The following is a 115,343-nucleotide window of genomic DNA, read 5'->3' on the forward strand; positions in this document are numbered from 1 at the left end:
GATTTGAACATTCTGGCAGAATCGGTCGACTTTATCGGTATCACGGACGGTATCGTGTTTAACCGTCAAGCGCAGATCCGTTATACCTCCGGTGGCTTTAGTGCGTCTCTTGAAAACCCGGAAACCACAGTAACCAGTCAAACCGGCAGTCGTATTGTATCAAGTGATGGTCTGATGCCAGACGTCACCTTTAAATACACCGGTAAAGCAGACAACCTGGTATGGCAAGCATCCGCGTTATTGCGCCAGTTGACCTATGATGTGGCACAAAGCGGCGACGATGAAACGGCTTTTGGTTACGGTGTTAGTTTAGGCGCGAAATACAGTTTTGGTATGGACGACATCCGTGCGTCAATCACCACCGGCTCTGGCCTTGGCCGCTATCTGGGGCTGAACACCTGGAACGGCGCTTACATTGACGCTGACGGTGGTCTGGAAACCATCGATTCTACCGGTATCTCGTTTGCTTACCGCCATTTCTGGACCGAGAAACTGCGTTCAAACGTGGTCTACTCACGCGGCTGGGCCGATAACGACGACGCACTGTTGGGTATGGCTGGTGACATGACCGAATACACCCAACGCCTGGCGTTCAACCTGATGTATTCACCAGCGTCTAACCTGACCTTCGGTGCGGAAATTTCACAAGCAAACCGCGAAACCGAAGCCGGCGTCGACGGTGATTTAAACCGCCTGCAACTGATGGCGATGTATAGCTTCTAAACCCCCGGGCCTTTGGCGGTTTGGGCCTTTGGCGGTTTGGGCCTTCGGCGGTTTAGGCCTTCGGCGGTTTGGGCCTTCGGCGGTTTAGGCCTTCGGCGGTTTAGGCCTTCGGCGGTTTGGGCTTCGCGGGGTATGGGCTTCGCCCATTAAACCCTTGCGCCGAAGGCAGCAAGCTAAACCACGAGCGCAGCGAGTCTAAACCGCCCGAAGGGCCCAAACCACGAGCACAGCGAGTCTAAACCGCCCGAAGGGCCTAAACCACGAGCGCAGCGAGTCTAAACCGCCCGAAGGGCCCAAACCGCGAGCGCAGCGAGTCTAAACCGCCCGAAGGGCCTAGATCGCGAGAAGCGCCTAGGCCGAAGGCCCTAGGTCAACCGATAACCCAACTTGCCCAGGGTTTTGGCTTCGTCGGCCAGTTGCGCTTGCAGCACTGAATCCAGACGGGCGGCTTTGGTTAGTTTTAGCGTCAGTCCGTTTGCCGTTACTTTGACGTCCTGCAACAGCTCCCGATCCTGCCGATCACTGTTAATGATCACCGCTAAACGCAGAATGATCATCAGCTTCAACAACTGACTGTGCTCAAACAACGCCAGCTCTGGCAGCTCCTCCGGCTTTATTTTTTTGCGGAAAAACCGTACCACCGTGGCTAAAAAGCGTTGCTCTTCCGCGTTAAAGCCCGGCATGTAGGCATTGGCAAGAATGTAGCCGGAGTGCTTCTGCACACCACTGGCGCTGATGCTGAGGCCCACCTCGTGCAGCTTCGCGGCGCCCTCAAGCAACAGTTCTAAATCGTGTGAATCAATTTGCCACAACGCCGCAGCACGCTGATACACTTGATAAGCCGTGCGCCAGACCCGGTCCGCTTGCGCGCCGTCGACGGAATAACGCTGCGCCAAACTGGAGATGGTACGCTCGCGCACGTCCTGATGGCTTAACACCTCCTGCGCCAACTCGTACAACACGCCTTCGCGCAATGCAGAATCATGGGGCAGCATACGCTCAATGCCGAGTTCTTCGAACACACCGATGAGCACCGAGACACCGCCGGCAATCGACTGCTTGCGATCCTCCGAAATAATGTCGGTCGGCAAGTCGCTCAGGTGCTTGGCGGCGATCAATTCATCGCGGCAGTGATACAGGTGCGCCAGCGTTAATCCCTGTGGCTGTTCGCCGGCACGTTTAACCACCCATTGATGAATGGCCTTGATGGTACCCGAGGTGCCAAACACCGACTGAATGGTGTAGCCGGCAAGTCCGTTAGCGACCGGCTCAACCTGCTGGCGAACATACACAACGGCTTTTTCAAACCGCTTGGCGGTAAGCTTGCCGTCCCCGAAAAACTGCTCCGAACACACCAGACTGCCGACACTGCGAGAACTGAGGAACTGCGCTTTTTTGTCTTTACCAAAGGCAAATTCCGAGCTACCGCCGCCGATATCGATCACCAGCTCAGAGCCTTTTTCGGCGATGGTTTCGCAGACCCCCCGATAGATCAGGCGGGCCTCTTCACGGCCGGAAATCACCTCAATGGGATACGGCATCACCCGCGCTGCGGCCGCCAGAAACTGTTTACGGTTTTTCGCCCGTCGCAAGGTGTGGGTGCCCACCACTTTGACATTTTCCGGATCAAAACCTTCCAACCTCGCCGCACACTGCTTAAGCGCTTCGACACCGCGCTCAATGGCGGCGTCGGACAAATAGCGACCGTTTAGCCCCTGTGCCAGTTGCACCGGCTGTTTAAATTTAAAAATCGGTTGCAACTGGCCTTCCACCAGTCGCGCGATGATCAAATGAAAGCTATTCGAGCCAAGGTCTAACGCCGCAAACTGCGGCACTGCATTAGCCGTTGGGCTAGTCGATGTTGTCATAATCCTTGCCCCGCCGTTTAAAATATCGGTAAATCGCCGTTTGTGAGCGCAGTAACCGTCGCCGGCGACTCGACTGCTGGCGATGATTCAAATCGCACACATAGGGATTGGTTTGCTCGGCATCAATCAGACGAGCTTTCGCCCGGTCACGCCACTGCAACTCGAGCACCTGCATCACGTCCGTACGGGCATCCTTATCACGCACCGGTGCCGCGACCTCAACCCGGAAGTCGAGGTTGCGGGTCATCAAATCAGCGGAGGCAATGAACACCTCAGCCTGTCCACCGTGCGCAAAGTAATACACCCGAGGGTGCTCAAGGTAGCGATCCACAATACTGCGCACCTCGATGTTTTCACTGAGGTCTTTTACACCAGCCCGCAACGCACACATACCACGGACAATAGCACGCACCTTAACCCCCGCCCGTGACGCACGATATAACTGCACGATCAAGCTGTCGTCGACCAGATTATTCACCTTGAGAAAAATCTCAGCGGGATTACCCAGCTGCGCTTGCTCGATTTCATAGTCAATGTAGTCGGTCAAACGCTGGCGTAAATTAACCGGCGCCACCAATAGCTCCCTGAAGCGATGCTGTCGGTAGGGCTGGTCGAGATAGTGAAACACCCGCTCAACATCAGCGGTCAGTTCGTTAGCACAGGTAAACAGACTGAAATCGGTGTACACCTGCGCGGTACCTTCATGAAAGTTGCCGGTACCGATCACCGCATAGCGCCGCTCGCTGATGCCCTCCTGACGGTGCACCAGCACCAGCTTGGAGTGCACTTTTAGGCCGTGAATGCCAAAACTGACGTGCACGCCGGCCTCAGTCAGCTCTTTCGCCCATTCGATATTGGCCTCTTCATCAAAGCGTGCCTGCAACTCGACCATCACGGTGACGTGTTTGCCGTTTTGCACGGCATCGGTGAGCGAGTGCAAAATCCGTGAATTCGGTGCGACCCGATAGATGCAAATGGCGATGCGGGTTACTTTAGGGTCATAAGCAGCCTGGCGCACAAACTCGGTAAAGTGGGCGAAGCGATGATAGGGGTAATACAGTAAAATGTCGCTCTTACGCACCGCATCAAACACATTGTCGTGGTGGAAAAACTTTGGATGCAGCAGCGCTGGCTGACGCGGGTGCTCGAGCGAGGTTTTGCCATAGTTGGGGAACTTCGCAAAGTCACGGGTGTTACGATAACGACCACCGGCGACCAGCGAGTCAAAACGGTTCAGGTTCAACTTTTCGCTTAAAAACACCAGCATCTCGTCGGGCATTTTTTTATCGTACACCAGCCGCACGGGGTCGGCCTTAATCCGTTGCTTAAGACCCTCTTCCATGCGCTCCAGAATGCTCTGCTCGATATCGTCCGACGGCCGGTATTCGGCATCACGGGTCATTTTAAACGAGAACGCCCGCAACCGTTTAAACGGCACAATGCCGCGGAACAGCTCATCCAGATTGAGCTGCAGAATATCGTCCAGAAACAGTACCTTATGATCCCGTGAACGGCCATGGGTCGGCAGTTTTATAAAGCGATCCATATCATCGGCGGGTACTTCGATCAGCGCGTAGCATTTGCACTTATCGTTGAGGATCTCAACGCACAGGTAGTTTTCGTCTTCCCGAATGGCGTTGGCGAGGTTGATTTTATCGTTGACCAGGATCGGTACCACATGGCGACGAACCTTTTCGATAAAGAAAAATTTCAACCGTTGTTTTTCATCGGCGGTGAGCTGCTGGGGTTCGAGCAGATGGATATGGTGCTCCCGCAACGCAACGATGACGCGGGCCAGAATGTCATCGAACTTTTGTTGCAGTTCGTTCACTTTAATCTGCAACTGCGCCATCAGTTGTTCTTGCTCGCGGCGTTCCTGCGGTGACTGGCTAAAAAAAATACGGCGGCGTACGTCTGCCACCCGCACCTGGAAAAACTCGTCCATGTTACTGGAAAAAATGCCCAAAAAGCGCATCCGCTCAATAACCGGCACCGCCTCATCAGCCGCTTCCTGCAACACACGTTCATTAAACGATAACCAACTGAGTTCTTTATTATAAAATTTCATCAGCCTACAACATCCCGGCAAACCCATACCTATAGATTAACTTACCAGAAGGCTCAGCATATGACAGAAATGTTACTACGTACTCGCTTCGCTCGCGCTGGGCGCTGCGCTTGCTTGTCGCTGCGCGGCTTGGCGCGTTGCTTGCCTGGCGCGCTGGCGCGCTTGCGGTTTGGGCTCGGCCTTCGGCCATCGCCGTTTGTTGCTTGCGCCTTCGGCGCTCGCAACACCTAAACCGCGAGCACAGCGAGCCTACACCACCCGCAGGGCCTAAACCACGAGCATAGCGAGCCTACACCGCCCGCAGGGCCTAAACCGCGAGCATAGCGAGCCTACACCTCCCGCAGGGCCTAAACCGCGAGCATAGCGAGCCTACACCGCCCGCAGGGCCTAAACCCCGAGCACAGCGAGCCTACACCGCCTGCAAGGCCTAAACCCCGAGCACAGCGAGCCTACACCGCCCGCAGGGCCTAAACCGCGAGCGCAGCGAGCCTACACCGCCCGCAGGGCCTAAACCGCGAGCATAGCGAACCTACACCGCCCGCAGGGCCTCCAACGGCATCGGTTTATGAAAGTAAAAGCCCTGCAGGGCGTTAACATTAAATGTGCGCAGGTATTCGGCTTGTTGTAAGTTTTCGATGCCTTCGACGATCAAGTATTTATCCAGTGAACGAAGCATGTCCAAAATCGAGCCGGTCAATTGGTTATCGGCGGCTTTATCGCCGATATCATCAATAAACGAACGATCTAATTTGACGATGTCCACCGGCAACTGCTTTAGATACTGAAGGTTTGAATAGCCGGTGCCAAAGTCATCCAACGCGATGCCAACGCCCAATGCGCGCAGCGCCTGCAACTGATTCAATACATGCGCGGAATCGGTCACCAATTCGGTTTCAGTCAGTTCCAGATACAAGCGTTGGCTCGGTAAACCCGTGGTCTCGAGCAGCTCTTTTACGTCAGCGACTAAATCGGTGGCGTGCAGCTGACTGGCGGGAATGTTCACCGATAACCGAATGTTGCCGGGTAGCGCGGCAAATTGCTTGACCGCCTGACGCAGTATGTATTGATTGAGTTCGACGATTTGTCGTGACCGCTCGGCAACCGCAACAAACTCGGACGGCGCTACGAAGCCGCTATCTTTTGGCCATCGAACCAGCGCTTCGACCGCGACAATATCGTGGCTGATGCAGTCGACTATGGGTTGGTAGAAAATCACCAATTGCTCGTTATTGAGTGCTAATTGTAACTCCGTTTTTATCGTCAGTTCCCGCTGGTACTGTCGCCACAATGCGTCGCTAAATTCGGTAACCTTGGCGCCGCCCTGACGCTTAGACTCGCCCATGGCAATGTCAGCGGCCTGAATAGCCTGGGTCGGACTCTCAGTATCAGAGCTCAGCCGGTAGTAACCGATACTGGCGGTCAGCGACATGGGCCGGCTCATTAGCGTAAAGTCATTCGACAGAGTTGCCTGTAGCCGCTCGAGATAGCCCGCCAGCAGTTGAGCGGGGACAACCTGCGAAGGAATGAAGGCGATAAATTCGTCGCTGCAATAACGACAAACATACACATGCTCACCAAAGAAGGTTTTTAATCGAGATGACACCGTTGCCAACACCTTATCACCACCGTTTTTACCGAACTGGTCGTTAATTGGCTTAAAGTCGTCCATGTCAATAAATACTACGGCTCCACTAGGGTCTTGCCCAAGTTGCACAGCGATGGCGGTTTCGATAAGCGAGCGTGTCGCCAATTGTGGGGTTGGGTTGGTTGCACTCAACGCCAGACGGCGACGGCGTTGCCCTACGCCCCACAAGGCAAGCACCAGGGTCGTTATTGCAAATATGCCCGCCAGCCAGGCTAGCAACGTATATGACATAATAGCGTTAATCCTCGATAAGTTGATAAAACTGGCGACCGGTGATGATCTCTTGATCCATTAATGCATTGGCGACCTTTTCGACCTTACTCCAATGCTCAACAAGGGTTTGTTGACAGAGCGCTTCGGCTTCCTGCAACCAGTGATGCAGTCGCGTAACCACTTTGTCAGTAAATGCCTCACGGTAATAACCGGGCAGATCGCGCAACGACAAGGAACCAAGTTCAGCGTCCAGCCCCAGTTCGGTTATCGCGTATTCGGCGATTTGGGTCGCTTTCGCTAAATCGTCACTGGCACCCGCACACGGCTCCAGGCGGGGCGCGTACTGCCGCTCGGATAACCGCCCGGCAAGGTAAACGGCAATATCTTCCAGACACTCGGTGTAGGTTACCCGACGTTGCGGATTGCTGTCGTAATCACCGTTAAAGGCCACAAAACCTTCCATGTTTTTGCGCGTCAGTGTGTTGATGGTCGTGATGGTTTTGGAAGGATTAAGCACTGACGACACCACCGCATGACCGGCTTCATGATAAGCAATTAATGCTCGGATCTGCTGAGAACGCTGCACTGTCCTCACTTCTCCAAAGCGGTGTTGATGCAAGGTTTCTATGATGTGCTTTTCAGACAACTGCCGCCCTTCATGGCAGGCAAGATGAGCGGCCAGTTTCGAGGCCGTGCGCATTAAGTCGGCACCGGTCATGCCCGAACTTAAATCCAACAGCGCATTACGATCGACAGGTTCTGCTACCGGTAACGACAAGATTTTATCGATAAAAAAGGCACGTGCGTCACGATCCAGGTTGGGTACTTCGATGTGCAAATCGATACGCCCGGACCGCAATAAAGCCGGATCAATGCTGTTTGGCAGATTGGTGGCGGCGATAATAAAAACCGGCTCGTGCAGGCTGGTATCAAAGCCATCAATCTCAGACAGCAAGGTATTAATCAGTGCCGGATGGCCATTCTTGTCGCGGCTACCAACGGCATCAAGTTCATCGATAAACAGAATACTCGGGGCATAGCGGCGGGCTCGGGCAAAAACCTCACGGGTAGTTTCAACATCGCTAAACTCGGTGGCGACCAGACTGATGACCGGCAACTCCGCTTCCTTCGCCAGCGCTTTGGCCAGCATCGTCTTACCCGTACCCGGCACGCCCCACAGCAACATACCTTTTGCCACCGAGCCGCCGTACTGTGAAATTTTTTCCGGGTGACGTAACAAGTCGACCACGTCCTGAAGCTGCTCTTTCACCGCATGATGCCCCGCGATGTCTGCGAAGCTGACGTCTGGGATTTCCAGCCTGATTGCGCCGCTGCCACGAATATCCTGTACCTGCAGGTGCTTATTGAGTAGCGCATCGGTTAAGGTCAGGTGCAACTGCTCACCATCGACGCTGACAGCCCAGTGGTACGACAGGTATTGGTTACGGCGCAGCAACTGTTCCAGCCAGTCTGCCCCATCCGCCCATTGTTCAATGAGCTGCGCCGTTTCTCGGCTGCGCTCAGACAGTGCGATGTGCACACGCTTGATACCCTGCAAGGCAATCTCGTCATTGCCAAGCAGCAATTGCAACATTTCCGTTTCTAATACCATACTGACCGCCTGCGGCGATACGTGCGGCAAATCACAGCTTATCAACAGCCGACTCAGACCTTGCGTATCATTAGCTTCAAGCTCAATGTCGATACCGTAGCGGGCGGTAAAGTCGTCAACTAACTGCGCAGCCGCACGGGTAAAAATCAGTTCATAATCGGCTCCGCTGAGACGTTTAAACGGAATCACGTCACTATCCGCAAACATCGATAACATGGTTGCGGCGGCCTTGCGCGTACTGCTCTGCTCAGCCCGAATTTCCGAGGTTAACAAAGAAATGGCCTGCGCTCGGTTGTCGCTGTAGGTTTGCCAGAACATACGATCGTCATACAAACGCTGCCCGCAACTGGTGGTCGCAATCACCAGTGTGCGCGAAAAATCCACTTCAGGAGGCGCAATCTGCTCCGCTTCCAGGTCGTTGTTTTTGAAAAAACCAAACTGATCCACCAATACGCCATCGGTAAAAATGGACGCCAGCCGGCTAATCACATTGGGCTCGGCCATATCCATGTTCTTCAAGACCACCACCGCGCGCGGGTTCTCCCGCACAAAACTGGTCAACTTGCCGGGTCTGGCATTGCTGTAGGTTGGTTCATTGCCATCGATTTGCGCACTTTGGTTGGCACTTTGCAGGGAGCTTAAATCGAGTTCGAAAACCGGACGAGGATTGTCCTCGTCGGCCAACGCTGACGCCAACACCCGGGCTAAAAACCCTTTACCGCTCTGTGCCGGCCCAACCAACAACGCTGCGGCTCGGGGCCGCTGACCGAGGCGGCTGACCTGCTGGCTTGAGTAGGTTTTAACCAGCTGTTCAACCGCATCATCTTGACCCACTATGCGTGTTTTGATGCGTTTAATCACGTCGCGGGTTTGCTGTTGCAGGGTCAGTAAGTCGGGGCTGCTAAACTCTTTTGCCCATTCGATGGCTTTCATCAACTGCTCGTCGAGGGTTTTCGCATACTCTGGCGCAATCGTTTCAGTTTGGCCGTCTTCTGCGAGGATATTGAAAAACGCCGTTACCGCTTCGTTTAATGGCAAGGTCATTTCGCGGTCTAGCTTTTGATACGCCTGAAACAACGATTCACGCTGATCCGAGCTACCGTAATCAATTCCGTGTTCTAACCATAAAAACATATCCGGTTCATAGACATCAAAGACCGCCAGTACATCGAGCACGTCATCGATGGTCGCCTCAGGTTTCTCGCGCAATAACGCTTTAAAGCGAGTAAATTCTTTGATTAACTTGATAGAGCTTAAGCTCTTGGGATTATTCATTTGTTAAGTTAGAGTTAGTCACGTTTTTACAGATACTAACTCAACTTAACGGTAGGAAACAGGTTTTAATCACCAAACTTTGGGGCCCTTCGGGCGGTTTAGGCTTCGCGGGGTATGGGCTTCGCCCATTAAACCCTTGCGCCGAAGGCAGCAAGCTACACCGCGAGCGCAGCGAGCCTAAACCGCCCGCGGGGCCTAAACCGCGAGCAAAGCGAGCCTAAACCGCCCGCAGGGCCTAAACCGCGAGCGCAGCGAGCCTATTTAACAATCTCGATCAAACGCTTACCAATGTCGGTGTTGTCCATGTAACCGCGGAACTGCTCGGCGTGCGGGCCGCGGGCGAAGATGGGTACGTCAACGGCGGTGTGGCCGCTGCTGGTCCAGCCGGTGCCGGTAATGTCGCCGGTAATGTACACCAGGGCTTTGTGCAGCGCGTCTTCACGATCTTCGCCCTGCTGTTCGGCCGCCAACGCCAGCTCATCGACGTACTCCTGCGTTAGCTCAACGTTCACTTTATCAGCAACGTAGTCAGCCCACTTGTCGGCGTCCATCTCCAACAGCTCAGAGCGCATTGTCGCAATCGAACTCTCAATCGCCATCACCCGGTCTGAGTACCACGCATATTCACCGTCACGCCCCAGCGTCAGGCCACCGGTCGAGTGATCGGCGGTCATCACAAACAAGGTATTGGGGTTATTTTTAATAAACTCATCCACCACTTCCAGCGCCTTGTTCAGGGAGTCCATTTCGTGTACCGCACAAGCGATGTCGTTGGCGTGACCACACCAATCGATTTGACTGCCTTCAATCATCAGCGCGAATGGCTTATCGTCTGCTGACAACAGACGCAGCGCGGTTGAAGTCATGCGCGCCAGTGAGTCTTTACCTTCATCGATGGCGTGCGGCAAACCTTTAGGTGCAAACAAGCCCATCACCGGCGGCTGCTCAACCTGATCCAGCATCTGCATGTCCTGAATCACCTGCAAGCCATGTTGCTCCAGCAACGACACCCAATCTTTGTCTTCACGCACAAAGTATTGCTGACCACCACCAAGTAGCACGTCATAGGATGCTTCATTCTTGATGTACTGTTGTGCCATCAAATCAGCGATTTCGTTGTACTCGTAACGCGACGGGTGGTGCGAGAAAAACGAGGCCGGCGTAGCGTGGTTAACTTGTGACGTCGATACCGAACCGGTCATATACCCGTTGTTTTTGGCGTATTCCATCACGGTTTTCAGTGAGGTTTTGTCGTTATCCATACCAATGGCGCCGTTGTACGATTTCTCACCCGTCGCCAGCGCCGTGGCGCTTGCTGCCGAATCCGTCACCCAGGTATCGTCTTCCGGGTAAGTGGTCGCCGCGCCGGTCAGCACATCATCAAACTGCGTCGGTGCTATGTTTTTAGTTTCCAAATCCGACATCGCGTATCGGTAGGCGCTGATGAATTCAAACCCCATACCGTCGCCAATGACATAAATAATGTTCGGTTTTTGGTGGTCATCAGCCACTGCTGCGGTCGACAGCAAGGCAACTGACGCCGCAAGAAGAGTGCGTTTCATGTCAGAATTCTCCACAACAAATGTGGAGCGATCGTACCTCGGGAATGTTACAGCCGCAAGACAAACGAGTTTTGGGCTCGCTTTGCTCGCGGTGCAGGGCGTCGCCGGTTTAGGGCCTGCGGCCGGGGTAGGCTTCGCGATTTGACGGGCGAAGCCCCTACACCCTCGCGCCGAAGGCAGCGAGCTACACCGCGCGAAGCGCCCATACCAGCCGAAGGCTCTAAACCCGCCAAAGGTCTGGAGCGTCAAAGACCCAAGAACGATTAGACGTTCAACTTTAGTATGACTAACAAGATATGATCTTGATTAGGTGTTAATTAAGTGTAATAAAGAATGTGTCATTAAAATGACAAGCCGTTTGTTGTTTATAAGAATCACAGGGAACAAAAACAATGAAAAGCACATTCAAATATTCGTTGTGCGCGTTGGCTATCGGGGCGGTCTTTGCGTCTCCGGTCAGCTACGCACAACAGGATCAGGCACAAGCCGAGGACGAACGCTTAGAGCGTATTCAGGTTACCGGTTCGCGGATTAACCGTACCGATATGGAAGGCGCTTCGCCGGTTGAAGTGATTGACCGCGAAGCCATTGAAGCCTCCGGCTTTAACAACCTGCAACAATTGCTCGAGCGCCTGCCATCGGCCGGTGTGGGCACCTTCTCAACCCAGGGTAACAGTCAGGACACCACCGCCAACGGCTCTGCCGCCATCAGTTTGCGTGGCTTTGGCGCCGATTCAACGCTGGTGTTACTGAACGGCCGCCGCGTTGCCGTTTCATCATTTGCCGAAGGCGTTGCGAACTCTTTCGTCGACATCAACACCATCCCAGTCGCCGCCATTGAGCGTATCGATATCTTAAAGGATGGCGCATCGGCCATTTACGGTTCTGACGCCGTTGCCGGTGTTGTCAACATCATCCTGCGTGATGACTTCGTTGGTACCGAGCTGTCGGTCAGTCACGGCGGTACCACCGGTGACGTCAACTATGAAGAATCGACCATGAGTCTGGTGTGGGGTACCGGGGACGACAAAGGCAACACCACCATCATCATGGACTACTGGAAAAACACCTCCATCTTCGGTGCTGAATTTGGCCGCAACGGTACTGCTAACCAAGCGCCATACGGTGGTAACGACTTCCGCTCATCACGCGGTTTCCCGGGTAGCTTTATTGTCGACGGTGCCGAGCAGCCAGATCCGGACTGCCCACCTGATTCGCTGGTTGGTACCCGCTGCGTATTTGACTATGGCCCCTACGCACAAATCTTCCCGGAAGCAGAACGTGTTGGTGCCATCATTCAGTCACGCCGCGAGCTAAGCCGCAACGTTGAAGGTTACATCGAAATCGCAGCACAGCATAACCGTTCGATGGCCGGCGGTGCGCCAACGCCACTGGATGCAGACGCTGGGCTATACGTACCGGCCGATCACCCGAACAACCCATGGGGCGAGCGCGTCGACATTAACTTCTTCCGTACCGTTGATGCCGGTGCGCGTATTTGGGACGTCGAGTCTGACACCTTGCGCTTTATCGCCGGTTTACGCGGTGATCTGAATGGCTGGAACTGGGACGTTTCTTACCAAAAAGGCCGCAGTGAAGGCATGCAAACCGGTTCGCGTGAGCAAGGCTGGGTTCGTACAGACTTCCTGCAGGAGCAAATTAATCTTGGTAACTACAACCCGTTCGGCGGCACCGTTAACGATCCGGAAGTCATCAACAACATCACCACTTCGCTGGTGCGTCGCGGTGAATCACACCTGACCGCTGTAGATGCCAGCATTGCCGGCGAAGCGTTCCAGTGGGGCGATCGGTGGATCTCAATGGCTGCAGGTCTTGAGTACCGTGAAGAAGACGTTTTCGACCAGCCGGACGACCAGTTCCAGCGCGGGCTGATCTTTGGTACCGAATCCGTTCAGGCACAAGCAGCGCGTGATCAATGGGCCGCTTATGTCGAGTTCCTGGTACCGCTGACTGACCAACTAGAGCTAACCGTTGCCGGTCGTCACGATGACTACAGTGACTTTGGTTCTACCTTTAATCCACAGGCAAAACTGCAATGGCGTCCGTCGGACAATGTCACTCTGCGTGCGTCGTACGGTGAAGGCTTCCGCGCACCGTCATTGGCACAAATTGGTTTAGGTCCGTCGCAGGTATCAACGTTCTTCACCGATACCTATCGTTGTGAAGCGGACGGCGAAAGCTGTGTACCATTGGATTACACCATTGTCTTCTCAGGTTCTGACGGCCTTGAGCCAGAAGAATCTTCAAACTACAACATCGGTGGTATCTGGCAAGTAACCGACGCCTTTGATGTATCAGCTGACTACTGGTCAATCGAGCAGGACAACAAAATTGTTCAGAACGATTTTGAAAACGTCTATGCGGAGCACTGTGGCGATCAGAACAGCACCATCTGCGAACGCCGCCCACCGTTACCGGGTGACGAACTTGGTGAGTTAGCGGTGCTGTACAACACTTACGTTAACTTATCCAGCCAGGAAGCGGCCGGTATCGACCTATCCGCGAACTACAATTGGGAACTGCAGGACATCGGCAACATTCGCTTGGGTCTTGACTGGTCTTACATGAGTAAGTTCGAGAAAGACGGTATCGATTACGCCGGCGAATACGAGTACCCGGAGCACCGCTGGACCGGCCGTGCCGAATGGGCTCGTGATACCTTCGGTGTCAACCTGAACCTGAACTACATCGGCGAGTTTGAGGACTATCAGGCACCTGCTGACGTTGAAGCGTCGAAAACCCGTATCGTCGACAGCCAATTATTGGTCGATTTACAGGCTTACTACGACGTAACACCGGAACTGCGTGTAACCTTAGGTTCAACCAACCTGTTCGACGAAGAGCCACCCGAAGCGTTTAACAACGACCTGTACGGCTATGCACCAAGTGTGCATAACCCACGCGGCCGCTTTGTTTACACGAAGGTGAGTTATTCATTCTGATGGCATAGATAGTCGCGCCAAAGGCGCGGCGTACCATTAGGCATAAAAAAACGCCCTCCAAGACCGGAGGGCGTTTTTATTTGTCGCGCAGAATGCGCGACCTACTTAATCACGTGCGGTTCACGAATGTCTTCAACGATTTCGATATCGACGTTGTTAACACCGGTAAACGCCATCATGTCGCGGCGTAGCTGCAACATTTCAGTGCCTTCTGGGGCACGCAGCAGCGCCAGGTTCAGACGACCGTACAGGCGTTCAACGGTCAAACCGAACTGCTGAGCCAGCGCATCGATATCCGTGCCATCCATCAGCACGGAGACAATGCCTGAAACGTATGCTTCTTTACCCGACAGCGTATTGACCATTTCGGTACCAGCCAATAATTGCTCACCTGAACGCTCAGAAAAGTCAACGCCTGCGCGTGGCTCAGGTAACTTAGTGAACTGGTAACCCTTGTAGTCACGATCACCGCCAATAAATTGTGGATTATCGATAGTTTCTCCAACTTTCGGAGTTGGTAATTGTTGTGCAGAGGCACTTGCCGCAATCAGACCAGAGGCTGCCAGTGCAAATAACGTTACTAATTTCATGTCTTTCTCCTGACGCTCTTATTGGTGACCGAAGGCACGAACTTGAATCGCTTCAAGGCGTGACGGTGTGCTGTTGTTTGCAAAGGTTGCTTGTGCTGAACCGCCCAGTGCGCGTCCATCGGCAACCAGGTCGCTGCCGTTGGTGTCAACCAAGCGAACAGTCCATTCACCACCTGACGCTTCACCATAGAATGCGTTAGCGAGGAACACGCTGTCTTCCAGAATGTACTCACTACACCAACCATCAGCACCAACATTGATTGCCTGGCGGCCAGTCAGCAGTTGCGTGGTCGTGCCTGCAGGTGACGTCACTTCAACCGCCAGGTCATTACCTGCGGTAGAAAGACTACAGCCAGCAAAGTCATCGTTCGCTACGGTCAGACGGAACTGTAAACCTTCCAGTACCAGACCAGCCGGCGCTTCAAAGCTGTACGACGCGCCTTCAGCGTTGTTATCCGGGATCTCAATCGGCGCTTCCGGTGATACGTCCAACCAACCCGTTGAAGCTAATGGCCCCATGCTGCCGGCCGACATTTCTTTCGCCATCCGCACGGCTTCACCGGCATTAACGCGGCCAAAACCGTACTTAATGTTAAAGTTATAGCCTGCTGCGTTCGTTACCCAGCCCGCATCAGCGACAAACTCACCGTCGCCCACCGGTAGAACAACACCGGCATCATCCGCATCAACCTGAGTGGATGTATTCGCCAGAATGTGACGGATTTCACGTGCACTCAAGTCCGGGTTGGCCGAGCCAATCAGCGCAACAACACCCGACGCGTTAGGCGCCGCAGAAGACGTACCGTTGAACGTCGAGGTGTTATTACAGTTCGGGTTCTCAGGGTGACCCGGCGCGTTAAACGGATACAAGCCGGCGAAATAGCCAGGGATACCGGTCGAAGCGTCCGTTGAGTCCTGACGCGGGAAGCTTGAATAGCCGCGTAAACAGGTCGACTGGTCTGTGGTTACCATAGCAGGAGCGGCATAACCATATTCTCCGGCAGGTGCTGAAACAAACACGTTAGAACCGGCGGTAGAATAACTGGTGTGGTTACCGTCCGAGTTAACTGCGGCAACGGTGGTCGTAAAGAAGCTGGCATTAGACGGATCAAAGTTACCGTTGAGGCAGCTCAAGCCAAGGCTGATGGCGCCCGTCGCGTCACAGATATTAGAAAAGTAACCGGCACTACCGGTGTCGTTAAACGAGTTACCCGCTGACTTAACGTTAAGCGCACCCTTGCCGTCACGTAAGCCCAGCATAACGTATTGTTCGAAAGCTTCATCGGTCGCCGATGAGTACAGGGCAAACGGCACGGAAATTCCGTAGCTTCGGTTATACGCGATAACCGGGTCACTCTCTGTAATGCCACTGCCTGGCAGGCCGTGTGACAAACCGGCGTTCAGCATGGTTTGTGTACCCTGGCCTCCTAAATAGTTGATACCAAAGACTTTCGCCATTGGTGCCACACCACGGCCACCCTCGTCGTTACCCGCTACAGCCGCGATAAGACCAGCAACCGAGGTACCATGATCACCCATTTGAGAGGCGCTGGTTGGGTCCATTTTATTCATGGCGTCCGGAATGACGTTGAGTGATTTATTCGCCGCAATATTAGCTTGTAAATCCGGGTGATTGATTTCCAGACCCGAATCGATAACACCAACCATCATACCTTGTCCAAACGCGCCTTGAGCATGCGCTTCGACGATATTCATGTCTTCACCAGCCTGGAACACAGACTCGTCAAAGAAAAGTTCAAGTGCCAATTCTTCCGAATACCCTAAAACTTCAACCAGGAAGGTCAGGAATTCTTCACTTTGCGCATAGGCTTTTTGCCCAGTATTGCGCAGGTGCCATTGTTGATAGGTGAGCGGGTCACCGGCAATGCCAGTTACCTGCACCTGTGCCGTTGTCGTTTCCGTGCCATCACTGACAGAAATATTAATGGTTGCAGGTTCGGTTGTCAGAGGAACGTAAGAGAAGTGACCACTACCATCGATAGAAACCGTTCCGGGGGTTTCTCCTCCTTCAGAAGCCACGACACTTGCTGAAAAAGATAACGAATCATTATTCGCATCGGTAGCGGTCACTTGACCGGTTACGGGGACCCATTGCAGCCCACCGTTTATGTTCTGTGCGCTCACGTCCGGAGCAAAGTTGGTGTCTCCGTCACCACCACAGGCAGTCAAGCCCAGGAGTACAGCCGCCGACAAGGCCGTCAGCTTAAAGGTATTTCGAGCCATAATGCCCTCTTCTTGTTGTTTTTATACTTGCACCAACGGTGCAAGCGATAACGATGTCGCGCCTTTAACGCGGCATCAACATTTCTGAAGACACATTCTATTAACTTTTATTAAAAATTTGTAACACGGATTGTTACAAAGTGTTTCAAGCTCGATGTAAGCGATTACATATAGGCTAACAGGTTAGACCTGTAAATTAAAACGCCATTAGTCGCTGCGAATCGACCACTGATCTCGTAGCTTGCGCCTTTGGCGCAAGTCAATCTGCTCAGCGCAACGACTCTTTTCACCGCTGAGGCCGCTGAGTACACGGAGAAAACATCTCTAATGGAAAACCCAATCGGTCAGGTTTTGTGTTTTCCAATAAAAACCTCCGCGCCCTCCGCGGTGAGCATGTCTCAGCGGTAAGCAGGCTGGGTTTATGCCATCCGCTCAATCGTCCGCGCATAGTCCGTAACCACTTGCAGCTGCTGCGCAGCCAAATACTTAAAATGGCTGCTGATAACACCACTCTCTAACACGCTATGCCAGAACTTGACGGCCGCGACTTGCGCGGTTTGCCAGCATATCTTTGGAACATTCGGGTGAAAACGAATGTTAAACGGTTCCGAGGGTAAATCTCCTGCCGAGGTTGGCGAGTAATGCATCGGTAGCATGTCATAGATCGGCGCCAGCTCATAAGGTCGCCCACCAGAATTGAGCGCTGAAACGTTACCTAAATGCATGTCAGAATTAGCAATAAGTTGACCAAAAGCCCAAGCAACCTTGCACCGGGTCACCGCATTTTCGGTAATAACCCCTTGCTGATACAAAACGTCGGCAACATCAGGCCAATGCCCATTAGCCCGCCCGACAAACTCTAAGTCCAAACTCGCAAACGATATAACCCCGACGCGCCCACCCTGCCCAGTACGATCAAACCGCGGAGAGGCAAGCAACGTTCGTCCATCAACATTGAACGCGCGATTGTGAGCAGCAACATCGGCGATGACGGTATTCAGTGCAGCCGCCGCGAGTGCTTCTGCATTAAGTAAATCCGCCCACCGATTAGCGACGGAATCAAGCTCCGTTTGCATCACCCGACCAGAGAATTTAACGATACATTCACCCTCATCGAGGGTTGCAACAAACTTAGGCTGCTCACCTTTAGCCGATGAATCAAAATGCTCACCACGCGCTATAGCATCCGCCTTGATGGCCGCTTGCTCATCGCTAACGGCCATATCTTGTGGCCTCTCTAGCCACCGGGAATAGGCCACATCACCGACCAAGAGATTACCAACATGGTCCTGCGGAAACTTCGCCAGCACCGCCAGCGTCGTATCTTCCGACCATTTACTGGGGTCAGCATCCAATAACTCGCCTTGACTCCGCAACTGATTGGCAAAAGAGCGTCCTAGAAACCCCTGTGGTCTCATGTCGGACAACCACCACGGCAAAGACTGATAGAACTTCCACTCCGACAGTACCTTACCGCTAGCATCATTCGATCGAAAATATTCCACCAAGTAACTGTCATCAGGATGAACGATATTGAGCAAAGCCATTTTCTCCGCTTTGCCGCTAGCATCAACCCGGTAAACTGGCAATACAGAATGCCCCGGGAGCATCGGTAAGCTGCGCCGCAGACCCCAACGCGTCGCACGCCCCTCGCCGGCTTTAAGTACTTGTGAACCCAAACGACCCAGCCGCCGCGACACCGTTGTTGCATCAACACCCAAAATACGAGCAATCTGAGCCGCCGACATTGGCCCAGACGTTAATGTTAATACTATGTTTTTATCAAGTTCAGACATTGGTTGAATAGCTCAGGGTAGCGCTCGTAAAACACGAAATTTGCATCGAAAATGCATGGATGATTTTTATATATAACTCATTGTTATATATATTTTTTGCTATTAAAACTCATGTTTTATGCAGGCTTTTATGCATTGATAATTAATAAGCGTTTAGATGTTATAGCAGATGCCGGTTAATTTGTCATCAAACAGTCAACCGCTTACTCCACGCCACAAAAACTTTTTCACCGCTGAGGCCACAGAGTACGCGGAGAAAACATTTCTAATGGAAAACCCAATGAGTCAGAGTTTGTGTTTTCCAATAAAAACCTCTGCGCCCTCAAATTGTTGCAAATGGGAATAGTTCGCATTATGATCCAGCCAAAATTGAATGACCGGAGCTTTACATGCGAACTTTCAAATATTCTTTCATAACTACAGCCCTTCTCACACTCAGCGCCTGCGGGGGCGGCAGTGACGGCGACAACATCCGCACGGAACAAATCAGCGCCAGCCTGGCCGAAGACACGCAGTGGCAAAGCGACACTCTGTTTACCAGCACCGCCATCGTCATCAGTGACGCCAGCAACGGCAGTATCAGTGTCTCCGACCAACGTGTCACCTACACCCCAGACGAGAATTATAACGGCAGCGATAGCGCCACCGTCGAAGCCGGTGACACCCGTTACCAGCTCAGCTTTACCGTCACCCCCGTTAATGACGCTCCAGAAGTCACCAGCACCCGCATCAGCCTTATCGATGAGCAGACCTACCGCGGTGAACTGCAAGTCACTGATGTCGACGGCGACGACGTTTCGCTCAGCGTTGCAACTCAACCTGAAAAAGGCACCATCGCGCTTGGCAGTGACGGCGTGTTTGACTATACCCTCGACGAACTCAGCCTACCCGCCGAAAACTTTGTAGTCAGCGCCAGCGACGGCACCGTCAGCGTCGACGTTACCGTCGATTTGATCCCGGCCTACAGCAGCAACAGCGAGAAAGCCGCGTACTATTATCGCTCTGCGCAATCGCACCTCAACGCCGCGGAACAGCGTTTGACGCAACTCAGCGACGACGTTATCGCCCAGCCGGCGCTCATCGCTTTGGCCAGCGGCTACCAGCAGGGAGCACTGGCAACTCAGGCGAATGACATTATCAACAACCGTATCAACTCACAGCAGGGTAAAGCCGAAGCGTTCCGCACCCTGGCTCTGACCCACGATCGCTTTAACCAAACCGATCAGGCACGGCAACGACGCCTCAGCAGTTTTGAGCAATACCAAAGTTACATCGCTGACAACGGCATCAATAACCTGCGCCCGGCCGACAGCCAATTTCTGCTCGGCCTGATCAACGACTTCAACGACGCCAATGACAGCGGCGGCGCGGCTCCCATCATTGCGTTTCTTGACACCCTGGCAACTGAGCTTGGTGGCATCGATAACGAGTACAGCACCGAGTTCGGCTTTATCGTCACCAGCTACCGCAACAACGCCGCGGCACTGATCCAACGCTATGTCGACGATCGCAGCCAGGCTAACTTTGATGCCGCCCTCGCGGCCGCTGAGAACGTCTCGCGATTGGTACGCCAAACTGGTTATCAGATCCAACGAAACGGCGATAACGCCGGTGAAATCAAATACCAACTCGCGCCGCTGTATGGTAGCTTCGCGCTGGATTACTTTCTTACTCTTGGCGAGTTCGAAGCCGCCAAGGAGATGCTGGCATGGACGCTCTCCTATTACACCGACGCCGATTACGACCCGGATTACAGCTACCCGGCCAAACCTAACGCAGACGTAACACTGCAGGAGTACGACTTCCCGCTGGTGCAGGCCGCGCGCTACTTCGCGTTACTGTATCCCGAACTGGAAAACCTGCCGCTGGCACTGATCCCCGCTGACAGCCGCAGTAAGGCTCGCGCTGAGGATAACGTGAACGAAGCCCGGGCGTTGGCCACCATTCTTAACGGTGACGGCAGCAACGCCGACATCGAGCAGGCCATCGCGCTGATTGAACAAGCCTACCCCGACGATCTGCGCGGGCGTCAGGAAGCGTTTTCCGGCCGTACCGCGAATTCACCTTATACCGGTGGTTTGTTGGCACAAATGAACTATCAGCAGGCGGCCGCGGCCATGCTCGAAGCCGGCATTACGCTGATGCAAAGCGACGCGTATCTGACGGAACAAACCTCGCGCCTGTACACCACCAGTACCCGCGGCTGTCTTAAATACCTGCAGTACGCAGCCAACCTGAGCCTCGATGACAGCACAGCAGCGGATCTGAACGCCACCATCATCAACGCCTGCAACACCATCGCCGACAAGCTGTTTGGTCAACCCGACGGGGTCATCATCACCGCTGCTGATCAAATTGAAGCGTACATCGATATCGCCGACCTGTATCAATTTGTCGGCGATAGCGAAGGGCAATTAGCGCAGTTAGATCGTGCACAACAGGCACTGCAGCAATTACCGACGGAAACCGATGACCAATGGCAAACGCTGGAGCCGCTGACGCTGCGCCTAGCTCGTGCTTATGGTTCTGCGGCCGCGTTCGAGCCAATGCTGGCGTTACTGGAACCATTGCAACAGCGCTGGAGCGACAGCGAGCACCCCGCTTATCCACAACTCAGCGAGAGCGCCGTCAATACCTTAGCCGCTCACCTTAGCGTGATCGCCGCGGTAGACGGTAACGACGAAACCGTATTCGAGCGGCCGTCACTGATTGAACAGGTGCGCGCGGCCGTCGGCGTCGAGCTGGAAGCTTCAGTCTATCAGCAGCTACTAACTCGTTTTGACGCGCTGACCACCGCCCTCAGTGATGAACTGATTGACCGCTTCGAACAGTTACCGGCGGCTGCACAGGTCAGCACGGCCGAGGACGTCATCACGGCACTCAGTGCACAGCGTCGTTACGCGGACGCTGAGCGTCTCGCGCAACTGAGCAGCTTCGGTGCCGCCGAAGTCGAGCAACTGTTGGCAACCGTCAGCCTGCAACAAGCACAACAGGATGACTTCCCAGCAACCGCAGTTGCCAGCGTCGACACCGACCAGGATGGTTTGGCCAACTTCTTCGCCGAACAAGCTACGGACGAAGCCATCGAAGCCAGTGGCATCAGCGCCGATAACGATGCTGATAACGACGGCATTGTCGACGAGGATGACCCGGCACCGCTAAGCGCCGACGACGGAGTCTGATATGCGTAGCTTATCGCTGTTCGCCACCTTAACGTTAACATTAGCGGCCGCACTGAGTTTCGGTGCGGCCGCCGAGACCGACACCGATGCGAACGAACAACCTGACGCTAACGTCGACGTCGATGAGCGCATCGAAGTACTGGGCTATCGCTGGTTTCCGGAAACCCTCTCGCTCAGCGGCCGCTATGATTTAAGCCGCGAGTTTCTGACGTTTCGCAACCAGGGCAACGGTAACATCACCGATATGCTGACGTTCCTACCCGGCGTGCAAGTGTCAGAAGAGGCCTACAACATCGATCTGCAGCAGGAAATCCGCAGTCAGTTGATTTCGATTTCCGGCGCCCAACCCTGGCAGACCGGCTTTTATTTTGACGGTCTGGCCAACAATTCACGCATCGACCCGGCAGCCGCATCGCGTTCCACAGCATCCGTGAATGACGTACAGGGACACCCGCAGAACCAGTTTATTAACCAAGAACTTGTGCAACAAGTGACGGTGTTTGACAGCAATATCCCGGCCTCCTACGGCGGTTTCAGCGGCGGCGTGGTCGATGTTCAGGCGCGTCAGCTGAGCGATTTTAAGGAACCCAGCGTCAGTCTGCGCTACCGCCGCTCGCTCAGCGATTGGAATGAATACCGGTACTACGACTTGCGTGGCACGCTGTCCGACGACCAACTGCAACAACAGGCCGAACGGGAGGATGACATTGAGATCCCCGACTTCGCCAAACAGACACTAGGTCTCAGCGTCGCATTACCGCTAAACGACGAACACGCACTGTTTGCCTCGGTGAATCAGACCACCTCCACCATTGGTGAAATTTCGTTGTTCGAACCAGTGCAAACCGAGCGCCGTTCACTCTCCAGCCTTCTTAAGTACAGCTATACCCCTGGCGCTGAGGCACTGTTCGATCGGATCAGCGTCAGCGCGTCCTATTCCCCTTATCAGGGCGACTATGTATTAACGGACGTCAAAGATTCCCGCTATACCCAGGACGGTGGTGGCCACCAACTCAGCATCAGCGCCGAAAAACAATGGCAACGCTGGCAAGGCACCGCCCGACTGGGCTATTCGTTCAGTGAAAACAGCCGGCAGGCGCCCAATTATTACCGCCCCTGGTTCCGCGCAGCGGGCAAAGACTGGGGCACTTTTGTCGGTGATAAAGCCTTAAGCATCGAAGGCGGCTACGGCGATTTGGATAAAACCCAGCAGGATCTCAGCGCCCGCATCAACCTTAACCGTGATGCCTTTGACATCGGCGCGGCCAGCCACGAACTCAGCCTTGGCGCCAGCGCTAACCTGCTGACCATCGAGCGTAATCGTAGCAGTACCGCCGTGATCTATAACGCACCGTTCCGTGACGCCAACATCGACTGTAACGGCCAAACGCTGGACTGTGTTGAGCAGCAACTGGCGATGCCACTCGAGCAACTGGCGGCTCAGCTGGGCGGCAACATCGACTTATCCAACCCTGAGCATCTGCAGGCATACCAGGACAATCTGCTGCAACGCGGTCAGTTCTTCCGCTATCGTCGCGTCTACCCAATCGAGAACATCGAAGTGACCATGAACGAGTTCAGCGTCTACGCCGATGACCAAATCCGCTGGCACGATTGGGATCTGCGCCTCGGACTGCGAGCCGATTACAACGATTTTCTCGCCAATATCGATGTCGCACCGCGGCTGCAACTGGGTTATCAACCGGTTGCAGGAACCCGTTTAATTGCCGGCGCTAACCGCTATTACTCGGCCAACCTGGTCACTTACAAACTGCGTGAAGCGCGGCGCCCTTATCTGACTCAGTTTCGTCCCATCAGCCAGGGACAAGTTGGCAACTGGGCAACCTCAGCACAGGCAGAACGGTTTCGCTATCAGTTTGAGGACGTCAGTACCCCCTACAACGACGAACTCAGCCTGGCCTTGAAGCAACGATTGTTCGGTGGAGTGCTGTCGGTTAAAGGGGTAAAACGCTGGCAACGCGAGCAACTGGCTCGCGGCAGCACGCAACAGCAGGACGGCATCACCTACATAACCGCAACTAATGCCGGCAGCGGCGAGTACCAACGGTTGACGCTGTCGTATCAGTATCGATGGAATGAACATGAGTTCTGGCTGCACACCAGTCACAGCGAAAACCTCAGTTCCAGTTCGTCCTATGACCGCTCGGTGGACTCGGTGCCTGAAGATGAAATTGTGGCGTATCTCAGTGCCACGGGTAATGGCCGTTATCAGCTCATCAGTTTGGATGATCTGAACCGTTTAAACGAGGATTTCAGTCGACCGCTGGTGGCGAGTCTGTCGGTGCACAGTCAGTGGAGCGATGCGCTGAGAAGCTCGCTAACAGTGAGTTATCAGGGCGACTACACACGTGCGGTGGACACCGGCAGTTGGTATTTTGCTGAGCGTGATCAGCTCTGTACGCAGTGCGAGGACGTTGAACTGGCATACCCGGTGTATCAGGACGCGGAACGCCCGGCTCGTACCATGGTCAGTGCCAATGTGCAGTATCAGCTGGAGCTAATGGCGCGGCCGCTGACCCTGAGTGTGGAAATTGACAATGTGCTCAATCAGCGCACCTATTCCGTCGCCGAAGGTCAGCAAGGGCTGGAAAGCGGCCGTAGTTTCTGGTTGGGGGCGGAATACCGATGGTAATGTCGATTGCGCGGAGGGCAATGCTTTCGTTGGCGTTCGCACTGTTATCACCGTTTGCTCATGCCGGAAGCGACGAAGACCCATCGACGGAAGCATTGTGGCAGCAATATCTGCGGCCGCAAGCACAGTGGCCGGCCTTACCCAAGGAGGCGCAGCCGTTGGCACCGCTGCCGGATCCGCACCCGCTGCGGGCCGCTCTTGATGATCCCTTGGTGGAGTTAGGCGAGAAGCTGTTTCACGATAAGCGCTTATCACAAACGGCCGAAGTCAGTTGTGCGTCCTGCCATCTCGCCAGCCACGCCTTTGCGGATCCGCGCGCCCGCTCGCTGGGGGTGCGTGATCAGGAAGGCCGCCGGAATGCACCGGCGCTGCTCAATACGCATTTGTGGGATCATTTTTTCTGGGACGGCCGGGCATCGTCATTGGAAACGCAAGCGGTGATGCCGGTGGAGGATCCGCTGGAAATGGCACACAGTCCTAAAGCGATTGTTGAGTGGGTGCGCAAGGCGGAAGATTACCGGCCGCTGTTACAGGGGCTGAATACCTCTTTGTCTGATTTGGATTGGTCGTTACTGGCGAAGGCGTTGGCGGAGTTTCAGCGCTCACTGATGGATGATCCGAAGGAGCAGGTGCTGGATCGTTTTTTATTGGCGGTGGCGGCAGAGGATTGGTCAACGGCACGGCAGTCTCTGTCGGACGAGCAGTTACTGGGGTTGCATTTGTTTCGGACCAAAGCGGGCTGTGTGAAATGCCACAACGGCCCACTGTTGTCCGATCAGCGCTTTCACAACATGGGCCTGCACTATTTAGGGCGTAAGTTCGAAGATCTCGGACGTTATGAGGTGACAGGTCTGAACAAGGATATGGGGGCATTCCGTACGCCGTCGCTACGACACTTGGTGTTGACCAAGCCGTGGATGCACAATGGGTTGTTTACTCAGTTAGAGGGGATTGTAAGGATGTACGAGCATGGCGGGGCGCGACCACGTCGGCCAAAGAACTTGCCGCCAGAGGCGTACTACCCAAAAACCACCGAGTTATTGGTGGCTTTTGAGCTCAGCGACCAAGAACGCCAGGCCCTGCTCAGCTTCCTCAAAACCCTGTAGCTTGCGCCTTTGGCGCAAGTCAGTCTGCCTTTCTCACCGCTGAGGCCGCTCAATACACGCAAACCACAAAGTTGCCGAACCACAAAAGGGTCTGTATAGTTTTTAAAAACAAAAACTTAAGGATTTCTTAGCGCATGATCGCTATGCACACCACGCTAACCGGTCGCTTACCACCAGCGGGCGGGATGATGGCTTTGTTGGGTCTTGCTGTCACCATTGGTGCCTTCTCGTCCATCTACTTTGCTGACTGGTTCATCTACCCGATGCAATGGGTGAGTGATTTCCTGCACAACGCTGAGCTAATGCTCATCAGCCTGCTGCACTTAGCCGGTTTATCGGACAACCTGTCGGCAACCTATTACTCTTTTGCGCGGAAAGATAACGTGGGGGTATTCGCAGGAGGGTTATATATTGCGACCGAAGTATTCTATTTGGTTGCAGTGGTGGTGTTAGCGACAAGGGCGGCTACGCAAAGTCATGAGACAGCGACTCAACCGTCAGCACCGAAGAAAACCATTAGCGCGTATTTACTGCTCAACCTGGCGTACACCGTCGCGTTTTTCTACTGGATTATGTTTGATATACAGTTCGCTCACAGTTACCAAGACGCGTTGTTAGGTCCGTTGAGTGAGCGTACCGACAGCCTCGCCAGTGCGTTCATCGGTACATGGGGCTGGAAACTGATGTTATTCGTGCCACTGCAGTTGGCACTGATTGTTGCTGTCTGGCGCGGCAGTAGCTGGTTTAAGCGTGTGTTCGCGGGGTACTTACTGTTTGATGTTGTCTACTACGCCGTGCTGTCCTATTTAGCCACCGGTTCGCATTCAGGGCTATTTGTCAGCACGCTGGCACTACTGATGTTTATTCCTTATCTGCGCAAATAGGATTCCAGTACCGTGCGCTTTGGGCGCACGGTACAACTTCCGCGTCGTGCCAGAGGCACGACCTACCGGGCAATGAAGTACGGGTTCAGGAAGGAGTCTTTCTGGTTGTAACGCAGCGGCTCTCCGTCGACGGTGGTAATGGAACCCCCGGCGGCGTTTAGCACGGCGTGCGCGGCCGCGGTATCCCACTCCGAGGTTGGCCCTAAGCGCGGATAGATATCGGCTTTCCCCTCCGCTACCAGACAAATTTTTAACGAACTGCCCATCGGTACCATTTCGTAGGGCTTGCCCAGTTGCTCCAGCCAATCGGTGGTTTCCTGCGAAGCGTGTGAACGCGAGCCAACAATACGCAACGTTTCAGGCGTATTTTGCTCGATCTGAATCGGGGTATCATTTAACGTTGCGCCGTTAGCACGGTCGCCCACATACATGGCATCCAGCACCGGCGCATACACCACGCCCATAACCGGCTCGCCGTTCTCAATCAGTGCGATATTGACGGTGAACTCGCCGTTGCGCTTGATAAACTCTTTGGTGCCGTCCAGTGGATCAACCAACCAGTAACGCTGCCACTGCTGACGCTTATCCCAGCTGATATCAGCAGACTCTTCAGACAAAATGGGGTACTGCTCATTCAGTTGACTTAACCCGTCAACAATCACCCGGTGTGCGGCCAGGTCGGCCTTAGTCAGTGGGCTGTCATCGCCCTTCAACTGCACATCAAAATCGTCGCTGTTATAAATCTCCATAATCGCCGCGCCAGCATCACGCGCGATCTGTTCCAATTCCTTCAACATCAACAAGCTCCTTAATAATTATGTTTTTCACCGCAGAGAAAAAACTTTGAATGGGAAACCCAATTGTTAGGGTTTTTTGGTGGGATTAGGCGTGGTGCTTGTCGTCCGCACCGCTGCCATTGTCACCAAAGAATCACGGCGTTATGTTTTCCAATAAAAAAACTCCGCGCTCTCTGCCTACTCAGCACCCTCAAAGATAAAGCCCTTACGGCGCAGGTAGTCGGTGACTTGCTCAGCCGCAGCCTCAACACTCATTTCCGCGGTACGCAGATGGATCTCCGGTGACTCCGGCGCTTCGTAGGGCGACGAAATGCCCGTGAAGTTGGCAATCTCGCCCGCCCGGGCTTTTTCGTACAGTCCCTTTGGATCCCGCTGTTCACAAATCGCCAACGGCGTATCGACAAACACTTCAATAAAGCGCTCACCGGCTATCTTACGCGCCTGCGCCCTGTCCGCTCTGAACGGTGAGATAAACGCTGTCCCCACGATAAGCCCGGCATCCACAAATAACTTGGCCACTTCGGTGATGCGGCGGATGTTTTCCACCCGATCGTCATCACCAAAACCCAGATCGTTATTTAACCCATGACGAACATTATCACCGTCCAGCAAATAGGTGTGACAGCCCAATTCAAATAGCTTGCGGTCCACCGCATTGGCAATGGTCGACTTACCCGAGCCGCTTAAGCCCGTGTACCAAAGCAGTGCCGGTTGGTGGCCCTTGTGAGCGATGCGATCCTCATGGCTGACCGAGGTGTTATGCCAAACAATATTCGTACTCATGAACGGGCCTTCTCAATAATCGCGTTGGTGGATTCATCAAATGCCGGTGGTTCGTCATTGTTAACCGCGGCCAGGATATCAATCGCACATTTCTTACCCAACTCAACACCCGGTTGGTCGAAGGAGTTAATCTGCCAATACACACCCTGAGTAAACACTTTATGCTCATACGCGGCGATCAACGCACCAAAAGTTTCCGGTGTTAACTCATCCATCAAAATAAGATTCGACGGATGCCCGCCGGGGTAATGGTCGCGTGGCGACTCGGTATTTTTCGAGCCAAATTTCATCAATTGCCGATGAGCCAGGCAGTTGGCAACCGACAACCGCTGTTGTTCCGCCAGTTTCGCGGCAACCTCAGGGGCAAAACCCGGTGCCTGGCGCTTAAGCACCAACACGAAATCTGCCGCGAACTGATCATAGCCTTGATGCAGATGCTGGAAAAACGCGTGCTGACCATTCGGACCGAACCCGCCCCAGATGATAGGGCCGGTTGGGTAATCAATGGCTTGATTGTCGGCCGAGGCTTGCTTGCCGTTGCTCTCCATATCCAACTGCTGCAGGTAATTGGGTAACATCCGCAAGCGGCCGTCATAAGGCAGTACTGCTAAGTTGTTGATGCCCAGTTGCTGACGGTTATAAATGCCATAAAGCGCCATCAACACCGGTATATTTTCAGCGTCAGGCGCACTGGCAAAATGTTCGTCCATGGCTTTGCCACCGGCCAACACCCGCTCGAACGTCTGCAAGCCGCAACTGAGTGCGATCGGTAAGCCAATCGCAGACCACAGCGAATAACGCCCCCCGACACCCTCGCCAAACGTCAACTGGTGAGCTGCAGGAATGCCATAGTCGGTCATCTTCTTGGCGTTGGACGAAACGCCAATAACGTGCGCTTCCAGCCACTGTTGTTCCGTCAATTGCGGCTTAATCCACTGCCGCACAGTGTCAATATTGGCCAGCGTGTCAATGGTGCCGAACGACTTCGAAGCAATGATAAACAACGTGGTTTCGGGATCAATGATAGGCAATACCGCATAAAGCTGACCGCCGTCCATTGATGACACAAAGTGCACGTCCAGTTCGTTCAGGGCAGAGTCGTTGGCAAATTCCTTTAACGCAAACGAGCCCATATTAGGCCCCAAGTCCGAGCCACCCACACCAACATTAACCACCGCGGTGATGGGCTTACCGGTCGCACCCAGCCAGCGCCCGGAGCGTAGCTTCTTAACCATCTGGGCAAAGCGCGACTCCTGATTACTCAAGCCGCTGACGGCGTGCACCGAACGGCATAACGTATGGGTGACGTTGCGGTTTTCGCTGACATTTTTATAGTCACCACGCATCAACTGTTGCCGTTTTTGGGCAAAGTCTTCCGGTAGTCTGACCTGACTGAGTAAGTCGTCAATACTCAGTTCCTGATAACTCGCATCCAAAGCGATGCCGGCGCCATTAATCAGCGTCATAATATAGTCCCTCTTAATTACAATCAGTCCGAGCCGAATAAGTCACGAGTATAAACTTTATCCGCAACATCACTGAGCACCGCTTCCATACGGTTTGACACGATAACATCGGCCTGTTGCTTAAATGTTTCAAGATCATCAATCACGCGTGAATTGTAAAAGTGCGACGCCTTCAGCACCGGTTCGTAGACAATAACCTCGATTCCCTTCGCCTTGAGGCGTTTCATCACGCCCTGCACGGCAGAGGCCCGGAAATTATCAGAACCGGTTTTCATCACCAGTCGGTAGATGCCGACCACCTCAGGCTTGCGGGCCAAAATCGAATTCGCGATGAAGTCCTTACGCGTGCGGTTTGCTTCGACAATCGCTTTGATCAACGTCTGTGGCACATCTTCATAGTTGGCCAACAGCTGCTTCGTATCTTTCGGCAAACAGTAGCCGCCATAACCAAAAGATGGATTGTTATAATGTGAGCCGATGCGCGGATCCAAGCACACCCCCTCAATAATTTGTTGAGTGCTCAAGCCATGTGTTTCGGCGTAGCTGTCCAGCTCGTTGAAATACGCAACACGCATCGCCAGAAAGGTATTGGCAAACAGTTTGATCGCCTCGGCTTCCGTGGAGTCTGTGAATAACACCGGAATATCACTTTTTTGAGCGCCAGCTAACAGCAAGTCGGCAAAAACCTTTGCCCGCTCAGAGCGTTCTCCGACGATAATGCGGGACGGGTACAGATTGTCGTGTAATGCTTTGCCTTCGCGCAGAAACTCCGGTGAAAATAGGATGTTATCGGTACCAAATTGCTCACGTAACGACGCGGTATAACCCACAGGAATGGTCGACTTAATGACAATCACCGCACTCTTATTCACCGCCAATACTTGTTTTATCACCGCTTCAACGGAACGAGTATTAAAGTAGTTGGTTTCTGGGTCATAATCAGTCGGGGTTGCAACCACGACATAATCAGCATCCTTATAGGCGCTGTCACCATCGGTCGTGGCGGTCAAATTCAGCGCTTTATTCGCCAGAAAATCAGAAATTTCAGCGTCCACAATCGGCGATTTACGTTGATTAATTAAATCGACTTTCTCGGCCATCAAGTCAACAGCTTTAACGTCGTTATGCTGAGCCAACAACACCGCATTTGATAAACCTACATAGCCGGTTCCTGCTACTGCTATTTTCATTTGTGTTCCTTTACTTTTGATATCCTGTAGGGTTATTTTGCTGCCAGCGCCACGTATCTCGCATCATATCATCCAATGTTTTTTCCGCTTGCCAGCCAAGCTCTTGTCGTGCTTTATCGGCATTAGCCCAGAAAGCGGGTAAATCACCGGCTCTGCGCGGCGCGATCGAATAAGGAATGCGAACACCATTTACGCGCTCAAAAGCCTCTACCATTTGTTTCACTGAAAGTGCGGTTCCTGTTCCCAGGTTATATATCCTAACACCCTCTTTTTGCGCTGCCTGCAACGCTTTTACGTGCCCTTTTGCCAAGTCCACCACATGCAAGTAGTCGCGTTCACAGGTGCCATCTGCGGTATCATAATCACCGCCAAAAATCGACAATTGCTCTCGTCTACCGACCGCAACTTGCGCAATAAACGGCATCAGGTTATTCGGTATACCTTGCGGATCTTCGCCAATCTCACCCGACTCATGTGCGCCAATTGGATTAAAGTAACGCAATAACACCACCGACCAACTGGGGTCTGATACCGTTAAGTCGGTCAACACCTGCTCAACCATCGCTTTTGAGGTGCCATAAGGATTACTGGTTTTACCACGAGGCATACTCTCGAGATAAGGCACAGGCGCATCTTCACCGTAAACCGTTGCTGACGATGAAAAAATAAGCTGCTTAACGTCCGCGGCAGCCATTGCCTGGGCCAGTACGATAGTCCCGTAAACATTAGCAGAGTAATAAGATAATGGCTGATTAACGCTTTCGCCAACCGCTTTAAGCCCCGCAAAATGAATAACGGCCGTTATCGAATGTTGGCTAAAAATCGAATCCATCATCGACCGATCGCGAATATCTGCCTGAACAAATTCAACGCGCTTCCCGGTTAACCGTTCGACTCTTTTAAGACTTTCCTCACTCGCATTCGTTAGGTTATCGACAACAACAACCTCAAAACCTTCGTTAAGTAATTCTAAAACAGTATGCGAGCCAATATACCCGGCACCGCCGGTAACTAAAATGGTCATATCATCCCTGTCCTTCGATGGTTTTTTTCATCCGTCTAGCCATAATGTTTTTCAGCCGTTTGGTTAACGCCATATACCCTAACGTTAACAGCGCAAAGACCATCAACCGAAACGACTCCGATAGTTGCAGACATTGTAAGGTGACACCAACCCCGGCAAACGCCCACATTATAAGCGTCAACCGCACTAACGCCTGCTGAGTCGAATAACCCGCCTTGCCAAATAAATGATGAATATGCTGCCGATCTGCCATAAACGGATTGCGTCGTTGTTTTATCCTGCGTAATAACACCGTCACCAAATCGACCAATGGCAGAGCAAGCAGAAACAACCCGGTGACAGGGTCCATTACCGGCGCGGAAGTGAGGTGGTCCTGACTACCCACAATCATTAACCAAGCAAAAATAAAACCCATCAGTAACGAACCCGCATCCCCCATGAAGACTTTATAATGGTTATTCTCAGGCAGTAAGTTCAAGATCAAATACGGGATTAAGATACACAGCAACGTGGCCGCAATAAACATCAGTAACGGGTTACCGGCCACCGCAGAAACGATCAAAAATGCGCCCGCAGCGGTCAGTGATGACATACCCAATAGCCCGTCAATACCATCAAGCATATTAAACGCATTGGTTACACCAACCAGGGCTAACAAGGTTACTGGCCAGGCCAGAATGCCTAATGTGACTTCGCCAATACCGAACAAATTGCCCAGGCTCAGCAAATAAATATCACCGGATATGACGACCACACTGGCCGCAATCGTTTGACCTAATAACCTGACCCTGACACTCACATCGTAAATGTCGTCAATCAACCCGACAAACACCAGCACCCCGCAGGCCACTAAAAAAGAGTTAATCAACGGGATCAGTGGTAGCCACCACATCAAACTGGCAACGAGTCCAGCAAATATGGCAACGCCACCTATCAACGGTGTCTCTTTACGGTGTTGTTTTCTTTCTGTTGGGTAGTCGATAAGTCCCCAGTGAGGGGCTAAACGACGCAAGCCCAGCAGGCAAGCAACCGTTACTGCAAAGCCGAGCACTAACGCAACTTCAAATGACGGTGTCATTCAGATTTCCATTTTTAGAATCGTTTTAATCGTAATAGCACACGTTTTATTTTCACCATCCACGTCGCTTGCGCGTCATGTGACTGGCGCTCTCTCAAATCAGCAATTTCATTCAGAGCCTGTTCAATGGTCGTTAATGTGTTGCTGTTTTCGCTCAAATAGCGAGGGTAACGGATCAGTGTTGCCGCAACTAACTCATCCAACTGACGCGCCACCTGACGTCGTTCATTAGGATAAATATCCGTGGTCAAACCCCACCCAGAATAAAACGGCTGTCCATAACATGTCACGGGTACACCGCGCAGCAATGCTTCAAAGCCAGTTAGAGAGGTCAGCGTGTGCACTTCATCTACTTTTGTTAATAATGATGCCATATTTTCATGCAGAACAACATCGTCGCAAAATGTCAGTTGTTCGGCATGCTGGCTGTCTTTCGTTCTCAGTCCCGCCACCACATCGGGGTGTGGCTTATAAACGATGTAATCATCAGGGCAGCGCTCCCTGACAGCCTTTAATAACGCGTAATTCGTTCGCAAGTAAGGTGAACCGTAGGTAATCGAGGCATCACTCTCAACCTGGCCGGGCACCAATATCACTTTTTGACGTCCTGTTGGTCGCCGCCACTGGCTAATCCCGACATTGTATTTGCTCACCTGTTCTTTAACCAGGCGAGCACGAATTTTTGCCGCTCTTTGCAATTCTTTTTCGCTAAATTCAGCCTCACGCAATAAGCGCTCAAGCTTCGATGGACGAGTGGCATCATAATACATACCAATCTCGTCAATCACCCAGGATTTCGGCGCGACAAGATCGGCTCCCAGCCCGACTGAACGCACAAAGCCGTCCTCTACTGCAATGTGGTTGGCGCTCCCGGGCCTCCCCCAGACCACCACCGGCTGGTCCTCGGGAAGCTCGGCGTGACGTTTTAAGAACCTTAATTCAGAACCTGCAAAATAACGTCTGAGATACGCTCTCTTCCAGCGCGGGAATCGTTCGGCAAGAAGTGTCACCGGAAACTGCTGACGCCATTCGCGTTGTTGAGAGAGCCAGTCCATTAATTCCTCAACCGAACAGCGTCGCTGCTGTTCCGGATGCCAATAACGTGCATAGTCAATGAATGCAGCATGAGCCAATTGTTCCAGCGTCGCCGGCCCGCGCCGGTTTGTCAGTGTCGGCGACAGCTCCTGCATATCATGAGTTAACCCCCAGCCGGCATAAAATGGCGCGCCAAAAACGTAAACCGGCTTTTGCCACAACAGCGCTTCAAAGCCCATTTGTGAGGTAACACAGAACACCGCATCGGCCGCTGCTATTACATCGGGGGGATGAAACGCACGGCCTTCAAGATGGACGCTGGGATCAGCACTCAGCTGTTGCGCATCAAAATGACCCTGTTTATGTCCAGCGATCACATCAGGGTGTGTTTTAATCACAATGAGATGGCGAGGGTACCGCTCGCGAGCTGCCGTCAGCATCCTGTCAAACGCATCACTGTCTGCTTGTCCATAACGAATAGACGCGTCACCAAAGGTTTGATCAACCAACAGAATAAAGGGTCGGCCATAGTCAACGTTGTGATCACGACAATGATTATATTTCGACAGCCTCAGTTCGCGCCATTTCACGATCAATTGCTCTGCCCGCGCCCTCTGAGCCCCGGACAATGGCTTTCGAATCAGTTCTTCCAGCCGCGACGGTCGAGTGGCGTCGTAATAAATGCCTTTATCATCGACCACAACACCCAGTGGCATATCATTCATACCCAACGCTAACGACCGTAAAAATGCATCTTCAATACGCAGCAAGGGCACTGACAGCCGCTCAGCCACATGCTCAGCTGCTAGTGCTGATGGCTTTTTGCCCCATGCCACGACAGCATCAACGTCAGATAACTGACGTTGCTTTACCCAAAGCAATCGGCGATGTCGATAACTCAGCTGCGCCTGCAAAAGTTCAGGTAGATGAGGAATCGCAAACAGTCCTTTAGAGGTTGTTACGAGGCGTTGAGGGTTTTCCACTCGGGCATTTCCTTTTACTGACAGACTTTATTACAATAACACGACAAAATAGTCGGCACGAAACTCTCAACATATAAGGATCGGTTTGTGACTCAGCCTCAACGGAGTATCGCGTTTATTGCTGGAAACAAAAACCCACAAAAATTCGCGTCCGATCCTGCTTTCATTTATCGTTGTGAAAACCCTGCTGCTGCCGCTAAAGAACAGGGGCATAACGCGCACTGCCTGCATATTAACGACTGTTACACCAAGCTGCCAGAGGTAGATATCGCGGTGTTTCACCGCCCCTGCACCCGCACCTGGCTGCAACGATGGCAGTTTCGGCAGTTGATCCGGCGTTTGCGGGCTCAGGGAACGTTGCTGATTGCTGATTTTGACGATCGTGTTTTTGCCAGTGATTTTGCAAAAGACAGCCCGGGCGTCCGTAATAACTACGTCAGCCTAAAGCAAACCCAAAAAAACTTTGCCCAGCATCAACGTGTTCTTAATCTGTTCGATACTTACACGGTTTCCACCACACCACTGCAACAAACGCTGCAGCCACTGGTTGATGGTCCCGTGCATTGGCTACCAAATGCCCCGCATAAAAGCTGGTATCGTCATCAGCCCACAGCGACAGCCGACAACACCTTTATTATTAAATATCTGCCCGGCACCCGTAGCCACGACAAAGACTTTGCCTTGGTCGCTGACGCCGTAGGGCAATTTTTAAGCAAACATAAAGACGCTCAACTGCACATCACCGGTGTATTAGACCCAAGCCAGCTACCACATTCCCTTGCCGCGCAAAAAGATCAGATTATCTGGCAGCAAAAACAGCCTTATGACCTTTACTGGCAATGCGTTAACGCGGGGCACGTCCATCTAGCGCCCCTTGAAGATACGCCATTTAACCGCTGTAAATCGGCACTCAAAGCCATCGAAGCAGGATTTTTTAATCGCCCGACCATAGCCAGTCCCATTCCTGATATGCAAAGACTTGCGAGCGCCGGCGTCAGTTATGCACAGACACCGACAGAATGGTTTGAGCAACTAGAGCGGCATAAACAACAACCGACCTGCCAGTATCAAGCACTTCGCGAGGCTGTGTTGGCCTGTTACAGTGCAGAACAACATGCACAGGCTATTGTGCAACTTTACGAGCAACAACCATGAAACTCGACAGCGCCCGCCAAGCCCTGCAACAAGGTCATTACAGCGTCGACGTACTGCACGCATTTGCACACCAATGGCAACAGCGTCAATCGTTTCGCAGTTGGCTCGATTACATGATCGCAAAACGCCAGTTTGGGTATCCCCTGAGCGCTTGTCACCTGCAACGGGCACTAACGTGGCATCGACAGTCGAGGTTACAGCGCTGGTCTAAGGGTATATACCGACATAAAGCGCGCCAACTGCTCAATCTCATCGCCGAAGCGCAGCATAACGTAGAGATGACGCCAGCGGTGATGCCTCCCTACCAGTCGTTAGTACAAGCTTGGCGAAAACAGCAAAACCAGCATTACCAAGCACTTGTAGAGGAGTTAAGCAACTCCCGTGTGATCGTTGTCGGTAACAGCCCAACGCTTGCCGGACAAAAACTAGGCGCCCAAATTGATCAGCACGATGTGGTAATACGCTTTAACCAGTTCTCGAGTGAACACACCGCCACCGTCGACATCGGCCAAAAACTGGCGATCTGGGTCATGGCACCAGGTTATGACGGACCTGTCCCTGACGCCGTCGACTGGATCATTATTGCGGGCCCTCAAATGCTCTGGTGGCAACAGCAATGGCCACAGTTAATTAACCACCGGGGGGCGGTGCTGGGAGTGCCCCTGCAAAGCTGGCGTGCGAGTGTACAACAGCTGCACGCGCCACCCAGTGCCGGCTTTTTGATCATCCAGTGGCTGCGTTCATTCATGCCCTTCAAGCAGTTGAGCATAACCGGCTTTGGTATTAAGCCCAAGTTGCCGTATCATCATGCCATTAAAGGCCATCAAGCGGTTACCCGGCACAATTGGCCAGCCGAGCATCAGCAATTAAATAAGTGGATACAACAACACCCATTATGAGCAACATCGAGCTAACGGTTAAGACACCGGACTGGGACCTTGAAGCACATCATCTGCAACACGTACTGCACAATCAAAGTTTGTCCAAACTGGGTTGGCAACGCTTTGTGTTAATTGCCAAAAACGATGCTGCCGAACGATTCCTGAAAGACCAGGGCATGATTATGTTGCGTCAGAACGATCATCTCCAGGGTGTGCCGCTTTGTCATGACGATCCGAAAAAGGCGTCGTTAGTTTTTTACCGACATAACCCACTGAATAAAATTACCCTCGACTACGTATTTGCCGCGAATGCCAATACCCAGGGTGAGGAAACATTACATTTCAGTGTCCGGGTAAAACCAATTTCAGCCGCAAAAGCCTGGTTTTTCATGCTGCAAGCGGTTTCTAAAAAAGATAAACAAAATGGCCTTGGCGCCGCGCATATTTATCGAATAACCAGAGCACGGCAGAAGCGCAAAGGCGGCGAACATGCACTGCGAAAGTTGGTGCAAGCCTATCAACCATTATTGCAGTACCAACTCATTAGTTGCGAGCCATACAATTACTGGCGCCTGCACAATGAACCGCTAATGCGCGAAGCCCTACTGAAAAGCTACAAGCCAGGTATGAGCCTTACGGTTCACTCCCTCAACGAAGACACTCAACCCAGCGACATCATCCGTGACCACTGGTATTACTGGCGTACCGATGATTTCGTCTACACGCGACAGTTTGAACAACTGCTACAGGCGTCCGTGAGTAAAGCAGAAAAGCATCGGGCTCGATTGGTGTACTGGGATCACGACCAGTTATCCGCAGCCGGTGACCGGGTACGCCCACAATTCAAACCAGGCTGGAACCCTGAGCTACTAATGTCTAAGGACTATATTGACGCCTGTTATGCTGTCAAAGGGGAGCTACTATTAAACGCGGATCCACAGCTTTTAATGGTTGCCGATAGCTATACCCGCCTGCTCAAATTGCTCAGTTTGGGGGATGAGCCCTATCATGTTCCGGTCATCCTTCAGCATCACAAAGGACCGTCCGAAAGCACGACCAGTGGCAACGCCAATGAGCTAGAGCAACAGCGTCAACAGGCGTTAAAAGAATGGCTGCTCAGTCAAGGTGAACAACCTCGGACCATTGAATCGGTGGTGGAGCCCGGAATTAGAAAAGTCAGTTTTCATGTACCGCAGGCAATCCCTGAGAAGCCACTGATAAGTATTATTGTACCAACACGCGATGGCTTAGATATCACGCAAAACTGTATTGACAGTGTGCTGTCGAAAACACAGTTCCGGGGCTTTGAGATTATTATCGTGAATAACCAAAGCGAGCAGGCCGAGACGCTGAATTGGTTTCAACAAATCACACAACACCCGCAAGTCAGGGTGGTCGACTATGACGCGCCATTCAATTATTCGGCAATTAATAACTATGCAGCCCAGCAAGCCCGGGGCAACTACCTCTGTTTTCTCAACAATGACACCGAAGTGATTACGGACAACTGGCTGGACGAGTTGTTGCAACATGCACAGCGCCCGGCAATCGGGTGTGTTGGCGCAAAGCTCTATTATTCTGACAATACCATTCAGCATGCCGGCGTGATTCTTGGCGTATGGGGCCTCGCCGGGCACGCCCATAAAAACTTCACTCGTCATTCACCCGGCTACTCGCAACGTTTGTTATGCGTGCAAAACTTCAGCGCTGTTACTGCCGCGTGTTTAATGATAAAACGCGACCGTTTCGAGGCCGTAAACGGGTTTAATGAAAATGAGCTTACCGTCGCGTTCAACGATGTCGACCTCTGCTTAAAAGTGCAAGCGGCCGGATACCGAAATGTCTGGACCCCATTTGCAGAACTCTACCATTACGAATCCAAATCGCGCGGTAAAGAGGACAGTCCAGAGAAAAAGGCCCGGGAACAACGAGAGATCCAGTACATGAAATCGACGTGGTCAAAACAACTGGCACATGATCCGGCCTATAACCCCAACTTAACTCGTGTGCAGGAAGACTTTGGTATTAATCTGGATCGCTGGAGTCGCCAATAATCGCTTCGTCGTCCGCCTTGCGCTGTGCAGCGAGGGTGGCTAAACGTTCCTGATAACTGGCCAGTTGCCGCTGCAGTGCTTTCATCCGCTCACCACGTATGCCCTCTTGTTCTGCCAGGGCGTACCCATGAGCGAGCACTTTAACCGCGGACTCTGTTTGGTCATGACGCTCCAGCCATCGTGCTATTTCACGCAGATAATCAACGCGACTCGCTTTTTCTGAAAGAAACGTATCCATTGCCGTTGCTGGTAGCGGTTGCTCAATTTTCGGTTCTGGAACCGGCAACCCCATAACTTCAGCCAACTTGAGCAACGCATAAGGCAACGATTCTGCATCGTCCTGGCTACGTTGACTGGTCAGTTTTTGCAGTAAACGCGCTTGCAACTCCTCCATCAGCTCTGGTAATTGCCGACAAAGCGTTTTATAGGCATCCACAACGCCGATAAGATCGAACCGCGTTTGCGAGTAGGTGATCGGTTGCACTGTGCGAGGCGACAAAAAGCCCGCCGGACAATTCTCAAGTAACTCCCGTTGCGCCTTTTCCATGGCCGGCTGATAACGCGCAGTGATGGCTTCATAAACGCCATCACTGACCACTTGAGGTTGCCAGTTACGCGAATTGTTGTGTTGGTCAGAATAAGCTTGTAACGCGCGATCAATTAGCCGACTTTCCTTGGGTTGTTGCTGGTCCAACAAGCCATTAAGCAGCCGTTTAATTTCTAGCGCACCCTGCGTATAGCTGGTATTAATCCGCGCTTTGCTGCGCTTAAAACGGCGTGCTGACCAGCCCTCAATACCTAAGCGCTGTAAAAAATCAAGTTCAATGGCCGCCTTAAAAAAGCCCGGTTGATAATAAGGCCGCACCGAAACCTGCTCAGCAGAGAAGTGCTTGCGCCATTCGTAAAATACCTGCCCGCTCACACCTCGATTGCTGATACCGACTTGCTTAAACAGAAAATCATCCAGCGTCAGGCTGGAGTAATGCCGCTTTATGGATTGGTTGTGATTAGAAACGAGCGACTCTAGCGGATGCCTAAAGTAACCAAGTATACGAGCATCAAAACCCTCTAATAGTTTTTTGACTCGTTTCGGGCAGCGATAAAGCGCCTCTGAGGAAAGCAGCAACGTACAGTCTTTTTGCTCAGCCTGCTGCCGCCATTCCTGCAACAATTGCTGCGCCTTATCCATTTCATTATTGGCAACGGCAGCGCCAAAGTTAGCATGCCCCCCCGAGACAAAATTTTCATCAAAGTTGTGCGCGGGGTAATAAAAGCCGTGTTTTTGCAAACGCTCGCGATTTGCGTGCAAAAAGTACTGAATGGCCGAAGAACCCGTTTTCGGTGCTCCAATGTGCAAAACTACGTTCATAATGTCCTTAATACCGGCTCGGTTGCTCGTATCACGAGTGCAGCACCTCAAGTAATCTTGGTTTTACGGCATCCACCGAGAACTGTCGCGCACGATGAAGTGCTTGTTCACGCAACTGCACCAACCGTTGAGGGTGTGTGATTAATGACGTTAATTGTAAGGCCAATGCATTGATATCACCAAAAGGCACCAACACGCCTGCGTCGTCGCGAAGCAACTCACTCAGTGCTCCCCAGTCGTACGCAATCACGACTTTACCGGCCGCAAGCCCCTCCAATACAGAGCGACCGAAGGATTCCTGAAAATGTGACAAGTTGACAACCACGTCCAATTGTTTCAGCGCTTGCACCGGATCATCGACATAGCCGTTAACGACCACGTTGGCCTCAGGGTATTGCTGCTGCACCTGGCTTAAGTCTTCGGTTAATGGACCAAATAGATGCCACTCGAAATTTGCGTCATTATAAAGTGTGCTGGCAAGTTGGTAAAAATCTTTTATGCCTTTTTTCGCCAGGTTACTGCTTAACATACCGACGCGTAACGGGCGCTCAGAGGCGTATTGCGGAAAATCAGTTTGTGCACTGACAAACTGCTCAGGCTCAATCACATTCGGCACAATAGTCGTGCGTTCCGGAGCCTTAAGTTCAGCCGCCACACAGGCTGAGTTCGCAATTAGAACGTCTGCGTTGTCAAGTAAGTGCTCACGTATCGCATCAGCCGACGCACCCAGTGTTTGACAAAGCGTAGCATCGTGCTCCGGCAGTTCGCGCACATGCACAATGCAACGCCGTTGCTCCAACTCCGCCGCCAGTAATGGCTCATGCAGCGTTAGCGTGTTGACATAAACCTGCTGTACCGACCTCATCCATAGCCTAAGCTGTTGAAGCACCTCATCGTCCGTAGCCCGGCTCGCGTGCCACCAGCGCAGCGGCAAAAAGCTAATGCACTGACTTAATCGCTGAACTTTTGACACATAATCGGCATTCAGCGCTCCAGGCAGCACAACCCATAACTGGTAATGCGGTTGCAACATCGCCAGGACATCCAATAGGCTTTTTTCTGCCCCAAAGGCCTCTCCGGCAGTGCTATGAGCAATCACCATTAAGGTTGGTCGCTGCGAGGCGGTTGCTAATGCGCCAAGCGTTAATGACGCGGTCACATCATCCGCATCAGTTGTCGGAACCGAATGCAGTTCCTGTTTCGTTAAACAGTGAACTAAGGGGTTTTCATTAAGGGAGAGTCGATGCACATAACGATAACCCGAACTACTAAAACGCGCACAAGGATCACGCCCCTCAGCCGCGCCAAACTTCAAATAATGCAACGCCGGTTCGATACCGGCCTGCGCAACGTCGGGATAGCGCTCTAAGTAGTAAGTTGCATCAAAAAGTGTCGAACGATAAAGGTGCTCGACGGCATTCGCCTGCCACGCTTCATCCGTCCCCCGAGACAAAGACAATGGCGCAACAAATGGCCGACGTTTTGGATAACGTGCCAGTTGGCGGGATGACGCTTGCCGGTGCCATTCTGCTGCGGCCTGCTGATAGCGTCTGCGTACCCCACCAAGCATACTACTAACATGTGTTGCGTCAGATTGTGTCAGTGAACGTTGGTCCACTCGACCAAACGCTAGAGGCACCGCGGGCATGACTTCGCGCACTGAGTCAGTACCGAATTCCGCAAGCACTCGATAATAGAATTCGGTATCGCCATCAGCTCTGACAGCATCCCAATAACCTAACCGTTTAAAAACACGGCGTCGATACATTAATGACGACACATTGGGATATATCCAGCTCGCTTCAGGACGCCAGCGACTGAAGCTTAGCCGGTCATCGGCTCGCACCCAGGCACTTCGGTTAGCGACAGCCTTAGGGTGTTTTAATAAGTCATAGACCTGACACGCAATCTTATCCGGGTGGGACCAATCATCGGCATCATGAGTCGTTATGAACTGCCCTTTGGCCACATCCAGGCCAGCATTACGAGCGCCATAAGCGCCTTCATTTGAATGCAGATGGACAACTGAAATTCGCTTATCGAGTTTGGCCAACTCCGTCATGACCTCTGCGGTATTGTCCTTACTGGCATCATTAACCAGAATAATCTGTAATCGCTGCCAGCTTTGCTGTTGCAAACTTTTAACTGCTGTCGTCAGCGTCGTTGCACAATTATAGCAGGGTACAATGACGCTAACTTTTGGCTGGCGCTGCCAGAACCCGGGCCTCTTCAAACGCCCTGTGGCGGTCAACGCATCAAATAACGACTCGCCTTCGCAAGGGCCACTTAATGGGGCAAGATTTACAGCCTCATAGATTTGGTTAATTGCCGCAAATCGTTGCTCTTTTGCGACCACCATCGACTCAGCCAAGTAATGGTCGTGACGACCCAAATCATCGACGATGGGCCAATGCTCAATCTGCACCAGGCGTTCGGCTTCGGATTGCCGCCCTGTGCGCAACAAAGCCTGCAACAAGCATAGAAAAGGCCCTTGGTGTGGCACCAATGCCCGTAAAAGTTCTAAGCCATCGGCATATTGAAGCGGGGACAACAGATCAACCACCGATCGCCACTGGTTCTTAGCACCATAATACTGAGCCAAAAACCAGCGCCCCAACTGCGCATCGGCTTGTTCGTGCAAGCCCTTGCTTTTATCATTACGCGCGACGTCGCGCGCTAATTGTTCATGCGCTGAATCATTTTGCCACAACTCAGCAGCCAAGCTCACCGAGGTAAACCGCGCGGGCCACCGGCCTTCAAGTCGCCCAAACGCCAAATAGTGTTGAAAAGGCTCAACACTCGCCCGAGCGACATCAGGGTTGCTCCGACAATAGTAGTCATCATCAAAAACCGCTTTCAGGCTTTTCAATGCCACTGATGATTTACTTGCCATTTCAACGTGGTCCTCACTCTATTTATCCAGAATGTTAACGCCACCTCTGGCATTGAAAATGTTGAGTGGTCGGCAGCTCACTTCAGTAGGGACAGACTTATTAGAACCCTGAATGAGTAATCGCTGTAACTCATCGAGCGCAACCTGTGTACCACGAGCAGAAATTTCCACTTCTGAACCGACATTGCGAATGCCTGCTTCTAGCCCCAGCGCAGCACACATTTTTGCAGCCCAACGCCGGTAGCCCACACCAGTAACCTTACCACGCACTCGGTAATATCGTGCCTGCCGTTCTGTATTGCCAGCTGGCAGTAGGTCAGCCATGATCTCTCCCGCGACATTGCGCGGTTTTCCTACCGAGGGAAAATGATGCAACGCAACATCGCAATTAGCATTGACCTCAATAACTGCGGTCTTTTTGGGGTCGATGGGCGAACTGATATCGGTTGCTAAAATATCAACGCCGCAATACGCCAAATCCGTAAACGCTAACTGTGCCCGTTCCGCTAACGCGCGATAATCATCATGCACCTTATCGGTAACATCAACGCTATCGCCGCCAGCACTGACATTAGCAATGTCATTTAAAAAGCAGTGCTCATTATCCGCCAGCACTGTCGCCAAGGTATAACCAGACTTCTGTAAACGATAGGCCATCGCTTCATCATAACGTATCACGCATTTTTTCAGGTATGGATTGGCTTTACGCGCTTTATTCTTAATGGCAATGAGCTGCTCTATCGTATGCTTTCCATCACCAGTAACACTCGCAGGCAGTCGATGAATCGCCGCTAAAAAACGCCCTCCAGAGCATATCAAACGAAAGTCATCGCCTTCGATATGTTCCTCGATAACGACCTGACTTGCCCGCGCATAATCGAGCGCCATAAGCAGCTCATCATAGCTTTGAATATTTGATGTAACGCCTTTACCACCGGCACCATCAATCGGCTTTACCACCACCTTGGTACCAGTTGGCAGCGCCCGGTACCACGTCGTAATCGCATCGATATCGTTACTCGCAAACGCCTCACCGCGGGGCGTATAAATGCCCGCCTGCTCCAACTTGCGCTTAGTTGCGAACTTATCGTTGGTTATTTCACGAGTCTTCAACGACGTCACGGCCGGCATGTTTTGCCTAAACCGCAAGGTACGGTTAGCACTCGTCACCGACCAGCGCTTGTACCCCGACTTATTGGTAAAACAATTAACCAGACACCCCTGCCGCCAAGCGGCGCGTTGCAAGATGAGCTGATGAATATTGCCCTGATTGTGCAACAGCTCGGTATCAGGCTCAGCAATGACCGGCGCATAGTCAGCAAGTGCGCGACCACTGAAACTAGCTCTCACTGCACCGCTTTTTAAATCATCTTTTATCGCGCGTACACTGATAGGCGCTGTGTTGTGCAGGCGTTTCGGCTGTGAGAAAAAGTAACACACGAAGGCATCGGCAAAATCAAAGGGGTCACCCAGATCTGGTTTTAACAACGAACTGCTCTGTGGACGACTGTTGATTTCGATAACAACCAGTTCTTTTCCGGTATCAATGACATCCGCAGCGAAAACCTCAAGATCCGGGAAAGCACTATAAACGGCCTCACAGAATTGCCCGCAACCAGGCAGTGAGTTTAGTGGTACGCGTTCGATCATCCCACCGCTAGAACGTCCCAACTTATCCGAAAGGATGATTTGCTCGCCCGCTTCGGGGACCGACTGATAGGTCAACCGGCTTTTTTTCAACCGCAGGAGGGTCGCATCCTCAAACTTTATTTTGGGCAGTTTTCGTTTGCCACGAGCCGTATTTTCTTGCTCAATCAACTGCTCAACAGTCCTCTGACCGTCACCCGTAATCATCGGAGGATGACGCCGAACAGCAGCAACCGGTTGCCCGCCTAGCGCATAAATACGGTACTCTTTTCCGCTGATATGACGTTCACAGACCACCTTACCCGATAATTTTTGCAACACCGACGTAAGCTCAGCGGGCGTTTCAATATTCGCAAACACGCCTTTCCCCATACTGCCCTTCACTGGCTTCAGAACCAACGGGTATGAGGCTTTGCTGTGAAGCGCCTGATAACTTTTAGGATCATCTAAGTCGTATAACTGTGGTTTCGTCGTGGCAATGTTATAGCTAGCCAGCGCCGCTGCCGCAGAGAACTTATCAGCCAACGTTTTGCGGGTTTGCTCAGAAACACTGAGCGCGAGCGTACGATTAAAAATCAACCGCCGCCGTCCATCCGATAACCGGTAAAGATTACCAAGTTGGTTAGCTTGATTAAGAGGTACCTGTAAATGCTTAAAAAAAGGAATGCCTAGCCACTCAACCCGCAGCCCCCGTCGCTCAGCAGCTAAAGAAATGGCATAGCTACAGGTATTGTTACTGCTGAAGCCAGTGACAAAATAATCACTCAGCGTCGCAGTGCCGCTCATTTCTTTGCTACCGTTTTATTAAACACATCAAAGGATTTGCCGGCGATCAAGTCTTGCTGTAAGCGCGCCTCGGCTCTTAAATAGTGTTCACCAAGATAGCGATCAAATTGTGCGTTAAACGCGTTGTACTGACCCGGTCGAGGTGTAAATTCACCAAACACAAACTGATTTTCGCTGCGTAAAAAATCAATGCGCATAAACGGCGCCGGGATTGCAGAGCTTACGGCTAACGCCTGTTGCGCTTGCTGTTGCGTGAAGCCCTTTCCTTCAAAGGTTTTATTCTGATAGCGCCCGGTTTTTGCTAGGGTCATATCCGGCATCCACTCACAATAATGCCCACCATGCTCACGGTCGACTTCCAGCACAAAACCCAATTCACCGTAAAAACAGTAAAACTTCAGGTCCCGAGCAGGAACAGGCCGGCCATCCACGTCATCGCCAATATACTCTTCGAGAACCCAGCGGTTGTTGCGGATCACATTCGTATCGAGCAACTCATCAATTCTCTCGCGCAACGCCTGTTCACTCGGTAGGTTTTCCCCAGTCTTTACCTCAGTAATCCGGTCACCCGACAAAATGTAAATGCCGTTGCTGGATGAACCATTGGTCGGTTTTAAGACCGCCGGTTGGTTTAATTCAAGTCGTTCTATCGGCTTGGGTTTGGTTAACGGTTTCGGATGCTTCATTCCCAATGCGTTAACGAAGCGGTAGCCTCTCGCCTTACCATTTAACTCCAACTCGTTACGAAAACCTGACAGTTGACGTCTTCGGGTAGCCCTCGTTAAACATTCGCTAAACGACGCCGCCGCATGCAATGCAGCTCCAACGGTTGCCGCTTGCCTAACGTAAGCCTCAGACAGTTCATTAGCAGGAAAATGCTCACTCACGTATTCTAAAATATCAATGCGCTGTTGCTTATTGAGTTTATTCAACTGCGAAAGCACCAGCGAAAGCAGTTGGCTTCTTTGCTTTTGTTGTTCACATCGCTGCTCGTAAGCCTCGGCAATTTTTTGCATTAATTCTGTTACTACTGAATCACTCAGCTGTTCGGTATTACTCATGCAATACTCTCAATAAAAATCTTATCGGTGTTAAATACATCACGGACCTGCGCCTCAGCTTGCTCTATCACCGTATCTTTGTACGCGCCATCAGACAGTCGTCCACGATCGACCAGCACAGCCGATTCAATGCCCTCAAATTCCGGCGTTGCAACAACGGGATAAACCAGCAACTCAAGGTCACCCACAAGCAATGATTTAGCATTGACCTTGTCGCCAAAAACAATGGGTTCGGCTAAGCCTTCATGCAATAACTCACAATACTCATTCACAAATCGGTATTGCTTATTGTTGAAGCTTGGCCAATGCAACAACGCAATTTTTTCACCCTGTTCGGCCAGTTCACGGGCTTTCGTTAGCACTTCACGACTGTTTCGTTTACTTAAAAAGTCAGCGACGATAACCGTATCAAAGCTCTGGTGGTCGCCTCGTTTATGTAACATGGCCTGAGGAATCGAGGTTTTTGCCGTCGGATCAAGCCCGCGCTTATGGTACCAACGGCATATTTCCCGATACACCTGGCGCAGACCAAAGTAAACCGTACTAACATGGGTTGCTTTAGTACGCGTTAACGAACTTTCATCATCCAACGCAAACGCCATGGGCACCTCGGCCAGGCCATGCAAAATTGCCTGTTTGCCAAAATGATGTTGAGCGCGCCAAATGTATTCTGTATCCGCACTGATACGAACTTCATCCCAGTGACCGATCTTGCTTACCGCCTCACGGGTGAGCATAAACGATGAATGACTGTAGTGGATGATGCTGTCGGATGGCCGCCAATTGATCGTAAAATGTAAATCATCCGTCGCCCGAACCCAGCTTAATATCACACCTTGCGCATCAGGCTGCGCGCGCAATAACGTCATCTGTTGTTCTAGCTTTTGAGGATGGGACCAGTCATCCGCGTCGTGGGTTGTAATGTAATCGCCACTGGCTTCCTTTAAGCCGCGATTACGTGCCGGGTAAGCGCCCTGGTTGTGGGGTTGCTGCACCACTTTCACACGACGATCTCGCGCAGCGATAGCATTCAATACCGCCACCGTATTATCGGGTGAGCAATCATCCACGGCAATAATCTCAATATTGCGCCACGTCTGATTCAGCAGCGAATTTATCGCAATCTCGATACGGTCTTCCGCTTTGTATATCGGCATAATAATCGAGATTTTTTCATGTTGCTCAGCAGGCGGTATCGCGCAATCACGCTCGCTATGATTTGAGGTCAAATTGGCAAACGCAAGTGGCTGTTGCTCATCGGCTCTTGCAACCGGCAAATAGCCATGCCGCTGATACATATCATTAATGCAGGCCAAGCGCTGTTCATCGTCCGCAAAGGTGTTCGCCAACATTAAACGTGCATCAGGATCATCAGGATTTTCCGACAAATAGTCCGTTAGTATCTCTGCGGCAGCATCGGCTTGCTGCAGTTTTAACCGACTATTTGCTTCGAGCAACACTCGTGCCTTATCCAGGCGCTGGAGCGGCAACAACTCAGCCATTTTAAGGCTGAGCTCTAATGCCTCGCGATGTTCGCCATTGAAAGCCCGCCAACGAGCCAACGACCACGCGGCCAAATGGCGCTCCTGGATGGGGGCGCGTTCATCCTCAAGGATCTTAGCCAGAGCCCGGCAAGCGCTAATAGCATGGCCGGACCAGACTTTATCTTCCAGCACGTCCAGCTTGTTTTGCCGCGAGTGACGCCCTTCTTTTGCACCATGTAAAATGTAGTGCAACAGCGGGTTCATACCACTCTCAGCAACATCAGGATAGCGCTCAAGATAAAATTCCGTGTCGAACTTAACACCGGGATTTCGTCCTAATTTAGCACCAATTTTGTAATAGTGTTCCGCTGGGTGCATACCCAACAAACCAACGTCAGGGTACTTTTTTATGTACCAATCACGCTGTACAAAACCCGACTCTTTTAATATTTCTATCGCATTCATAAGTCGGCTTTATCACTCGGCTGAATTTCCCGACCTTCCTTCATACCCTGGCGTAGATAATGAACCAATGGATTCAAACCCTGCTCCGCAACATCTGTATGAAAACCTAAATACCAACGGGAATTAAACTGAGGGGACGGATCACGACCTTCTTTACCACCGTGAATCGCGTAATGCAAAACAGGATTCATGCCCGACTGCTTTACATCAGGATAAGTGTGCAAATACCACTCAGCATCAAACCAGTCAGACTGACGCAGCAGTTCGACATCTGACGATGGCAGTTCAGTCTTCGCATCCGCCTTTTTCAAAACTTTTTTGACTTTGCCAAATAGCCCGCCTGCAGCTGGCTTCACATTGCGCTTGGGCTGGCTACCGTCCGGGCGGATAGCCGGAGGCTTTTCCGGCAACTCAAGTAACCACTCGGTCAATCTGGCATTATCTTGCGCTTGCTGTTTAAGTTGTTCCTTAAGTGCTGCGACTTCTTCACGCAGTGCCGCATTTTCCTGCTGTAGTTCTTCATTTGTCGGCATAACTTAAGCGCCTGCATTCAGTCGTTTGATGGCATCCCATGCAGTCCGCATTTGCTCATTGACAAGCTCAGCTAACTTATTCGGCGCAGCTTCTTTCAGTTGCTTATATTTATCGGATAAACGCCATGCACCTCGCGACTCGCCCTTCTCGGCAACCGCAGCCAGTCGTTGATACTTCCAGTCCGGAATTTCCTCCACCGTGGCCAACGCGGCATCATCAACCGCCGACAGTGCCACCGAAAAACGCACCGCGCTATCAGCTTGCTGACCCTCAATCAGGTTTGCGCTGCCGTTATCGAGGCGGCTTTTGGCGCCGCTAAATTTATCATCAAGTTGTTTAACGACATCAGAAGACAGCTTAACCGCTTGTTTCGTTAGAATGCGAGGCGCAAAATCCAGTCCCGCGAACACAGGCCCCGTTGCGGTGGCAAAAAGCTGCACCGCAACAAACGGCGCTTTTGTTGCTAGTGATAGCGTTTGCGCGAGTTTCACATAGCGCGCGGCATGTTGAGGAATCAAATGATGCCCCTCTACCAATTCGCTACTGCTCAACGTCACATCTTGACCAAAGGCAAGCGGCAAAAATGCACCATCAAAATAGCTGACACGTCGCGTCGCAAAGTTATAGTCAGTTTGGCTGATAAAACCAACAATACCGTTGAACACATAAAAACTGTAACTTACCGGTGATACGGTACTGCTCAGTGCGCCAGGCTCACGAGCCTCTACAACCCACTGCTGCGGAACACCGGTAAATGTTGATTGATACAGTTGCGTCAGCTTTTCTTTTAACTTTTTAAGTCCATAAGAACGCAACGTGACATGATCAAAAAACCGGTTGTTCGGTTCACGGTCGATAATCATCAACGCCTTAGCTGACCAACCATCCGCTAATTTGATGACACAATGTTCGGCGAGCATATCCTCAGAAAGTTCGTCAATCGAATCTAACCGATGCGCCTGTTGAGTCGTCTTGACGCCTTGTTTTTGGGCCCAACTGACCGAGTTCAGATAGGACGCGAGCTCGTGCGACGGCTCAAGGTCTGCAAGTTGGTTAACATGAGCTAAAAACGGTGAATTAGTATCGACAATTGTCATAGTCACAGCCACAGATTTATCCAGAATAAAAGTTGTTAATAGGCTACTGATTATGGGGGAATATATCAATAAAAAAGGGCCATAAGGCCCCTTTAGACGTCAAGTTTTGTAAAGCCTGGAAGCTATTGAACCTGATTCGACGGAATCCGTTCACCGACCATACGAAGCTCTTTCGAACCTTCACCGAGATAGTTCTCGACATCGGTAATCTTTTCGCCAACCGTCTGCAATTCTTTAGCGCCCGAATCCGGATAAACCTTTTCAGGATCCATCGGCTCACCAATGGCAATCAACTCAGGAGCCCCCTCACCCACATAGGTTTCAGGATCCAGCCGTTCACCTATATGACGAACGACTTTAGAGCCTTCGGTCGCTTGCTCGGCATTTGCATCAGTACCGTCCATGTCCCGATAACTCACATTGCCGTTATCATCGATGTAGGCAACCCCGCGTTCACCCATGGCTGGTTCCGAACGTTCACTTTGCTGCCATTTTGGTTTTAATTCACGTGGCGCGGAACTCGCTGCGACACCAGCGTTTTGCTTCTCCAGAACCCGATCCCCCGACGTTTCGGCCGGATCACCTGCACTAACATAAGCATAAACACCTGCTGCAACCGCAACCGCAACAGCGCCCAAAATAATTTTGTTCGCCATAAACACCTCGTATAAAAACAGTAAGGCGGCCACCACCGTATTTGGTCGTAGCCACTACCCTTACTTTAAAAGCAACCGCCGATTATTTTAAGTCAGCACGGGTTGCGACACAGAATCCATTGTGTTGCAGGTTCGTATCAACTGAAAAGCGCATACCTTTACCCGTTACATAGGCCACTTGCGCCATCTCGAGAAAGCGACTACCAATGGTTGGATCTTGGAAGTCTCCGTCACAGTCGAACGTGATATAGCTTCCGCCACACGCGGGCGCAGTTTCACTCACATCAATATCGACCTGAGCCATACAACCGCCAAAGTTTTCTTTATCAATCAAGACCGCCGTGATATTGCTCGGAGGTAAGCGAACAATTTCAGCACTCGCGACAAGCGACGTGCCCATTGTGATACCAACTAAAGCAGCGAGAGTAATCAACTTTTTCATATCAAAACCTCAGTTTATTGTTTAAATGACATCCCTGATAGAGCTATTAAACATCCTCAAGCCAAACAAGGTTGATCTATTTACAATATTACAACATAAAAACGGTATGTCCAGAATATCATCGGGATTTTTATTACAAGTCATTTGCGTTAAGAAAAGACCTCAGCATTACCTTCCCAAATTCCTTGTTCATATGTGAAACATCACTTTCTGGGTGCTTAATTTCCCCGTCACCGGACACGTCAAGTTTCGCGCTGCCCACACCATAGTGTGAAACGGTACTAAATTCACGTGTTAAAGACGCTTCGGGCTGAACTAAAAGCGTAGTTTTAAAAGTCTCCAAACATAGGCTATAGCCCTGCAAATAACTTTGATACGCATTATCTGGAGTTACGATTGTAGGCTGTTGCTCGATAATTCTCATAGGAGGGGGGCTAACAACAATTGGACCACTAAAGCCTTCGTTACGGATCACTTCAGCTACATAACATGCACTCTTCTTAGTTGCTATTTGTTCAAAACACTTTTGCTTAAAGGCTGCAGACACTCCTTCTACAAAATCAAGGGTGACTCGAGGAGTAAAACCGTATAACCAGATTGCATCATAATCAGCAAGCACGACATCGCCAGTAGGCTGTCCTGAAGTGTATGCAAATGCAGCATCTAGCTGCTCAGTTTTTGGGCTCAATATACCGTTTGAGTGTGTTAGAAAGCGCACACCGGCAGCTCGATACATCGATGAGCGAGCAGCGAAAAAAGTAAACTTATACCGGTTTAATTCATTTCCAAGCTCCTTCCAAGCCTGTTTAAGAGCGCCAACATGACTCGTTCCTATTACAGCAATATGTTTCATTTGTCCCCCTACTGCAGCCGGTTTTTCTTTATCTCGCTCAGATATTTCGTTAATCTTGTTAGCCTAACATCAAAGGGAGTTTAGACATACAAAAATGGAACCCAATACCCCATACTCATCACTACCTGACAAGGCTTTCTGGCGCACAGCAGTCGCTCAGAAATCGCTGTTTGATATCACAGGACTGTGGGACCCTAAGTTCAAGATTCTACCCAAGCACAACGTTGCCACTTACGGCTCGTGTTTTGCGCAACACATCGGCAATGCTCTTTCAGAACGCGGCTTCAGTTGGCTCCGTACAGAGGTACCACCAACAACTGTACCTATAGAGACGGCCAAGCAATACGGTTATCATATCTTTAGTAGCAGAACCGCGAACATATATACAACATCTTTACTGCACCAATGGGTTAGATGGGCTGACGGTGAGAAGTCTCCAAACTTAGTCTGGAAACAGAGCAACAAATATTTCGATCCGTTTCGTCCTAAAATTGAGCCTCATGGCTTTTCAAGTGAGGAAGAAGTGCTTAGGTTGCGGCAGTACACAATAGAAAAATTTAAGCAATCTATAACCGAAGCAAACTTTTTTGTCTTTACGCTGGGCTTAACAGAAAGTTGGTTCGACAGGGATGGATTTGAATACCCGATGTGCCCTGGTACTGTAGCGGGTGAGTTTGACGCTGAGAGGCATCAATTTGAAAATCAATCATTTAAATTTATTAAAGACAATTTGTTATCAGCCATTGCAGTGATGCGAAAAATGAATCCTAAATTGAGGTTTATTCTTACGGTGTCTCCCGTCCCATTAACTGCTACAGCCTCGGGGAAACACGTATTAACGGCAACGATGCACTCAAAGTCTTTACTAAGAGCCGTGGCAGCAACAGTTTCCGAAACAAAGCACTATATTGACTATTTTCCTTCATACGAGATTATTAATAGCCCTGCTTTTAAAGGTGTCTTTTTTGAGCCTAATATGCGCTCCGTTAACCCAGCTGGGGTTAATTTTGTAATGAACTCATTTTTTCAGGGGCTGCACGACAAATTTGGCATCAACGAAACAAAAGAGAGGACTGTCAGTAAATCAAATATGAGTCCAAGCAGTGTCGATGAAGAAATTGACCAACATTGCGAAGAAGCACTACTAGAGGCATTCGGTAATGCGTAATCTCATCGTCCTCGGAGATAGCCACTTAACTACAGCCAAAGATCTCATTCAGCAGGCATTCGGTCATAAATTTGACAACCTTTATTTTATAGCAAATCGATTTTTAAAACATAAATGGTGGGACCTGAAACAGAATGACTACCTACATTGTTTCGAAATCACAGACACTAGGGTTCCAAATAAAACAATCGAAATATCCCGTACCGATGAAAATCATTTGCTATTAGTTGGTCTAAGAGTATCTGGCGATGGGCTGCTTAGAGCCTTTGGTAGTTTGACCCATGAAAAAACTCCCAAGCTACCTTTTTTTGACTATGAATTGTCAACAGCATTCATTCATAAAATTTATACTGACTACCTGTACATTCAACTAACTCCTATCGCTCAGGTAGTTAAAAATGATGACTTCGAAAGCATTCATTGGATACTTAGTCCAGACATGAGCGAGCGAGCGGCATACGCCAGGTTTGGTCAAGAAAGAGTAGAAGCAGGTTCTTATAAAAAGATAAAGAGTATTTTTGATACTGCCTTAAAAGAAATAAAAAACAAGCTGTTATTAACGGACATTAACTTTATAAGAGTTGATAAATTCGAGGAGGCATCAGGATTTAATAAAAGCGAAGTCGCGATCAAACTCCGCCCCCCTTTAGACATCCACCTCAGTAATAATTATTATGAAAAAGCCCTAGAAACCCTGGCTATAGAATAATATCAGCATGAATCGCTTTTTTAGCCTCTAAAACCGTCGTCAAGGTAATGCTACCTCTTATTTTGGTTTAAAAAATAATTTGCGACTTCCAATAATAATTGATTTTGAATCTCAGAGTCCTGATCACTTAATTTTAGGACATCTTCAACTCTGTTCTCAAATTTTATATTCTCAACCGGCTTATTCAAGTCACTGCCGAAAGAAAAATCAATTCCAAATTTTTCGTTAAGCCATTCAATATCGCTTTTATTATTAAATCTTATGAGCGATTTTACGGAATCTTTTAACTTGGGTTTACAAACCAGTCCTTTATCCGAACTTATTTGACTAAGTAGCGACGTTAATTTGTTGCTATCAGGAAAAAGAATATTATCATCTTCAGGGTAAAATCGTTCTCTGTACTTTTTTATCACTAGCATCGCAGCGGTAGATAATGATTCATTTGACTTATTAAGCTCGATAGGCCTAACAATATCTGTACCAAAAAATTTATTAGTTACATCTAAGAAGTCAGAAACGATGTCACCGTCGACTAGGGCATCAGGAGAGAACTCTCTTACTTCGACGTCAGAAAATTCCGAGTACCACCTTTCATAGATGCTCCTATAATTAAATTTATAACTGTTCGGACTAGCAAAAGTGGATGAGCCTTTTATTCTTTGTTGAATTTGTGACAAATACAGCGAGCATACTTCCCTAAAGTAAACAACAACTTTTACTTTATTAAAGCCCATCTGATTTATGATTTTCTTAAATTCTTTGACTTCCTCATAGCTGAATCCACAAAAGTATTCACCACTCAACAAGACGTTTTTATGGCCATTAACTTCTGAAATGAAATTAGATTTAAGATGATTTACAAAAGCTCTATATACTTCATCGTCTGCTCTGAATTTTGTACGAATATCGCGTCGAATTCTTTCATGAGGCATAACCAAAGTACAAAGTTGATTATGATGCTTTTTATTATTCAGAACAGGGTAATGGATGCTATCCATGTCACCCTTTTTAAACAGCGTATAAAGAACTGTCTGTAAGGTGGTACTCCCTGTTTTCCCTGTACCTATATGAAGCAATAAATTACTCAACTTTAAAACCATCCCTTTTTTAATATAAAAATCAGCAAAAACTGGATAATATACACCCTATAAAGAAAACGGTTGTGTTTTCTTTCTTATAGCTGACTGGTTTAAATACTCATCATAAAGTAGCTTATACTTGTTGTATTCAACTTTTCCACCAAAGCCATTCTCAAACCGCTCTCTAAATAACTTTTTATCTGCTAAAGAGAAGTTAGCGGCGTCCGATTCTTTCTTCTTAAAATCTTTACGCTTATCATCTTCAAATAAAACTGAGTCAGGAGCGTAAATAAACTGCTCGGTAGCTCTCGCAATAACCGTTATTTCGTTATCTGCCCGGTGCGATTTGTAACCTTCAAACAAAATACTGTCGCCATAATATTGATAAATCCAGTCCTTACGCACCATACCAAAAGCAGCCACTCGCCCGTGCCACTTACCACAATTGAATGCCAGTACCGATTTGTTTTCCTTCTCCAGCTTTTCGTATGCAATTTTCAGCCAGTCATCTCCAGGTATTGCATCTTCTGCTAAATAAACAATATATTTCGCGGCAGAAACCCTTGCCGTTTGATTCAATGTGGTAATAAACCCTTGGTAACGAGTATCGCGAGCCACGACAAAGTCTGCAGCAATACCTGCTTTTTGCTGGAGCAAGTTAGCTGTTCTTAATCCTAACTCCTGATTAATGCATGGCATTACCACACAGATATCACGTTTAAAAAGATGCTGTTCTGTATCTAGGTCCTTTACGTCGACTAATGAAATTTGAGTAGAGGGCTGCAACTTGTTTTTGTCGCAAGCTTGGCTTAGATCGGCAACTAAGAAACGCTCATTTCGCATTTCCTTGACAACTCGTCCAGACAAGATTGAGCTCAACACGTTCTTTTGGGAGAAGACATAGCAGTACTTGTCCTCAAAAGTACCGCCCGTTGCAGCTCTAACTACTGCCTCGCTGTCCTTAAGCAAAGTCTCATGACCAATTTGCAACCAGTCTCGACAAGGAAAAGCATTTTGATCTGCCACCATAATATAACGATGAGGGGCTGTAGCAACAAAGCGTTCCAGTGCTTGATGACGCTTCTCTTCGTTGCTAACCAGAATATAAACATCGATTCCATGGTTTGCCCGACGAACAAACAAGCGCGCAGTATCAATACCCTTTGCTGCTGAATCAGCAAAGACTACAGTAGCTACCTTTTTTTCCGTAGCTCCCAGTCCACCCCGTAAAGAGGGGTCCTTGATAATAAAAATCGACTCGTCGTCTTCCAATGCACCAAACCCAACAACACTTTGCCCAGACTGGTTATTCAACAACTGCAAATTGCGTTGTTGCTGTGGCTGAATAAACGTGTCGCTGTTGCCACTGGCGGCGTGGTAAAACAAGTTAAACCACTTAACAAAGTCTTTTGAGCAGGCAAACGGCTTGTCGCTGACAGCTTTGGCGCGCTGTGCAGCCAATTCAAAGCTTCCTAATGCGGCATTAAATGAGAACTGACGCAAATAAAGGCGGCGTGCAGCTTCAGTCATACGCTGAGTCGCCTTAGCATCAGCAAACAATTGCTGGATCTGCGCCACCATACCGTTCCACTCACCAAAAGGTACTAGCTTTAAATAACCCTGGCGACCTAAGTCACCTAAATCTGAAATGTCATTAGCGATTACCGGTGTCTGCATGGCAAACGCGTCTGTCGCTTTATAAGGGAACTGATAGTGGCTGGCCGGAACATCCGGGTTAAGCCACAGAATCACCAGGTCGGCTGCATAATTAATTCGTGCCATACCCACGCGATCTTGCGGCGGCAACACGGTAATAGTGTCTTTATATTTTTCGACCAATTTGGCCTGATCGGGGGTCGGACGCGAACCGACAAACAACAACTTATAGCGCTTGTCGCCAAGGCGCTCAACCAGCTCCACCAGTTCGTAAATGCCCTTGTGTTTGCGCAGTAAACCACCGAATAAAATAATGCGATCGTCTTTTTTGTAACCCAGCTCATCACGAATACGGTCGCGGTCGTAATTACCCGGACTGTAAACTCGCTCATCTTTGAGATTACGCATATACAGCGTGTTACTGTTGTAATGCGAGTCCAGCCCCTTATTGTGGGTGATCACCACCGGCGAGCGCTTCGCATAGGGGTCCAACAAATGTGACCACAAGTCAGAATAGGGGTTACTCAGCGCTTTATCTTTTAACTTCACGTCTTCAAAGCGGACTTCTTTGTGGACATCGCCAGCTTTAGGCGAACTAACCACAGTTTCTAAATCATTAATCTCCAACACATACGGAATAGCGCGCTGATAATTTACCGCCATCGCCAGACCTAAACTTGGTACCCGCGGCTTAACCACGTACATGATGTCACCGGTGACAGCATCCATCGCGGCTTTAAACGCCTCAAAAAAGTTAGGAAAATCTGAGCCTTTAAAATATTTGGTCTCAAAATCGGGGTTATCGTCTTTAAGCGGTCCAAAAATTCCCTCGTCAAAAAAGTCGAACGAGATTAACTCCACTTTATAACGTCGCGACAACGCCTCCGCCACGGAATACGGCTTGGAAAAATGATTGCGACAATGATCCCATACGATCACTGAGACTTTCTCAACCGGTTTCTGCACCGGCGCCGGTAACCCCTGACTAAAGTACTGCTCAATTTTACGGTTGATGATCGGAATACAGCTGTCATCCCCTTTGCGAAGCTGCGTTATTTGCTCAAGATTTTCATTACGCTGGTATAACGCAACAAACAATGGCACATGCAGAGGATCACGCAACCACGTGTACTTAAGCATCACATCATAATCTTGACGTCGGGTTAAGCTCGGATCAAAACCGCCAAAGGCATCATATAGCTCCCGTTTATGGGCAAAGGTGTTCAAATCAATAAAGGGTTTGGTGATGAGCTTCTCGTGATTAAACGCAGGTCGATGGGTTGAGCGAATATCGATAGCGCCGTTTGCCTTTACCTGGTAATCAATAAAGTCAAAGTAAAGCGCCGAACGACCACCATTCTGCTGAAACGTGGTCACCACCAGCTTTAAATAATCGGGATGCCAGTAGTTATCGGTATCCAGATAACAAATAACCTCACCACGGGCTTTTGATAAGCCCAAATTACGCGCCGCTGCGGCACCCGCATTGGCCTGCTTAACATAACGTACGCGCTCATCACCAATACCCCGAATTTTTTGTTCGGTGTCATCGGTGCTACCGTCATCACACACCAACAGCTCAAAATGCTGATAGCTTTGCTGCAGTGCCGAAGCCACCGCGTCTAATAGGATCGCGCTACGGTTATAGGTCGGCATAATCACTGACACCAACGGTTGGTAGTTGCCGGTAAAAGCCGCTAGCCGCTGTTGGATTTGGCGTTCGTTGTCAGGTAATTTCGTCGCTACCAGCGCATCAAATTTGGAGCTACTTTTTAGCGATGACAACACCCGCTCGTATATGCCGTCGGTCAAGGTAACGGGGGGCACTTCAGGTTGCATCGTGCCGCTTATCAGGCTGCCGCGAAGGAGGGTCAGCGCCTCATCGCGGGCAATCGGCGCCGCTTTCCAGATTAAGGCATAAAGCGCCGCCGCAACATCGCTTCGGTTAACGCTTAAACGTTGGCAGGGATTATCGATGACTTTATTCAACAGGGTGTCGTTAAAAGTCTCGCAGTCGCAGTCCCGAAGATGTGAAAGGTCACTTTGCGGGGCAACGCCCAATTTGTCCTTAAGCCGCTCGGCGGCCAGTTCCAAATTAAACTCAGCCATCGCAATCAGCCGATCATCATGAACCATCGCATGTACAAATAAGCGAATAGCGCGCGAATAATTTTCTTCGAGAAGGGCTGCATTGCCCTTGCTGATAAACCCGTTGGCCATAAATTCCGCAATTCCCTTTAAAGACGACGAGCACATATTATAAGGCGGAGAGCAGTGATTACTACCCTCCGCCTTAATTTCTATCAGTGTCAGATTATTGCTCGGTATCGTCTCCACTCACCAGAATAACAATCGGTATACCTGTGTCACGGGCAGGGTTGCTTCCTGGCTCAACGTAAACACGAACGGTGGTCGTGTAGGTGTTGCCGTTGGCATCGGTAATCACTATCTCAAATTCTATCCAACCTTCTTGTCCAGGGTGTGGGATAAAATTAAAACCGTTTTCAGTCTGCACCAAACGGCCGAAGCGTTTAGAGCCATCGGCTAGGGCCAAGTCGCTATACCCGTTTTGATAGCGAATCGTACCATCGCCAAGCAAGCACACATCATAGTAAACCGTCGTCGAGGATGACTCCAGCTGTTCAAATTCTGAACAACTTACGTGTGCATTGCCATAACTGGCCAGCGTCAGCCACGGCAAGTCCTTGCCCGGCTGGTAATCCCGAAGTGGCGTTCTACTCAATGATAACATCAACGGAGCATCGGCTTGTCGGTCCAGATCGGCGATCCCCTCGATAGAATCGATATCGTTATCATCTAACGCAACATACTCCAACGCTGGAAACATCGCCAACCAATCGATATGGGTAAGGTCTGTATTGATCGCGTTAATTCGACCCAGTGCCTCCTGCCCATAAAGGCTATCCAACCTCGAAATGGGGTTATTAGCTACACCAATCGAGTACAGGTTTTCAGGTAGTTGGATATTAACCAACGAGGTTAACCCATTGTCAGGCAAGTCAACATTGGTGAGCGACGACGGTAGCCTCAAACTATCCCTTGCGGCTAAATTCATACTGCCAAGCGCCAATGAACGCACATTACTATTCGCCTCAAGACGGTCTAATTCAGCCTGTAAATCGTTAATGGGGTTACCGGACAAGTACAAAAAGCCGCTAAAGTCTTCTGCAACGAAAGCATCAGGAATGCGAGTATATTGATTAAAATCGATATACGCATTATTCGGTTTATTCGTCACAAACCAGTTATCAAATAACGAAGGGTCCGAAAGCTCGTTCCCGTTGAGGTTGAGATTTTGCCAATAAAACGCAAACCCGCGATAATCACGTAACGGGTTGGCTGCAGCATCCGTGATTCCCTTTTCCATCAAGGTAAGCCACTCAAGCTTTTTAAGCGGCAGTATTGGGCTCAGATCATTTATCACCTCACCATTACCAAACATCTGGATATAGCGCAGTTCGGTAAAATGCTCCAGCCCCGTCAAGTCTGTCACCACATAGTTTGGCTCATCGCATAACATATAAATGAACTCATGTGCGTAAACAGCAGGTTCATCGCCATTCATGCGCACATTAAACGAACTTTCCGCCATGTCCTCGACGCATCGAGCAAGTTCAGGATCTGCAAAATCAATATCTTGATAGGCAACTGGCGTGGTTTTTTCTTGATCGTAACGAAAGACATACGACAGATCCGAGCCATCATCAAACTCAAGGTTAACCGAAGCCGAACGAATTCGGTCGCCTTCATATATCGGAGCCGTCAGCAACTCAACTTCCAACGGTTGCTCGGTCAACTCGGGTCTTACCAGTGACGGATAGTACGGTGCGCTGGCATTAACAATTTCAACGTTTTCTCGTCCGGGTGGCGGAACAATACGAAAACGGCGCTCATCAGTACGACAGCTGTGATAAAACAGTTGAACGTCTGCTTGCTGCTGAGCTTCTAGTGCTTCAATCGCATCGCAATACAACGCCGAAACATTGCCGAGCGAGAGCAAATATAAGCCGGGATTGGTTTCTATCATTCGCACCAGCGCATCGCCATCGGTCGCTTGAGTCGAGTTGGCATAGACGTAATCTAATTTCGTAAAGCCCTCAAGCACCGAAAAACGGTCCAGATTGCTACCACTGACTGTGATGGCGTAAATGTTTGGCGCTATTTCGGATAACTCGCTTAACGGCGCCCAGTCACTTGAATCGACTTGTAAGACGAGGTATTCAACAGGAGCACCAGAGCGTGCCACCATATCATTAAACGTACTCATCGAGCCGCTAGAGGCCCGCCTAACTACCAGATCCTCAATCGTTGCGGGCAAGTTCCACTGGTCAAAATGAAATTCCGTTTGCTGTGGCGAAACACCACCCAACTCAAGCGATCGCAATTGCGTATCGCCCAACCCCGCGGCAAACGCATTCAAATCAACATTCTCCAATTCAACCAAGCCGACGGAATAGGTATTGGGGAAACGAGTAAGATCCGGCGCACGGTTAACAGAAACATTCTGTAACCCAAAACGATAAAGAGCCTCCCAGCGTTGCAAAAACGCATAAACGTCATTTCCAACATTGGGCATATTCCATAGTTCAAGGCTGGCAAGAGGGACTTTTTCCGGATCCAACAGCTCCAGCGACGCTACGTCGTTCAAGTAATTACGAAGATGAACCTGTCGCAACGACGGCATTTCATGAAATTCTTCTAATCCCTGTAAAATATGCTCATCACCCCCGGATAGATAAACAACCGACGTGTCGGTAAGCTGGCTGATTCCCTCAAGGTTACCTATCGAATAGTTGACACAAAAAAGTGCGTCAATATTTTCCGCAAACTCAACGTTTTGCTGTTCGACACAAGCCTGTAATTCCGGATCACTAAAGCTCAAATCGGATACCGGCGTTTGCTGTGCATAAGCGGAGGAGATCGACACTAGCCCTAGTGCAGCTAGTGTCGATAATTTGTGAGTCAGTATTTTTTTTAGATGGTTAGTCGATGTTTTCATTAACAATGCTCCCTTCCCTGTTTTCATTTAAACTAGAGCAATGTTAATAAAAAGTAAAATTTTCCTTGCGCTTTAATTTAAATTAATCGCTATTCTGACCATCTACTAAAATCACAATCGGAACACCAGGACTCATTGCGGGGTTGGAGCCCGGTTCGATGTATAACTGCAGGGTAATGGTTTGGCTCAAACCATTCGCGTACGTGATCAACACGTCAACTTCTATCCAACCCTCTACACCCGGGTACGGCGAAAAGTTAAGCACCCCATTGACCATTTCGATACGCCCATAGCGCTGTGAGCCTTGTGCCAGAGCCGCATCGGGTTCATCGCCATAAATATACTCAGGGTTGATTCGAATTTGGCCGTCTTCCTGCTGGCAAACATTCCAGCTTACGTTAGTCGCAGAACCTTCTAATGCTTCAAACTGACTACAAGCGACATGCGCATTACCCATCGACTGTACCGTCAACCAAGATTTGTCCCGCGCCGGGGTATAATCCGTTAACGGGTTAAGCGATAAGTTCAGCCATAAATCATTATCACGACTGGTGTTGCTTAAAGCGGATAAATCGCTGATGTCATTTTCGCTCAAATCCAATTGTTGTAGATAAGGAAACCGATGAATCATAGCGACTGAAGATAACTCCGTATTGGCCAAAGCCAAAAACTCTAAACTCGTGAGATTTACTAATGCATCCACCGCTATTCCTGGATTATTATTAAGCAGTAATCCGGTTAAGTTCTCAGGTGCATTAAAACCTTCCATAGTCACCAGATCATTATTCGACAGACTCAGTGTGGTTAACGAATCAGGGAAAGTAAGGTCCGCCACCGAACCTATGTTCATCGCGTCTAAATACAAACGTGTCACCGAGCTGTTTTGCAACTGCGTTAACTCCGCTTGCAAATTGGTCAAAGGCAGACCGTTCGCTATCAGTAATCCCCCAAAGTCGCGATCTGACAACCACGCCGGCAGCCGTTCAAACTGGTTATTTTCCAGGACAACCTGGCTCGGCTTATTGCCATTAATCCAATGATCAAAGAGTGTTTCATCGGTGAGTGCGTTTCCGCCAAAATGCAACGACTGCCAATCACGAGCCAAACTGCGATATTCTCGCATCGACTCCATCACGTGGTCAGTCAACCCTTTGTTTGATAACGTTAACCAACTTAAGCGCTTCAGCGACAATAATGGTGACACGTCCTGTATGTGCTCGTTTTCTCCCAGCATTTGAAGCACTTCAAGGTTTGAAAAATGCTCAAGGCCACTTAGGTCAGAGGCATAATGCCCTGATCGAGCATCACACAGTACCGCATACATCTCGTGCGCGTACTCAGGAACCTCGCCACCATTTACCTGAATATTAAGCGCCATCTCTCGACTATCGGCTACGCAGTTAGCCACTTCACCATCGGCAAATTCAATGTCAGCAATACGCACCGGCTCGGTTTTAGGCTGCGGGTAGCGTAAGGACAATTCACGACGAGAGCCGTTTTCGAACGTGACACTTACGCCTTGTTCATCCCAGCTCTCGTCATACTTAGGTAGCACATCGATTTGTATTTCACCGCCTTGCGCTGCCGGATAAGCCCCTATTGCACGTCGGCCATAAACACTGTCAGCTGAAACAATAGCACCATAACTTTCAGGCACATCCAATAAGCGGAACTGATATTCGTCGGTACGGCAAGCCTCTCCAAAGTAGCTAAGATACAGGCTTGAATAACCACTGTTGTCCAACAGTGCTCGATCTTCACAGCTCAAATAGCTAACGTTGCCCATGAACACAGACCAAATATTAGGACTATTTTCTAACATCGTTAGGATCGGCTCGACACCTCCGTCAGCATCCTTTGTGTTATCCAAGTAAACACGGTACATATCCGAAAAACTGGCAAGCTGTTCAAAATCGTCAAAGTTCGAAAAACCAACATCCAAGGTATCAATTGATGGGAAACGCTCAGCGTAGCTCCCGAGTTGGCTCCAGTCGTTTGCCTGAACCCAAAGACCAATATGCTGAAGTTGAACATCACTGGTTTCCAGCGCCTGCGCTAACGATTCCAATGAGTCCAACTGACCGTCTCGCAACCGTAGATAATTCAACGTCGATGGCAAATGCCAGTTTGCAGTATTAAAAATCGACGGCGTCATGTCACCACCACCAACGGTTAACGCCGTTAAATTTGAATCACTCCATGAGAGCACCACATCATCAGATTGTAGTGGTGTATTGCTAATACTAAGACTCGTTAAGTTAGGCAATTGCTCGGGCAACGGAATAACCGATAGATATACATCAGCAAGAGTTAAGCTTTGTAATTGCGGAAAGCTGTACAGCCATGAGTAGATTGCGTCGTTAACATTTGACGTACTCATCAAGGCGATTGATTCAAGTGGGGCTTTTTCGGCATCGATCAAAGCAAATGACGTGACGTCATTTGCGTAATTTAAAAAGCGTACCGAGCGAATGTTAGCTAACTTATTGATAGCGGATATGTTTGCCAGAACCTCGCTATCATATGAGCGAAGGCTCAAGGTTTCGAGATGAGTGAGCTGCTCGATACCCTCAATATCCGTCACATTATAGCCGGTACAAAACAAGCTTCGCAGATCCTCCACATACTCTGTCCGACGGGATTCGTTTTGCACGCAGGCTTGTAGTTCTGAATCACTAAACTGGAGCGAGCCTAAAGGCGTTTGCTGTGCCTGAGCAGCTCCACTAAAAGCCACTAAGCCGAGTAATAATGACGAACTCAGCGTCGTTTTTGAACAGGTTAAAGACCGAAAAGCACCCATTGATAACATCCTTGTCGTTAAGTTGCATTTATGCACTTAAAAATAACAGGTTGTTACCTCCATGTAAATTTAAGGCCAGTAACAAATCGGCACCAGGCTATAACCCCCGGTGCCGATACATCGTATGTGAATTATTTATTACGTTCTGAATCGTTCAGCTTCTGTGCTTCCACCGCCATAATCAATAGCAATGCACCGCTACCCTGCGACGGTCTGACAAAGCGGAACTCTATCGAGCAGTCAGCGGTAACCGAATCAATCACGTAGTCACCACCATCCCAAGCTCCTGAGCCACAGGTGCTGTCCACATATGACGCGGTTTTCCACCCCTCCGCTGGTACTGCGCTGATCGATAGCGAATCACCGGCACCAACCTCCTGTGTACCCTCCGGTGTCAACGTCCCTTCTCCTCGGTAGGATAGGCTAACGTAATAAACGATAGGTATCTGACGATACTGAGCTGTCACATTCAGATCTTCAGTCACCTTATCAAAGGTTACACTCCAACCCGTAAACTCCCAGCCTCGAGCAACCGAAAACTCTGGTGCTGCAGCTGCACCGCCATGCACCACGGTCTGCTCAAGCGAACCTGAAACCAATGTGCCAGGTTCTCCCAACTCAAAAACGACCTGATAGCGCTTCTGTTGTGCTTCAGCGACAACCTGACAGTCCTCCTCAACAGCAGCCGTGGTATAAACCAAGCCGTCAAGAACGCCACCGCAACCGCTAACTGAAGTTAACTCATAGCCCTCATTTACCGTCAACCTAAAGGCCTGGGTTTGCCCCATCACCACCTGAGCGCTTCCGGGACTGATGCTTACGCCTTCACTGGCCTGAATCGTCACCTGATAAAGCACAGGCTCAAAAGTAACGGTAATAACGCAGTCCTGCGTCACATTTGCTACATTAAACGAGTTACCATTACGCTCAATAGCTCCACAAGCCTGAATATTACCTATCCGGTAGCCATAATCCGGTGTTGCCGAAAACGAAACGTCATCGCCATAACGCACAGAGTTTTGGGCAACTTCAACACGGCCATTGTCAGTGTCCTGTGCACCAACCGAAAGCACTTTCCAGTCATAGTGGGCGGTTACCGACTTAGCCTCAGTCATCGCAACTTGGCAGGTCAGCGCACTACCACTACAGGCACCAGACCAATGACTGAATGTGGTATTGTCCGCGGCATTAACCGTTAAAGTCACCGTGGTATTTTTGGCCAGTGAGTACTCACATAGAACACCACAGTTCGCATTAACCGGCTCCACCCAGACGCCAACGCCACCGTCACCTTGTGTCTGTACGGTCAACGGAAGCGTTTCTCCCCTAACCAACCACACAGTTGCTCGCGAGCTGCTTTGCTGATACTCAACCCCATGGATGAAATCAATCGTTGCAGCTACGTTACCCGTGTCGTTCAGTGTCGATGACCATGGCCGAGCTTTAAACGAATCATCCATACCAAAGAGTACGCCGTCTTTAATCGTCGGACTGTCAGTGTCAGCGCGACATTGTTGTTGTGCCTGAGTCCAATAGCTCGGTTGCCCAGAAGCACAATAAACCAACGTTGCTAATTGCGCTTGCGATGGCAATTGCCAGCCATCTTGCTGCAATGCCTGCGCTTCGCTTACTGTTACCGTTTCTGCCGCTCCTTCGCAACGACCATCGGCCCATGTCTGTCCATAGGCGCAGCGCTGCCAGGTTAAACCACTCCAACGATCGGTTGCGGTACCATCATTATGTAAGACATAGCGCGCATTACTAACCTGCGGTACAAAGCTGGCAACCACTCTGCGTGCCTCACTCATTCGCACCAAACAGGTCGCTCCGTTACCCGAACAGGCGCCACTCCAACCATCAAACTGATAACCGGCAGCGGCGGTTGCATTCAGTACAATATAGGTGTTGGCCTCAAAACTTAATTCGCAGCTTTCAACGCATTCCAACTGCTGCGGCAGTACGCTCACTGTACCGCTATCGCTCGCACCATCGATGGTTACCGCCAACCGTTGTTCATTACGCTCGGCCGCCTGCGCCTCACGAACCAACCGCACAAAACCAGGCAAATCTGCAGCGGTCAAGTCCCCCTTAAACATGTTAAAACGGCGATAACCGCTGCCGTCATCCAGTGTCACAAGGTAGCGATGACCCGACCCCGGCAGCCAACCAAAAGTACTTAAATCCAGTTGTTGCAACGCTTCAAAGGTCGTCTCACACTCGCCTTTTTGATTAGGCCAGCGTGGCGAACGCGCATCGCGGCACATCAGCAAGGTGCGCATTTCACTCACTGTTGGTAAGCGCCAATTATCAGCACCGTCAAACTCAACGGCATCAGCATATTCTGCCGCGCTCTGGGCGTACAAAGACTCCGCGGTGTCTCGGCATGCCCCCTCGCGCCAAGTCGAGCCGACAGCACAGCGCTGCCAAATCAGACCCGTAGCCTTATCTTCAATACTTTGTTCATTAACCCAGCGATAACGTTCTGTACCCAGCAGGACCTTAAATTGAGGTTGTACATTAAACGTATCGCCCGACTGAAGCTGTTCAGGCGATACTTCACAGAGTGCCGCATCGCCGCCGCAGTCGCCTTGCCATCCGACAAACTCGTAGCCGGGTAAGCCGGTAGCCATAAGTGTCAGTTTAGCTTGATCGGTAACACCGTGGGTGCAGTCGGTATCACAACTCGCGGTCACCTGGCCTTGCTGTAAAGTAACCATACCGGCATAAGATGGTGAGAACTGTACGCCAATCGTTACCGGCGCTGACGGTGCATCACGCACCAACAACACGGAGTGACTCCACGAATTGGTCACAACTTGCTCACCACTTGCAAAATCAATCCCCCAGTAAACCGGGTTCGATTCGGTCGCTTGCTCATGCAAGTCACGGCTGGCAACATGACCCAGGCCACCCGAAGCGGAAGCATACTGTAAAAGTTCAGGGTGAATTTTGAGGTCTGTTCCTCCGTACTCACAACGTTCCTGCCCTTCCTGCTTCCAAACGCCCGGGCTACACATAACGATGCTATTTAGCTCATCGATACTAGCAACACGCCAATCGCTGTGCCCCGCGTACGAGTAGTCATCGATTGTTGCTAATACGTTGGTAATATCACTGGCACCGGCTTGATGAACACAGCGATGTCCCTGACCTGATGAGCGCACTACAGCGCCCGCCGGGCAAATTTTCCAGGTCAGCTGGTGTTCTCGATCCGTTACTGTGCCATCTAAATTATTAACGTAACGTGACGTCGACTGTTTCATAAAAATCGCCTGAACCTGCTGGCCATCTTTAGCCGTGAGTCGACATTCACCGATGCCACTACAAGCGCCGCTCCAGCCAACAAACTCCGAGTCGGCATCCGCTTGGGCAGTTAACACCAGCGTTGAGCCTTTTGCTGCAAACCGGTGACAGTCATCTTCGCAAACGGCTTGCGAGTCAAATTCAATGGCACCACTACCGCTCCCGTTAAAACGAAATCGAAGGTAGGCATGATTTTGTGGTACATCTTTAACCAACACGGCAAACGCTTCCGCCGTTGAGTCGACGGTTTGCCAGTCACCAGAACCATCAAAGACCAAGCGCGAATGATCTAATTCGCCTGCCGTGGTCGTCCATACATCAAAATTCCAGTATTGTGGGGTAACAACGCTATCGCGGTATAATGAAAGAGTTCTTCCTTCGCACGCTTGAGTATGAGCAACCCCCAGCTTTTCATTCATTTGGCAATAAATGCGGCTGCCCAATTCGGTCTGGCTGGGCAAACGCCAATCGCTTTGTTGCGCCAAAACCAACGTATTAAGTTCGGCTTGAATCTCTGTGTAAGTGCCAGCCTGTCCATAATCAACACATTCACCATGAACCCATTCTTGGCCATAAACACAGCGGTACCAAACCAAGCCCGCTTGCGGATCATAGGCGGTACCATCCGAGTGCAGTTTAAAGCGCGATTCGGCCATATTCAGGCTAAACTGAGCCGTTACGTTAACACGCTCATCAGCGCGAACTTCACAGGTAGGCGCGCTGCCCGAGCAGCTCCCGCCCCAGCCGTCAAATACAGTACCCGGCGCTGGTTTCGCCGTCAGCGTCACGTGTTCACCATCGCTAAGATTGGCATGGCATTCACCGGTACAGCTCAAGTCACCGACCTCAATAGCACCAGCTCCGGTACCATCGACCGAAATCCGCAATAAGTTCGCAGTAACCGGGCCTTGGCGAACCAAGCGGGTCGCATAATTTGCCGTTGCTCGGCGCATCACCGTCTCACCTGACGAGAAGCTGACCGTCGCCGCAGTGCCCGCGACTTCATCGTATTGATTCGCCCAATAGGTCGTATTCACATCAAACTGAAAATACGTCCGCTCGATGGTCGGTTCGGTAAACACACCCTCACATTGTTCGGCATCTGTATCAGCCAAATAGAACGCCGGGCTGCCCGAACTGCAATAAACTAACCCACGCAATTCTGCACGTGTAGGCAGTCGCCAGTCGTCGTAGCCAGCCACCGAACTCGCGTCAGCCAACTGCAGGGTTTCGTTAAAGTCCGTCCGTTCACCGCTAAGCTCACAGCTATCACCGTTCCAACGATAGTTACTCGCACAGCGTTGCCAGGTCAGTTTGGTGGTAAGGTCGGTTACCGTGCCATCACCATTGTCGCGAAAACGAGCGTCAGTAGATTCCGGTGTAGCAGCGTGAGAAGTCAGAGAAAAAGAACATAAAAGGAGTCCGGCGCCAGCCAAAAACATACGGCGCAAAGAGGCATAAATACGATCCATGGGCTTTCCGAAAAAATGTTAGAAAATTTTTAACGGCGATATTTTACTGAACATAACCCCTTGTTCAATAACAAATTTATAAAAAATTGACGCCTGACATTTTTTAGGTCAGCGGAAAAACCAACGGAATCGCAAACAAGGACAACGAGATATACACAAGCGCAACCGGTACGCCCGCAAGCAGGAAATGTTTTAGCCGGTAATTACTGGCATTGAACACCATCAGATTCGTCTGATAGCCATAAGGGGTGATAAAACTGGCCGATGCCGCAAACGCTACCCCAAGAATAATCGGGAATGGGTCAATTCCCATCCCCTGTGACAGGCTGTATGCCACCGGGAACATCAGCGCCGCTGCCGCATTATTGGTAATGACTTCGGTCAACAGGTAGGTAATCAGAAACACGCCAACCAACAACATAAACGGCGTATGTCCTGCCAGTCCGGCGCGGGCAAAATCCGCTATCGCGGCCGACGCCCCCGTATTCGTCAGGGCTTCGGCCAAACACAGAGCACTGGCAACAATTACCCAAATTTCGACCGGAAAACGCCGCTTGATTTCGTTGACATTCAGACAGCCACTGAACAGCAGCGCGCCGAGTAAAAACAGCACACCGTAAAACAGCGACGCACCGGTCAACACCGTGCCGCCAATCATCGCTAAAAAACCGTACAGAGTAAGTGATTCGCGCCAACCACTGAGCATGCTGTCCGGTTCCACACCGCTCAATAGATAAAAGTTTTTGCTCAAGTTGGTGCGCGAGGCGAAATCGGGACCGGTCGCCAATAACAGGAAGTCTCCGGCTTGCAAGGTCACTTCACCTAACTTACCGCTGATGTTGCCACCATCGCGCCGAATCGCCACCACCGCGGCGTCAAAACGCGCCCGGAAACCGGTCGACTTCAGCGTACGCCCGGTTAGTACCGACTCTTCTTTAACGATCACTTCGGTAAGCTGATGAGTCTCGAGGCCATTGTCATCGGCGAACAGCTTCAGGCCGTCAAACTGGTTCAGCGTTTTCACTTTGCTGACGTCGCCACTGAATAACAACTTATCCCCCGCCTGCAACACATCGTAACGCGCCACCGGCCGCAGTATTTCATGACCCCCTTTACGGACTATCTCGGCAAGGAACAAGTCTTCCAAGTGACGCAGCCCGGCCTCATCAACGTGTTTACCGATAAGCGGTGAGTCATCACTTAACTCCGCTTCGACATAATACTCGGTGATTTCTTGCCTGTCGTCATCATGGTGGGGCAAGAACCGGCTGACGATATACAGTGTCACTAACCCGCCGCTCAGCACAATCAGACCAACCAGCGTAAAGTCAAAGAACATAAACCCGGCGTGGCCGGTGTCGGTAAACATGGAGTTGACAATTAGGTTGGTGGAGGTGCCGATGAGCGTGAGCGTTCCACCGAGGATCGAAGCATAAGACAGTGGGATAAGCAGCCGCGACGCGGCTACTTTTTTGTTGTTGCGTACGGCGTTTAACAGCGCAGCGACAACGGCCGTGTTATTGAGCACCGAGGAAGCCAGCGCACTCAGCCCCATGGTACGCCAAACACTGGCGGCCTCTGAGTCAGTGAACAGAAAGCGACTGACTTTACGTAACAAGCCGGTTTTTTCCAGCGCAAAGGAAATCAGGATCAGCATAATCAAGGTCGCCAACCCCTGATTAGCGGCATTCGCCATCAGCTCGTCCGCCGAAATCCAGCCCGCAGCCAAAGTGACCAGCATCGCTCCGCCAAAAATCTTGGCGCTGTGTTGCTGGTAACGAATCAACAGCGCTACCATCAACAGCAACAAACCCGTTAATGCTATGGTATCTAGCATTTTAATCCTTCGTGTAAAGACTAAACATTGAAACGCAGAGAGCGCAGAGGACACAGAGGAAAACATTTAAAAGTAAAACCCCGTTGTTCAGGGTTTTGTCTTTCCCTTAAAAAATCTTTTCTCAGCGCCCTCTGTGCTCTCTGCGTTTCAGTGTTTAAGTGTTTAAGCGTTTTACAAGAAAGTCGTGCCAAAGGCACGACCTACTTCAACAGGTCTTTGGCGCCCCAGTGGGGGAAGTGTTTGCGAATGAGCGCGTTCAATTCAAGTTCGAAGTCGCTGTACTCGCCTTTTGCTTCTTCACCGTCATCCGACGACAGCGCTTCGTCCACCATGCCGGCACCAACCGTAACATTGGTCATGCGGTCGATGATGATAAACGCACCGGTTTCTTTATGGCTCTGGTATGGGTCAAACACAACCGGGTCGTGTACGTGCACATCAACCAGACCAATCTCGTTCAGTTCCAGCTTACCGGCTTCTTTTTCTTTCAGCGTATTCACATCAATCTGATGATGAATATCCGTGATTTCCCCGCGGGTGAACTTGGAATTGAACTTAATATAATATTCACGGTGCGGCTCCATCGCCTTTTCATGCATCCACACCACTTTCGCGCGCATCCGGTTTGACACATGCGGCAGGTTATCCTTACGCACGATCATATCGCCACGACTGATATCAATCTCGTCATTCAGCGTCAGTGTTACCGCCATTGGCGCATAGGCCTCATCGAGCTCACCGTCAAAAGTCACGATCGACTTGATGGTCGAGATCTTACCAGAGGGCAGCGCGCGGATGGTGTCGCCCACTTTGATGTTGCCCGAGGTAATGGTGCCCTGAAAGCCACGAAACTCCGAGTTCGGACGGCACACCAGTTGCACCGGCATGCGGAACTCTTCGGTGTCCTGCGCCTGGTCAATTTCGGCATTTTCCAGGTATTCCATCAGCGTTGAACCGCGGAACCAATCCAGCTTGTCACTGCGATTAACCACGTTATCGCCTTTTAACGCCGAAATCGGCACAAAACGGATATCCGGGATTTCCAGCGAGCCGGCCAGCTTCAGGTAGTCGTCCTGGATCTTCTTATAAACGTCCTGCGAATAGTCCACCAGGTCCATTTTGTTAATGGCAACCACCACGTGTTTGATGCCCAACAGAGAACAAATGTAACTGTGGCGGCGGGTTTGTGTCTGCACGCCCTGGCTGGCGTCAATCAAAATCACGGCCAAGTCACAGGTTGACGCACCGGTGGCCATGTTGCGGGTGTACTGCTCGTGCCCCGGTGTGTCGGCAATAATAAACTTACGCTTGTCAGTGGAGAAGTAACGGTAAGCCACGTCAATGGTGATGCCCTGCTCACGCTCCGACTGTAAACCATCAACCAACAAGGCCAGATCCACTTCGTCGCCCTGGGTACCGGATTTTTTCGAATCTTCGGTAATCGCCGCCAGTTGATCTTCAAAGATCATTTTACTGTCATGCAGCAAACGACCGATCAGTGTGCTTTTACCGTCATCCACACTGCCGCAGGTGATAAAGCGCAACAGCTCTTTGTTTTCGTGTTGTTCTAAATAAGCAAGAATGTCTTTTTCGATTAAAGGTGATGCGTGGCTCATTGTTAGAAATACCCTTCCATTTTCTTTTTCTCCATCGAACCCGCGCTATCGTGGTCGATAACCCGGCCCTGACGCTCTGAGGTTTTGGTCAGCAACATTTCCTGAATGATTTCAGGCAGGGTTGCTGCGTCAGACTCAACGGCTCCGGTTAACGGATAGCAGCCTAGGGTACGGAAGCGCACCATCTTCATTTGCGGCGTTTCGCCGGCTTCCAACGGCATACGATCATCATCAACCATGATCAGCGTGCCGTCACGCTCAACCACCGGACGCTCTTTCGCCAGGTACAATTGAGGGATGTCGATATTTTCTAAATAGATGTACTGCCAGATATCCAGCTCGGTCCAATTAGACAGAGGGAATACGCGAATGCTCTCGCCCTTATCGACCTTGCCGTTATAAATATTCCACAGTTCAGGGCGCTGGTTTTTCGGATCCCAGCGGTGGTTTTTATCACGGAACGAGTACACCCGTTCTTTTGCCCGCGACTTTTCTTCGTCACGACGGGCGCCGCCAAAAGCCGCATCAAACTTGTACTTGTTCAGCGCCTGCTTCAGCGCTTGAGTTTTCATGATATCGGTATGCTTGGCACTACCGTGTGTGAACGGGCCAACCCCTGCCTCGACACCTTCCTGATTAATGTGCTCAATCAGTTCAAAGTCGTATTTTTCCGCCATCCGGTCACGAAACTCAATCATTTCGCGGAACTTCCAGGTGGTGTTGACGTGCATCAGCGGGAACGGGATCTTACCGGGGTAAAACGCCTTACGCGCCAAGTGCAATAGTACCGAGGAATCCTTGCCTACCGAGTACAACATCACCGGGTTATCAAACTCCGCCGCGACCTCGCGGAAGATCTGAATCGACTCATTTTCCAGAGCCTTTAAGTGGGTTAATCGTTTCTCGTTCATGAGCATCCAATTTGCCTGTAGTAAAAATAAACATTGAAACGCAGAGGGCACAGAGGGCACAGAGGAAAAACATTTAAAATTAAAACACCTTTGTTTAGTTTTTTTATGTTTTCCTTAAAAAGTCTTTTCTCTGCGTCCTCCGTGCCCTCTGCGTTTCAATGTTTAATGTTTAGTGTTTCTGTAAAATCTCGTCGGTGATGGCGCCCAAGCGCATTGCCCAACTGTTGCGCTGGATAAAGTCATCAAATACCTGCGCGTTTAACTGCCCACGCAGACGGATTACCTCTTTCACACCCGCGATAAATTCATCATGCGTTGTATTTTGCCATACATAATCGCATTTTGCGATGTTCGGCACATCAGTCGCGACCACCGGAACATGGTGCGTCAAATAAACATAAACCTTCAATGGATTCATGTTTTCCGTCAAATCCATACGCTGATGTGGCACTAACCCCACCGTGAACCTCTTAATATAGGCTCCAACATAACGATAAGGCACAACCCCTGTCATGACCACATTTGGCAACTCAGCTAATCTTCGAATATCAGGGTTGGCATGGGTGGAGCCCACTAAAACAATCAGCGCCTCCGGTAACTCAGCCGATAATCGCCGCAACAGCGCTTCATCAATCTTCGCTTCCAGGTTCCCCACGAACCCCAGCACCGGGCCATCATGCGCAACAACCCGCTGATAATGCTTGTTAGCCTCCGGTATCTCAACCTGCGGCACGCGCTCACAACCGTTCGGCACCAACGCGATGTTCTGATGAAACTCATACATCGACAACTTAACCGGTAAACAATTCGTGAGCACTTTATCAGCACCGCTCAGCATAGCCTGATAGTGTTGATGTAATTGTTGACGCTTTTTCTCATCCACATTGGGCCAGCTGCGGTGATCATCAACAACGTCGATGACTCGTTTCGCGGGTTTAAACTGCGTAATCAGCCGTTCGCCCCACTGCAATTTGGGGTACATCCAAAACACACTGCGCTGTGGGTCAATGTGCAGTTGCTGAAAACAGTCCGTCAAAAACGCAACATAGTCCTCAAAGCCCTGCTGTTGTTTATCGTAAATGAACACCCGTCGATAAAGATTATCGTGATCGCAAGCTCTGGCCGCGATGGCCTTAGTTCCCTCATAAACAAAATGGTTTTGATCAAAACGCTCACCTTCGTTACGTTTTTCCAAAGCCATTTCGTCAATAGGTGCATCCAGTACCAACACCTTGCCCACATCACTGCGGCCGGCTAAATACTTGGCCACCATATCACTGCGGCGGCCATACAGTTCGGAATCGTTCTGTTTCCAGAACATCACAACGTCAATCATGGATAGGTTGGGCAGTCTGTCAGTGCCAATCCATGGCGATCCTTTTCAGAAAGTTGTGGCTCACCATCAAGTGGCCAATCAATGGCTAAGGCTGGGTCATCAAAGCGTAAGCTGTACTCATCATCCGGCGCATAATAGTCCGTGCATTTATAAGAAAACTCTGCGGTTTCGCTCAACACGTAAAAGCCGTGCGCAAAGCCTGGTGGTACCCACAGCATCTGTCGGTTTTCATCGCTCAGTTCAACCCCTACCCAGTCACCAAAAGTCGGCGAACTCTGCCGCAAATCAACGGCGACATCAAAGACACGCCCCTGCGTGACCCGCACCAACTTACCCTGCGGCTGCTGCAACTGATAATGCAGTCCTCGTAAAATGCCATGCCGCGATTTGCTGTGGTTATCCTGTACAAACTGATAATCGCCACAGTACTTTTCAAATTCGTTTTGCCGAAACGTTTCCATAAAAAAACCGCGCTCGTCACCGAACACCTGCGGGGTCATCAATACCACGTCAGCAATGGCAAGGGGTTGATACTTCATTCTTATCCTCTAAATGTTAGCTTAATAGCTCGTGCAGATATTGACCGTACTGGGTTTTATCCAACGCATTCGCATGGTCTTTAAGCTGCGCATCGGTTATCCATTTGTTTTTCCAGGCAATTTCTTCTAAACACGCGATTTTCAGTCCTTGTCGGTGTTCCACCGTTTGCACATAGGAGCTCGCTTCCAGCAGTGAATCATGTGTGCCGGTATCCAGCCATGCGAACCCTCGGCCCAGGCGCTCAACGTGCAAATCGCCGCGCTCGAGATAAGCGTTATTCACACTCGTTATTTCCAGCTCACCACGCTCCGATGGCTTCACCTGACGGGCAATATCAACCACATCGTTATCATAAAAATAAAGCCCGGTTACCGCATAATCAGACTTCGGTTGGGTTGGTTTTTCTTCAATCGAAAGAGCACGGCCCTCATCATCGAACTCGACCACCCCAAAACGCTCAGGATCTTTTACCATGTAGCCAAATACGGTTGCGCCATTGTCGCGTTTAGCAGCGCGTTTCAGTTGGTCCGAAAAGAACTGACCGTGAAAGATATTATCGCCCAACACCAAACAAACCGGATCGTTACCAATAAAATCAGCACCGATGGTGAACGCCTGCGCCAGGCCATCGGGCGAGGGCTGAACTTTATAAGAAAACGACACCCCGAAAGCACTGCCATCACCGAGTAAACGCTGATATTGCTCCATATCCTCCGGTGTTGAGATAACGAGGATGTCGCGGATACCGGCTAACATCAGCACCGATATCGGATAATAAATCATCGGCTTGTCATAAATCGGCAGTAACTGCTTAGATACGCCCCGTGTAATCGGATGCAACCGCGTTCCAGAACCACCGGCCAGTACAATCCCTTTATAAGCCATCCAAATACTCCGTTAATGTGTGATGCAGGCTCTGCTGCCAGGTTGGCAACGTGATGTTCAATGCCTGCTCAATTTTGTCGACGCTCAAACGCGAATTCAGCGGGCGTCGGGCAGGTGTCGGATACGAAGCTGTCGGTATCGCCTCAACCCGTTGCACGGCCAATGAGTGTCCATGGGCCTGCGCCTGCTCAAAGATAGCGGTGGCAAAACCATGCCAACTGGTTTCGCCGCGTGGTGCCACATGGAACACACCCGTCAGCTCATGTTCCAGCAAAGCCGGCACCGCCAGGGTTGCGACCTGCGCCAGCAGACGTGCCGGCGTTGGCGCGCCTACCTGGTCACTGACGATACTGAGTTGCTCGCGCTCTTTAGCTAAGCGCAACATGGTTTTCATAAAATTATTGCCGCGCGCGCTGTACACCCAACTGGTTCGCAGAATGACGTGGTTACAACTGCTGCCAATAACGGCGCGGTCGCCCGCCCACTTACTGCGGCCATATTCAGAGAGCGGTCCGGTCTTACTGTCCTCTGTGTAGGGCTTATCCCCCTCTCCCGGGTAGACGTAATCGGACGAGAAATGAATTAACGCGGCGCGGTTGTCCAGGCAATACTCGGCCAGCTGTTTGGGTAACAGGTGATTAAGACGATCCGCCAGCTCCGGTTCCTGCTCGGCGTTATCCACGGCGGTATACGCTGCAGCATTGGCAATAAGTTGTGGCTGCTGTTGTTCGAGGTAGCGCTGCACGGCATGCGCATCGCTCAGGTCAAGCTCATCGCGCGATGGCGCGAGTATTTCGCCAAACACCGACAGGCTACGGACTAACTCAAAGCCCACCTGTCCCGTCGCGCCCGTCACCAAAATCTTCATCACCCTCTCCTTAGACCTTAGAGCAAAAACGGTAAAAACTGAAACACTGAAACGCAGAGAGCACAGAGAACACAGAGAAAAGACTTTAAAATGAAAAACACTTTTTCTGAGTTTCTCTCTTTACCTTTTAAAGGTTTTCTCAGCGTACTCTGCGTCCTCTGCGTTTCAGTGTTTAATGTTTATGAATTAGCCAGCTACCAGTGGTTGCCACCAGTCTTTGCGTTCAAGGTACCATTGTACCGTTTTGCGCAAGCCGGTTTCGAACGTTTCCTGCGGCACCCAGCCGAGTTCCCGCTGGATTTTGCTGGCATCAATCGCATAGCGCACATCGTGCCCCGGCCGATCATCAACAAATGTAATCAAATCACGGTACGCACCAATACCCTGCGGTTTTTGCGGCACCAACTCTTCCAGCAAATCACAAATCAACTGCACCACTTCGATGTTTTTCTTCTCGTTATGGCCACCAATATTGTAGGTTTCACCAACCTCGCCCTCGTTCGCGACCTTAATCAGAGCCCGCGCGTGGTCTTCCACATAAAGCCAGTCACGAATTTGCGCGCCATCGCCATACACCGGTAACGACTTGCCCGCCAATGCATTCAATATCATTAACGGAATCAGTTTCTCCGGGAAATGATAAGGGCCATAATTATTCGAGCAATTAGTAACCAGTGTAGGTAAATTATAGGTACGTTGCCACGCCCGAACTAAGTGATCAGAGCTGGCTTTACTGGCTGAATAAGGGGAGCTGGGAGCATACGGAGTGGTTTCAGTAAACAGGTCATTACTGCCGTGCAGATCGCCATAAACCTCGTCCGTAGATATATGATGAAAACGAAAGCCTGCGGGGCGGCCTTGTTGCTGCCAATACTGACGCGCAGCTTCCAATAGCGTGTAGGTACCAATGATGTTGGTGTGGATAAACTCAGCCGGGCCATCGATCGAACGATCCACATGACTTTCTGCTGCCAAGTGCATCACCACATCGGGCTGGTACTGCTCAAACAAACGCGACACCTCAGCGCCATCGCAAATATCCACTTGTTCAAACACATACCGCGAGTCTTGGTCTACCTCACTGAGCGAGGCAAGATTGCCGGCATAGGTCAACTTATCCACGTTAACCACACGGTGGTTCGAATGTTTAATTAGCTCGCGCACCACCGCAGAGCCAATAAAGCCCGCTCCACCGGTGACCAGAAACGTCTTGCTCATTCCCTTTAACTACCTTTTTCATCCACTCACATTAAGGTGTGAGTGTACCGAAGGCCCTACTGCTATAGCAAGCACGTTCACCGTGAAACACTCAATATAGAAACGTAAAAAGCACAGAGGACACAGAGAAGACAGGTAACAGTCTTTTCCCTGCGCTCCCTGTGCTCTCTGCGTTTCAGTGTTTAAGATGCTTAATCGTTTTTGTCGTCTTCGTCTTCTTCTTCGGCGGCTTTTTCAGCAGCAGCTTGTTCCGCAGCGATAGCTGATAAGATCATTAAGATAGAGCCAGAACCGCGCGCCGCGTTAAACGCAAAGTTTACTCCGCAATCGTCATTAATTGGCCCAAAGCGATAGGTATTCGAAGCCCAGCTACCCGCCGGACAACTACCGGTCACTTCACGACTTAAGGTCAGCCCATTAAGCGGACTCACCGTTACCGACAAATAACTCCCGTCGCTTACGTACTGCACCGGCTCAATGTTCAACCGGCCCTGGTTCTCCGTATTCAGCACCACCCGGTTATTACCCGCAATCTGCTGGTAATTGGCGGTCACGGTTAACGGCGCAACCACACGTGAAAAGTCGCTATCCCAGCCAGCAAAATGCCAACCTTCCGCCACCCTGAAGTTAGGCGCTTGCGCCGCCTCACCCCAGCGCACCTGCTGGCTCAGATCGGGACCGTCTTGCCAATAGCCATAGTCACCTAAATCAAAATTCACGGTATACAACAGCTCGTTGAATGAAGCCTGAACCGTACAATCCTCGACAACAGCGCCGGTTTGATATTCACTGCTGTTCACCAACGTACCATTACAGCCCGTGATGCTACTCAGCGTGTGCCCGGCTAATGGACTTACCGAGAGGATGGCCGTCGCCCCTTCCTCCACTTGCTGTGATGCCGGAGTCAAACGCCCCCCTCCGGTTACCGAGGTCGTCACTTCAAACATCGGCTTACTGAACACGGCTAGCACGCGGCTATCCTCAGTCACGGTCAACTCACAGCTTGGCACTTTACCACTGCACGAACCTTCCCAACCGTCAAAGTTAAAACCTGGGTCAGGCTCTGCGTAGATCACGGTGGTTTCGCCATCCGCTAACGACCAATCGCATTCACTGCGGCAGAACAATCCGGTGTTGGTGCGCACCGCTCCATGGTTACCGTCAACCGTAACTGACACTGAACGTGACGTAATATAGTTCCCCGTCCACTGCACATTATCCAGGTAACCCCGGTCGTCGCCGTTCGAAACAGAGCCGTCTTTCACATAACGCCAGACAATCTCATGCGCACCGTCATCATCAAGCGTATAAGTTTTGCTTTGCCAGTCTGTTTCGCCACTGATTTCGTCAATCAATGCGCCATCAATGTATAGCTCTAAAAAGTCCCAATTCGCCTCGCTACTCACCCGCCAGTCAAAGCTTATCTCACCAGGGCCATAGACTTGAGTTGAAATACTGCTAACATCCCCATCACTGATGTCCGCACTGACGGCTGCGCTACCACCCACCGTACTGCTGTCAGTGGTCACTACCCAACTGTTCGGGGCAGAATAAAAGTCCAGTTCAGCATTATCCAACGATTCGGTGTAATCAATGGTCGATTCGGGTTTGGAGAAATACGCAAACGCATCAACGGCCTGCTCCACGGTGACCTGACATTGGGTTTGTTGTCCTCGACAGGCGCCGCCCCAGCCCAAAAACTGCTGGCCGCTATCGGCTACGGCATTGAAGGTAAGCAGCTCTCCGACGTCCGCCCCGGTGACACAGGTTTCACGGCATTGGTTGAAGCGCCCCAGAAGGTCAACCGCGCCCATTCCTTCAACCTTTAGCTCCACTCGCACCGGTTGCTCGCCAGTTCGAGCATACTGAACATTATCCAGCCACGCCCGATCATCGCCCGCAGACACAGTGCCGTCTTTTCGGTAAACAAATTCGATGGAATTGAACAGTAGTCCAGTATTGCGAACATCAACGCGGTAGCTCTGCCAGCCGCGCTCGCCACTGATAAACTCGATCTCGGCGCCGTTAACATAAACCGACAAGCCATCATAACTTGCTTCAGAGCTGACTTTGGCATCAAACGTCACTTCCCCATAACCTTCAACCACCGTTGAGATATAGGTGCTCTCATTGCCGTTAATAATGGGGCTGCGCATAGCCGAATCACCCACTGACACCTCTTGCGCCTGAGCGCGCCACGGCGCGGATTGCCCGGTAATAAAGAACAACTGATCATTATCCAACGCCTGACTGATCGGAATATCGAGATAGCTTTCTTGGAAAACAGCAATGACATTGGTGGTGTCATTAATGGTAACTTCACATTCCAGTTCAGCCCCCGAACAACCATTGCCGCGCCATTCGACAAACTCAATGTCGCTCGTTGCGGTTGCCGTCAACGTTATCGTGCTACCACGACTCACCGTGTACGAACAGCTCTCTCCAGATTCACACACCTGGTCATCGACCGATACACTGCCAAGGCCGCTGGTAACCGTCAGCAACTCTCCGCTCACCTCCTGCGCATCCCGAATGGTGGTAATCTGGTCACGCCGTAACGTTAACGCTCTTACGCTATCAGCCCCATTCGTCGTATCGGTATGGTCAACACCACAGTCGTAGCTTTCAGCACAAGTCAGTTCCGGCGAGGAAAACTTGTACTCCCGCGATGCCCCGCCAAAGGCCTGTGGATACGCCATTACGGTAGTAAATACACTGTCAACGCCATAACCAAGCGCATAAGGGTAGACGTGTCCCTGACCATTTTGTCGACGTGAATGGCTTAACCCCATATTGTGACCCAGTTCATGCGCATTCACTTCATCGCCGCAATCTAAGGAGGTGTGAGAAACCATTAACGACGGATTGTACTCAGAGTCGTTGCCACCACCCAACCAGGCGATACCGCAAATCCCATCATTCACGTAGGGTCGAAAAGCAATTAAAAAATCAGCGCCAAGTCGATCGGTCTGTGCCCGGGCATGAGCAAAATAGGCGGCGTCACTATTGAAGCCGGTCAATGCGTCAAGCGCCGTTTCGCTGCCTATTTCGTTATCATCGTCGTAGGCAACTTCAATAATATCCATGACGTTGATTTGTAGATCCAACGTCGAGTTGGCGTAAATTTCATTGGTCGCTTCAACCACGTCGTTAATACGGGTCAAGACTCCATCGCGGCCGCCGTAAACTTCCAGTAACGGGGTAGTGTAAACAATAACAACATCTGCGGTATTGCCGGCCTCTGTCGCCGGCGCTGACTTTGATTGAGACTGAGCCTGTGTGGATGGCTTTTTGCTAACGGGCGGCTCAAGCCCGTCGTCTTTGATGCCTTTATCAGACACGCTAGGAAGATCACTGTTCTTGTACAAGGCACCATAACGGCCCCGAGCACTTAGCTTCCAGCGCTCGCCGTCAATCACTAACGTACCGCTGACCGCTTGCCCTTTTTGGCTTATCCGCAGCATGACATCATTGCCGCGAGCGCTCAACGTGGTTATACCCAACGCGTTGGTTTTTCTCGGCAGCATTTGCAGCGCGATCGCATCGCCATTTGGCGACAACAAACGGACATCTTGTCCATCGGTTAACTGTGCAAGTTGCTGCGTGTCGAGTTGCACCCATTGCAACGACGCTAATCCATTCGGACTGGTCTTACGCAATCTTTCAATCAAGGTCGCCAATTGCTGGGCTTGTTGGCCATCGGCTGCACTCGCCGCGTTAGCCGCCACCGTCGGCTCAGTTTGAGTAAACGTCCAAAGCGATGAAGACTGACCAAACGCCGCTGCGTTGTAGAACAGACATAGGGCGACCAGGGTAACTCGAAAAATAAATGAACTCATGACCCATCACTCGTCAACAAATGAATATTAAGCACACAGAATTTAAGTTTAATTAATTAACACAATATTTACAAAATAAAATTACAAACATCGCACCCGTACCGTGCACCCCGCCGCTCGCTCGATAAAACGCTAAACATTGAAACGCAGAGGCCGCGGAGAACACAGAGAAAAGACAGTTAACTGGGAAAACCCTATTTGGCGTTTGTTTTTAACGTTAATTATCTCTTCTCTGTGCCCTCTGCGCCCTCTGTGTTTCAATGTTTAATCGCGCCAGGGCGCGACCTACTCAATCGCACCCAGAATTTTCAGAATCCACGACGACTCGGTACGCGTACTGCGCTCCTTTAAGCGCAACACCAAATCGATATTTTGATCCGCATTCAGCGCACACAGCTTGCCACCACTGCTGCTCTCCAAACACGCATAATCCCAATAATCAACCTGGAAGCCCTCAGCTAATTCGGCCCGACAATCCACCACCGAGCCAACTTCTGGCTCATACTCAGAACAGGTAACCGTACCGCCTTCAGCCGGTAGCACCTGCACCGAAATCGTTACATAGGTGTCCATCACTGTCGGATTATCATCCACGCCATCTAAAATACCATCGCCATCGGTATCCTCGTTACGCGGATCCGTACCCGCTAGAAACTCCTCCAGGTTGCTTAACCCATCGCCATCAGCATCGGCGCCAGCATCGCTCGGATCATACTTATCCAGACCATGTGCGTCCTCAAACGCATCCGACATGCCATCACCATCCGAGTCTTTTATCGACCACTGAGTTTGGCCCCAGTTGCCTTGCCCCCAGACCAACGTGTCAGCCAGCGCAACCTTGGCATACCCTAAACTCACCAAACTAAGCGCAAGTGCCGATGCCAACTTTGTTCGTTTCATCACCAACCCGCCTAGTTTTTAATCAGTTCAAGTAACTTCGAGAAATCTTCTTTAGCCATGCAGTTACTACCCGGGTAGTCCACCAGCCAGTCCACCCCCGGCGCATCAATTGCGGTTACCCCCTCACAAAAAAACCGGCTGTAATCCACATTGCTCAGGTTAATCAACTGCCCTCGCGAACTCCACACATTCACTTCGTCAGCCCAAATCGCCGTCCGGTCAAACCTAAAGTTCGCGTCACCGATAAAAATTTCGCCCGAGATACTTCCCTCAAACAGAGATACCATCCCCTGGTCACGCACGTTCAGGACATTACTGATACTCGGCGAACCACTCAGTTCAGCCCCGGCAAACACGCCAACACTCGGTACCGATACATCATAAAGAGCCAACGTTGCGTTCGAAAAAACTTGGGTGTTATCGCGAATACTTCCCTCATTCACTACCGCATTAGCCGTGTCTTTCACCCTCAATACATCGGTTGTCAAACGCTGCAACTCGGCCGAGGCCGAATCGACCGTGACCTCGTCAGCTTGTGCGTTAAAGATATCAAGTACGCTTTGCTGCTCAACGAAAAGCTTACCGGTACCAAGCAATAACTCGCTGTAGTCGCCCGCATAGGATGAGCCATTGGTTAGTTTTACGGCATACTCCGTTGGCGCTTCACTGTCTCTGTTAACTCTGAGTTCGCCAAATCCTCGAACTCGAGCAGAATTTACCGTCACCCCCTTATTGCGGGCATTGATGGTCACATCACCCAGCAGTCTCAACAGGCCACCATTGATCACATGAATTCCTTCGGCAAAGCCAGAAATAGCCGTTGCACCAACATAAACCTGAGCGCCCTCTTGTATTTGAAGGCCTCGGAGCAGGTCCGCTCCAGGAGCAGCTCGCAGAGTTACCCCAGAAAGATCGCCATGACCATTACGGCTAAATAAAATGCCACCAGCATCATTAGCACCCAACTCAACCGATAAGTTGCTTAAATATAAACCGCCAGCAAAACCGCTATACAGGTCTACCGCCTGTGTACTCGGATGAGGAATTATGCTCGCGGGCGTTTCACCGACCGAGCGAATATTCAGTGTCTGCCCCATAATCTGGTGGTTGTTGATAGCACCATCTGGGGTCATCACATAATCACCATTCTCATCTCGCATTAAGTTTATCGAACCATAACAGCTGCCACTGATGAGAAAGTTGATTTCGCGAAAATGCTTAACCTCGTTATACACTTTATTCAAAATGTGCGGGTCAGCATCACAGTCCAGTCGTTCAGATACGTACTCGCCTTGTGTAAGGTCGTGCTCTAAACCGGTAATTTCATCAGCCAGATAATTGAAGTTTTGATTTACGTCCTCAGCGACAGCCGGTGTGTTGGCTTCAAACTGATTCGGCACTTGTCGCTCTTGCGCGGTGCCGCTTATACTCAATAACGATAACGTCGCAATAGCGCAAAGATGTGTCCTTGGTTTCATGTGGCTTCCTTTTTACATTTTGTTAACACTAAGACTACGTGCTTTTTTATAGAATTAAAACCTCTAACATCAACAAGGAGTCCTCGTGCAGCTATGGGTTAACCTCAGTTTATACGCCCTCATCAGCTTAATTTCAGCGGCTGCTTCAGCGGGTTCGGACAAGCCCGAGGCCGATGCCGGGCAAAACAGTGCCGTCTTCAGCGAAGACTTCGATGGCTTTTTCCGCAGTAGCGAAGCCAGCACACTTCATCATTTGGAGTTGGCCAGCATTGTCTTCAACGAAGGCACTGATGCCAGTAAAGCCCTAAAGGTGTATTACCAAGGCTATGACCGGGGCAGTAAGCGAGTGGTCAAGACCTTGCCCCTGCCGCAGGCGATGACATCCGCCACGTTAAGCTTTGCAGTAAAGTTTTGTGAGGGCTTTGATTTCGCCAAAGGCGGAAAGCTACATGGTTTCGCGCCATCAAATCCGGTAACCGGCGGCGCTCCCATTAAGCCGGACGGATGGAGCGTGCGCGCCATGTGGGGAAAAAATGGGCAGCTTAAAACCTACGTTTATCATCAGGGCATGAAAGGTAAGTACGGTGACGCCAAGCCAGCTCCGACGTTTCGCTTTAAACCGGGCCGTTATTATCAACTCAGTTATCAGCTTACGCTTAACCAACCGGCCAGCGCCAGCAACGGGGAATTTAGCCTTTGGGTTGACGGCGAAAGGGTGGTAACGCATAGCGGGCTACAACTGAGGGCCAGCGACGATCCCAGCACGCTCATCCGCCAGTTCATGTTTAACACCTTCCACGGCGGCAGCGCGCCAGAATGGGCGCCTCGTGACGCGAGCGGCAACTACAAACGCGATTGCGCCTATTTTGATGATATTCGCATAACACCGTAACGTCGTACCGTGCGCCCTGACGCACGGTTTAAATTTAACATTGAAACGCAGAGAGCACAGAGGGCGGCGGAACGCAAGCTAATCAATTGCCCCCAGGATCTTCAAGATCCAGGATGATTCAGTCCGTGCGCTACGCTCTTTTAAACGCAATACCAGATCAATGTTTTGGTCAGCACTCAGCGCGCACAGCTTGCCACCGCTACTGCCTTCTAAACACGCATAATCCCAGTAATCCACCTGATAACCCTCAGCCAGTTCCGCACGACAATCCACAACCGCGCCGACTTCCGGCTCATACTCCGAACAGGCGACCGAGCCCCCCTCTGCCGGCACTACCTGCACCGAAATGGTTACATAGGTATCAACCACAGTCGGGTTATCGTCTACACCATCTAAAATACCATCGCCATCGGTATCCTCGTTATGCGGATCACTACCAGCCAGAAACTCTTCCAAGTTGGTTAAGCCATCGCCATCAGCATCCACATTAGCATCACTAGGATCATACTTATCCAGCCCGTTTGCATCTTCAAATGCATCCGACATGCCATCGCCATCGCTGTCTTTTAGCTGCCAGCTAGCCTCGTTCCAGTTGCTCGCTCCCCATACCATCGGATCAGCAGCAGCTGCTGTCGACAGACCTAACGTACTGAGCACCGCCAGCGACAACGCCCTTTGTGTAAAGCGTTTCATAAGCGGCTCCTTATAAATCAGGTTGCGCCAGCACAAATTCAGAAATTGAATCCGAACTCATACAAGCCGTTTCCATTAACTCGTCGGTAATGTCTGTGCCTTCTATATCAATCACACTCATACCGTGGCAGCTAATTTGCGATAAGTCACCACTGGTGCCGGCATTTACAAAGCCTCTACTATTAATCAAATTGGTTGCATCATTTATCGCCGAGTCAAACAACGTGAAGTTCGACCGGTCCAGTAAAATCGGCGCGTTAAAGGTCGCCCCGCTCCCCTCGAGCTTCGAGTCATAAACTTCGATCGATGTCTGGTTAGTAAAACCGCCGGCAAGCAGCGACTGGCTGTATACTCGAATGTTCTGAATACTGCCCGCATCGACATAGCCTCCGCTAGATACACTCAATTCCAGCAAATCACTAATTGTTATATTCTGCACACCCAAAAACGCATTATTTACCGCATAAACGCGGGCTGCCTCGATGTTATCGATGTGCGCATCACTGCTCCCTATACGTAAGGTGTTATCAGTGTATAAATTCGCAACCGTCAACACACTGCGGTCATTAACCACAGACTGCGACCCATTCGCTGTCAGCGTCATTCCCCAACCCAGCCAGGTTGTGCCATGAGTCAGCACCAGGTTTTCGTCTTGGGCGGCTAATATGACCTCAGCTTGTTGCCGAAAAACGCTGGAACGCCCGGCAATGCCAAACCGGGTGTTCTGAATATCAACCGGCCCTAAAATTCGTACAACACCACCGTTAATGCTTGAGATACCCGTGTGCAAGTTCCGCGCTGTAAAATTACCGACATATACTTGCGCGCCTTCCTGAACCGCAATGCCATGAGCAATGTCCAGGCTATTACCCGTTACGGTAGTATCTAAAACATCACCATGTCCGTTGCGACTAAACAACACTCCATAGGTCTCATCAGCGCCAATGCTAATATCTACTCGATCCAAATAAATCCCGCCCCCGAAGCTGGTAGTTAAATCAGTCACACCGGTTGTCGGATTAGGCACTATCGCCACGCGGTTATCGTCCACCGGATAAATATTGAGACTTTGCCCCTTTACCTGAAACCGTCGTGGAATCCCATCATCAATTACAGGGTTACCTTCAGTATCTAGCACCAAGCGAATATCCCCGTAACAGGTCCCCGTAGCAGCAAGATTCACTTCGGTGTGTTGAGCGCCCTCGTTAAACGCCTTAACAAGTCCCCATGGGTCAGCATCACAATCAACTTCCTGGGTAAATTCAGCCTGTGTAGCCGTGTCAATTTCGTCAGTTAAATAATCAAAATTCGCGTTAACTTCTTCAGCATAAGCGGGCTGATTTTCTTCAAACTGATAAGGTACCTGCCGCTGTTGCGCACTAACGTTCAAACTAATTAATAAGGAGGGTATATACAGCCAATAAAGTGTTTTCATTGTTTCTGTCTCTAAGTTGCATATCCAAAGCAACTTTAATAAGTAGAACATGGTGGTAACATTTGCAATATTTTGTATTTAATTTACAACACAATACGTAGCACGCTTATCAACATCGATTTTTCGCCCGCCAAGGTGGGAATTGACGCATATGAAGATCGACATGACATGTTGTTTTGCGGTATCTTTCACGTTTTTATAAGAAAGGCGTCATAATAAAAACATGGATACGGTCAATAAACTGAGTTGGCGGGAAAAGTTTGAGCGGGCACTGGCCGAGCGCACGCGTCGTCGGATGCTGACTAACGCCGCTAATGTGGACTGGGTCTCTTACCATATTCCAAAAACCGCGGGTACGTCGTTTCGTGCTGCACTCAAGCAGGCCTTTGGCGAACGCCAGTTTTTTGCCGTTTACGAGTTCTCAGGGGCCAATGAGCTAACCCAAGGTGAGCCGATTTGGCTACCGGCAACCGCACAAGTGGTGCACGGGCATTTTCGTCCACACCCTCGTCACCGACAATTATTCCCTAATGGTAAACGAATCACCTGGATGCGCGACCCGGTTAAGCGCGCTTGGTCACTACTGAATCACACGCTGGATGTACAAAACAACGACAAAGTGTATGAATTCATCAAGAGCCAATTTTTAGATCAAGGTCTTAGTGATCGTGAAGAAATCTTCAGGGCCATGATTAAAAACGAACAAAGCGCACGATTCTTCAATATCTACCAACGCGATTACCAAGGTTTTAACAACAAATTCTTTTTCTTTGTCGGCTGCACCGAACGCTACAACGATGATCTGCAGCGCCTCGCTGAAATGATGCAAAAGCCACTCGCCAGCGAGCAGCTCAATCCCAGCAAAAACAAACAGCCCGTACCAGATTTAAGCGACAAAGAACGCGCTTACTTCAGCGAAGAGTACCGCATCTACGAACGCCTAATCTCGTGATGTGCGCCTTTTGGGCGCACATCCAATAATCCCTAGTGTTACTCGATGGCTTCCGTGGCCATAATAATCATAAAGACACTACTACGACGCGGCGTTGTATCACGGAACTTCACAACAAGCTCGCAATTTTCAGTGATCTCGCCGGTCTGGTACATCAGCTCATCAACCAGTTGACCACCGCAACCTTCAACGCTATACAGCGTATAACCTGCCTCCGGTAACAGTTCAAACAGCGCCGTTTCACCCCAGGCAACACTTTGCTCGGTAGGAGTGACTGCTCCCCGCCCTGCCGGGCGAGGCTTCCAACTTCTCAGGCAGCAACCGGCGCGTGGCCGGATTTACGCAAGCCTCCATTGGCAGGAACCGACAGTCCTTCGGCTCTTAGTTTGATAATACCCTGCTGGCGGATATTGACCGCGGCGTTGATGTCGCGGTCAAGCTCTGCTTTACAAGCAGGGCACGACCAGTTACGCACCGACAACGGCAGGGTGTCTACCTTGTGCCCACAGCAGGAGCAGATCCTGGAACTGGCTAACCACTGGTCGATTTTGACCAGATGTTTGCCCTGCTCCTTCGCCTTGTATTCCAGTTTCTGAATCAGGCCGAACCAGCTTGCGTCTGCGATGTGCTTCGCCAATTTCCGGTTCTTCAGCAGGTTCTTCACTTTCAATGTCTCGACCACCACCGCTTGGTTGTCGTCAATAAGTTGTCGGGACAGGTTGTGCTGGAAATCCGCACGTGCATTCGCTAGGCGCTCATGCGCCTTGGCAAGTTTCAAGCGTGCTTTCGTACGTCCTTTGCTGCCTTTCCGGCACCGGGACAGGGCCTTTTGCTTGCGTCGCAAGTTAGACTGAGCGCATTTCAGGAAACGGGGATTCGTCGTTTTGTTACCTTCGGAGTCGATAGCAAGATGGGTTAGCCCCATATCAACGCCCAGCACGGTATCAACGCTATGCAATGGGGCAGGTGTTTGCAAGCCGTCTTCGACCAACAGCGAGGCATAGTATTTCCCTGTTACCGTGCGCGACAGCGTTACGCTCTTGAGCTTTCCGTCCAGCTCACGGTGGACCTGCGCCTTAATCGGTTTCATCTTCGGCACTTTGATCCAGTTCTCACCAGCACTTACACTCGTGCAGTGGTAGCTGGATTGTTTACCGTGTTTGCGCTTGAACTTCGGATAACGGGCGGGAAGCTTCGGGTCAAAAAAGTTCTGGAAGGCTTTATCGAGGTTGATGCACGCTTGCTGGAGTGCAATCGAATCGAAATCCTTGAGCCAGTGATACTTGCGGGACTTTTTCGCCACCGCCAACAGCGGCTTAAGGTCTTTCTTGGCCTTGAGCTTAAGGCCGTGGCGTTTGTACTGTGAGCTGATGATATGCAACGCCTTGTTGTACACGAACCGCATAGCACCGAACTGGCGGTTGAGAAATTCCGCCTGTTCAGGTGTCGGGTAGATGCGTACTTTCGTGGCCTTTAACATTTCAGCGCTCATTGATATGATTCATTTATTATAAGCCAGTAAGGTCACTCTTCAAGTGAGTATGCATAATAAAGCGTTGCTGTCAGATTACCTCCGAAAACGCCACAGCGTCACCAAGCTGGTTATGCATCTGGTCTTTACCACCAATCGGTTTCATCACGCCGGATACGCATACTCAATACCCACATACCCCGGCAAAGCAAAAGCGCAGCGCTCTGGTCACGCTCTTACTTTGCCTGTAGTGCAGGCGGGGCAACTATTGAAACACTAAGAGAGTATGTGCAGAGTCAGGCTACATCGGACTAGAACCGCTGCGCGGTTCCCGCTTGTATCCCCGCCCGATTGGGCGAGGGTTTACGCGGAGTTTTGCTAATCGTGAACTTGGGCTCGGAAAAAGTAGCAGAAACACGGCTGGCGCCGGCGAGATGGAACCACCATGTCGGGCCATTTTTGTTAACCGGATTAGTGGAAGGGTTACATCCGGTGAAACAAATGATTAAGTAACGTGTTGCATTTTTAGACGACTGAGCAATAATTAAACACTTAATTTCGAAAAATATTGTGGCTTTGTAGTCGTTGTGAAAGCCGCCAACGACAAGGAAGCGACAATGCACCGTGCTATCGTAAAATCATTCATCACCCCACTCATTATCCTAATTTCTCTCGTTTTAACGTTTTTTGCCCCACTCGGCCAAGCGCAACAAATCATTGACCACGACACCTTGAACGTGAACCGGGATTACAGCATTAACGCCAACCAAATGAACACCCATAATTTCGTGGTGCCCGATGACCACCAGGGGTGGCGCTTGGTGGTCGAAGCGGATTGGCAAGTGCGCGTCAGAATCTGGCGCATCGTCGCGGGCGGAAATCTGCAGTCCATCTACGATCAAACGCGCTATTCCCAAACGTTTTTTTTATCAGCCGATGATCTTGAGCTCGGCACTGCCTATAAAGTAACCATACAAAGCCAATATGACCGCACTTATCGCCTAGTCAGTCAGCCACAATTTGCACAACCACTCAGTTGGACCGCGGGCTTGAGCCACCAAAATATTAGCAATTGGCAGACGCCCAGCACCGAAAACGGCTTTAATGGCGGCGAGTGGCTGTTTTATCTCGATTACCAAGACCAAGCACAATACCAACTGATCCGTGGACTGCTAAAAGTTGCAAACCGTAGCACGGCGGTCAAACTCGGCACGCAGATTAATGATTATCAGCAACGCTTTGCATTCACCGAACAGGCACAGCATGCCGTTTTTTACCAACGGCGCGACGCATTAACGAACGGCTCGCGACTTTACCTCAAAGTACAACCCAAAATAGTCCGCGATACCAACAACCAAGACTGGAAGTTAGCCATTGGCGATCCGCATGTCATCGACCTTGGCACACTAAGCACCGACGTCGCCGCCAACGGCCGAGTTGAAAACATTATTGAGCCCTATGTTTTTTATAAAACACAGGTCAGCGCCGAAACGCCCGCATGGCAACTGTACCTTAGCAATGCAGCCGGTGCTGAAAGCCAACGTACCGTTTATGTCAGCAACGATCAGCTCGCCTCGCAACAACATCACCAACAGGCGTTCTTTCAAAGCCAGTTAATTGTTCCAAATTATTTAAGCTCAGGACGTTACTTTATCGCCGTTGCCACCGAACAAGCAGCCACTATCGATCTGCGTTCACGCATTCAGCCTCAGCAGCAACTGTCGTTTAACAGCACCCAAACAATCACCACCGATGCCAATGCAGAGTTCCCCTACACCACCTACAAAGTGCCGGTACCCGTCGATCAAATCGGCTGGCAAATAACGTTAGCGGCCGATACGCCCAATAGTAGCTTGTACGTGCGCCAAGCCAACGTGCCTAACCGTTTAAATAATAATGGCTTTTCGGAACAGTCCGACACAACCATCGAGTCAATCACCCATGCGCCCCCCACGCTTGCCAACGGTGCGTGGTACATCACCGTCTATGCGCCAGCAGGTACCACAGCAACGCTCACCAACGGCTCGCCGGTGGTTACTGATATAAACTTCGTCACCACCAACCCAGGTATCACTAACCAAGCCCCCTATACCCAACAAACCGGGTGGCGTTACTTTAGGGTCCGCGACTTAGATCAACAGCTGGGAATCTTGGGCTGGACCTTATTTTTAGAACAGCAGCCACCAGGCAGCCGTTTAAGTATTCGCCGCAATGCCGTGCCGACCTATTGGGAATATCGGCAGAACGACAGCACCTCAATTTACAATTCACGACTGGATGATGAACACTCACAATCTGGGGTGTTACAAGTAGCATCGCATCAGGCCGATGTCTGGTATATCGGGGTTTATTCAGAAGCCGCACTTGGCGCGTTTACATTAAATACCGACACTAATACCCCGCCGAATCTCGACTTTAATAACGGCGAGATAACTGAAACCAATAAAGATCACCGTTACTGGCACTACTATCAGCTGCAGGTACCTGAGCAATTCGAAGCTCTTGAGTTGTACCTGGAAAACCAAGGCGAGGAACGCCTGGATATGGTGCTGCAACGCGATACCCTGCCGGATCGGTCCGGTGTTCCTCGCGTATATTGCCCCAGCCGCACACATATTTATAATTGTGATCGCTGGCTAAGCAATGAGTACCTGAGTGCTAGGACCGCTTACGCCCCGTTTGCACAATACGACAGCACCAGCACCGACCTGCGCTTAGTACTCGGTAAAAACGCCCCCTTGTCCCCTGGCAACTACTTTATTGGCGTAAAGTCAGCCACTTACGCGCCATCTGCGCCGTTAAATTTTACGCTACGCGCACGCGGTATCGGTCAACAATGCGGTGACGAAAACTGTCACTATTCGATAACGGCATTCAACCCGGATGAGCCGTTATCTCTAACCTTAGCTAGCGCCGGCGAGCGCGCCTACGCCAAAGTTGCGCTTCCCGATAATAACCATGGGTGGCAACTAACCACAAATTATAGCAACGGTGACGGCGATACCTTGCTGCGCGTTGATGGTGTGGCAAACTCCTACGCATCAGAAAACAATACCGTTGCGATCACCCGGAATAACGGCGGTATCTCAAGAAGCCCCGGTAGCGACTTTTACTATGCGCTAAAAAACGCCGAAGGCAATGTCGTCAACGGCGATTTGTATATTACGGTTGCAGCAAATCAGGACAATACCCAGGCTCAGCTTAATCTGCAGCCACTCGCCTATACCGAAAACAACGACTCGGTAGTTAGGCAAGGTCAGGGGGTTAGCTTTACTAAAGACACCTGGCCTGCAGGGCAGATCACCTTTTATCGGTTTAACGTCGAGCCGACACAACCAGCCATTACCGCCAGCGTAACCAGTGATGGCGAGCCTGACTTTCAATTGGCGTTGTTAAAAGATGGTGATAACGGTATTGCGCTGCCGGATCCGTGGGCAACTAACGTTCTTGATGGCGAAAACGGTAGCACCAATGGAACCAACGAAGTCACCTTACCAGATGCCGGGGGTCGCTATACATTAGCGGTTTACAGCAAAGATCAAGCGAGCAATGTTAATGTATCTATTAGTGCGCAAAACCTGCCATCGGCCACCAACCTAGCCTTTAACAACGGCGTAACACAGATTACTGATCAGGCTGCTGACACCTGGCAGTACTATAAAGTCGTTGTACCTAACGACGCACAAGGCTGGATGCTCGAAGCCGATCAGGTCAGTAATAACAACCTTGCTATGATCATACGCAAAGGTGAGTTGCCCGACGCGTTAACCGAATCCGGCGGCTCTGCTTGTAGCTATCGCACCCCGCTAAGCCAGTGCAATACCTGGCAAGATGGCGAACAATTAAGCGCTAACCACAATTTTTACCGGCGTAGCCGCGCAGCCGACGGAAGTTATCTTTACAACCGCAGTTTAATTGTGGGTAAAAATGCCCCTTTAACTGCCGGAGTTTACTACGTTGGTTTATACACAACAGCCGATAATACCAGTTACCGGCTACGTAGCCGCGGCGTAGGTAATCAATGCGGCGGCAGTGCTTGCACAATTGCGGTGCAGGCTATCGAGTTCCCCGGCCAAGTCAGTGACAGCATTGCAACGCCTGGCGATATCAAAGCCTACCAGTTCAGCATTCCGGAAAGTCTCGCCGGTGTCGAAATTTATCTACAAACAACCTTAGGCGACAGTATGCTTAAGGTGTCGCGCAATAGCATCCCGCTATCAACGACTTCGTCTAATGCTATCGACTCTAATCATGGTGTATTGCAAGATACCAGTGGCGATGAGTTTGTTTACGAGTTTCACCGTCAGCGCTATGACTCAGCGGCGGGTACCAACGTGATACAACTACCTGCGGGCGATTATTTCATCACCGTTTACGGCCTTGGCGCCAATCCGCCTTATAACAATGCATTAGGCTCTGGTACCTCCAGCTATACCCTCGCAGCAAAACCCATGGAGCCGGTGCGTATTAACCACGAGCCGTTAGCCGTTAACCAACAAATCAGCATCGCCAATCAACAACTCGAACCCGGAGAGTTGCGCTGGTACACCGTTGCTGCTGATAATAACCTGCCGAATCTCGAATTCAACGTCGCAAACACCACAGGCGATCCGAGCTTGCGCATATTGGCCACCGATGCCAACCAACCGCAAATTCCAAATTCACCAATTCGGAGTACCTGGGATACCGCATCCGGAGGTGTGTATGGCCCCAGCACCGCAGTATTCCCCTACACCCTGACCGATGTGGGTAACTTTTATTCGTTATTGCTAGGTTCCGAGTACGCGCACGCGTTAACGACCGATTTAAGCATTCGCTCGCGTGGCGATCAGGAGCTGGACTTCAATCGCGGCCGCTTGACTATCGACGGTCAACCGCAAGCCAGTTGGCGCTACTTTAAAGTCGAGGTGCCAGAAGACGCCGATGGCTGGGAAGTCATACTTAACCCACATCAGGATGTGAATATTCAGGCTGTCATCGCGCGCGATGTACGACCGGATCGGGTTCGCTCACTCAGTTGCAGTACCGGCGGCCTGTTACTTTGCAATACCTGGGAAACCGGACACCAGTTGGTGCTACCGACTGCCAGCTGGGCCGATAACGGCCGTCGTTTAGAAAACGGCGCCGAGGTAATCGACTACGCTAAGCGCGTTGTCATTGGTCAGCGACCACTGCAGCCCGGTACCTATTACATCGGTGTCACCGCCCCCGATAATGACAATGTCAGCTATGACATTATCAGCCGTGGTATCGGCACGTCATGCGGCGGCGAAAATTGTCAGTTAGCGGTCGATCCCATTAACTTTGATACGCTACACAACGGTAGTATAAACACACCCGGCGAGGCCGACTACTTTACCTTTACCGTACCGGAGGATGTCAGCGGCTGGTATGTCGATCTACAAACCGCTTTAGGTGATGCAGCGCTGGCGATAAAATATGCACAACTCCCCAATAGCAACGCCAGTCGCAACCAAACCGAAACGCCCTATGGCGCTAAGCAGGATACCCTCGGCAGCGAATATTTTTATCAGCTCTCGTCCGAACTTGATGCCACACCGTTGCGCCCGGGTAAGTACTATGCCGCGGTCATTAGCCAGGGCCAACGCGAGCCTGACTTCCGAGGCTTGGGAGAAGGTTCCGTTAATTACAGCTTGCGCATAGGTCCCGTTCAGGTTGCCTCATTAGGCAGCGGTCACCTAACCACCGCTACGCCTGAGCAAACCGGTCTAACAACCATTGACTATGTGCAGGTTAAAGCCTACCAACTGACCATGGATGAAAACGTCGACAGCGTGGAACTGCGCTTTAGCGAAAGCGCCGGTCAGCCGGTGATCAATGTCGCCAATCACGCGCAGGGCGAGCGCTGGTGGCCGCGCCCCTATTTTAACAACCGGGTTGATAGTGCGGTGGAAGGGGGGCGTTACCAAGAGCGGGTCAGCGGACAAGTGATCAACATCGATACACCGCAGCCCGTCATGACGATCTTAGTGCATGGCGAGGAGCCCAGTGGCGATGACGTCAGTAGCCAGTTTAACTTACAGGCAACTGCCACACAGATACAACCATTGGTGTTTGCAAACGGCGATAGCGGCCGACAAAGCTTGTTGGACCAGCAACAGCACCTGTACCGGGTAAACGTGCCTGAGGACAGCAACGGATGGACATTGGATCTTAACGTAAGCGTTGGCAACGTCAGCCTTGCCATTAGCAAAGGTCAATTGCCTGGCAAAGTGCGAGAAAGCGAGCGAATTAACAGCCGTGAGCAGCAAACACACATCGTCGCGCCGTACCTGACCCCGGGCACCTGGTACATCAGTGCTCAGTCAACAGGGCTAAGTGAATACTCACTACAATCAAAAGAACTCGTCAGCGAGGATACGACAACCTTGGGAGTGCGTGACGACTACACCCAGTTCCAAACCGGCGAAGTCGATCTCGAGCGCCAGCATACCCACTATTACCGCATTAACGTGCCCGATAACAACGAAGGGATTATTCGTACACAGTTGACTAAGATTAGCGGCGAGGCAAAAACCTACTTGCGTTATGGCGCCCCGCCCACGTTGTCGCACAGTCAGACCCGCCCTAACGGCGAGCTTTACGACCGTGCCGATACGACCGCCGGTACCCAGTATGCAAACTGGGGCGTCCAGGATGCGCGTGACACTCACCATAATGGGCTCGTTCAATTGGCCCCCGGCGAGTGGTGGCTAGCCGTAGTCGCCGAGGACTCAAGTCTGCGTTACCAACTGGAAGTGTCGACGCCGCGCGTAAAAGCCATGGCTTTCTCCGGTGCCAGTGCTCACCAACAAAATCTCGCAGAGGGCGATATCCGGTATTATCGTGTGCATATGCCAGCGGTCAGTACCGAAACGCCCATGCGCAATTTACGCATCAACCTAACCCAACAATCGGGTGACGTGGCCGCTATTTTCCGTGAACACCTACCGCCAGCCGAACTTTTTAAAAGCGGTAGCTTTAATCCATCAAACGGCAGCCTTGCACATTGGTATTTTGACAACGGCGATAATACCGACCTGCCCTATGCACTCGAAGAAGGCGAGTTATCCGTTCCGATCGAACATATAAAACCTGACGTGCCGTTTTATATTGGCATCTACGCCAAAGAAGACAGCCAGTACAGTCTCAGTATCGGCCCGGGCGAACAAACGCTCAGTATTGCGCAATCGATATCGGTGGTAAACGGTGAGCTTGCGGTCGAGCTTGCCCCACAACAAACCAAGTTCGTGCACATTCGTGTGCCAGCCGATACCGAGTGGTTCCGCCAGCGTATCGAAGCCAGCGCCGCTATCGATATGCGCTTGCAACGCGAAAAAATCGGCTTTGCGCGGCGCCCTATCGCGCAAAGTTCCAGTGAGGTATTTGAGGTCGAACGCGAGCTACTCGACCGGCAACGCACCATACGGCCCTATCCGTGGCAACCCACGGTGGATTACTTTGTTACCTTGCACAATCCGGGTAGCGAAACCGTTATCGTTGGCGGCACCACCAATGGTAATGTCTGGCAGCCGGATACCCAGGCACCGGTATTCCCTGATCTTGCAGATATCACCCGAGAAGCTACCGGACCGTTAACCTCCTTCACGTTGCCCTCGGTATACGCGCAAGATGACTATGATGGTCGCGTGCGGGCAGCAACAACGCAACAAGGCCCGTGGGCGGTGGGTGACTATATCATCACCTGGACAGCTATCGACGAGAGCGGTAACCAAAGTACCGCACAGCAGCGGTTAATCATTGCTGATACCCGGGCGCCTTCTATTACCGTCCCCGCCACCATAACCCGCGAAGCAACTGCGCCGTTAACGCCGGTCGAGCTGGGCGAGGCTAGCGCGACTGACATCGTTGATGGAGAGCTGACCCCCACTGCATCAAACACCGGTCCGTTTGCGGTCGGTTCACATGATGTCGAATGGCAGGTAACCGACGCTGCTGGTAACAGCGCCAACCGCACACAGCGCGTAACGATAACCGATACCACGGCACCAAATTTAACCGTTCCGGCTGATCATGTAGTTATTATTGGTCCCGGAGACGGGGTCGACAGTGCCGGATTTGAGCCGTTACAGCAGTGGCTGGCGGAAGCCAGTGCAGAGGATTTAGTGGATGAATCTGTGGAGGTAAGCCATAACGTGCCGGCAGTGTTAACCGTTGGCGAGCTAACCGTCACCTTTACCGCAATGGACACAGCCGGTAATCAGGCTCAGCAAACCTCGCAGTTGCAGGTAGTTATGGACGATGCCGCGCCCGTACTATCGTTACCAGAGCCGCTGGTTATTATGGTCACCACCGCTGAGCCGTTGCCAACCAGCGACGCCAGAATACAGGCATTTTTAAACGCAGCAACGGCGTATGACGAACAAGACGGCGAGGTTACCGTGCAACATAACCTTGGTTCGACCGTGCCTTACGGCTTAACTTATGTATTGTTTAGTGCAGAAGATAGCTTAGGCAACCGCACCGAACAGGAAGTGAGCCTGCGCATTAAAATCGACACACCACCGCGTAAGAGTGGCTTGCTGATGTTGTTGCTTAGTACGTTTGAGTCGGAAAAGTGAGCTTGGGAGGTACTTCGATACAGTGACTCCAAAGATCCTTGCGCTTTTTGCGCAAGGGTCTTTGATGTTTGCCCGGGCAGTCGAAACCATGCGCAGTGTGACAAAGTTTATATCGCTGTGCCTGAATAGCTAACAACAATCAGTATAGTTTAGAGTAGCAGTAGTTGTTAATGTTCATTGCTGCTCAACAGACTGTGTCGCCATAAGCAGCATCAACAGGGTACTCTTCCGTGGACTCGCATCGCGGAATTTCACCACAATCTCGCAATTTTGCGTGATTGCAGCTGTCTGGTAGTGAAACTCATCCACTAGCTGACCGCCGCACCCCTCAATACTATACAACTTATAGTCAGCTTCTGGCACTAACTCGAATAATAACGTTTCACCCCAGTTTATCGTTTGCGCGCCCGGATTTACGCTCCCTTTACCAGTTATCCAAAGGCTTACCTCGTATTGGTTAATCGCATACTGGGCAGTGACAGATAGATCTTGGGTGACATGACTAAACTCCGTGTCCCAGCCGATGAAGTGATAACCTGTGATTGGAGGCACTTCAGGAGCTATTGCCGTTTCACCATAAAATACACGCTGTGACTTTAGTAGTGAGCCATCATTGCTATAAAAATTAACCGTATAACTTAAACGCTCAAACTCAGCGGTAACGGTGCAAGCACCATCCACTGGCGCAGTGGTATAGGTTGTGCCCGATAACGAGCCACCGCAGCCAGATACCTGTATCAGCTCATAGCCCTCGTAGGTAGTTAATTCAAAATTCGCTGTCTGATCAATCGGGGCATCAAGCTCTGCAGGACTAAACTCGCCGCCATTACCGATGATTTCAGTAGTAATTAGGTAAGATTGAGGATGAGCATTGACGCTAACACTTGCTTGGTTATCAGCCCAGTTCAAGTCTTGTTCGCTAGCAACCTCATAAACGATTTCATAAACACCTTCAGTTTGTGGTGTTACACGCGATAAAACATCAACTTTGGTTAACCCCTCTGCAATAGCAACGTCACACCGATAATATGAGCTATAACCTAAGCAACTCATCGCATTAGAAACATTTTGCAAAATAAATGCCTCATCTATGCGAATCCCCGCATCCGCCGTTAATGTTAACTGAAATTCCGAGGGTAATGTTTGGCCTTCTTCTGCGCTTAGCGTTAATCCAATGTCGCCAGAAGAACCAAACTCTATGTAATTTAGAGGCTCTTCCGCGTTTAAAGCGAGTGAGGTTTCGACGGTATCATTAACAACAAAACGAGCGTTAAAACCAAGCTCCGCCAGAGTTTCATCATTAAAATAATCGGTACCATTACCGAGTTCATCCCAAATATATCCTGGCTCTATACGCCATATACCCGCTTCTGCATCCTGTGCGATCTCAAATTGTACGCGCAGACTATAAACATCTGGCACAGCTGTCGGCTGCCACTTCGGCCTCTCGTCACCGCTACAGCTGTTACAAACATGAATATAATCCTGATAACCATAGCTATCGCTGGGGCCTCGAAGATAAACTAAGTGATTACCCATAGCTCGTTCATCTCGAGCCAGCATATGAACTTCGATAATTTCCGCACCTTCGCTGCTATTAATTTCCGTGGCAGACAAAGAGTAGCTCATGAGTTCGGGAGGGGTGGTATCAACCTCATAAGGGTTAATAACATCAACATAAGGGTCTAGACCCAATGCTACGAGCGCTTCAGCATCTAGCGTGGGCATATAATTGCCGGCAGCATCACGCAAATACTCGAATATCACCGACCATTTTCCAGCCGGTGAATCACGATCGAGCTCAAATGTTACCGATACCTCATATTCATCGGTACCGTCAATACGTTCCCATTTGGGTGTATTAGAACAAGTCTGGCAGATAAAAACCGTTTCTCTAAAATTGGTCTGGTAGCCCTCGGGTGGCATCAAATGCTGATTATAATTACCCATGCCATTCGCTTCTTTAACCCGAGCCGTTAACGTCACCTGTGCAGGCCCATCGGTAACATCTATAACGCTGGGTGATAGATGCATATCGATCAATTCCGGCGCGACAGTATCAGCCGTAGCCGCCAGCGCAGAAAAGGAACATAAGAAAAGGACCAGAACTTGAGCAATAACCTGACGCAATACCATTCTTACTCCATGAAAAGTAAAGCTATTTTACCGGGCCAGAATATTACTCTAACCGATAATCAAAGAGCAAGATGGTTTGCTGCTGTACCCTTTAGCGGTTACTCCGCAACAACGCGCACCGGCCAGGCATTAAAGTTTTCCGTCATCTGCTTGTAGTCAAGTGGTACGCCTGAAGACAAGTTGACCGCCCAAACGTAGCTAGCGCTGTTTCTAGTTGCTCGCGCCAGCTATCCGTAGTTGCCTCACCGGCGCCGGTTTTAGCCCTCTTCTCCCAGGTTTTGCCCAGTTCACAGCGCGGCCACATTAAACCGGTTTTACGGTCAGTGACGGTGCCGTTGCTGCGAATACTCAAACACTGAAACAGCGTAGGTATATACGGCCATTGGATGTGTTTCATGTTTTATATCCTTAAGGCACGTAACTTGCGCAAAATGCGCAAGTTACTGTCCATTTTCTTCGTCTTCGGGTTGGCTCAATACGCCGAGTATAAGTAGCCCCGATGATCGTGTGGCCGCTTCGGTTGCTGCTTTTGTTTCTAGCACCAAATCAATATTTTTATTGGCCAGTACCGAGCACATTAGGCCTGTCTTACTGCCTTCTAAGCAGTCATACGACCACTGATCAACGTAAAAGCCAGATTCCAGCGTTACCTCGCAATAAACCGTACGCCCCACATCAGGCTCGTGGTTATCACAACGAATACTACCCGCTTCAGCAGGCACTACACGAGTGGTAATAGTAACGTACGAATTGGGCTTGGTCGGCTCGTGATCATCGCCATCTAAAATGCCATCGCTGTCGCTGTCTTCATTTAACGGCGAGGTTCCTTGCAGGTATTCTTCTAGATTGCTCAGACCATCATTGTCGGCATCCGCGTTTGCATCGCTCGGGTCGTTCTTGTCAAAGCCGTACCGATCTTCAAAGCTATCGGGCATACCGTCACCATCCGAGTCCACCAACGCCTCAAAACAGGCTTGAGGAATTTCATCGTAACTGAACGAGAATTGCGCATTGACGCTCATGCACGTCACATTAGTACCCATTAAACGAAGATCATGCAGATTCGTCATGCCCTCTAACGCGTGGAGATGTCGAAGCGGATTACTCCCTAACCGCAATTCATAAAAATTGAAACCTTGTAACGGACTCAAATCCGTTATTTGGTTATCGCTCATCCAAAGAATGCCCAAGTTGCTCATCTCAGCCACAAACGAGATATCCGCAATATTATTGCCCTCGGCGAAAAAGCCGATTAATTGGTCGAACTGTCCAAACACCGAGTAATCACTAAATTTGGTATTAGACACATCGAGATACCGGAGCGCTGGCAAGGATTCTGCGGTGGCAATAAAAGCCTCCGTTTGCTCAGCCACATCAGTGCCGGGGAAATTTAAATAGAACAAGGTTTCGATGCCCTGCAAGCCACTAACATCGATGACCGGTGAATAGCCAACATAAACCGAATACAAATTGCGCGCGCCCGCTAAAAAATCGATATCCGTCAACGCGGTTTGATGCAAAAACACTTCACTCAACGCATTCATTTCGCCTAACGGGGGAACCTGCTTTATCGGGGTACCGGTTGTGCTCAGTGTTTGCAGATGCATCGCTCCGGCAATAGGGGTTAGATCCGACACTTGCGCATAGGCCAACGTCAAATTACGCAACTGCGTGAGGTTCGATGCGCCGGCAAAGGCGTTATTCGATAACGATGGCTGCCGGGCAATGGACAAACTCTCCAGGTGTCGCAGTGTCCAAATAGGCGCAAAGTCATCGAATTGCGCTTCGGACAAACTCAGCGTCCGTAGCCGCGGCGACGTAACTAGTGGTGAAATATCTTGAATCCACTGATTGCTAAGGCGAGCACTGCGTAAATGCGGCTTATTGGCTAAAAATTCGATAGAGTTAATGGGTGTAAACCACTCCGAACGAGCTAAACTCAAATCAATGTGTTGCAAGTGCTCGAGCTCCGCAACCCCCGAAAAATCGTTAATGGACGTATTCGTTAACTCAAGTGACGTTAAATACTTAAACTGTTGCAGACCCTCAAGCGATTGGACAGAGCTACTACTGCAGTTCAGTTCGTGTAACCGTTGAGCGTGCTCGATGCCAGCGGCCGCAACATGAAGATCAACGCAGTGCTGTAAGTCAGGGTCAGGTAAATCTGTGGGGATCGCGGTAACACGATCCCCCCAACGCGCTTCAAAGCAAGAAAATGGTAAGTCTTCTCGCCGTACGACCGAGCCAATATAGCTATCGTCGATTGGCGCACATCCTGTTGGCAAGTTCTCACTCAGCTCAAGCAACGTGCTATTGGCTAACAAGAACAAGGGGCTGACATCATCGATTTGGTTGTTCCAGGCCGACAGCTGTCTTAAGCCGACGAGCTCTTGTACCGGTTCCAAATCGACAATCTGATTGTCATGCAGTACCAATTGCCGCAGGTACACCAAATTCTCGACAAAGCCGATATCCGAGATACCCGCCCCGGTAACACGCAGTGACTCGAGCCGCCACAGTGCACCAATAGCATCAGCATTAACCGCCGGCGCCTGCCAGTTTTCCATCTTCAAGTGTTCAAGTTGCGTCAGATTCGCCAAATACGACACATCTTGATGCGCAACACCATCGATAAACAACTCTCTCAGATTGACCATCGTCGCGAGTACCTCTGCCGACATGGCGTCAACATTGGACGTAGATAGCGATGTTAAAAAATTAAGCTCGGACACTTCTTGAACGGTTAATTCGGTGTCACGAATATCCAGCGAGCTCAAACGAGTCAGTTCATTTAAAAAGTTTGTGCTATCAAAAGCAGAGCGCCGTAAATTCAGCTTCCGTAACTCGCTCAAAGCGCCCAATGCCTGAGCATTTATTACGTTGATACCCGATAACATCAGTGAGCGCAGCGAACTCAATGCGCTTAAATCGCTAACATCCATTAACTCATCGGACTGAGACATAATCTCCAGTTGATTTAGTATGGGTAATTGCGCAATCGCTTTCATGGATTCCGGGGTGGGGTTTTGCTCGCCAAGGTAGTCAATGCCCAGCAGTGAGGGGTTGTTACCCAACGCAGTTAGGTCGTTGCTGCTATTCCAGGTTAGGCTTATATACCTTAAACGGGTGAGCGCATTAACCGGGCTTAGGTCGTTAAAGTCCGAGCGTCCAAGTCTGAGGCTTTGAAGGTTAACAAACTGTTGTAGTCCTTCAAGACTGGAGACATTATCACAGTTTAAAATATCGAAATCTTCTGGGACGTCATAACCATAGCTCGCCGCGCGCTCATCGATGCAAGTTTGTAAATTAGGATCTTGAACCTGAAAGTCACTGGCTTGTGTCACCGCGCTGCTAAACGCCAAACCCACAGCCACGATGGTGCCCAACAATGATGTACTTCTGATGTTTAAAAACATGATGCCTCCAGACGCTACCAGTAATTAATAGTATCTGATTGTAACCACATTGTTAACACTCTATTGAATGGCTTGCGCAAAAGGCGCAAGCCACTGTTAGCGGTACTGAGGCTCTTTATCACTAAAGATAGTCAGCGAAGCGTGGTTGGCGAAGGGGCTTGAAATTGCGGCAGTTTCTACGCAAACAAAGTGTTTGTAGTCATCCGGATGGGTATCTTTTAAGCTGTGACCGGTTTCCGTCCAGGGGGACCATAGCATAACGTCACTGTGGCCGGCCTGCACCAGCTTAATGGTGCGTTGATGTGCTTTATCGAGGATACGTACCGTTTGCCGAGCTTCGTTGCTGGCCGCAAAACGCTTTTCGGTGGGACCGGTGATCATAACCTGTTCGGGCTCTTGAACGCGCTGACGGTTGGCGAGGTTATCAATGGACGGGCTGCCCAATCCCTCAATCAGGGTTTGTTCAATATCGCCAACGTTAAAATAGCTGTGAAAGGCACCAAAAGCCGGGGTTGGCGCCGCAGCAGTAAAAGCCTGCAAGGTCATCGACATCGTCAGGATTTCACCAATCAGATATTCGAGGGTGAGACAGAAGTCGTGAGGGTAATGAGGAGAGGACGTGTCAGCGCTGGTTAACTGATACACGAGACGGTGAGTGCCCGCTTCTAACTGCCGATTCGACACTAACCGCCAGTCAGCAATGCGAGCAAAACCATGGGATGGTGCCAAGTCACCCGAATCGCCTTTTAAAAACCACGGCCAGCAAAGCGGAATACCACCGCGGATGGGCTTGTCCAACGACATCAGGTTTTCGTCGGCGCACCAAAGTACATCGGCTTGGCCCCGGGGCTGCCAGGATAAAATCTGACCGCGCTGATGGCATACTTTAAAGCGGCAATGGTCGTTTTGATAATCCGTTATCATCGTGTCCTCCCGAATGATGCGTTAAATCGCCAGAGCTTCTGCACAGAGTAAACCGACGATAACGATCAATACCAGCAATAATCTACAAATCGATACAGCGAATGCTTACAGACAACTCACGTAGCGAGTGCTTTAATTAACAGGCTTTCGAGCATAGACACTTAGCTTCCTTAATGTAGTAACGCCCAGGGGGCCTTGACGGCGGGAGAGACCGCAATTTCATTCCTTAAGTGAGTTGTAGCGCCCCACAAGTTCTGCTTGTGGGGCGTTTTTTTACTTATTAGCCGCATAGCTCATTAAACTTCTTAATCATTCTAGACGTCGACTGATCAAATTCTTCAGACACATTACTATCTGTTAAAGCTTCCATTAACTTTACAGCAATCTTTTTTCCTTTCTCTACACCAGGTTGGTCAAACGAATTCAATCCCCAATAAACTCCTTGAACAAATATTTTATGTTCATAAGCAGCGATTAACGCACCAAATTTTTCAGGCGATAGCTCATCAATTACAATCAAATTGCTAGGATGACCACCGACATAATGCTCCCGTGACGACCGGCCATTTGGTGAGCCATTGAACATTAACTGTCTGTGAGCTAAACAATTGGCGACCGCTAGCTGCTGCTGTTCCGCCAAATTTTTGGCTACATCGTCACTGAAGGCTATACCGTCTCGCCGAAACACCATAATAAAATCAGCTGCAAATTCATCATAACCCTGATGTAAATGCTGATAAAAAGCATGCTGTCCATTTGGACCAAAGCCGCCCCATACAATTGGACCCGTGGGAATATCGAGGGCGTTACCATCTGCGGTTACTTGTTTGCCATTACTCTCCATATCGAGCTGTTGCAGGTAGTCTGGTAACATTGCCAAACGCCCGTCGTATGGAAGAATAACCAGATTGTTAATTCCTAACTCGCTTCTATTGTAGATCCCGTACAAAGCCATAAGTAACGGTAGATTTTCAGTATCAGGAGCTTCTAAAAAGTGCTTATCCATGGCTCTAGCACCCTCAAGCATCTTTTTGAATACACTCAAACCACACTTAAGCGCAATCGGTAAACCAATAGCTGACCACAGTGAAAAACGTCCACCGACTCCCTCACCAAAGGTGACCTGGTGCGCAACAGGAATACCGTAGTCTGTCATCTTGGCCGCACTTGAAGATACTCCAATTACATGATGTGCCAGCCACTGACTGTGAGACATCACAGAAGCGCACCAACTTTTTATCGTCTTGATATTCGCGAAGGTATCAATCGTGCTAAAAGATTTTGATGCCAAAATAAAAAGTGTCGTTTCGGGATCAATCACTTTAAATAAGCTATATAGCTGAGCTCCGTCCATAGAAGATACAAAGTGAACATCTATACTTTGACTATCATTACAAAACTCTGCGAGGGCCTCAGTAGCCAAACGAGGTCCCAAGTCGGAACCTCCTACTCCAACATTAACAACTGTTGAAATAGACTTTCCTGTTGCGCCCCGCCATGCTCCTCCTCGGACTCGTTTAACAATATCATCAAAGCGAGATGGTCTTTCTGCCGACCCAACAACGGAGTGTGAGCTTCTACAAAGCACATGTGTCACTCTACGTTGTTCACTCTTATTAATGAAATCGCCCTTCAAAAGCTTTTGCTTTGTATCAGCAAAGTCAAGCGGCAATTTGATTCTGTCGAGCAACTCACCCGAATCAATGCGCTGATAAGAAGTATCTAAAGCAAGTCCTGCTCCAACGACCTCGGTCATTTCTAATTCCCTTTAGTTTAATTGCTTACCTTGTAGTTTTGCCCACTCCAATACAACAAGACGAATAGCCGTCTCATATAAAAACACTTCATTAATGGCCGCGTGACTGGGCAAGTTTATAAAATCAACATTACTGTTTTGTGACCCAATGATATTGGATGACGTAGATATCACTATTACAGGCAGGCTCCTCCCTGTAATTTTATTAACCGCATCTAGTATGTAGTCGAGTTCACTTGATTTTGGGTTGAGCATTAAAATGGGCTTGGTTTCATCAACAATGGCAAGCTGACCATGTTTAAACTCACCCGTAACGACAGCATCAGCCCTTAACCGACAATTTTTTCGCAAGTATGCAGCAGCTTGCCTAGCCAACGCATAATGAACGCCCTGCCCCAAAACAAATAGGCTTTTGTAATTTCGCAAGCGCTCCACAACACCGTTTAAACAATCGCGCTCATTTAACAAGTTATCGATTTCATGAGGTAAGTTTTTCAGCGCTTGTTTATGTTTTCTTCTATCATCACTGCTGGCTTCTAAAGCTAAATTAAGAAGGTTCAGCATCAGCTCAGCACTGGTCTCAAATCTGAGGTTTCCTAACTCGATATTTGTTAAGCCGTTTACACTTGCAATCTCTTCCAGTTCTTGAACATTTTCATCAACAGTAGCCAAACGCACGACCAGCGATCCAGAGGGTAAGAATGGTTGGCGCCCCCAAAACTCAGAAGTCATGTCTGCGATACAAACAACACGAAGTGCATACTCAAGCCACTCTTTTGCCATAAGAGCAACATTATAACTTTCGCCTGAGCCTATTAAGTAAACAAATTTAGCATTCCTCAATTTATCAAGGAGTTCAATATTCAGTGAGTTTTCCTGAGCGTTCACCAGCTGAGTGGGCATCAAATAAGTATCAGCTTCAAAGAATGAGCGATACTCTGGCAATAGACACCGTTTTTTTATATCGGGCGATAAAGTCTCCCGAACCGCAGTAACAGCCTCGCCTTCAGCATCATAGATGCAGATTCCTTTATTGGATACCTGCAAGGTATTTCCAGCATCGACGGTAATAAATTCGCCAACTAAAGGCTTTAATACATCTCGCGAGTTGGATAAAAAATATTCACCAAAGCCAACCCCAACAAATAAGTCGTTGCCGAGTTCAAGTGTTAACGTTTCATTTTTCCAAACGACAACTGGCTTTTTATTCGTCCAGCCTAAACCAACATGAGGCGCAATTTCTTGCGCCTCATGTCTAGCTGGTAACGTTGCCTTAAGCAATGTTTCCCAGTTGCGTTCAGAGAATGTAATTAAAAACAAATTGTCTTCCATAACCTTCTCTTAAACTAAGTAGGTACCATCAGGGTATCTTACTTTAACAACGACAATAGGTATTTCCCATAATGAGTTTTTTTAAGTTTGTTGCCATGCTTTTTCAATTGCTGATCTGAAATCCAGCCATTTTTCCAGCTAATTTCTTCAAGACAAGCCACTTTTAAACCTTGTCGGTGTTCAATTGTTTGCACATAAGAGCTTGCCTCTAATAGCGAGTCATGTGTACCTGTATCTAGCCACGCAAACCCACGCCCAAGCCGTTCCACGTTAAGACTTCCGCGTTCCAGGTAGGCATTGTTAACACTGGTTATTTCTAGCTCTCCTCTATCTGAAGGCTCTACAGTTTTTGCTATTTCTACAACATCATTGTCATAAAAATATAATCCTGTAACCGCATAGTTAGATTTTGGTTTAGCTGGCTTTTCTTCGATAGAAACTGCTTTGAAGTTTTCATCAAACTCGACCACACCAAAACGTTCGGGGTCATTAACCATATAACCAAAAACAGTCGCCCCGGTTTCTCGCGATGCAGCTCGTTTTAACTGTTCGGAGAAGTGCTGACCATGGAAAATATTATCACCGAGAACGAGACAAACTGGGGAGTCACCAATAAATTCCTCACCAATAATAAATGCCTGAGCTAGACCATCTGGCGATGGTTGCACAGCGTACTCGAATTTAAGACCGAACTCTTCTCCATCACCTAATAACTTTTCGTACTGCGGCAAATCCTCTGGTGTTGAAATAATTAGGATTTCTTTAATACCAGCCAACATCAATACCGATATTGGATAATAAATCATCGGCTTATCATAAATGGGAAGCAACTGCTTAGAAACGCCCCGAGTGATCGGGTGTAATCGAGTACCGGAACCGCCGGCTAATATAATTCCCTTGTATTCCATAACAGGAGATCCTTATAGTTAATTTTCTAAATATTCTTTTAATGTCAACGCTAGCTCGCTTTCCCAAGACGGTAAGATAATACCCAAAGCTCTCTCAAGTTTGGTGACATTCAATCTCGAATTAAGCGGTCGGGACGCCGGTGTCGGGTAATTGCTAGTCGTGATACCGCTAACATCATTTGGTGTAAGAGCCAGTTTTTCGTCTGCCTCTAAAGCCTGTGAAAATATTTGCTGAGCAAATTCTTTCCATGAAGTCGAACCATTAGGCACGGCATGGTAGACTCCAGATTCTGGGCGTTTAAGCAATATTAACAACACAATGCTTGCTAACAACCTAGCGGAGGTTGGCGCACCGATCTGATCATCAACCACCGTCAACGCCGGCTTATCTCTCGCTAAACGTAACATCGTTTTCATGAAGTTATTACCTCGAGCACTATAAACCCAGCTGGTTCTAAGAATATAGTGATCGACAACGCCATCTAAAGCATTCATTACGGCTTGATCACCCGCAAGTTTTGCACACCCATAAGCATTAGTGGGATTAGTGTTCGATGTTTCGCTCCAGGCCGTTACTCCATCCCCCGGATAAACATAATCAGTAGAAAAGTGCACCAGCGGAATACGGTGTATTGCAGCGTAGTCGGCAAGCAACTTTGGTAGTTCCGCGTTTAATTGCCAATTTGCTTCAGCTTCACTTTCCGCTTTATCTACTGCCGTATAAGCAGCCGGGTTAACGATAACTTCTGGAGTCTCATTTTCCAGAAAAGCACGAACTGCTTTAGCGTCATTTAAATCAAGCTCTGCTCGGGTTGGAGCAACAACTTCGCCGAGTACATTTAAGGCTCTGGCCACCTCAAATCCGACTTGCCCTGTACCCCCTGTCACTAAGATTTTTGACCGTTGCATATTACACATTACCCTGGCGATAGGTGCCATCTAATACCCGTTGCCACCACTTTTTGTTGTTTAAATACCATTCAACGGTTTTGCGTAATCCAGTTTCGAAACTTTCCTCAGGTTTCCAGCCGAGCTCACGCTCAATTTTGCTCGCATCGATTGCATATCGTACATCGTGCCCTGGACGATCTTTTACATAAGTAATTAAATCAGAGTATGCAGAAACACCATTTGGTTTCTGTGGTGCTAGTTCTTCTAGTAGCTTACAAAGCGTTTGTACCACTTCTATATTCTGCTTCTCGTTATGCCCACCAATATTGTATGTTTCACCAACCTCTCCATCCTGAGCAACTAAAACAAGTGCACGAGCATGGTCTTCAACAAACAACCAGTCACGAATTTGCTTCCCGTCACCATAAACCGGCAGGGCTTCTCCGCTCAACGCCTTTAAGATCATTAATGGGATCAGCTTTTCTGGGAAGTGGTAAGGTCCGTAGTTGTTAGAGCAGTTGGTTACCAAGGTAGGCAATCCAAAAGTGCGCTGCCAAGCCCTAACTAAATGATCTGAGCTTGCTTTGCTAGCGGAATATGGCGAACTAGGAGCATAAGGCGTCGTTTCGGTAAATAGGTCGTCAGTACCATGCAAATCACCATAAACTTCATCGGTCGAGATATGGTGAAAGCGAAAACCCTTGGCTTTTTCGTCCGGCAAACCTTTCCAATACTGCCTTGCACATTCCAATAGATTATAGGTACCTACGATATTAGTTTGGATAAATTCGGCAGGCCCGTCTATTGAACGATCAACATGACTTTCAGCCGCTAAGTGCATAACAACATCGGGCTGAAACTCTTCAAACACTTGGCTCATTGCATCCGCATCGCCGATATCAGCCTGCACAAAGTGATAGCGTTCGTTATTATCAACTTCGTGTAGTGACTCCAAGTTGCCGGCATAAGTTAATTTATCAACATTAACAACTTTGTGTTGTGTATTGTTAATCAATTCACGTACTACCGCCGAGCCAATAAACCCGGCTCCTCCTGTAACAATAAAAGTCAGCATACTCTTTCCTTGAAAATTATTTTTACTGCAATCAAAAGTTAGAATTTAGTTTTCGAATATTTTTATCGAATAATGTCACTAAAAAAATTACGCCAATGCAATTGTTGGGCGCGAGGGTGTTCAATTTTTGCGATGAATTGCTTTAACAAAGATGCCTGCACTCCGGCACAATAGTCTTCTTCCACCACACAATCGTCTCCGTTTGCCAACAGCAGTTTTGGTGTTAGTCTGGAGAGCACTTCAGTCAATTTTTTTTCCGTATCCACTATCGTTGTTATTCGTTTACGGGCCGTTATCGACAAACATTCAGAAACCTCTTTATTGATAATAATCGGAATGCCCAAAATATAGGCGTCATTAATTAATAAAGTAAGGTCATCAGCTCGTTCAATAGCTACGGTACTATCCAAACAAATAAAGGCGTCACTAGCAAAAAGCTGGATTGGAACTCCTTTCGATGCTGATACGTCAACGTCAAATACTTTATGGGAGTTAATGACATACTTTCCAAAAGCTGCCAACGATACACCATTTATCTTTATGCCCAGGTTACCCCTTGCACTCTCTCGAATGTCATTCAAAAACCGGTAACGTTGAGATGTACGAATCAGAGGTAACTCAATAATGGCATCGGCCTGGGCTGCAAGAAGCGCCTCGGAAATAGATGACCGCTGTAACTCAACCAGTTGTCCGGAACAGACTACAGGCACCGGTTGGCCATCATCTACTGAGATGTCCACAAGAGCTTGAACCAAACCTTCATTTGGCACCAGAATGACTTTTGCTCCCCATACCAATTGATACCCCACAGCCAATATCAATTGATGATATAAAATAGTGATGTCGCTTGCTGACCGCACTAATAGCACATCCAGCGGCTTCGTAACCAAACTATCAAACAGGGCATCCAGCGAGCTTACTGTGCAATTACTTAGATCTTCGCAGTCTATTAGCTGGAACTCAGCAGAGCTTTGTAAAATGTCGCTTGCTGAAAGTCTAAAAGCATTACTGGCTGATACCACTCCAACACGGCGAGTGCTCGCGTTTCGACTACGCAGCCAGTAACGTTTTGTCTGCTCAAAGCTATGGATGAGGGTTCTAAACTCGTTACCCAACGTTTTCGCAACGTGCCAATACCCTTGCATCGCTTCGACATAGTGACCGGCTCGTAATAACTTGTTGGTACTGGCCAGCGTAGTCAATTCAGTTAATTCAGGAAAGTGGCGCACCTTCTCAAGCCTAGGCCTGTATACCTGAATTTCTCTCGCCCGGTCGAGTTTGTCGACTTTCCAATCCAACACGGCAAAACCGTCTGCTTCATAATGCCGTAAATCGTCGGCGACAATATGGTTATTCCACCGCTGCACATAAACCCATCGGTTTTGCTCTATATTGAGGCGCCGTCCCTCGGACTTTGACTCATGATGAACAACAACACTATCAGGAACATAAGCGGCTTGTTTTCCCGTTATTGCACTCAACCTCAGACAAAGGTCCACATCTTCCTGACCATTGATAAAAATTGGGTCGAAACCTTTAACTAAAGCAAACTCTTCACTGTTGAAGGCAACACACGCTGCAGTAACTGCTTTAAACGTACGGGGCTTCTCAGCATGGCACTCACTTGGCGACATCTTCGCGTATATGGGATATCCCAACGGACTTTTGTGTGAAAACACCACTCCCATACATTGTATATCACCATCGGGATAAACCAGCTGTGGTTGGGCAGCAAATACGTCGCCAACCGTTAAACGTTCAATTAATCTATCAAGCCACCCATTAGTAAGTTCCGTATCATTATTTAAAAACACCACATACTGGCCTCGCGAAGCAACAAAACCAATGTTGCAACCCAGCGCAAAATTAAGATTTCGCTTATTTCGAAGGATTTTTAAATTTTTATGCTTCCCTGCCATTTTAGCCAGTACAACACGAGTAGCCACGTCACTCCCGTTATCAACACAGATAACCTCAAATTCGGTCGCATTATCAACACTAAATAAGGAGGTTAAGCACTGGAGCGTAAGGTTGGGCTGATTAAAGACGGGAATAACTATTGAAACTAAGCCTGATTGTTTTTTTCGCTTCTGCCAGTTGGACCAATCAACATGCTTTTGATTATATTTTGCCAATTGCCAAGCAACGCTGTAACTCAGTTGCTCACTATACTGGCCAATCGTTAGATAATAAGTAATCGAGTCTATTGCACCAGTAATTGCCCCTTCAGTAGGGTAAGCCTCGACATCTAATAGCTGGGCTTCATTAAATAATCTGTGGTTTTGCTCAAGATGAAGCAGGCTTTCTGCTAACTCACGAGTATATGCTTGATTAATACCTTGCCCAATGCCGACTCTCTGCACGACAAACGCTCTGTCAGCAAGGCTTTGTGAACCTTTATGTAACAAAGCAACTTCAGGCGCGTGAGTGCTTGTTACGGCTTCATTTTCCAGCGGGCTACAATTTGATACTGCCACGAGCGCAAAGAGCCGCTCTAACGCGTGAACCCACTGGCCATCCGCTGAGTAATTAGATTCAAATTTATGTTCATTTTTCTGGCACCAGCTTACTAATGAAGACAATGTTGTTGGTTTGGCACTAAACATCGTTCCGGCAAAAAAGCCCCAGTCCCTATCAGGCAAGTTCAGCAAGTCAACTGCATCAGTTATCTCACGTATCGTTTCACCATTTTTAAAAGCCAGCCGCTTAGCTGATAAAAAAAAAGGCGCTAGCCCGGCTATGCGAACGGCAGAGTCTCGCTTTAGTACCTCATTGACCGCTTGAATATAGTCATCCGATAACATATCGCCCAGTAACTGATTCCCCCAAATAGCGCTGAGTTCATCTGCTCCCCGCTTGATGTGTAACTTAGTAACTATTTCGTAAGAATGCTCAATAAGTTCTGGCAATAGCTTTAAGAACGGCAGTATGTCCATTCCCCGGTTTTCAAAGACTCGTACATGGGCGGATAAACCCAAGTTTTCGATCACGGACACGATGCTATCGTTAGACTCTGGCGGGCAGGTTATCCATAGGTCAACATGTACATTCAGTGCTTTCAAGCGCTCTAATAAAAAACGCGCCCGCTCTACGTAAAAACAGTGTATAACGAGGGCATGTGATGATGTAGTTGTGGTAGTCATTCAATCAGACGTTAACCGAATGCTTTTAATCTTAACTGCAGGACACATTCACCATTTTGGCGTTCATGATTCAGGCGGTTGAGAGCGTCGTCATTCAAGATCAATTCAAACTGCGGATCGTGGCCAATACTAATAAAGCAGGTTTGTTGTTTTTCGTCCTCAAAGTTATTAAATACCTCAAGATGACCCAAGTGCTTAAGTTCAGCAATAGAGTGAGACCAGAGCCAAAGCGGTTGACCATCATTTCCTGAGATAGCTATCGAGTCCACAATAAAACACCCCTCAATGCCCGCAAAGTCCAACCTCAACCTTCTAATTTCAGCATTATCTTTTGGAAGCTCAAAACTCAGTTTCGCGAAGCCCTCATTAAGCCGATAGGAACGCTTCACTGTTTTATCTTCTGAAAAACCTTCGTCCTTCCGACACCAGTATAGTGTCGCTTCTGCATTTTTTCTTTGCTGTGATGCCTGTAAATCTCGTACCTTAAAGTCCCCTAATCGTATTTTTTGAACATGCTCGTGGTCGACAAGTGTCAGCCCTTGCGCCCTTCGAGACAAGTTTTCCATAACGGTTGCAAAACTTGTTAACAAAGCTTCTGACAATTCGATACCATAATGTTTCAACAGGCTATTTAACAGTGCCTGTTTCGAAATGAGTTGATCATCAGCCGGCTTTGCAATCGACGTAATAGTCGTCAGCGTAATAATTAAGCCTCGATACAGCACCAACTCGAACGGCAACTCATGTTCAAACGACCATTCTAAGTCGATAAAAACTGTGTAGCTATTATTGTTACCTACTACCAAGTTACGAGGAACGGCATCTAGGTAGTCTTTCGGTAGCCAACGAGTAAACTGCTGCCAGGCATGTTGCTCATCAGGCAATTCAATACTTGTGACCTCAAGTAAATCGCGTTCCAAGGCTGATACCCAAATATCGATCACGTCTATTAAGTCAGTGATTTGCCAATCTTTTCTTTGCAACG

The 115,343-nt window shown here is 50.0% G+C and carries 68 protein-coding genes and 1 pseudogene (2 of these 69 cut by a window edge); 15 read left to right on the forward strand and 54 right to left on the reverse strand.

What is annotated here, in order from left to right; translation table 11 throughout:
* A protein-coding gene (locus tag CWE23_RS03620; RefSeq protein ID WP_126819510.1) for a DcaP family trimeric outer membrane transporter crosses the window boundary here: on the forward strand, positions 1-723 show its 3' portion. 450 nt of this gene lie to the left of the window's left edge; 723 of the gene's 1,173 nt are visible here — the last part of the coding sequence; the start codon falls outside the window, past its left edge; the stop codon is at positions 721-723.
* A gap of 365 nt (positions 724-1,088) precedes the next feature.
* On the opposite strand, the gene CWE23_RS03625 is transcribed toward CWE23_RS03620, so the two are convergent.
* The 5 genes from CWE23_RS03625 to CWE23_RS03645 form a co-directional block, all read right to left on the reverse strand.
* Positions 1,089-2,591, reverse strand: a complete 1,503-nt coding sequence (locus tag CWE23_RS03625) for a Ppx/GppA phosphatase family protein (RefSeq protein WP_126819511.1) — start codon at positions 2,589-2,591, stop codon at positions 1,089-1,091.
* Positions 2,575-4,659, reverse strand: coding sequence for a polyphosphate kinase 1 (gene ppk1, locus CWE23_RS03630; protein WP_126819512.1), 2,085 nt, complete (start codon positions 4,657-4,659; stop codon positions 2,575-2,577). Before ppk1 ends, CWE23_RS03625 begins: the two co-directional genes overlap by 17 nt.
* A gap of 529 nt (positions 4,660-5,188) precedes the next feature.
* Positions 5,189-6,535 (reverse strand): putative bifunctional diguanylate cyclase/phosphodiesterase, encoded by a 1,347-nt coding sequence (locus CWE23_RS03635; RefSeq protein ID WP_126819513.1) that lies wholly within the window; start codon positions 6,533-6,535, stop codon positions 5,189-5,191.
* A 7-nt stretch (positions 6,536-6,542) separates the two neighbouring features.
* Positions 6,543-9,404: an AAA family ATPase gene (locus CWE23_RS03640; RefSeq protein WP_126819514.1), complete on the reverse strand. Its 2,862-nt coding sequence runs from the start codon at positions 9,402-9,404 to the stop codon at positions 6,543-6,545.
* A 257-nt stretch (positions 9,405-9,661) separates the two neighbouring features.
* Positions 9,662-10,966, reverse strand: coding sequence for an alkaline phosphatase (locus tag CWE23_RS03645; RefSeq protein WP_126819515.1), 1,305 nt, complete (start codon positions 10,964-10,966; stop codon positions 9,662-9,664).
* A 392-nt stretch (positions 10,967-11,358) separates the two neighbouring features.
* On the opposite strand from CWE23_RS03645, the gene CWE23_RS03650 reads away from it, so the two are divergent.
* A complete protein-coding gene (locus tag CWE23_RS03650) occupies positions 11,359-13,929 on the forward strand; it encodes a TonB-dependent receptor (protein WP_105305769.1) in 2,571 nt (856 codons plus the stop codon).
* A gap of 101 nt (positions 13,930-14,030) precedes the next feature.
* Here the strand turns inward: CWE23_RS03650 and CWE23_RS03655 are convergent, their stop codons facing one another.
* From CWE23_RS03655 to yjjJ, 3 genes are all read right to left on the reverse strand, one after another.
* Positions 14,031-14,519, reverse strand: a complete 489-nt coding sequence (locus CWE23_RS03655) for a hypothetical protein (protein WP_105305768.1) — start codon at positions 14,517-14,519, stop codon at positions 14,031-14,033.
* Between the two features lie 18 nt (positions 14,520-14,537).
* Positions 14,538-16,763, reverse strand: a complete 2,226-nt coding sequence (locus CWE23_RS03660; protein WP_126819516.1) for a S8 family serine peptidase — start codon at positions 16,761-16,763, stop codon at positions 14,538-14,540.
* Between the two features lie 419 nt (positions 16,764-17,182).
* The gene (gene yjjJ / locus CWE23_RS03665; protein ID WP_126819517.1) at positions 17,183-18,559 is read right to left on the reverse strand and encodes a type II toxin-antitoxin system HipA family toxin YjjJ; all 1,377 of its coding nucleotides are present in this window, start codon (positions 18,557-18,559) and stop codon (positions 17,183-17,185) included.
* Positions 18,560-18,948: 389 nt separating this feature from the next.
* Here yjjJ and CWE23_RS03670 point away from each other — a divergent pair, with 389 nt between their 5' ends.
* The 4 genes from CWE23_RS03670 (at position 18,949) to CWE23_RS03685 (ending at position 26,384) form a co-directional block, all read left to right on the forward strand.
* A complete protein-coding gene (locus CWE23_RS03670) occupies positions 18,949-21,741 on the forward strand; it encodes an Ig-like domain-containing protein (RefSeq protein ID WP_126819518.1) in 2,793 nt (930 codons plus the stop codon).
* A 1-nt stretch (position 21,742) separates the two neighbouring features.
* Positions 21,743-24,394: a TonB-dependent receptor plug domain-containing protein gene (locus CWE23_RS03675; RefSeq protein WP_126819519.1), complete on the forward strand. Its 2,652-nt coding sequence runs from the start codon at positions 21,743-21,745 to the stop codon at positions 24,392-24,394.
* Positions 24,395-24,414: 20 nt separating this feature from the next.
* Positions 24,415-25,500, forward strand: coding sequence for a cytochrome-c peroxidase (locus CWE23_RS03680; RefSeq protein ID WP_157982904.1), 1,086 nt, complete (start codon positions 24,415-24,417; stop codon positions 25,498-25,500).
* Positions 25,501-25,634: 134 nt separating this feature from the next.
* Positions 25,635-26,384 (forward strand): hypothetical protein, encoded by a 750-nt coding sequence (locus CWE23_RS03685; protein ID WP_105305757.1) that lies wholly within the window; start codon positions 25,635-25,637, stop codon positions 26,382-26,384.
* A gap of 62 nt (positions 26,385-26,446) precedes the next feature.
* Here CWE23_RS03685 and cysQ read toward each other — a convergent pair whose 3' ends face one another.
* From cysQ to CWE23_RS03720, 7 genes are all read right to left on the reverse strand, one after another.
* Entirely contained in the window at positions 26,447-27,181 is a 735-nt protein-coding gene (gene cysQ / locus CWE23_RS03690) for a 3'(2'),5'-bisphosphate nucleotidase CysQ (protein WP_126819521.1), read from the reverse strand.
* A gap of 177 nt (positions 27,182-27,358) precedes the next feature.
* On the reverse strand, positions 27,359-27,964 hold the full coding sequence (cysC, locus tag CWE23_RS03695; protein WP_126819522.1) for an adenylyl-sulfate kinase: 606 nt from the start codon (positions 27,962-27,964) through the stop codon (positions 27,359-27,361).
* Positions 27,961-29,430, reverse strand: a complete 1,470-nt coding sequence (gene pgi / locus CWE23_RS03700) for a glucose-6-phosphate isomerase (protein ID WP_126819523.1) — start codon at positions 29,428-29,430, stop codon at positions 27,961-27,963. The genes cysC and pgi (CWE23_RS03700) overlap by 4 nt, the downstream gene beginning before the upstream one ends.
* Before the next feature lie 23 nt (positions 29,431-29,453).
* A complete protein-coding gene (locus CWE23_RS03705) occupies positions 29,454-30,620 on the reverse strand; it encodes a nucleotide sugar dehydrogenase (protein WP_126819524.1) in 1,167 nt (388 codons plus the stop codon).
* 10 nt (positions 30,621-30,630) lie between these two features.
* Positions 30,631-31,644, reverse strand: coding sequence for a UDP-glucose 4-epimerase GalE (gene galE, locus CWE23_RS03710; protein WP_126819525.1), 1,014 nt, complete (start codon positions 31,642-31,644; stop codon positions 30,631-30,633).
* A gap of 1 nt (position 31,645) precedes the next feature.
* Entirely contained in the window at positions 31,646-32,722 is a 1,077-nt protein-coding gene (locus CWE23_RS03715; RefSeq protein ID WP_126819526.1) for an undecaprenyl/decaprenyl-phosphate alpha-N-acetylglucosaminyl 1-phosphate transferase, read from the reverse strand.
* Between the two features lie 14 nt (positions 32,723-32,736).
* Positions 32,737-34,740 (reverse strand): capsular polysaccharide biosynthesis protein, encoded by a 2,004-nt coding sequence (locus CWE23_RS03720; RefSeq protein WP_126819527.1) that lies wholly within the window; start codon positions 34,738-34,740, stop codon positions 32,737-32,739.
* 87 nt (positions 34,741-34,827) lie between these two features.
* Between CWE23_RS03720 and CWE23_RS03725 the strand changes: the two genes are divergently transcribed.
* Genes CWE23_RS03725 through CWE23_RS03735 form a run of 3 tightly spaced genes read left to right on the forward strand, consistent with a single transcriptional unit; the run spans position 34,828 to position 38,830 of the window.
* A complete protein-coding gene (locus CWE23_RS03725) occupies positions 34,828-35,895 on the forward strand; it encodes a glycosyltransferase family protein (protein WP_126819528.1) in 1,068 nt (355 codons plus the stop codon).
* Entirely contained in the window at positions 35,892-36,794 is a 903-nt protein-coding gene (locus tag CWE23_RS03730; protein WP_126819529.1) for a glycosyltransferase family 29 protein, read from the forward strand. Before CWE23_RS03725 ends, CWE23_RS03730 begins: the two co-directional genes overlap by 4 nt.
* Complete coding sequence (locus CWE23_RS03735) at positions 36,770-38,830, forward strand: glycosyltransferase family 2 protein (RefSeq protein ID WP_126819530.1); 2,061 nt, start codon at positions 36,770-36,772, stop codon at positions 38,828-38,830. Before CWE23_RS03730 ends, CWE23_RS03735 begins: the two co-directional genes overlap by 25 nt.
* Here CWE23_RS03735 and CWE23_RS03740 read toward each other — a convergent pair.
* The 10 genes from CWE23_RS03740 to CWE23_RS03785 form a co-directional block, all read right to left on the reverse strand.
* On the reverse strand, positions 38,802-40,199 hold the full coding sequence (locus CWE23_RS03740; RefSeq protein WP_126819531.1) for a hypothetical protein: 1,398 nt from the start codon (positions 40,197-40,199) through the stop codon (positions 38,802-38,804). The genes CWE23_RS03735 and CWE23_RS03740 overlap by 29 nt on opposite strands.
* Positions 40,200-40,230: 31 nt before the next feature.
* A complete protein-coding gene (locus tag CWE23_RS03745; RefSeq protein WP_126819532.1) occupies positions 40,231-43,092 on the reverse strand; it encodes a glycosyltransferase in 2,862 nt (953 codons plus the stop codon).
* A gap of 18 nt (positions 43,093-43,110) precedes the next feature.
* Positions 43,111-45,525, reverse strand: a complete 2,415-nt coding sequence (locus tag CWE23_RS03750; RefSeq protein WP_126819533.1) for an ATP-grasp domain-containing protein — start codon at positions 45,523-45,525, stop codon at positions 43,111-43,113.
* Positions 45,522-46,586, reverse strand: coding sequence for an ATP-grasp fold amidoligase family protein (locus CWE23_RS03755; RefSeq protein ID WP_126819534.1), 1,065 nt, complete (start codon positions 46,584-46,586; stop codon positions 45,522-45,524). Before CWE23_RS03755 ends, CWE23_RS03750 begins: the two co-directional genes overlap by 4 nt.
* A complete protein-coding gene (locus CWE23_RS03760; protein ID WP_126819535.1) occupies positions 46,583-48,535 on the reverse strand; it encodes a glycosyltransferase family 2 protein in 1,953 nt (650 codons plus the stop codon). Before CWE23_RS03760 ends, CWE23_RS03755 begins: the two co-directional genes overlap by 4 nt.
* Positions 48,532-49,068, reverse strand: coding sequence for an MreC domain-containing protein (locus CWE23_RS03765; protein ID WP_126819536.1), 537 nt, complete (start codon positions 49,066-49,068; stop codon positions 48,532-48,534). Before CWE23_RS03765 ends, CWE23_RS03760 begins: the two co-directional genes overlap by 4 nt.
* A 3-nt stretch (positions 49,069-49,071) precedes the next feature.
* Positions 49,072-50,166, reverse strand: a complete 1,095-nt coding sequence (locus CWE23_RS03770; protein ID WP_126819537.1) for an ATP-grasp domain-containing protein — start codon at positions 50,164-50,166, stop codon at positions 49,072-49,074.
* Between the two features lie 122 nt (positions 50,167-50,288).
* A complete protein-coding gene (locus CWE23_RS03775; RefSeq protein ID WP_126819538.1) occupies positions 50,289-50,822 on the reverse strand; it encodes a hypothetical protein in 534 nt (177 codons plus the stop codon).
* 82 nt (positions 50,823-50,904) lie between these two features.
* The gene (locus CWE23_RS03780; RefSeq protein ID WP_126819539.1) at positions 50,905-51,264 is read right to left on the reverse strand and encodes a hypothetical protein; all 360 of its coding nucleotides are present in this window, start codon (positions 51,262-51,264) and stop codon (positions 50,905-50,907) included.
* A 133-nt stretch (positions 51,265-51,397) separates the two neighbouring features.
* Positions 51,398-52,117, reverse strand: a complete 720-nt coding sequence (locus tag CWE23_RS03785; RefSeq protein WP_126819540.1) for a hypothetical protein — start codon at positions 52,115-52,117, stop codon at positions 51,398-51,400.
* A 94-nt stretch (positions 52,118-52,211) separates the two neighbouring features.
* Between CWE23_RS03785 and CWE23_RS03790 the strand changes: the two genes are divergently transcribed.
* Positions 52,212-53,285, forward strand: coding sequence for a GSCFA domain-containing protein (locus CWE23_RS03790; RefSeq protein ID WP_126819541.1), 1,074 nt, complete (start codon positions 52,212-52,214; stop codon positions 53,283-53,285).
* Complete coding sequence (locus CWE23_RS03795) at positions 53,278-53,994, forward strand: hypothetical protein (RefSeq protein ID WP_126819542.1); 717 nt, start codon at positions 53,278-53,280, stop codon at positions 53,992-53,994. The genes CWE23_RS03790 and CWE23_RS03795 overlap by 8 nt, the downstream gene beginning before the upstream one ends.
* Positions 53,995-54,044: 50 nt before the next feature.
* Here the strand turns inward: CWE23_RS03795 and CWE23_RS03800 are convergent, their stop codons facing one another.
* The 16 genes from CWE23_RS03800 to CWE23_RS03875 all read right to left on the reverse strand — a co-directional run bounded on the left by CWE23_RS03800 (position 54,045) and on the right by CWE23_RS03875 (position 84,752).
* Positions 54,045-54,992: a hypothetical protein gene (locus tag CWE23_RS03800; RefSeq protein WP_206750260.1), complete on the reverse strand. Its 948-nt coding sequence runs from the start codon at positions 54,990-54,992 to the stop codon at positions 54,045-54,047.
* A gap of 147 nt (positions 54,993-55,139) precedes the next feature.
* Positions 55,140-58,949, reverse strand: coding sequence for a glycosyltransferase (locus CWE23_RS03805; protein ID WP_198678796.1), 3,810 nt, complete (start codon positions 58,947-58,949; stop codon positions 55,140-55,142).
* A 94-nt stretch (positions 58,950-59,043) separates the two neighbouring features.
* Entirely contained in the window at positions 59,044-61,749 is a 2,706-nt protein-coding gene (locus CWE23_RS03810) for a leucine-rich repeat domain-containing protein (RefSeq protein ID WP_126819545.1), read from the reverse strand.
* An 82-nt stretch (positions 61,750-61,831) separates the two neighbouring features.
* Positions 61,832-64,549, reverse strand: coding sequence for a leucine-rich repeat domain-containing protein (locus tag CWE23_RS03815; RefSeq protein WP_126819546.1), 2,718 nt, complete (start codon positions 64,547-64,549; stop codon positions 61,832-61,834).
* 131 nt (positions 64,550-64,680) lie between these two features.
* On the reverse strand, positions 64,681-69,324 hold the full coding sequence (locus CWE23_RS03820) for an Lcl domain-containing protein (RefSeq protein ID WP_126819547.1): 4,644 nt from the start codon (positions 69,322-69,324) through the stop codon (positions 64,681-64,683).
* A 103-nt stretch (positions 69,325-69,427) separates the two neighbouring features.
* Positions 69,428-71,161, reverse strand: a complete 1,734-nt coding sequence (locus tag CWE23_RS03825) for an SLC13 family permease (RefSeq protein ID WP_126819548.1) — start codon at positions 71,159-71,161, stop codon at positions 69,428-69,430.
* Positions 71,162-71,361: 200 nt separating this feature from the next.
* Positions 71,362-72,777, reverse strand: coding sequence for a sulfate adenylyltransferase subunit CysN (gene cysN, locus CWE23_RS03830; RefSeq protein WP_126819549.1), 1,416 nt, complete (start codon positions 72,775-72,777; stop codon positions 71,362-71,364).
* Positions 72,778-72,779: 2 nt separating this feature from the next.
* A complete protein-coding gene (gene cysD / locus CWE23_RS03835; protein ID WP_126819550.1) occupies positions 72,780-73,688 on the reverse strand; it encodes a sulfate adenylyltransferase subunit CysD in 909 nt (302 codons plus the stop codon).
* 169 nt (positions 73,689-73,857) lie between these two features.
* On the reverse strand, positions 73,858-75,009 hold the full coding sequence (locus tag CWE23_RS03840; RefSeq protein ID WP_241970566.1) for a glycosyltransferase: 1,152 nt from the start codon (positions 75,007-75,009) through the stop codon (positions 73,858-73,860).
* A gap of 11 nt (positions 75,010-75,020) precedes the next feature.
* Complete coding sequence (gene rfbC / locus CWE23_RS03845) at positions 75,021-75,563, reverse strand: dTDP-4-dehydrorhamnose 3,5-epimerase (RefSeq protein WP_126819552.1); 543 nt, start codon at positions 75,561-75,563, stop codon at positions 75,021-75,023.
* Between the two features lie 16 nt (positions 75,564-75,579).
* Positions 75,580-76,449: a glucose-1-phosphate thymidylyltransferase RfbA gene (gene rfbA, locus CWE23_RS03850; RefSeq protein WP_126819553.1), complete on the reverse strand. Its 870-nt coding sequence runs from the start codon at positions 76,447-76,449 to the stop codon at positions 75,580-75,582.
* Complete coding sequence (gene rfbD, locus CWE23_RS03855) at positions 76,439-77,317, reverse strand: dTDP-4-dehydrorhamnose reductase (protein WP_126819554.1); 879 nt, start codon at positions 77,315-77,317, stop codon at positions 76,439-76,441. The genes rfbA (CWE23_RS03850) and rfbD (CWE23_RS03855) overlap by 11 nt, the downstream gene beginning before the upstream one ends.
* A 186-nt stretch (positions 77,318-77,503) precedes the next feature.
* On the reverse strand, positions 77,504-78,535 hold the full coding sequence (gene rfbB / locus CWE23_RS03860; protein ID WP_126819555.1) for a dTDP-glucose 4,6-dehydratase: 1,032 nt from the start codon (positions 78,533-78,535) through the stop codon (positions 77,504-77,506).
* Positions 78,536-78,726: 191 nt separating this feature from the next.
* Positions 78,727-82,374 (reverse strand): InlB B-repeat-containing protein, encoded by a 3,648-nt coding sequence (locus CWE23_RS03865; RefSeq protein ID WP_126819556.1) that lies wholly within the window; start codon positions 82,372-82,374, stop codon positions 78,727-78,729.
* Positions 82,375-82,659: 285 nt separating this feature from the next.
* Entirely contained in the window at positions 82,660-83,274 is a 615-nt protein-coding gene (locus tag CWE23_RS03870) for a hypothetical protein (protein WP_126819557.1), read from the reverse strand.
* Between the two features lie 11 nt (positions 83,275-83,285).
* Positions 83,286-84,752: a hypothetical protein gene (locus tag CWE23_RS03875; RefSeq protein WP_126819558.1), complete on the reverse strand. Its 1,467-nt coding sequence runs from the start codon at positions 84,750-84,752 to the stop codon at positions 83,286-83,288.
* 85 nt (positions 84,753-84,837) lie between these two features.
* On the opposite strand from CWE23_RS03875, the gene CWE23_RS03880 reads away from it, so the two are divergent.
* Positions 84,838-85,644 (forward strand): polysaccharide lyase, encoded by an 807-nt coding sequence (locus CWE23_RS03880; RefSeq protein WP_126819559.1) that lies wholly within the window; start codon positions 84,838-84,840, stop codon positions 85,642-85,644.
* Between the two features lie 78 nt (positions 85,645-85,722).
* Here CWE23_RS03880 and CWE23_RS03885 read toward each other — a convergent pair whose 3' ends face one another.
* On the reverse strand, positions 85,723-86,337 hold the full coding sequence (locus tag CWE23_RS03885; protein WP_126819560.1) for a hypothetical protein: 615 nt from the start codon (positions 86,335-86,337) through the stop codon (positions 85,723-85,725).
* Between the two features lie 10 nt (positions 86,338-86,347).
* On the reverse strand, positions 86,348-87,772 hold the full coding sequence (locus CWE23_RS03890; protein WP_126819561.1) for a hypothetical protein: 1,425 nt from the start codon (positions 87,770-87,772) through the stop codon (positions 86,348-86,350).
* A 223-nt stretch (positions 87,773-87,995) separates the two neighbouring features.
* Between CWE23_RS03890 and CWE23_RS03895 the strand changes: the two genes are divergently transcribed.
* On the forward strand, positions 87,996-88,724 hold the full coding sequence (locus CWE23_RS03895; RefSeq protein WP_126819562.1) for a sulfotransferase family 2 domain-containing protein: 729 nt from the start codon (positions 87,996-87,998) through the stop codon (positions 88,722-88,724).
* 310 nt (positions 88,725-89,034) lie between these two features.
* Here CWE23_RS03895 and CWE23_RS03900 read toward each other — a convergent pair whose 3' ends face one another.
* A complete protein-coding gene (locus tag CWE23_RS03900; protein ID WP_198678798.1) occupies positions 89,035-90,216 on the reverse strand; it encodes an RNA-guided endonuclease InsQ/TnpB family protein in 1,182 nt (393 codons plus the stop codon).
* 132 nt (positions 90,217-90,348) lie between these two features.
* On the opposite strand from CWE23_RS03900, the pseudogene CWE23_RS13980 reads away from it, so the two are divergent.
* Positions 90,349-90,510 (forward strand): annotated as a pseudogene (locus CWE23_RS13980) (transposase); the annotation flags it as partial.
* A 302-nt stretch (positions 90,511-90,812) separates the two neighbouring features.
* Positions 90,813-98,777, forward strand: coding sequence for an HYR domain-containing protein (locus CWE23_RS03910; protein ID WP_126819563.1), 7,965 nt, complete (start codon positions 90,813-90,815; stop codon positions 98,775-98,777).
* A 174-nt stretch (positions 98,778-98,951) separates the two neighbouring features.
* Here the strand turns inward: CWE23_RS03910 and CWE23_RS03915 are convergent, their stop codons facing one another.
* The 10 genes from CWE23_RS03915 to CWE23_RS03960 form a co-directional block, all read right to left on the reverse strand.
* Positions 98,952-100,913: an InlB B-repeat-containing protein gene (locus CWE23_RS03915; protein ID WP_126819564.1), complete on the reverse strand. Its 1,962-nt coding sequence runs from the start codon at positions 100,911-100,913 to the stop codon at positions 98,952-98,954.
* A gap of 440 nt (positions 100,914-101,353) precedes the next feature.
* Positions 101,354-104,329: a leucine-rich repeat domain-containing protein gene (locus tag CWE23_RS03920; RefSeq protein WP_126819565.1), complete on the reverse strand. Its 2,976-nt coding sequence runs from the start codon at positions 104,327-104,329 to the stop codon at positions 101,354-101,356.
* 96 nt (positions 104,330-104,425) lie between these two features.
* Positions 104,426-105,253: a D-hexose-6-phosphate mutarotase gene (locus CWE23_RS03925; protein WP_126819566.1), complete on the reverse strand. Its 828-nt coding sequence runs from the start codon at positions 105,251-105,253 to the stop codon at positions 104,426-104,428.
* Positions 105,254-105,533: 280 nt separating this feature from the next.
* Complete coding sequence (gene pgi / locus CWE23_RS03930; protein WP_126819567.1) at positions 105,534-107,009, reverse strand: glucose-6-phosphate isomerase; 1,476 nt, start codon at positions 107,007-107,009, stop codon at positions 105,534-105,536.
* 12 nt (positions 107,010-107,021) lie between these two features.
* Positions 107,022-108,341: an SIS domain-containing protein gene (locus tag CWE23_RS03935; protein ID WP_126819568.1), complete on the reverse strand. Its 1,320-nt coding sequence runs from the start codon at positions 108,339-108,341 to the stop codon at positions 107,022-107,024.
* 38 nt (positions 108,342-108,379) lie between these two features.
* Complete coding sequence (rfbA, locus tag CWE23_RS03940; RefSeq protein ID WP_126819569.1) at positions 108,380-109,249, reverse strand: glucose-1-phosphate thymidylyltransferase RfbA; 870 nt, start codon at positions 109,247-109,249, stop codon at positions 108,380-108,382.
* An 18-nt stretch (positions 109,250-109,267) separates the two neighbouring features.
* Complete coding sequence (gene rfbD, locus CWE23_RS03945) at positions 109,268-110,158, reverse strand: dTDP-4-dehydrorhamnose reductase (protein WP_126819570.1); 891 nt, start codon at positions 110,156-110,158, stop codon at positions 109,268-109,270.
* A gap of 1 nt (position 110,159) precedes the next feature.
* Positions 110,160-111,212 (reverse strand): dTDP-glucose 4,6-dehydratase, encoded by a 1,053-nt coding sequence (rfbB, locus tag CWE23_RS03950; protein ID WP_126819841.1) that lies wholly within the window; start codon positions 111,210-111,212, stop codon positions 110,160-110,162.
* Positions 111,213-111,277: 65 nt separating this feature from the next.
* Positions 111,278-114,358, reverse strand: a complete 3,081-nt coding sequence (locus tag CWE23_RS03955) for a glycosyltransferase (protein ID WP_126819571.1) — start codon at positions 114,356-114,358, stop codon at positions 111,278-111,280.
* A gap of 11 nt (positions 114,359-114,369) precedes the next feature.
* Positions 114,370-115,343: the 3' end of a class I SAM-dependent methyltransferase gene (locus tag CWE23_RS03960; RefSeq protein ID WP_126819572.1), read on the reverse strand. It continues 1,669 nt past the right edge of the window; only the last 974 of its 2,643 coding nucleotides appear in the window; the start codon falls outside the window, past its right edge — the gene reads right to left on this strand; the stop codon is at positions 114,370-114,372.

The sequence above is a fragment of the Idiomarina aquatica genome (assembly GCF_003987185.1).
Classification (GTDB): Bacteria; Pseudomonadota; Gammaproteobacteria; order Enterobacterales; family Alteromonadaceae; genus Idiomarina; species Idiomarina aquatica.

Excerpts from the sequence above, each read along its gene's own strand:
- CWE23_RS03625 (WP_126819511.1), bottom strand. The coding sequence starts at position 2,591 with ATGACAACATCGACTAGCCCAACGGCTAATGCAGTGCCGCAGTTTGCG.
- ppk1 (WP_126819512.1), bottom strand. The coding sequence starts at position 4,659 with ATGAAATTTTATAATAAAGAACTCAGTTGGTTATCGTTTAATGAACGT.
- CWE23_RS03635 (WP_126819513.1), bottom strand. The coding sequence starts at position 6,535 with ATGTCATATACGTTGCTAGCCTGGCTGGCGGGCATATTTGCAATAACG.
- CWE23_RS03640 (WP_126819514.1), bottom strand. The coding sequence starts at position 9,404 with ATGAATAATCCCAAGAGCTTAAGCTCTATCAAGTTAATCAAAGAATTT.
- CWE23_RS03645 (WP_126819515.1), bottom strand. The coding sequence starts at position 10,966 with ATGAAACGCACTCTTCTTGCGGCGTCAGTTGCCTTGCTGTCGACCGCA.
- CWE23_RS03650 (WP_105305769.1), top strand. The coding sequence starts at position 11,359 with ATGAAAAGCACATTCAAATATTCGTTGTGCGCGTTGGCTATCGGGGCG.
- CWE23_RS03655 (WP_105305768.1), bottom strand. The coding sequence starts at position 14,519 with ATGAAATTAGTAACGTTATTTGCACTGGCAGCCTCTGGTCTGATTGCG.
- CWE23_RS03660 (WP_126819516.1), bottom strand. The coding sequence starts at position 16,763 with ATGGCTCGAAATACCTTTAAGCTGACGGCCTTGTCGGCGGCTGTACTC.
- yjjJ (WP_126819517.1), bottom strand. The coding sequence starts at position 18,559 with ATGTCTGAACTTGATAAAAACATAGTATTAACATTAACGTCTGGGCCA.
- CWE23_RS03670 (WP_126819518.1), top strand. The coding sequence starts at position 18,949 with ATGCGAACTTTCAAATATTCTTTCATAACTACAGCCCTTCTCACACTC.
- CWE23_RS03675 (WP_126819519.1), top strand. The coding sequence starts at position 21,743 with ATGCGTAGCTTATCGCTGTTCGCCACCTTAACGTTAACATTAGCGGCC.
- CWE23_RS03680 (WP_157982904.1), top strand. The coding sequence starts at position 24,415 with ATGCTTTCGTTGGCGTTCGCACTGTTATCACCGTTTGCTCATGCCGGA.
- CWE23_RS03685 (WP_105305757.1), top strand. The coding sequence starts at position 25,635 with ATGATCGCTATGCACACCACGCTAACCGGTCGCTTACCACCAGCGGGC.
- cysQ (WP_126819521.1), bottom strand. The coding sequence starts at position 27,181 with ATGTTGAAGGAATTGGAACAGATCGCGCGTGATGCTGGCGCGGCGATT.
- cysC (WP_126819522.1), bottom strand. The coding sequence starts at position 27,964 with ATGAGTACGAATATTGTTTGGCATAACACCTCGGTCAGCCATGAGGAT.
- pgi (WP_126819523.1), bottom strand. The coding sequence starts at position 29,430 with ATGACGCTGATTAATGGCGCCGGCATCGCTTTGGATGCGAGTTATCAG.
- CWE23_RS03705 (WP_126819524.1), bottom strand. The coding sequence starts at position 30,620 with ATGAAAATAGCAGTAGCAGGAACCGGCTATGTAGGTTTATCAAATGCG.
- galE (WP_126819525.1), bottom strand. The coding sequence starts at position 31,644 with ATGACCATTTTAGTTACCGGCGGTGCCGGGTATATTGGCTCGCATACT.
- CWE23_RS03715 (WP_126819526.1), bottom strand. The coding sequence starts at position 32,722 with ATGACACCGTCATTTGAAGTTGCGTTAGTGCTCGGCTTTGCAGTAACG.
- CWE23_RS03730 (WP_126819529.1), top strand. The coding sequence starts at position 35,892 with ATGAAACTCGACAGCGCCCGCCAAGCCCTGCAACAAGGTCATTACAGC.
- CWE23_RS03740 (WP_126819531.1), bottom strand. The coding sequence starts at position 40,199 with ATGAACGTAGTTTTGCACATTGGAGCACCGAAAACGGGTTCTTCGGCC.
- CWE23_RS03745 (WP_126819532.1), bottom strand. The coding sequence starts at position 43,092 with ATGGCAAGTAAATCATCAGTGGCATTGAAAAGCCTGAAAGCGGTTTTT.
- CWE23_RS03750 (WP_126819533.1), bottom strand. The coding sequence starts at position 45,525 with ATGAGCGGCACTGCGACGCTGAGTGATTATTTTGTCACTGGCTTCAGC.
- CWE23_RS03755 (WP_126819534.1), bottom strand. The coding sequence starts at position 46,586 with ATGAGTAATACCGAACAGCTGAGTGATTCAGTAGTAACAGAATTAATG.
- CWE23_RS03760 (WP_126819535.1), bottom strand. The coding sequence starts at position 48,535 with ATGAATGCGATAGAAATATTAAAAGAGTCGGGTTTTGTACAGCGTGAT.
- CWE23_RS03765 (WP_126819536.1), bottom strand. The coding sequence starts at position 49,068 with ATGCCGACAAATGAAGAACTACAGCAGGAAAATGCGGCACTGCGTGAA.
- CWE23_RS03770 (WP_126819537.1), bottom strand. The coding sequence starts at position 50,166 with ATGACAATTGTCGATACTAATTCACCGTTTTTAGCTCATGTTAACCAA.
- CWE23_RS03775 (WP_126819538.1), bottom strand. The coding sequence starts at position 50,822 with ATGGCGAACAAAATTATTTTGGGCGCTGTTGCGGTTGCGGTTGCAGCA.
- CWE23_RS03780 (WP_126819539.1), bottom strand. The coding sequence starts at position 51,264 with ATGAAAAAGTTGATTACTCTCGCTGCTTTAGTTGGTATCACAATGGGC.
- CWE23_RS03785 (WP_126819540.1), bottom strand. The coding sequence starts at position 52,117 with ATGAAACATATTGCTGTAATAGGAACGAGTCATGTTGGCGCTCTTAAA.
- CWE23_RS03790 (WP_126819541.1), top strand. The coding sequence starts at position 52,212 with ATGGAACCCAATACCCCATACTCATCACTACCTGACAAGGCTTTCTGG.
- CWE23_RS03795 (WP_126819542.1), top strand. The coding sequence starts at position 53,278 with ATGCGTAATCTCATCGTCCTCGGAGATAGCCACTTAACTACAGCCAAA.
- CWE23_RS03800 (WP_206750260.1), bottom strand. The coding sequence starts at position 54,992 with ATGGATAGCATCCATTACCCTGTTCTGAATAATAAAAAGCATCATAAT.
- CWE23_RS03805 (WP_198678796.1), bottom strand. The coding sequence starts at position 58,949 with ATGGCCAACGGGTTTATCAGCAAGGGCAATGCAGCCCTTCTCGAAGAA.
- CWE23_RS03810 (WP_126819545.1), bottom strand. The coding sequence starts at position 61,749 with ATGAAAACATCGACTAACCATCTAAAAAAAATACTGACTCACAAATTA.
- CWE23_RS03815 (WP_126819546.1), bottom strand. The coding sequence starts at position 64,549 with ATGGGTGCTTTTCGGTCTTTAACCTGTTCAAAAACGACGCTGAGTTCG.
- CWE23_RS03820 (WP_126819547.1), bottom strand. The coding sequence starts at position 69,324 with ATGGATCGTATTTATGCCTCTTTGCGCCGTATGTTTTTGGCTGGCGCC.
- CWE23_RS03825 (WP_126819548.1), bottom strand. The coding sequence starts at position 71,161 with ATGCTAGATACCATAGCATTAACGGGTTTGTTGCTGTTGATGGTAGCG.
- cysN (WP_126819549.1), bottom strand. The coding sequence starts at position 72,777 with ATGAGCCACGCATCACCTTTAATCGAAAAAGACATTCTTGCTTATTTA.
- cysD (WP_126819550.1), bottom strand. The coding sequence starts at position 73,688 with ATGAACGAGAAACGATTAACCCACTTAAAGGCTCTGGAAAATGAGTCG.
- CWE23_RS03840 (WP_241970566.1), bottom strand. The coding sequence starts at position 75,009 with ATGTTCTGGAAACAGAACGATTCCGAACTGTATGGCCGCCGCAGTGAT.
- rfbC (WP_126819552.1), bottom strand. The coding sequence starts at position 75,563 with ATGAAGTATCAACCCCTTGCCATTGCTGACGTGGTATTGATGACCCCG.
- rfbA (WP_126819553.1), bottom strand. The coding sequence starts at position 76,449 with ATGGCTTATAAAGGGATTGTACTGGCCGGTGGTTCTGGAACGCGGTTG.
- rfbD (WP_126819554.1), bottom strand. The coding sequence starts at position 77,317 with ATGAAGATTTTGGTGACGGGCGCGACGGGACAGGTGGGCTTTGAGTTA.
- rfbB (WP_126819555.1), bottom strand. The coding sequence starts at position 78,535 with ATGAGCAAGACGTTTCTGGTCACCGGTGGAGCGGGCTTTATTGGCTCT.
- CWE23_RS03865 (WP_126819556.1), bottom strand. The coding sequence starts at position 82,374 with ATGAGTTCATTTATTTTTCGAGTTACCCTGGTCGCCCTATGTCTGTTC.
- CWE23_RS03870 (WP_126819557.1), bottom strand. The coding sequence starts at position 83,274 with ATGAAACGAACAAAGTTGGCATCGGCACTTGCGCTTAGTTTGGTGAGT.
- CWE23_RS03875 (WP_126819558.1), bottom strand. The coding sequence starts at position 84,752 with ATGAAACCAAGGACACATCTTTGCGCTATTGCGACGTTATCGTTATTG.
- CWE23_RS03885 (WP_126819560.1), bottom strand. The coding sequence starts at position 86,337 with ATGAAACGCTTTACACAAAGGGCGTTGTCGCTGGCGGTGCTCAGTACG.
- CWE23_RS03890 (WP_126819561.1), bottom strand. The coding sequence starts at position 87,772 with ATGAAAACACTTTATTGGCTGTATATACCCTCCTTATTAATTAGTTTG.
- CWE23_RS03895 (WP_126819562.1), top strand. The coding sequence starts at position 87,996 with ATGGATACGGTCAATAAACTGAGTTGGCGGGAAAAGTTTGAGCGGGCA.
- CWE23_RS03900 (WP_198678798.1), bottom strand. The coding sequence starts at position 90,216 with ATGAGCGCTGAAATGTTAAAGGCCACGAAAGTACGCATCTACCCGACA.
- CWE23_RS03910 (WP_126819563.1), top strand. The coding sequence starts at position 90,813 with ATGCACCGTGCTATCGTAAAATCATTCATCACCCCACTCATTATCCTA.
- CWE23_RS03915 (WP_126819564.1), bottom strand. The coding sequence starts at position 100,913 with ATGGTATTGCGTCAGGTTATTGCTCAAGTTCTGGTCCTTTTCTTATGT.
- CWE23_RS03920 (WP_126819565.1), bottom strand. The coding sequence starts at position 104,329 with ATGTTTTTAAACATCAGAAGTACATCATTGTTGGGCACCATCGTGGCT.
- CWE23_RS03925 (WP_126819566.1), bottom strand. The coding sequence starts at position 105,253 with ATGATAACGGATTATCAAAACGACCATTGCCGCTTTAAAGTATGCCAT.
- pgi (WP_126819567.1), bottom strand. The coding sequence starts at position 107,009 with ATGACCGAGGTCGTTGGAGCAGGACTTGCTTTAGATACTTCTTATCAG.
- CWE23_RS03935 (WP_126819568.1), bottom strand. The coding sequence starts at position 108,341 with ATGGAAGACAATTTGTTTTTAATTACATTCTCTGAACGCAACTGGGAA.
- rfbA (WP_126819569.1), bottom strand. The coding sequence starts at position 109,249 with ATGGAATACAAGGGAATTATATTAGCCGGCGGTTCCGGTACTCGATTA.
- rfbD (WP_126819570.1), bottom strand. The coding sequence starts at position 110,158 with ATGCAACGGTCAAAAATCTTAGTGACAGGGGGTACAGGGCAAGTCGGA.
- CWE23_RS03955 (WP_126819571.1), bottom strand. The coding sequence starts at position 114,358 with ATGACTACCACAACTACATCATCACATGCCCTCGTTATACACTGTTTT.